The organism is Massilia hydrophila, from assembly GCF_020208145.1.
GTDB classification, from domain to species: domain Bacteria; phylum Pseudomonadota; class Gammaproteobacteria; order Burkholderiales; family Burkholderiaceae_D; genus Telluria; species Telluria hydrophila.
The window spans coordinates 110,727-226,069 of record NZ_JAHYBX010000002.1; the positions used below are offsets into that span (position 1 = coordinate 110,727).

The 115,343-nt window shown below is 65.4% G+C and carries 96 protein-coding genes and 1 tRNA gene (2 of these 97 cut by a window edge); 48 read left to right on the plus strand and 49 right to left on the minus strand.

Going from position 1 to position 115,343, the window contains the following annotated elements:
- From LE190_RS07645 to LE190_RS07675, 7 genes are all read left to right on the plus strand, one after another.
- A protein-coding gene (locus tag LE190_RS07645) for an aminopeptidase P family protein (protein ID WP_225238169.1) crosses the window boundary here: on the plus strand, window positions 1-1,184 show its 3' portion. 658 nt of this gene lie to the left of the window's left edge; 1,184 of the gene's 1,842 nt are visible here — the last part of the coding sequence; the start codon falls outside the window, past its left edge; it ends in the stop codon at window positions 1,182-1,184.
- Window positions 1,184-1,450, plus strand: a complete 267-nt coding sequence (locus tag LE190_RS07650) for a hypothetical protein (protein ID WP_225238170.1) — start codon at window positions 1,184-1,186, stop codon at window positions 1,448-1,450. Before LE190_RS07645 ends, LE190_RS07650 begins: the two co-directional genes overlap by 1 nt.
- A 10-nt stretch (window positions 1,451-1,460) precedes the next feature.
- Complete coding sequence (locus LE190_RS07655) at window positions 1,461-2,204, plus strand: MgtC/SapB family protein (RefSeq protein ID WP_225238171.1); 744 nt, start codon at window positions 1,461-1,463, stop codon at window positions 2,202-2,204.
- Window positions 2,205-2,256: 52 nt separating this feature from the next.
- Complete coding sequence (locus LE190_RS07660; protein ID WP_225238172.1) at window positions 2,257-2,835, plus strand: DUF924 family protein; 579 nt, start codon at window positions 2,257-2,259, stop codon at window positions 2,833-2,835.
- 1 nt (window position 2,836) lies between these two features.
- Complete coding sequence (locus LE190_RS07665) at window positions 2,837-3,667, plus strand: Rossmann-like and DUF2520 domain-containing protein (RefSeq protein ID WP_225238173.1); 831 nt, start codon at window positions 2,837-2,839, stop codon at window positions 3,665-3,667.
- Between the two features lie 25 nt (window positions 3,668-3,692).
- The gene (locus tag LE190_RS07670) at window positions 3,693-4,070 is read left to right on the plus strand and encodes an MAPEG family protein (RefSeq protein WP_225238174.1); all 378 of its coding nucleotides are present in this window, start codon (window positions 3,693-3,695) and stop codon (window positions 4,068-4,070) included.
- A gap of 117 nt (window positions 4,071-4,187) precedes the next feature.
- A complete protein-coding gene (locus tag LE190_RS07675) occupies window positions 4,188-4,550 on the plus strand; it encodes a hypothetical protein (protein ID WP_225238175.1) in 363 nt (120 codons plus the stop codon).
- Between the two features lie 7 nt (window positions 4,551-4,557).
- On the opposite strand, the gene LE190_RS07680 is transcribed toward LE190_RS07675, so the two are convergent.
- Window positions 4,558-5,136 carry a putative pterin-binding protein gene (locus LE190_RS07680; RefSeq protein WP_225238176.1) on the minus strand — a complete coding sequence of 193 codons (579 nt, stop codon included), beginning with the start codon at window positions 5,134-5,136 and terminating at the stop codon, window positions 4,558-4,560.
- Between the two features lie 51 nt (window positions 5,137-5,187).
- Here LE190_RS07680 and LE190_RS07685 point away from each other — a divergent pair, with 51 nt between their 5' ends.
- Together LE190_RS07685 and LE190_RS07690 are read left to right on the plus strand one after the other, a co-directional pair.
- Complete coding sequence (locus tag LE190_RS07685) at window positions 5,188-5,784, plus strand: alpha-ketoglutarate-dependent dioxygenase AlkB family protein (RefSeq protein ID WP_225238177.1); 597 nt, start codon at window positions 5,188-5,190, stop codon at window positions 5,782-5,784.
- Between the two features lie 177 nt (window positions 5,785-5,961).
- Entirely contained in the window at window positions 5,962-6,534 is a 573-nt protein-coding gene (locus LE190_RS07690; RefSeq protein WP_224943527.1) for an outer membrane beta-barrel protein, read from the plus strand.
- Between the two features lie 52 nt (window positions 6,535-6,586).
- On the opposite strand, the gene LE190_RS07695 is transcribed toward LE190_RS07690, so the two are convergent.
- The 3 genes from LE190_RS07695 to rarD form a co-directional block, all read right to left on the minus strand.
- Window positions 6,587-7,120, minus strand: coding sequence for an REP-associated tyrosine transposase (locus tag LE190_RS07695; RefSeq protein WP_225238178.1), 534 nt, complete (start codon window positions 7,118-7,120; stop codon window positions 6,587-6,589).
- A gap of 167 nt (window positions 7,121-7,287) precedes the next feature.
- Window positions 7,288-8,955, minus strand: coding sequence for an energy-dependent translational throttle protein EttA (ettA, locus tag LE190_RS07700; protein ID WP_225238179.1), 1,668 nt, complete (start codon window positions 8,953-8,955; stop codon window positions 7,288-7,290).
- An 84-nt stretch (window positions 8,956-9,039) separates the two neighbouring features.
- Window positions 9,040-9,924 carry an EamA family transporter RarD gene (gene rarD / locus LE190_RS07705; RefSeq protein WP_225238180.1) on the minus strand — a complete coding sequence of 295 codons (885 nt, stop codon included), beginning with the start codon at window positions 9,922-9,924 and terminating at the stop codon, window positions 9,040-9,042.
- 131 nt (window positions 9,925-10,055) lie between these two features.
- Here rarD and LE190_RS07710 point away from each other — a divergent pair, with 131 nt between their 5' ends.
- The 3 genes from LE190_RS07710 to LE190_RS07720 all read left to right on the plus strand — a co-directional run bounded on the left by LE190_RS07710 (window position 10,056) and on the right by LE190_RS07720 (window position 12,823).
- On the plus strand, window positions 10,056-11,969 hold the full coding sequence (locus LE190_RS07710; RefSeq protein WP_439847475.1) for a potassium transporter Kup: 1,914 nt from the start codon (window positions 10,056-10,058) through the stop codon (window positions 11,967-11,969).
- Between the two features lie 113 nt (window positions 11,970-12,082).
- A complete protein-coding gene (locus LE190_RS07715; RefSeq protein ID WP_225238182.1) occupies window positions 12,083-12,544 on the plus strand; it encodes an FKBP-type peptidyl-prolyl cis-trans isomerase in 462 nt (153 codons plus the stop codon).
- A 114-nt stretch (window positions 12,545-12,658) separates the two neighbouring features.
- Window positions 12,659-12,823 (plus strand): hypothetical protein, encoded by a 165-nt coding sequence (locus LE190_RS07720; RefSeq protein ID WP_224943556.1) that lies wholly within the window; start codon window positions 12,659-12,661, stop codon window positions 12,821-12,823.
- 7 nt (window positions 12,824-12,830) lie between these two features.
- On the opposite strand, the gene LE190_RS07725 is transcribed toward LE190_RS07720, so the two are convergent.
- The 9 genes from LE190_RS07725 to LE190_RS07765 form a co-directional block, all read right to left on the minus strand.
- Entirely contained in the window at window positions 12,831-13,283 is a 453-nt protein-coding gene (locus LE190_RS07725) for a GNAT family N-acetyltransferase (RefSeq protein WP_225238468.1), read from the minus strand.
- A gap of 33 nt (window positions 13,284-13,316) precedes the next feature.
- A complete protein-coding gene (locus tag LE190_RS07730; protein ID WP_225238183.1) occupies window positions 13,317-14,336 on the minus strand; it encodes an arginase family protein in 1,020 nt (339 codons plus the stop codon).
- A gap of 37 nt (window positions 14,337-14,373) precedes the next feature.
- The gene (gshA, locus tag LE190_RS07735) at window positions 14,374-15,972 is read right to left on the minus strand and encodes a glutamate--cysteine ligase (RefSeq protein WP_225238469.1); all 1,599 of its coding nucleotides are present in this window, start codon (window positions 15,970-15,972) and stop codon (window positions 14,374-14,376) included.
- Window positions 15,973-16,066: 94 nt separating this feature from the next.
- Entirely contained in the window at window positions 16,067-17,821 is a 1,755-nt protein-coding gene (locus LE190_RS07740) for a DUF885 domain-containing protein (RefSeq protein WP_225238184.1), read from the minus strand.
- A gap of 62 nt (window positions 17,822-17,883) precedes the next feature.
- Window positions 17,884-18,711: a peptide chain release factor N(5)-glutamine methyltransferase gene (gene prmC / locus LE190_RS07745; RefSeq protein ID WP_225238185.1), complete on the minus strand. Its 828-nt coding sequence runs from the start codon at window positions 18,709-18,711 to the stop codon at window positions 17,884-17,886.
- Window positions 18,708-19,181 carry a disulfide bond formation protein B gene (locus LE190_RS07750; RefSeq protein ID WP_224943733.1) on the minus strand — a complete coding sequence of 158 codons (474 nt, stop codon included), beginning with the start codon at window positions 19,179-19,181 and terminating at the stop codon, window positions 18,708-18,710. Before LE190_RS07750 ends, prmC begins: the two co-directional genes overlap by 4 nt.
- Window positions 19,182-19,274: 93 nt before the next feature.
- The gene (gene prfA, locus LE190_RS07755; RefSeq protein WP_225238186.1) at window positions 19,275-20,351 is read right to left on the minus strand and encodes a peptide chain release factor 1; all 1,077 of its coding nucleotides are present in this window, start codon (window positions 20,349-20,351) and stop codon (window positions 19,275-19,277) included.
- A 79-nt stretch (window positions 20,352-20,430) separates the two neighbouring features.
- Window positions 20,431-21,720, minus strand: coding sequence for a glutamyl-tRNA reductase (hemA, locus tag LE190_RS07760; RefSeq protein WP_225238187.1), 1,290 nt, complete (start codon window positions 21,718-21,720; stop codon window positions 20,431-20,433).
- Window positions 21,721-21,824: 104 nt separating this feature from the next.
- A complete protein-coding gene (locus LE190_RS07765) occupies window positions 21,825-22,514 on the minus strand; it encodes a response regulator transcription factor (RefSeq protein ID WP_225238188.1) in 690 nt (229 codons plus the stop codon).
- A 188-nt stretch (window positions 22,515-22,702) separates the two neighbouring features.
- Between LE190_RS07765 and LE190_RS07770 the strand changes: the two genes are divergently transcribed.
- The gene (locus LE190_RS07770) at window positions 22,703-23,251 is read left to right on the plus strand and encodes a hypothetical protein (RefSeq protein WP_225238189.1); all 549 of its coding nucleotides are present in this window, start codon (window positions 22,703-22,705) and stop codon (window positions 23,249-23,251) included.
- A gap of 70 nt (window positions 23,252-23,321) precedes the next feature.
- On the opposite strand, the gene minE is transcribed toward LE190_RS07770, so the two are convergent.
- From minE to minC, 3 genes are read right to left on the minus strand one after another with little or no spacing between them, the layout of a single operon-like run.
- Window positions 23,322-23,573 (minus strand): cell division topological specificity factor MinE, encoded by a 252-nt coding sequence (gene minE, locus LE190_RS07775; protein ID WP_224943581.1) that lies wholly within the window; start codon window positions 23,571-23,573, stop codon window positions 23,322-23,324.
- Window position 23,574: 1 nt separating this feature from the next.
- A complete protein-coding gene (minD, locus tag LE190_RS07780) occupies window positions 23,575-24,390 on the minus strand; it encodes a septum site-determining protein MinD (RefSeq protein ID WP_225238190.1) in 816 nt (271 codons plus the stop codon).
- A gap of 45 nt (window positions 24,391-24,435) precedes the next feature.
- Window positions 24,436-25,236: a septum site-determining protein MinC gene (gene minC / locus LE190_RS07785; protein WP_225238191.1), complete on the minus strand. Its 801-nt coding sequence runs from the start codon at window positions 25,234-25,236 to the stop codon at window positions 24,436-24,438.
- A gap of 287 nt (window positions 25,237-25,523) precedes the next feature.
- Here minC and LE190_RS07790 point away from each other — a divergent pair, with 287 nt between their 5' ends.
- From LE190_RS07790 to LE190_RS07820, 7 genes are all read left to right on the plus strand, one after another.
- A complete protein-coding gene (locus tag LE190_RS07790) occupies window positions 25,524-26,702 on the plus strand; it encodes an acetyl-CoA C-acetyltransferase (protein ID WP_225238192.1) in 1,179 nt (392 codons plus the stop codon).
- Between the two features lie 45 nt (window positions 26,703-26,747).
- Window positions 26,748-27,488, plus strand: a complete 741-nt coding sequence (phbB, locus tag LE190_RS07795; RefSeq protein ID WP_225238193.1) for an acetoacetyl-CoA reductase — start codon at window positions 26,748-26,750, stop codon at window positions 27,486-27,488.
- A gap of 102 nt (window positions 27,489-27,590) precedes the next feature.
- A complete protein-coding gene (locus tag LE190_RS07800) occupies window positions 27,591-28,910 on the plus strand; it encodes an amino acid deaminase (RefSeq protein ID WP_225238194.1) in 1,320 nt (439 codons plus the stop codon).
- A gap of 55 nt (window positions 28,911-28,965) precedes the next feature.
- Window positions 28,966-29,922: a prolyl aminopeptidase gene (pip, locus tag LE190_RS07805; protein ID WP_225238195.1), complete on the plus strand. Its 957-nt coding sequence runs from the start codon at window positions 28,966-28,968 to the stop codon at window positions 29,920-29,922.
- Window positions 29,923-29,971: 49 nt separating this feature from the next.
- Window positions 29,972-30,436: a DUF2721 domain-containing protein gene (locus LE190_RS07810; protein WP_225238196.1), complete on the plus strand. Its 465-nt coding sequence runs from the start codon at window positions 29,972-29,974 to the stop codon at window positions 30,434-30,436.
- A gap of 11 nt (window positions 30,437-30,447) precedes the next feature.
- On the plus strand, window positions 30,448-30,900 hold the full coding sequence (locus LE190_RS07815; RefSeq protein ID WP_225238197.1) for a hypothetical protein: 453 nt from the start codon (window positions 30,448-30,450) through the stop codon (window positions 30,898-30,900).
- An 85-nt stretch (window positions 30,901-30,985) separates the two neighbouring features.
- A complete protein-coding gene (locus tag LE190_RS07820; protein ID WP_225238198.1) occupies window positions 30,986-33,028 on the plus strand; it encodes an NADPH-dependent 2,4-dienoyl-CoA reductase in 2,043 nt (680 codons plus the stop codon).
- 54 nt (window positions 33,029-33,082) lie between these two features.
- Here LE190_RS07820 and LE190_RS07825 read toward each other — a convergent pair whose 3' ends face one another.
- Complete coding sequence (locus LE190_RS07825) at window positions 33,083-34,204, minus strand: beta-ketoacyl-ACP synthase III (protein ID WP_225238199.1); 1,122 nt, start codon at window positions 34,202-34,204, stop codon at window positions 33,083-33,085.
- A gap of 115 nt (window positions 34,205-34,319) precedes the next feature.
- Window positions 34,320-35,753 carry a S41 family peptidase gene (locus tag LE190_RS07830; protein WP_225238200.1) on the minus strand — a complete coding sequence of 478 codons (1,434 nt, stop codon included), beginning with the start codon at window positions 35,751-35,753 and terminating at the stop codon, window positions 34,320-34,322.
- 532 nt (window positions 35,754-36,285) lie between these two features.
- Here LE190_RS07830 and LE190_RS07835 point away from each other — a divergent pair.
- Window positions 36,286-38,334, plus strand: a complete 2,049-nt coding sequence (locus tag LE190_RS07835) for a M13 family metallopeptidase (protein WP_225238201.1) — start codon at window positions 36,286-36,288, stop codon at window positions 38,332-38,334.
- A gap of 102 nt (window positions 38,335-38,436) precedes the next feature.
- Window positions 38,437-40,497, plus strand: a complete 2,061-nt coding sequence (locus LE190_RS07840) for a M13 family metallopeptidase (protein ID WP_307734691.1) — start codon at window positions 38,437-38,439, stop codon at window positions 40,495-40,497.
- An 85-nt stretch (window positions 40,498-40,582) separates the two neighbouring features.
- Here the strand turns inward: LE190_RS07840 and LE190_RS07845 are convergent, their stop codons facing one another.
- On the minus strand, window positions 40,583-41,755 hold the full coding sequence (locus LE190_RS07845; protein ID WP_225238202.1) for a hypothetical protein: 1,173 nt from the start codon (window positions 41,753-41,755) through the stop codon (window positions 40,583-40,585).
- Window positions 41,756-42,007: 252 nt separating this feature from the next.
- Between LE190_RS07845 and LE190_RS07850 the strand changes: the two genes are divergently transcribed.
- Window positions 42,008-43,021, plus strand: a complete 1,014-nt coding sequence (locus tag LE190_RS07850) for a glycosyltransferase family 2 protein (RefSeq protein WP_225238203.1) — start codon at window positions 42,008-42,010, stop codon at window positions 43,019-43,021.
- Between the two features lie 26 nt (window positions 43,022-43,047).
- Window positions 43,048-45,099, plus strand: coding sequence for an acyltransferase family protein (locus LE190_RS07855; protein WP_225238204.1), 2,052 nt, complete (start codon window positions 43,048-43,050; stop codon window positions 45,097-45,099).
- Between the two features lie 129 nt (window positions 45,100-45,228).
- Here the strand turns inward: LE190_RS07855 and LE190_RS07860 are convergent, their stop codons facing one another.
- Window positions 45,229-47,415 carry an RIFT barrel domain-containing protein gene (locus LE190_RS07860; protein ID WP_225238205.1) on the minus strand — a complete coding sequence of 729 codons (2,187 nt, stop codon included), beginning with the start codon at window positions 47,413-47,415 and terminating at the stop codon, window positions 45,229-45,231.
- A 365-nt stretch (window positions 47,416-47,780) separates the two neighbouring features.
- A complete protein-coding gene (locus LE190_RS07865) occupies window positions 47,781-48,656 on the minus strand; it encodes a c-type cytochrome (protein WP_225238206.1) in 876 nt (291 codons plus the stop codon).
- A 200-nt stretch (window positions 48,657-48,856) separates the two neighbouring features.
- Between LE190_RS07865 and LE190_RS07870 the strand changes: the two genes are divergently transcribed.
- From LE190_RS07870 to LE190_RS07905, 8 genes are all read left to right on the plus strand, one after another.
- A tRNA-Arg gene (locus LE190_RS07870) sits at window positions 48,857-48,932 on the plus strand.
- Window positions 48,933-49,330: 398 nt separating this feature from the next.
- Entirely contained in the window at window positions 49,331-50,392 is a 1,062-nt protein-coding gene (locus LE190_RS07875) for an acyltransferase family protein (RefSeq protein ID WP_225238207.1), read from the plus strand.
- Window positions 50,393-50,804: 412 nt separating this feature from the next.
- Complete coding sequence (locus LE190_RS07880; RefSeq protein WP_225238208.1) at window positions 50,805-52,094, plus strand: nucleotide sugar dehydrogenase; 1,290 nt, start codon at window positions 50,805-50,807, stop codon at window positions 52,092-52,094.
- Between the two features lie 79 nt (window positions 52,095-52,173).
- Window positions 52,174-53,202, plus strand: a complete 1,029-nt coding sequence (locus LE190_RS07885; protein WP_225238209.1) for an SDR family oxidoreductase — start codon at window positions 52,174-52,176, stop codon at window positions 53,200-53,202.
- A gap of 52 nt (window positions 53,203-53,254) precedes the next feature.
- Entirely contained in the window at window positions 53,255-54,658 is a 1,404-nt protein-coding gene (locus LE190_RS07890) for a TIGR03013 family XrtA/PEP-CTERM system glycosyltransferase (protein ID WP_225238210.1), read from the plus strand.
- A 69-nt stretch (window positions 54,659-54,727) separates the two neighbouring features.
- The gene (gene prsK / locus LE190_RS07895) at window positions 54,728-56,839 is read left to right on the plus strand and encodes an XrtA/PEP-CTERM system histidine kinase PrsK (RefSeq protein WP_225238211.1); all 2,112 of its coding nucleotides are present in this window, start codon (window positions 54,728-54,730) and stop codon (window positions 56,837-56,839) included.
- Between the two features lie 13 nt (window positions 56,840-56,852).
- The gene (gene prsR / locus LE190_RS07900; RefSeq protein ID WP_225238212.1) at window positions 56,853-58,214 is read left to right on the plus strand and encodes a PEP-CTERM-box response regulator transcription factor; all 1,362 of its coding nucleotides are present in this window, start codon (window positions 56,853-56,855) and stop codon (window positions 58,212-58,214) included.
- Window positions 58,211-59,653 (plus strand): right-handed parallel beta-helix repeat-containing protein, encoded by a 1,443-nt coding sequence (locus tag LE190_RS07905; protein ID WP_225238213.1) that lies wholly within the window; start codon window positions 58,211-58,213, stop codon window positions 59,651-59,653. The genes prsR and LE190_RS07905 overlap by 4 nt, the downstream gene beginning before the upstream one ends.
- Here the strand turns inward: LE190_RS07905 and LE190_RS07910 are convergent.
- Genes LE190_RS07910 through LE190_RS07925 form a run of 4 tightly spaced genes read right to left on the minus strand, consistent with a single transcriptional unit; the run spans window position 59,608 to window position 63,909 of the window.
- Complete coding sequence (locus tag LE190_RS07910; RefSeq protein WP_225238214.1) at window positions 59,608-61,395, minus strand: hydrolase 1, exosortase A system-associated; 1,788 nt, start codon at window positions 61,393-61,395, stop codon at window positions 59,608-59,610. The genes LE190_RS07905 and LE190_RS07910 overlap by 46 nt on opposite strands.
- 5 nt (window positions 61,396-61,400) lie before the next feature.
- On the minus strand, window positions 61,401-61,646 hold the full coding sequence (locus LE190_RS07915; protein ID WP_225238215.1) for an acyl carrier protein: 246 nt from the start codon (window positions 61,644-61,646) through the stop codon (window positions 61,401-61,403).
- 14 nt (window positions 61,647-61,660) lie between these two features.
- Window positions 61,661-62,707, minus strand: coding sequence for a GNAT family N-acetyltransferase (locus LE190_RS07920; RefSeq protein WP_225238216.1), 1,047 nt, complete (start codon window positions 62,705-62,707; stop codon window positions 61,661-61,663).
- Window positions 62,704-63,909 (minus strand): aminotransferase class I/II-fold pyridoxal phosphate-dependent enzyme, encoded by a 1,206-nt coding sequence (locus tag LE190_RS07925; RefSeq protein WP_225238217.1) that lies wholly within the window; start codon window positions 63,907-63,909, stop codon window positions 62,704-62,706. The genes LE190_RS07920 and LE190_RS07925 overlap by 4 nt, the downstream gene beginning before the upstream one ends.
- 153 nt (window positions 63,910-64,062) lie before the next feature.
- Here LE190_RS07925 and LE190_RS07930 point away from each other — a divergent pair, with 153 nt between their 5' ends.
- From LE190_RS07930 to LE190_RS07955, 6 genes are all read left to right on the plus strand, one after another.
- Window positions 64,063-65,664: an acyl-CoA ligase (AMP-forming), exosortase A system-associated gene (locus LE190_RS07930; RefSeq protein WP_225238218.1), complete on the plus strand. Its 1,602-nt coding sequence runs from the start codon at window positions 64,063-64,065 to the stop codon at window positions 65,662-65,664.
- On the plus strand, window positions 65,661-66,896 hold the full coding sequence (locus LE190_RS07935) for a pyridoxal-dependent decarboxylase, exosortase A system-associated (protein ID WP_225238219.1): 1,236 nt from the start codon (window positions 65,661-65,663) through the stop codon (window positions 66,894-66,896). The genes LE190_RS07930 and LE190_RS07935 overlap by 4 nt, the downstream gene beginning before the upstream one ends.
- A gap of 108 nt (window positions 66,897-67,004) precedes the next feature.
- On the plus strand, window positions 67,005-67,949 hold the full coding sequence (locus tag LE190_RS07940; RefSeq protein ID WP_225238220.1) for a hypothetical protein: 945 nt from the start codon (window positions 67,005-67,007) through the stop codon (window positions 67,947-67,949).
- Window positions 67,946-68,989 carry a polysaccharide deacetylase family protein gene (locus LE190_RS07945; protein WP_225238221.1) on the plus strand — a complete coding sequence of 348 codons (1,044 nt, stop codon included), beginning with the start codon at window positions 67,946-67,948 and terminating at the stop codon, window positions 68,987-68,989. Before LE190_RS07940 ends, LE190_RS07945 begins: the two co-directional genes overlap by 4 nt.
- 165 nt (window positions 68,990-69,154) lie before the next feature.
- On the plus strand, window positions 69,155-70,393 hold the full coding sequence (locus LE190_RS07950) for a glycosyltransferase (protein WP_225238222.1): 1,239 nt from the start codon (window positions 69,155-69,157) through the stop codon (window positions 70,391-70,393).
- Window positions 70,394-70,425: 32 nt separating this feature from the next.
- The gene (locus tag LE190_RS07955) at window positions 70,426-71,496 is read left to right on the plus strand and encodes a sugar-transfer associated ATP-grasp domain-containing protein (RefSeq protein ID WP_225238223.1); all 1,071 of its coding nucleotides are present in this window, start codon (window positions 70,426-70,428) and stop codon (window positions 71,494-71,496) included.
- 13 nt (window positions 71,497-71,509) lie between these two features.
- Here LE190_RS07955 and LE190_RS07960 read toward each other — a convergent pair whose 3' ends face one another.
- From LE190_RS07960 to LE190_RS08030, 15 genes are all read right to left on the minus strand, one after another.
- The gene (locus tag LE190_RS07960; protein WP_225238224.1) at window positions 71,510-73,090 is read right to left on the minus strand and encodes a lipopolysaccharide biosynthesis protein; all 1,581 of its coding nucleotides are present in this window, start codon (window positions 73,088-73,090) and stop codon (window positions 71,510-71,512) included.
- Window positions 73,087-74,028 carry a polysaccharide deacetylase family protein gene (locus LE190_RS07965; protein WP_224943672.1) on the minus strand — a complete coding sequence of 314 codons (942 nt, stop codon included), beginning with the start codon at window positions 74,026-74,028 and terminating at the stop codon, window positions 73,087-73,089. The genes LE190_RS07960 and LE190_RS07965 overlap by 4 nt, the downstream gene beginning before the upstream one ends.
- A 32-nt stretch (window positions 74,029-74,060) precedes the next feature.
- Complete coding sequence (locus LE190_RS07970) at window positions 74,061-75,401, minus strand: putative O-glycosylation ligase, exosortase A system-associated (protein WP_225238225.1); 1,341 nt, start codon at window positions 75,399-75,401, stop codon at window positions 74,061-74,063.
- Window positions 75,402-75,547: 146 nt separating this feature from the next.
- On the minus strand, window positions 75,548-76,732 hold the full coding sequence (locus tag LE190_RS07975; protein ID WP_225238226.1) for a glycosyltransferase family 4 protein: 1,185 nt from the start codon (window positions 76,730-76,732) through the stop codon (window positions 75,548-75,550).
- Window positions 76,729-77,967, minus strand: a complete 1,239-nt coding sequence (locus LE190_RS07980; protein ID WP_225238227.1) for a TIGR04063 family PEP-CTERM/XrtA system glycosyltransferase — start codon at window positions 77,965-77,967, stop codon at window positions 76,729-76,731. Before LE190_RS07980 ends, LE190_RS07975 begins: the two co-directional genes overlap by 4 nt.
- 40 nt (window positions 77,968-78,007) lie before the next feature.
- Window positions 78,008-79,939 (minus strand): XrtA/PEP-CTERM system amidotransferase, encoded by a 1,932-nt coding sequence (locus LE190_RS07985; protein WP_225238228.1) that lies wholly within the window; start codon window positions 79,937-79,939, stop codon window positions 78,008-78,010.
- The gene (locus LE190_RS07990) at window positions 79,927-81,129 is read right to left on the minus strand and encodes a TIGR03088 family PEP-CTERM/XrtA system glycosyltransferase (RefSeq protein ID WP_225238229.1); all 1,203 of its coding nucleotides are present in this window, start codon (window positions 81,127-81,129) and stop codon (window positions 79,927-79,929) included. The genes LE190_RS07985 and LE190_RS07990 overlap by 13 nt, the downstream gene beginning before the upstream one ends.
- A 1-nt stretch (window position 81,130) precedes the next feature.
- Window positions 81,131-82,699: an exosortase A gene (gene xrtA, locus LE190_RS07995; protein WP_225238230.1), complete on the minus strand. Its 1,569-nt coding sequence runs from the start codon at window positions 82,697-82,699 to the stop codon at window positions 81,131-81,133.
- Window positions 82,690-83,883: a TIGR03087 family PEP-CTERM/XrtA system glycosyltransferase gene (locus LE190_RS08000; RefSeq protein WP_225238231.1), complete on the minus strand. Its 1,194-nt coding sequence runs from the start codon at window positions 83,881-83,883 to the stop codon at window positions 82,690-82,692. Before LE190_RS08000 ends, xrtA begins: the two co-directional genes overlap by 10 nt.
- Before the next feature lie 3 nt (window positions 83,884-83,886).
- A complete protein-coding gene (locus LE190_RS08005) occupies window positions 83,887-84,984 on the minus strand; it encodes a FemAB family XrtA/PEP-CTERM system-associated protein (protein ID WP_225238232.1) in 1,098 nt (365 codons plus the stop codon).
- Window positions 84,985-85,003: 19 nt separating this feature from the next.
- Window positions 85,004-85,888, minus strand: coding sequence for an XrtA system polysaccharide deacetylase (locus LE190_RS08010; protein WP_225238233.1), 885 nt, complete (start codon window positions 85,886-85,888; stop codon window positions 85,004-85,006).
- Window positions 85,885-86,916, minus strand: coding sequence for an XrtA/PEP-CTERM system-associated ATPase (locus LE190_RS08015; protein WP_224943711.1), 1,032 nt, complete (start codon window positions 86,914-86,916; stop codon window positions 85,885-85,887). The genes LE190_RS08010 and LE190_RS08015 overlap by 4 nt, the downstream gene beginning before the upstream one ends.
- A gap of 14 nt (window positions 86,917-86,930) precedes the next feature.
- Complete coding sequence (locus tag LE190_RS08020; protein ID WP_225238234.1) at window positions 86,931-88,517, minus strand: TIGR03016 family PEP-CTERM system-associated outer membrane protein; 1,587 nt, start codon at window positions 88,515-88,517, stop codon at window positions 86,931-86,933.
- The gene (locus LE190_RS08025; protein WP_225238235.1) at window positions 88,498-89,469 is read right to left on the minus strand and encodes an XrtA-associated tyrosine autokinase; all 972 of its coding nucleotides are present in this window, start codon (window positions 89,467-89,469) and stop codon (window positions 88,498-88,500) included. Before LE190_RS08025 ends, LE190_RS08020 begins: the two co-directional genes overlap by 20 nt.
- 18 nt (window positions 89,470-89,487) lie before the next feature.
- On the minus strand, window positions 89,488-91,020 hold the full coding sequence (locus tag LE190_RS08030; protein WP_225238236.1) for an XrtA system polysaccharide chain length determinant: 1,533 nt from the start codon (window positions 91,018-91,020) through the stop codon (window positions 89,488-89,490).
- Between the two features lie 551 nt (window positions 91,021-91,571).
- On the opposite strand from LE190_RS08030, the gene LE190_RS08035 reads away from it, so the two are divergent.
- A complete protein-coding gene (locus LE190_RS08035; RefSeq protein WP_225238237.1) occupies window positions 91,572-92,189 on the plus strand; it encodes a S1 family peptidase in 618 nt (205 codons plus the stop codon).
- A 133-nt stretch (window positions 92,190-92,322) separates the two neighbouring features.
- Entirely contained in the window at window positions 92,323-92,934 is a 612-nt protein-coding gene (locus tag LE190_RS08040; protein WP_224943760.1) for an XrtA/PEP-CTERM system exopolysaccharide export protein, read from the plus strand.
- Between the two features lie 226 nt (window positions 92,935-93,160).
- On the opposite strand, the gene LE190_RS08045 is transcribed toward LE190_RS08040, so the two are convergent.
- The gene (locus LE190_RS08045; protein WP_225238238.1) at window positions 93,161-94,030 is read right to left on the minus strand and encodes a PEP-CTERM sorting domain-containing protein; all 870 of its coding nucleotides are present in this window, start codon (window positions 94,028-94,030) and stop codon (window positions 93,161-93,163) included.
- A 247-nt stretch (window positions 94,031-94,277) separates the two neighbouring features.
- Between LE190_RS08045 and LE190_RS08050 the strand changes: the two genes are divergently transcribed.
- Window positions 94,278-95,105: a ThiF family adenylyltransferase gene (locus tag LE190_RS08050; protein WP_225238239.1), complete on the plus strand. Its 828-nt coding sequence runs from the start codon at window positions 94,278-94,280 to the stop codon at window positions 95,103-95,105.
- On the opposite strand, the gene LE190_RS08055 is transcribed toward LE190_RS08050, so the two are convergent.
- From LE190_RS08055 to LE190_RS08085, 7 genes are all read right to left on the minus strand, one after another.
- Window positions 95,098-95,961: a PEP-CTERM/exosortase system-associated acyltransferase gene (locus tag LE190_RS08055; RefSeq protein ID WP_225238240.1), complete on the minus strand. Its 864-nt coding sequence runs from the start codon at window positions 95,959-95,961 to the stop codon at window positions 95,098-95,100. The genes LE190_RS08050 and LE190_RS08055 overlap by 8 nt on opposite strands.
- Before the next feature lie 28 nt (window positions 95,962-95,989).
- Window positions 95,990-96,859, minus strand: coding sequence for a PEP-CTERM/exosortase system-associated acyltransferase (locus LE190_RS08060; protein ID WP_225238241.1), 870 nt, complete (start codon window positions 96,857-96,859; stop codon window positions 95,990-95,992).
- 60 nt (window positions 96,860-96,919) lie between these two features.
- The gene (gene prsT / locus LE190_RS08065; RefSeq protein WP_225238242.1) at window positions 96,920-99,697 is read right to left on the minus strand and encodes an XrtA/PEP-CTERM system TPR-repeat protein PrsT; all 2,778 of its coding nucleotides are present in this window, start codon (window positions 99,695-99,697) and stop codon (window positions 96,920-96,922) included.
- 229 nt (window positions 99,698-99,926) lie between these two features.
- The gene (locus LE190_RS08070; protein WP_225238243.1) at window positions 99,927-100,229 is read right to left on the minus strand and encodes a hypothetical protein; all 303 of its coding nucleotides are present in this window, start codon (window positions 100,227-100,229) and stop codon (window positions 99,927-99,929) included.
- A 149-nt stretch (window positions 100,230-100,378) separates the two neighbouring features.
- Window positions 100,379-103,666 (minus strand): fused isobutyryl-CoA mutase/GTPase IcmF, encoded by a 3,288-nt coding sequence (gene icmF, locus LE190_RS08075; RefSeq protein WP_225238244.1) that lies wholly within the window; start codon window positions 103,664-103,666, stop codon window positions 100,379-100,381.
- 177 nt (window positions 103,667-103,843) lie between these two features.
- A complete protein-coding gene (locus tag LE190_RS08080; RefSeq protein ID WP_225238245.1) occupies window positions 103,844-107,416 on the minus strand; it encodes an indolepyruvate ferredoxin oxidoreductase family protein in 3,573 nt (1,190 codons plus the stop codon).
- Window positions 107,417-107,566: 150 nt separating this feature from the next.
- A complete protein-coding gene (locus LE190_RS08085) occupies window positions 107,567-108,499 on the minus strand; it encodes a LysR substrate-binding domain-containing protein (RefSeq protein ID WP_225238246.1) in 933 nt (310 codons plus the stop codon).
- Between the two features lie 107 nt (window positions 108,500-108,606).
- Between LE190_RS08085 and LE190_RS08090 the strand changes: the two genes are divergently transcribed.
- Window positions 108,607-109,827: an HD-GYP domain-containing protein gene (locus tag LE190_RS08090; protein ID WP_225238247.1), complete on the plus strand. Its 1,221-nt coding sequence runs from the start codon at window positions 108,607-108,609 to the stop codon at window positions 109,825-109,827.
- A gap of 8 nt (window positions 109,828-109,835) precedes the next feature.
- Window positions 109,836-110,435 (plus strand): 2-hydroxychromene-2-carboxylate isomerase, encoded by a 600-nt coding sequence (locus LE190_RS08095; RefSeq protein ID WP_225238248.1) that lies wholly within the window; start codon window positions 109,836-109,838, stop codon window positions 110,433-110,435.
- Window positions 110,436-110,444: 9 nt separating this feature from the next.
- On the opposite strand, the gene LE190_RS08100 is transcribed toward LE190_RS08095, so the two are convergent.
- Window positions 110,445-111,482, minus strand: a complete 1,038-nt coding sequence (locus LE190_RS08100; RefSeq protein ID WP_225238249.1) for a GGDEF domain-containing protein — start codon at window positions 111,480-111,482, stop codon at window positions 110,445-110,447.
- A 339-nt stretch (window positions 111,483-111,821) separates the two neighbouring features.
- Here LE190_RS08100 and LE190_RS08105 point away from each other — a divergent pair, with 339 nt between their 5' ends.
- The 5 genes from LE190_RS08105 to LE190_RS08125 form a co-directional block, all read left to right on the plus strand.
- The gene (locus tag LE190_RS08105; protein WP_224943790.1) at window positions 111,822-112,010 is read left to right on the plus strand and encodes a Flp family type IVb pilin; all 189 of its coding nucleotides are present in this window, start codon (window positions 111,822-111,824) and stop codon (window positions 112,008-112,010) included.
- Window positions 112,011-112,071: 61 nt separating this feature from the next.
- Window positions 112,072-112,593, plus strand: a complete 522-nt coding sequence (locus LE190_RS08110; protein WP_225238250.1) for an A24 family peptidase — start codon at window positions 112,072-112,074, stop codon at window positions 112,591-112,593.
- A gap of 153 nt (window positions 112,594-112,746) precedes the next feature.
- The gene (cpaB, locus tag LE190_RS08115) at window positions 112,747-113,586 is read left to right on the plus strand and encodes a Flp pilus assembly protein CpaB (RefSeq protein ID WP_225238251.1); all 840 of its coding nucleotides are present in this window, start codon (window positions 112,747-112,749) and stop codon (window positions 113,584-113,586) included.
- Window positions 113,587-113,611: 25 nt separating this feature from the next.
- A complete protein-coding gene (locus LE190_RS08120) occupies window positions 113,612-115,153 on the plus strand; it encodes a type II and III secretion system protein family protein (RefSeq protein ID WP_225238252.1) in 1,542 nt (513 codons plus the stop codon).
- Window positions 115,154-115,165: 12 nt separating this feature from the next.
- On the plus strand, window positions 115,166-115,343 hold the 5' portion of the coding sequence (locus tag LE190_RS08125; protein ID WP_225238253.1) for a hypothetical protein. It continues 110 nt past the right edge of the window; 178 of the gene's 288 nt are visible here — the first part of the coding sequence; the start codon lies at window positions 115,166-115,168; the stop codon falls past the right edge of the window.

A 115,343-nucleotide genomic window follows, 5' to 3' on the forward strand; every position in this document is an offset into this window, starting at 1 on the left:
GCTACAACCCGGTGTTCCTGGCGCATGCGCTGCTCGGACGCGCCGACGCCACCCTGTTCGTCGGCGAAGGCAAGGTGCCGCCCGCGCTGCGCGCACGCCTAGAAGCGGACGGCGTGCACCTGGCGCCCTATGCCAACGCCGCCACCGCCCTGGGCGCGCTGCCAGACGGCGCCACCCTGCTGCTCGACCCGCGCCGCGTCACCGCCGGCATGCGCGCCGCCGTCGCCGAGGGCGTGCACGTGGTGGAAGCGATCAACCCGACCACCTTCGCCAAGTCGCGCAAGAGCGAGAGCGAAGCGGCCAACGTGCGCGCCGCCATGGAACAGGACGGCGCGGCCCTGTGCGAATTCTTCGCCTGGCTGGAAGCGGAACTGGCCGACGGCCGCGCTCCGGATACCCGTACTTCGCTGGACGAAGTGGCGATCGATACCCATATCACGGCCGCCCGCGCGCGCCGTCCGCACTTCGTGAGCCCGAGCTTTTCCACCATCGCCGGCTTCAACAGCAATGGCGCGATCATGCACTACCGCGCCGCGCAGGAGACTTGCGCGACCATCGCGGGCGACGGCCTGCTGCTGATCGACTCGGGCGGCCAGTACCTGGGCGGCACCACCGACATCACGCGCGTGATCCCGGTCGGCACCCCATCGGATGCGCAAAAGCGCGACTACACGCTGGTGCTGAAGGGCCTGATCAACCTGTCCTCGACGCGCTTCCCGCGCGGCACCCGCGCGCCGCTGCTGGACGCGATCGCGCGCGCCCCGATCTGGGCCGCCGGCATCGACTATGGCCACGGCACCGGCCACGGCGTCGGCTACTTCCTGAACGTGCACGAAGGCCCGCAGTCGATTTCGCCAAGCGTGCCGCCCGACCCGCACACGGCGATGGAGCCGGGCATGATCACCTCGATCGAGCCGGGCATCTACCGCCCGGGGCGCTGGGGCATCCGGATCGAGAACCTGGTACTGAACCAGCTGGTCGACACGACCGAGTTCGGCGACTACCTGGGCTTCGAGACCCTGACCCTGTGCCCGATCGACACCCGCCCGCTCGACCGCGCCCTGCTGCGCGAGGACGAGGCGGCCTGGCTCAACGCCTACCACGCGATGGTGCGTACGCGCCTGGCGCCGCTGGTCGAGGGCGCGGCGCGCGACTGGCTGATGCTGCGCACGGAGGCGATCTGATGGCCGGCGCCCGTTCCACCCGCGCCAGCGCGGCCGTCGAGCGCCTCAAGAAGCGTACCGGGAACGGCGCGTATTCGATGGCGCGCACGGGCGATGGCCTGTTCTACCTGTCGGAGGCGCCCGGCGCGCCGGCGCTGAACGCGCCGCTCGAGCTGGACGACTTCGTCGCCTTCGTCAACGGCCTCGGTCCGCAGGAGGTCAAGCGCATCAGCAAGCACGACGAGGCTTTCGAGAAGCAGCTGGTGCGCAAGAAGCCGGAAGCGTGAAGCCAGGTCTATGCCAACCAATTCCCTGCTTGCGCCTTACTGGTCCGAATCCAGCATCTATGTCAATGCGCTGATCCTGCTGCACCTGGCGGGCGCGCTGGCGCTCGGCCTGCTGGTCGGCTACGAGCGCGCCTACCACGGCCGCGCGGCCGGCATGCGCACCTATGGCCTGGTGTGCATGGCATCGGCCGCGCTGACCATCCTGGCCGGCTATCCGGACGTGTGGTATGGCGGCCATGCCGGCGTGCTGGCGCCGGTCGATCCGACCCGCATCATCCAGGGCGTGGTGACCGGCATCGGCTTCCTCGGCGCCGGCGTCATCATGCGCGAAGGTTTCAACATCAGCGGCCTTACCACCGCGGCCTCGATCTGGGCCTCGTCCGCGATCGGGATCCTGGTCGGCGTGGGGTTTTACCTGGCGGCGATGGGCCTGGCCTTCTTTTCGGGGATGATCATGATCTACCTGAACCGGCTGGAAACCATCCTGCCTTCGCGCCACGCGGTGGCGGTACGCATGCGCTTCAAGCCGGAAGTGATGCCGCGCGAGGACGTGCTGCGCCAGGCCGCGCTCGAGCGCGGCTACGAGATCGCCGGCAGCTCGCTCACGATCAGCAGCGATGCCGGACGCCAGGAATGGCGCTTCGTGGCGCTGGCGCTGTCGCGCAAGAGCGGCGCCTCGCTGGCCGAGCTGGCCGAGGAGCTGGCCGCGTTCGAGGGACTGGAAGCCTTCCAGCTGTCCCACGCCCGCAATTAAGCATAACAATCACAACGATAGCTTCGCCTAATCCATAATTGGGGTGACTCCAATGCAAGCACAAGACGTTCTCGATTTCTGGTTCCTGCCCAAGGGCAGCGAGGGCCATGGCAAACAGCGCATCGAATGGTTCCGCAAGGACGCCGCCTTCGATGCCGCGCTGCGCCAGCGCTTCGACGGCCTGATCAAGCAGGCGGTGGCCGGCGGACTGCGCGAATGGGATGAGCAGGGCCCGCGCGGCATCCTGGCGCGCATCCTGGTGCTCGACCAGTTCACCCGCAACGCCTACCGCGGCCAGCCGGAATCCTTCGGTGGCGACACGCTGGCGCTGGCGGCGGCGCACCAGCTGGTGGAATCCGGCGCGCACCTGGCCCTGTCGCCGGTCGAGCGCCAGTTCGCCTACATGCCCTTCGAGCACGCGGAAGACGCGCGCATGCAGGAACAGGCGGTGACCCTGTTTACCGAACTGGCCGCCGCCCACGAGGGTTTCGGCGAAGCGCTCGACTATGCGCACCGCCACCGCGGCGTGATCGCGCGCTTCGGCCGCTTCCCGCACCGTAACCCGATCCTCGGCCGCGCATCCACGCCGGAAGAACTGGCCTACCTGGCCCTGCCCGGCGCCGGCTTCTGAGGTGGCGCCGACGCTGAACCTGGTCGGCGCCGGCCACGTGGGCCGGGTGCTGGGGCGCCTGTTCGCGTCCAGCGGTGCCTTTACGGTGCAGGACGTGCTGACCCGCGGCGCGGACAGCGCGCGCGCGGCGGTCGCCTTCATCGGCGCCGGCCGCGTGTGCGCTTCGGTGGAGGCGATGCGCCCGGCCAGTGTGTGGATGCTGGCGGTGGGCGACGACGCGATCGTCCCGGCCTGCGAACGCCTGGCCGCCGCTGGCCAGCTGGACGGCGCCATCGTGTTCCACTGCAGCGGCGCCAAGGCTTCCAGCGAACTGGCGGCGGCGCGTGCGGCCGGTGCCCTGGTCGCCAGCGTGCACCCGGTGCGCAGCTTCGCCGACCCGCAAGCGGTGGCTGCCGATTTTGCCGGCACCTATTGCGGCGTGGAAGGCGATGCCGCCGCACTGGCGGTGCTGGAAGCGGGCTTCGGCACGATCGGCGCGCGCACCGTGCGCATCGATCCTGCCCAAAAGACGGTGTATCACGCGGCCGCCGTGTTCGCATCGAACTACCTGGTGACGGTGCTCGACGCGGCCCTGCGCGCCTATGTCGCGGCCGGGGTCCCGGAACAGGTAGCGCGCGAACTGGCGCGCCCGCTGGCAAGCGAGGCGCTGGCCAATGTGTTCCGCCTCGGACCGGAAGCCGCGCTCAGCGGCCCGGTGGCGCGCGGCGACCATGCCACGGTGGCGCGCCAGCAGGAGGCCGTCAGCCGCTGGCACCCGGCCACCGGACAGCTGTACGAGGCGCTGGTGGCCCCGACCGCCGACCTGGCCCGCCGCAAGCGCGGCGTTTCCTGAACTTTCCTCACTGACTGGAGTAGCGATGTACCTGACTGCCTGGGCCACCCTGGCCGCCCTCGGCGTGTATTTCTGGACTGGCGTGAACGCCGGCCGCGCGCGTATCCGCCACGGCATCCCCGCGCCTTCGATGGAAGGCCCGGAAGCCTTCCAGCGCTGCCAGCGGGTACAGGCCAACACGCTGGAACAGCTGCCGCTGCTGCTGGTGCCGCTGTGGCTGTGCGCCTTCTTCCTGGGCGATGCCTGGGCCGCCGCCGGCGGGCTGCTGTGGTGCCTGGGCCGGGTGGCCTACGCGCTCGGCTACTACCGCGATCCGGCACGCCGCGAGATCGGCTTCGTGACCGGCATGCTGGCCAGTGCGTTGTTAATTGGCGGCACTGTATGGGGCCTGGTGCTGCGCTAAAGCGAAAAAAGACCACATGGAGATCGACAAAGTTCCTAGAGAGCAATAAGCTAGGACGCTGATAACCCATGCGGTGCCGCCAGCCAGGCGTCGCGGATACCAGGAGAAGGAGAGAACATGCTGTTCCTGAAGAGCACCAGTGTCACCAGGTCCCCCGGCATCTACGAAGTCGACGTCGCTGCCAAGCCGCCGGGCAAGACCTTCGGTGTGTTCCTGGCGACCGATCCGGACCATCCGCCGCAAGCCGTCCTGGCCGGCCTGGCGCAGCTTGGCTTCAAGAATACTCACCAGCAGAGCTATGTCCACAAGGACAAGGGCAAGGTGCTGGACCTGCATTTCCAGAAGGATGGCAGCGACCTGTTCAACGGCTGGAAGGCCGAGGAGTGCAGCGCCAACCTGGCCGCGATCGAGGCCCTGTTCAGCGGGGTCGGCATCGCTGTCACCCCGCGGGTGATGAGCCTGGCCGAAGCCTACGCCTGAGCGAAGCTCAAGCCTGTACCTCGATGTGGTACAGCGCCCACGGGCAGTTCCCGAACCGTTCCCGCACTGGCCGCGCCGCCATCTCCGGCACGCGGTCCGCGTCGTAGACGGCCCACAGCGGACCGAGGCCGCCGAGCGCCATCGGCTGGCCGTCGAGCTCGGTGGCCACCAGGTAGTTCCAGGCCCGCAGCCGGGCCATCGGCACCGCGGCGGCATAGCCATCCACTGCCCGCAGCACTACCTGCGCGGCGCCATCGGTCCGGACGCCGGCCAGGGCCAGCACGTCCACCAGCAGCGGGCCGCGCAGCGCATGGGGCTTGCCATCGTACTCCAGGGTCGGCCGGATGGTCCGGGCCGGCAAGGCCGCGACGGTGTCGAAATCCAGCGCGAACGCGCGCGTAAAATCCAGCTTCTGCTTGAACATCATCTGGTCGCGCACCGGGTCGCGCGGGCCGCGGTTGCTGCGTCCGATGGCGCCGGTGATGGTCAGCAGGGCCGGCCCCCGGGGCGGGCGCGGACTGGCGGCCGAGGCCAGGGGCAAGGCGCCGGAGGCCAGTGCCGCACCCAGGAAATGACGTTTATCCATGCGAAAATGCGCTCATGTGGAAAATCGACATCATAGGCGTGAAACCGCAGCATGGATCTGTTTTCTGAAGAGGCGGCGCTCACGCCCATCCCCATCCGCGACGGCGAGCTGGCGTTCCTGGCGCAGCTGGCGCTGCCATGGCCGAACGAGGCCGTGCTGGCCCGCCTCGTCGAGGAGACCGCGTGGCGCGCGGAAACCGTCGTCGTCTACGGCAAGCGCCACCTGCAGCCGCGCCTGAGCGCCTGGCATGGCGAGAAGGGCTACCGCTATGCGGGGCTGGCGCTGGCGCCCTTGCCCTTCACTCCCTTGCTCGACACGCTGCGCCGCGCCGCGCAGGCCGCAACCGGCCACCCCTACAACAGCGTGCTGCTGAACTATTACCGCGATGGCCGGGACAGCATGGGCATGCACAGCGATAACGAACCGGAACTGGGCCCGGAGCCGGCCATCGCTTCGCTCAGCTTTGGCGCTACCCGCAGCTTCATCCTGCGCCACAGGCGTAGCGGAGAAACGCTGAAACTGGCGCTGACGGATGGCAGCCTGTTGTTCATGGGCGGAGCCTTGCAAGCCAACTGGTTGCATGGAATCAACAAAACAAGCAGGCCGCTTGGCGCGCGTATCAACCTAACTTTCCGTAACATCGTCTAACACTGCGCCTTTGTTCGGCATTTTCTGTTGTGTATATCTGACTAATCGGTCATTAATTTACACTTTCTTACAGTTCTTACGGGATTGGGACGGTTTCGATCTTGCGTGGATGCTATCTTGGGATATCGCGATTCATACGGAATCGTGAACCAGCCAAGTCAAGTAAAGGATTCACGCATGAAAAAGCTTATCGTTGCATTGATCGCTTCCGCCGCTGCCATGTCGGCGGCCCAGGCCCAGACCACCGCGCCGCGTGCCTATGTCGGTGCCGGCGTTGCCAGCGCCGATCATGCGTTCAAGCGCTCTGGCGCCACCAATGTCGATACCGAAGGCTACAAGGCTTCGGGCAAGCTCTTCGGTGGCTACGATTTCAACCAGAACTGGGGCGTGGAAGCGGGCTACACCGATTTCCGCAAGTCGGACGTGAATTACTCGATCGGCGGCGTCAACACCCGTGGCGAGACCAGCGGCCACGCCGTCTACCTGGCGGCCAAGGCCAGCGTGCCGGTCAACGAGCAGTTCTCGGTGTATGGCAAGCTGGGCGCGGCGCGCACCAAGAGTGAACTGGAAACGGTCAACGCGCTGCAAAACATGAGCCGCAGCAAGACCGAAGCCTACGGCGCGCTGGGCGCGGAGTATCGCCTGAACCAGAACGTGTCGCTGATCGGCGAATACGAGCGCTACGGCAAGAGCAAGGATGTCGGTGCCAAGGCCGACGTCTGGACCATCGGCGCGAAATACGCCTTCTAAGCCGACGGCAACCAAGGAAAAGGCCCTGCGGGGCCTTTTTTCTTGCCCGGTCCTAGAGCCGGGCAAAGCCCTGCGATTGTGGCCGCAGTACCCAGGGCGGCACGATCAGTTCCTGCGCCGGCGCCGCATGGCCGGCGTTGACGAAGCGGTGCAGCGAAGACCAGGGCCAGTCGCGCGGGTGGCTGCAATGGCCGTGGCGCACGGCGTCCAGGTGGGTGTAGTCGACCAGTGCCGCGTACTCCTCGTCGTCGCCGACGCGGTAGTGCTGGTAATGCCGCTCCCAGATGCTGCCCTCGCTGGCATGCGGCACCGCGGCCTTGCGCAGCGCTTTCGAGAACGCGATCTTGACCGCGCGCCAGCGGCTGGAACAGTCATGGTCGCCCGGCGGCAGGGTCCACATGGCATGTGCATGGTCCGGCAGCACGACCCAGGCATCGACATGGAAAGGCTTGCGGGTGCGCGCCAGCCGCATGGCTTCACCGAAGGCGGAGATATGGTCTGTGAGCAAGGTGCTGCCACGTTCGAGCAGGCGCACCGTAAAAAAGAATGTCCCACCCGGGACGCGGTTGTGGCGGTAATCAGTCATGGGTTCCGTCAGTCCGCGCCTTGCAAAGGCAACAGACATCCAGGCCAACCGGCCCTCATCGCCAAGGATTCTACACACCGCCTCGGGGTTGCCGCGTTCGTTTCCGCGCGAAAAAAAATCCCCGCGATGCGGGGATTTCCTTTACGAAACAAACGCTTGGGTGATGCTCAGGTGGTCAGCGGCTTGTAGCGGATGCGTTTCGGCTTGGCGCCTTCTTCGCCCAGGCGCTTCTTCTTGTCGGCTTCGTATTCCTGATAGTTACCGTCGAAGAAGGTCACCTGCGAATTGCCTTCGAAGGCCAGGATGTGGGTCGCGATGCGGTCCAGGAACCAGCGGTCGTGCGAGATCACCATCACGCTGCCGGCGAACTCGAGCAAGGCGTCTTCCAGCGCGCGCAGGGTTTCCACGTCGAGGTCGTTCGACGGTTCGTCCAGCAGCAGCACGTTGCCGCCTTGCAGCAGGGTCTTGGCCAGGTGCAGGCGGCCGCGTTCGCCGCCCGACAGGTTACCGACGATCTTCTGCTGGTCCGAGCCCTTGAAGTTGAAGCGGCCGAGATAGGCGCGCGACGGCATCTCGAAGCGGCCCACGCTGAGCATGTCGGCACCGCCGGTGACGTCCTCGAACACGGTCTTGTTGTTGGCCAGCTCGTCGCGGCTCTGGTCCACCAGCGAGACCTTGGCCGTCTTGCCGATCACGACTTCGCCGCTGTCCGGCTGCTCTTTACCCGCGATCATCTTGAACAGGGTCGACTTACCGGCGCCGTTCGGGCCGATGATGCCGACGATCGCGCCCGGCGGCACGGTGAAGGACAGGTTGTCGATCAAGAGGCGGTCACCAAAAGCCTTCGAGACGTTCTTGAACTCGATGACTTCGTTGCCCAGGCGCTCGGCCACGGGAATGAAGATCTCCTGGGTCTCGTTGCGCTTCTGGTATTCGTACTCGCTCAGTTCGTTGAAGCGGGCTAACCTAGCCTTGGACTTGGCCTGGCGTGCCTTCGGGTTCTGGCGTGCCCATTCGAGTTCCTTGGCCAGCGCCTTCTGGCGCGCCGACTCGGTCGCTTCTTCCTGCTTCAGGCGCGCCTGCTTCTGGTCCAGCCAGGACGAGTAATTGCCCTTCCAGGGGATGCCCGAACCGCGGTCCAGTTCCAGAATCCATTCGGCGGCGTTGTCCAGGAAGTAGCGGTCGTGGGTGATGCCCACCACGGTGCCCGGGAAGCGCAGCAGGAACTGCTCCAGCCACTCGACCGATTCGGCGTCCAGGTGGTTGGTCGGCTCGTCCAGCAGCAGCATGTCCGGCTTGGAGAGCAGCAGCTTGCACAGCGCCACGCGGCGCTTCTCGCCGCCCGACAGCACGCCGATCTTCTGGTCCCAGGGCGGCAGGCGCAGCGCGTCGGCGGCCATTTCCATCTGCAGGTTCAGGTTGCCGCCGTCGGCCGCGGCGATGATCGATTCCAGGCGCTCCTGTTCCTTCGCCAGGGCGTCGAAGTCCGCGTCTTCTTCCGCATAGGCGGCGTACACGGCTTCCAGCTTGGCCTGGGCTTCAAACGCTTCGCCCAGGCCGGATTCCACTTCCTGGCGCACGGTCTTGTCCGGGTCGAGCTGCGGTTCCTGCGGCAGGTAGCCGATGTTCAGGCCCGGCATCGGGCGCGCTTCGCCCTGGATGTCGGTGTCGATGCCGGCCATGATCTTGAGCAGGGTCGACTTGCCCGAGCCGTTCAGGCCCAGCACGCCGATCTTGGCGCCCGGGAAGAAGGACAGCGAGATATCTTTCAGGATTTGACGCTTTGGCGGGACGATTTTGCCCACGCGGTTCATGGTATAGACGTAGTTGGCCATGTTTTAACTCTGGTGTTGAATCAAGGTGCAGAGGATACGACAGAACCCGCGCGGGACACAGGTTTTTGTGTCCCGCAGGGTGCGTCATGCTTTCCTGTCAGGCCGCTTGCGGCTGCGCCACAGGCCTTCGCCCGCGAACAGGGCCAGCGCGGCCCAGATCATCAGGAAGCCGACCAGGCGCTTGCTGTCGAAATGCTCGTGGAACAGCCACACGCCCAGCAGGAACTGGAGGGTCGGCGACAGGTATTGCAGCAGGCCGAGGATCGACAGCGGGATCCTGCGTGCGCCGCTGGCGAACAGCAGCAGCGGAATCGCCGTGATCGGCCCGGCCGCGGCCAGCAGCAGGCGGGTGCCGTCCGAGGCCGTATTCAGGAAAGCGTTCTCGCCGCTCATGCTCAGCCAGGCCACGTAGGCGGCTGCGAACGGGAACAGCACCATGGTCTCGAAAGACAGGCCTTCGAGCGCGCCCAGGGCCGCGGTCTTGCGCAGCAGGCCATAGCCGCCGAACGAAGCGGCCAGGAACAGCGCGATCCAGGGCACGGTGCCCGATTGCCAGGTTAGCCAGCCCACGCCCAGCGCGGCGATCGCGATCGCACCCCACTGCACCTGGCGCAGGCGCTCCTTCAGTATGAGATACCCGAACATGATGTTGACCAGCGGGTTGATGAAGTAGCCGAGGCTGGCCTCGATGACGTGGCCATTGTTCACTGCCCAGATATACGCCAGCCAATTGGTCGAAAGCAGCAAGGCGGAGGCGACGAAACTCCAGAACACGCGCGGCTGGCGTACCTGCGCCAGCCAGCCCCACTGGCGCCGGAACGCCAGTACGACCAGGAGAAAGGCCAGCGACCACAGCACCCGGTGCGCCAGGATTTGCACCGGCGGCACTTCGCCGATCGCATGGAAATAAATAGGGAACAGGCCCCAGCACAGGAAGGCCAGGGCCGCGGACAAGATACCGGAACGCATGGAGAGGGAAGGAGGGCGATTGCTAGGTCGCCATTATCCCCGATGCGCACAATCTCTGCAGGCACGGTCGGCTTTTTCCTCCGCGCGCACGTTAATACAGAATGTACTTGCAATTTCCTTTCCTCTAATTTATGGTGCGCTGCACCAAATCCTCGTACGGGGCAAAATTGAGTACCGAAAATAAAAAAAGCAGTGTCGCAGCGCTCACGCTGGCAGCCGTCGGCATCGTCTACGGCGACATCGGCACCAGCCCGCTCTATACCCTGCGCGCGATCTTCGACCAGGAACATGGCCTGCCCCTCAACACGCCGAACATCCTCGGCATCGTGTCCCTGATCTTCTGGAGCCTCACGATCGTCGTCTCGCTCAAGTACGTGACCCTGGTACTGCGTGCCGACAACCGCGGCGAAGGCGGCATCATGGCGCTGATGGCGCTGGCCACCACGTCGGTCAGCAGGTCCTCGCGCTGGCATTTCCCGCTACTGGTCATCGGCGTGCTGGGGGCCACCATGTTCTACGGCGACAGCGTGATCACGCCAGCCATTTCGGTGCTGGGCGCGATCGAGGGCCTGGAAGTCGCGGCGCCCGGCATGTCGCACTATGTGGTGCCGCTGGCAGTGGTGGTGCTGGTGCTTCTCTACAGCGTGCAGCGTCATGGCACCGCCGGCATTGGCCGTTTCTTCGGGCCGGTCATGCTGGTCTGGTTCATCGCGCTGGCCGTGATGGGCGTCATCAACATCGCCGAAGCGCCGGTGGTCCTGAACGCGCTCAATCCCTGGCACGCGCTACGCTTCATGCTGGATAACAAGCTGCTCGCCTTTGTCGCGCTGGGCGCAGTGGTGCTGGCGATTACCGGGGCCGAGGCGCTGTACGCGGACATGGGCCATTTCGGTCGCAAGCCGATCCGCCTGGCCTGGTTCGCGATCTGCTTCCCGGCGCTGGCGCTGAACTACCTTGGCCAGGGTGGCCTCCTGATCAATGACCCTGGCGCGGTCGAGAATCCTTTCTTCCACCAGCTCGGCATCTGGAGCGTGATCCCGCTGGTGCTGCTGTCAACCATGGCGGCCGTGATCGCCTCGCAGGCGACCATTTCCGGCACCTATTCGATGACGAAGCAGGCGATCGCGCTGGGCCTGCTGCCGCGCATGCGGATCCTGCACACTTCGGAAAGCGAGATCGGCCAGATCTACATCCCGGCGGTGAACTGGGCGCAGCTTGCCATCGTGCTGATCGCCGTGATCGGCTTCGGTTCCTCGGACGAGCTGGCCGGCGCCTACGGCATCGCGGTCACCGCCACCATGATGGCGACCACCATCCTGACTTTCTTCGTCACCCGCTACCGCTGGCACCTCCCGCTGGCGCTGTGCCTGGGCGCGACCGGCTTTTTCCTGGTGATCGACATCTTGCTGTTCTCGTCGACCACGCTCAAGCTGTTCCATGGCGGCTGGTTCCCGCTGCTGCTCGGCAGCGTGCTGCTGACCCTGATGCTGACCTGGAAGCGGGGGCGTGAGCTGGTGTTCGAGAACCTGGAAAAGCACGCGATCCCGCTGGACGCCTTCATGGATTCGCTGTTCGTGGCGCCGCCGGCGCGCGTGCCGGGTACCGCACTGTTCCTGCGCGGCGAAAGCGATGGCGTTCCGCATGCGCTGCTGCACAATCTCTCACACAACAAGGTGTTGCACGAGCGTGTGGTCTTCCTCACGGTGCACATGCGCGAAGAGCCCTGGGTGCCGGCGGAAGAACAGGTGGACATCGTGGAACTGGGCCACAACTGCTTCCAGCTCAACGTCCAGTACGGCTTCAAGGACGAACCGGACATTCCCGGCATCCTGCGCCAGTGCGGCGGCCTCGGCTTGAACTTCGAGATGATGGAGACGTCCTTCTTCATCGCGCGCCAGACCGTGATCTCGGCCCCGGGACGCGGCATGGCGCCGTGGCGCGAGCACCTGTTCGCGATGTTGTCGCGCAATGCGCGCGCGGCCGCCGACTACTACCAGATTCCACCGAACCGGGTGATCGAACTGGGCACCCAGGTCGAGATCTGAACCCGGCCCGGCTTACAAAAAAATACAAAGGCCGGACACACAGTGATACTGCCGTAGGGTAAGGTGCGTGGTTTCAAGGTTTACATTTTCCCGCATCTACCCGAAGGATTAACATGAAGCTGAAGTTCCCCCTGATCGCCGCCTTTGTCGCCATCCTCAGCCTGACCGCCTGCGGCGGTGGCGGCGGTGATTCCGGCGCCGACGTCGTCAACCCGAACAACCCGGCCACCCTGGTCAAGACCGACAACGCGCTCGGCACCGGCGCCGAAGCGACCGCCGGCAAGCACGTCGCCGTCAGCTACATCCTGTGGCTGTACAGCGCCTCGGCCGCCGACCACAAGGGCACGCGCCTGGAAAACGGCAGCTTCTCCTTCGACCTGGGCGCGCCTGGCGTCATCGACGGCTTCCAGCAGGGCGTGACCGGCATGAAAGTGGGCGGCAAGCGCACCGTCGAAGTCCCGTCCAACCTGGCCTACGGCGCCCGCGGCGGCAACGGCATCCCGCCCAACAACGGCCTGGTGTTCGAAATCAGCCTGACCTGCGCCGGTACCTCGGCCCAGTGCAAACTGCCTTGATGTAAGAAGCGCCGGGACACGCGTCCCGGCGCTGCGCACTCCTGCGCTGGCGCACACGCCGGCCTCCCCGCATGGCCGATGCTGCAGGTTCCAATGACCTGCACATCCGCCGCCATGCCCCGCCTTTCTTTCCGCCTTTCCTTCCTGTCCCAGCTGGCCACGCCGGTACTGGCCTGCCCGCGCCCGACAACCCTCCAGGAAGAGCCCGATTATTGGCTGCTGCTGGCCGCCCTGGTGCTCTACGCCGCGGGAAAATTCGCCATGCACCGGCCACATTGATTCCGCATCAGCGCAGCATGTCGAGGTGCAGGATGCCGTCCTCGTCGTAGGGCGCCGACACGGTCCGGAAACCGAAGCCCTGGTAGAAACGCTCCAGGTACTGCTGGGCGCCGATGCGGATGCGGTGGCCCGGATACAGGGCTTCGGCCCGTGCAATTCCTTCCTGTAGCAGCGCGCGTCCGGCACCCAGGCCGCGCGCCGACCTGGCCGTGATCACGCGGCCGAGCGACATCTCCTCGTACTTTACGCCCGGACCGAGCACGCGCAGGTAGGCGGCCAGGCGCCGCACGCCGTCCACGCTGTGCCAGCCGAGCAGGTGGTGGGCGCGCGGGTCGAGGCCGTCGATGTCGGGGTAGAGGCAGGTCTGTTCGAGGATGAAGACATCCTGGCGCTGGGCCAGCACTTCGTACAGGTCGGCGGGACTGAGGTCGTTGAAATGAGAGAACTGCCAGTCGATCATGGTAAGCAAGGGTAATGCCGCTTCGCGCGAGGCTCAGGCGGCGGTTTCGAAACCTTCGAGGATGTGCACGGCGCCGATGCCCTTGTCGCCTTCGTTCCCGCCTTCGAACACGAAGGCGGCGGGCAGGCCCAGGTGCGCGAGCCGTTCGCCGATGCGCAGGCAGCCGCCGCCCTGCAGGCCGAAGGCCGGTCCCAGGCCGCCGCCGAGCGAGACCACCAGCGCCTCGGGGCGGAACATGGCGAGCTTGAGGCAGGCGCTCTCCAGCGCGGCGTGCCAGGCCGCGGCGCCGCAGCCGCGCGCCAGCGGCAGGTTCATGGTGGTGCCCAGGCCCGCGCCGGCGCCCTGTTCGCCGGCATGGCCGGCATAGTAGGGGTAGTCCTGGCGCGGGTCGAGGTGCAGCGATACGAACAGCAGATCGGCGCGTTCATAGAAAATGTCCTGGGTGCCGTGGCCGTGATGGGGCGCGAGGTCGAGGATCGCCACCCTTCGCAGGCCCTCGTCCAGCAGGTGCTGGGCCGCCAGCGCCGCATTGTTCAGGAAGCAGCCGCCGCCGAAACCGGCGGCGCGCGCATGTTGGCCGGCCGGGCGGGTCAGCGCGAAGCTGGCGCGCTCGCCCACGCGCAGCGCATGGGCGGCATTGATGGCGCAGTCGGCGCCCTGCCTGGCCGCGCGCCAGGTGCCGGCGCCCAGCGGCGTGCAGCTGTCTGCGGCGAACAGCCCGAGGCGCGCGATGAAGTCCTCCGGCTCCGCCGCGCCGGGCGCGCCGCATGGCGGCCAGATCCGGGCCAGCAGCGGGGCCGGCAGTGCCTCGCCGTGGTCCGGCCCATATGCGCTCCAGTCGCTCCAGGCGCTGCGCAGGAAGTGCAGGTAGCGCGGCGCATGCACGCGCTCGAGCGAGGCCAGCGACACGGCGTGCGGGGTGACGATGCGCCCCAGTCCGCGGCGCTCGAGTTCGGCCAGCGTCAGGCCGACCGCATCGGCTTGCCCGTCCCATGGCGCGCCGCCGGTGCAGGCCGGCTGCAGGCCGTGGTGTTCGTTGTAGAACGTGAGCATGCGGCGCTGGTGGCGGTAGCAGCGGTGGCGGGCGCGCTCAGTGGTGGTTGCCGCACAAGGTGCTGCTGTTGTAGGCCGCGACGAAGTCGTCGAAGCTGCCGCTGTCGCTGCGCTCGATCTGCGCCTGTTCCTCCAGCGACTTGCGCGCCATCTCGTCGAACAGCGCTTCCTCGGCCGGCATCAGGGGACTGTCGCGGAAGCTGGCCGCATGCAGCTGGCTCTGGCGCAGCCCGAACGCTGCCGCCGAGCCCAGGCTGCGGATCTCTTCCAGCACCCGCGCCGACGGGGTCAGCGCCGGATTGGCGATCTTGGCCTGTTGCAGGTCGAGCGAGGAAGTGTGTACATCGCCGTCGTTGTGTTCCTGGTCCAGCAGCCGGGCCAGCGGGCGGATGCGTTCGACCAGCTCCAGCGCCCAGTCCGTGAGCGGCAGCTCGGCGCCGTCGCGGGTGAGGGTCAGGGCCGGGTCGCGTCCCTGCTTCACGGTGCGCGCGAAGTTGCGCGCATGGACCTGGCCGTCCTCGGGGCTGATCGGGGGGCTTTCCTCGAGCGCGCAGAACAGCAGGAAGGCATCCAGGAAGCGGCCGGTCTCGAGGCTGATGCCGACCGGTTCGAACGGATCGACGTCCAGGCAGCGCACCTCGATGTACTGCACCCCGCGGTTGCACAGCGCCTGCACCGGACGCTCGCCGGTGCGGATCACGCGCTTCGGCCGGATCGTCGAGTAGTACTCGTTCTCGATCTGCAGCACGTTGGTGGACAGCTGGATCCATTCGCCGTCCTTGCGGGTGCCGACCGCCGCATACGGCTCATAGGGCGTGTTCACGGCCGACATCAGGCTGGTGACATAGCTTTCCAGGCTGTTCTCGTGCGGACGCAGGCCGGACTGGGCGTCGTTCTGGTAGCCCAGGTCGCTCATGCGCAGGCTGGTCGCATAGGGCAGGTAGAGGGTGTCATCGGACAGCGTCTCGAGCTGGTGCGGACGGCCGCGCAGGAAGCTGGTGGTCAGGGCCGGTGTCGCGCCGAACAGGTACATCAGCAGCCAGCTGTAGCGGCGGAAATTGCGGATCATCGCAATGTAGCTCTCGGACTGGAAGTCGCGCAGCGCATGGCGGCGTTCCTCGACGATGCCTTCGCTGGCGGCCACCAGCCGCCACAGCCTTTCCGGCAGCGAGTAGTTGTAGTGGATGCCGGCGATGCACTGCATCGCCTTCCCGTAGCGCAGCGCCAGGCCGCGCCGGTAGACGTGCTTGAGCATACCCAGGTTGGACTTGCCGTACCAGGCGATCTCGATGGCTTCTTCCGAGGGCAGCTCGCCGGGCATCGACACGCTCCACAGCATCTCGTCGCCGAGGCGCGCGTGCGCATAGCGGTGGATCGCGTCCAGGTGGTTCAGCACGGTCGAGATGTCGTGTTCGGCCGGGGTGATGAACTCCAGCAGGGCTTCGGCGTAGTCGGTGGTGATCTGGGCATGCGTGAGTGCCGAACCGAGTGCGCGCGGATGCGGGGTGCGCGCCAGGTGGCCGTGCCGGTCCACGCGCAGGGTTTCGCGCTCGATGCCGCGCAGGCCCTGGCCAAGCAGGGCGCGGTGGTCCTCGTCGTCGAGCAGGGCGAGGCGGCGCTGCAGTTGGTTCGACACTGGTTGATTCGACACGGGTGTTTCCTTTCTTATACTGCCAATGCGGATTGGAGCAGAGAGTAACCGAAAAACGCGCGGCGCGCCGAGCGCCCCCTCATTCCCGCCTGGCGGCCTGTCGTTCGCTCTGCACCCAGCGCTCGAGCTCGCGCTGCAGCAGGTCGAGCGGCAGCGCGCCGTTGCGCAACACCGCATCGTGGAAGCGGCGCTGGTCGAAGCGTGGACCGAGGGCCGCGCGCGCCGCGTCGCGCAGCGCGGCGATGCGCAGCTGGCCGATCTTGTAGGCGAGCGCCTGGGCCGGCTGCGCGATGTAGCGCTCGACTTCGGCCGCGTTTTCCTGCGGCGGATTGGCGGTATGCGTGTTCAGGTAGTCGAGCGCCTGCTGGCGCGACCAGCCCAGCGCATGGATGCCGGTATCGACCACCAGGCGCGCGGCGCGCAGCATCTCTTCGTTGAGCTGGCCGAAGCGCGAGAACGGGTCGCCGAAGAAGCCCAGTTCCTGGCCCAGGCCCTCGGCATAGGTGGCCCAGCCCTCGCCGTAGGCCTGGTACCAGCCATGGCGGCGGAAGGCCGGCAGCGCCAGCTCCTGGGCGCGCGCCACCTGCAGGTGGTGGCCCGGCACGCCTTCATGCAGGGCCACGGCGTCCACCTGCCATACCGGACGCGTGGCCAGCTGCGAGAGGTTGACCACCAGCGCCGCGGCGCGGGTCTCGCTGCCGGCTTCGTAATAGGCCACCGGCTGGCCTTGCAGCCCGGGCAGTTCCTGCATCGGCTTGACCGCGAGCGGCGCCTCCGGCACCGTCGCCACCACCTTCGGCAGCCTGGCCTGGGCCCGCGCCAGCGCCTTGCGGTAGCGCGCCAGCAGGGCCTCGGGCTGGCCGAAGAACAGGCGGCGGTCGCTGCGCGCGAACACCAGGAAGCGTTCCAGTTCGCCGCGAAAGCCGGTGCGCGGCACCAGGGCGGCCATCGCGGCGCGGATGCGCGCCACTTCCTTCAGGCCGATCGCATGCACCTCGGCCGGACTGAGCGGGGTTGTGGTGACCTTGCGCACCTGGAAGGCATACCATGCGGCGCCGCCCGGCAGGCCGGCGGCACCAATGCTCTCGCGTGCGGCCGGCAGGTATTCATTGCGCAGGAAGTCTTCCAGGCGCTGCAGGGCCAGCGCCGCCGTCGCCAGCGCCTCGATGCCCTCGTCCAGCAGGTCTTCGCGCACGTCCGCGTCGATCGTGGCCGGGATGCGCTGCAGGGGTGCATGCAGCGGGCCGCCGGCGATCCCTTCGTGCAGGCGGCGCAGCGCCTCCGGCACCGGCGCCAGCGCCAGCTTCGGCACCGTCCAGCCGGCGCGCAGCCCGGCGCGCATCTGTTCGACCAGCCCGTCGACGTGGGCCGGCAGCGCCGCCAGCCGCGCCAGGTAGTTGCGGTAGTCCGCTTCGGTGGCAAAGGGCATCTGGGCGGCCAGGCGCGGCAGGCGCAGGTGCAGGCCGTCCCAGCTGCTGATCGGCTGCGGGTCGAACGGGGTCAGGGCCAGCGCTTCCAGCTCGCGTTCGCGGGCGGCCACGAACAGGTCGTAGGACAGCAGGTCCTGGCCGGCAAGCTGGCCGCGGTCGATGCGGCGCGCTTCCTCCAGCACCTCGCGCGCGTGCTCGGCGCTGGCGGCGCGCGCGGCGAGCGACGTGTCGGCCAGCAGCGCGTCGTGGCGGTGCTCGCCGATGGCGGTGGCGTATTCAGGCTGCTGGCGCAGCTGCCATTCCCACTCGCGTTCGAACAGGCGGCGCGCCGTGTCGGCCGGGGTGTCGGCCGCGCCGCAAACGATGGGCGCGAGCAGGATGAGCGAGGCAAGCAGTGTGCGCATGCGCATGGATGACGGGTCAGGGACTGGCCATTGTAACAATGGCGCCCCGGGGACCGCGCAGGCTAGGGCAGGCGCGCGCCGCTGACCCGTTCGATGCCGGCCAGGTCGCGCCAGCTCTGTACCTCCTGCAGGCCGCGCGCCGCCAGCAGCTCGCGCACCGCCGCGGCCTGGTCGTAGCCATGCTCGAGCAGCAGCCAGCCGCCGCTTTCCAGGTGGTGCGGCGCATCGGCGACGATGCGGCGCAGGGCCGACAGGCCGTCGGCGCCGTCCGTGAGCGCCCCAACCGGCTCGAAGCGCAGGTCGCCCTGGGCCAGGTGCGGGTCGCCGGCGGCGATGTAGGGCGGGTTGGAGGCGACCAGGGCGAAGCGCTCGCCGGCCACGGCCGCATACCAGTCGCTGCGCAGGAAGCGCACGGCGGCGCCATTCGCGGCGGCGTTCGCGCGCGCGATCGCGAGCGCATCCTCGCTCAGGTCGAGCGCGGTGACCCGCGCATCCTTGCGGCTGTGGGCGCAGGCGACCGCGATGGCGCCGCTGCCGGTGCCCATGTCGAGCATGTGCGCACCTGGCGGCAGGCGCGCCAGTGCCAGTTCCACCAGCAGCTCGGTGTCCGGGCGCGGGATCAGGACACCCGGCCCGACCTGGAACGGCAGCCCGAAGAATTCGCGCCGGCCCACGATGTAGGCGATCGGCTCGCCCGCCAGGCGGCGCCGCAGCAGCGCTTCCAGGCGTGCCGCTTCACCGCCGGTGAGCGCGCGTTCGGACTGGGTGATCAGGGCCACCCGCGCCAGGCCGAGCGCGTGGCACAGCAGGATGCGGTTTTCGAGCGGATCGAGCGGCAGCGCGGCCTGCAGCTGGCCCAGGGTGGCGCCAGCCTCGACGAGGTGCTTCATGCGCGCTGCTTGCGTACCAGGACGAAGGCCAGCAGCACGGTCAGCACCCCGAACCAGAGCGCCGACCATTGCGGGATCGCGAGGCCCATCAGCGAGTCGGTGGCGCCTTCGCACAGGCCGTCGGCGCGGAACACCCAGGGCAGGTACTCGGCGGTCGGGATCTTGTTGAGGAAAGTCTCCATCGGATCGATGCCGCAGCTGAAACCCGGATGGGCGATCACGTACAGGTGCTTGCCGACCGCGTACAGGCCGCCCAGGGCCGCCAGCAGGGCCAGGATCGTTCCCTGGCGCAGCCTGCCGCTGATCGCCGCCACCAGGCTGGCCACGCCGATGGCCAGGAACAGGTAGCGCTGGATCACGCACAGCGGGCAGGGCAGCATATGCTGGATGTGCTGCAGGTAGAGGGCGACGGCGATCAGCGCGAAGCAGATCGACGAGATGGCGAACAGGATCTGGCGGTTGGAGGGCAGCATCGGTGGATTCTTATCTGGTGTGGTTCGGACCGGGCATTCTCGCACGAAGCCGCCGCCGCCACTACCCATGCCGCCTCGCGCATGGGGACATCAGTCCCCGAGCGCCGCCAGCAGCTCGGCCTGGTGCTCGGCCGCCAGCGCATTGACCAGCTCCTGCAGGTCGCCATCCATGATGAAGTCCAGCTTGTACAGGGTCAGGTTGATGCGGTGGTCGGTCAGGCGGCCCTGCGGGAAGTTGTAGGTGCGGATCCGCTCGCTGCGGTCGCCCGAGCCGATCAGGCTCTTGCGGGTGGCCGCCTCTTTCGATTGCTGTTCGCGCAGCTGCACGTCCTTGATGCGCGCCGCCAGCACCTTCAGGGCTTGCGCCTTGTTCTTGTGCTGGCTGCGGTCGTCCTGGCACTCGACCACGATGCCGGTCGGCAGGTGGGTGATGCGCACCGCCGAATCGGTCTTGTTGATGTGCTGCCCGCCCGCTCCGGACGCGCGGTAGGTGTCGATGCGCAGGTCGGCCGGGTTGATGTTCACGTCTTCCACTTCGTCCGCTTCCGGCATCACGGCCACGGTGCAGGCCGAGGTGTGGATCCGGCCCTGGGTCTCGGTGGCGGGAACGCGCTGCACGCGGTGGCCGCCCGACTCGAACTTCAGCTTCGAATACACGCCGTTGCCGATGATGCGCACGATGACTTCGCGGTAGCCGCCCAGGTCCGAGCTTGACTCCGACACCACCTCGACCTGCCAGCGGTTGCGCTCGGCGAAGCGGGTGTACATGCGCAGCAGGTCGCCCGCGAACAGGGCCGATTCGTCGCCGCCGGTGCCGGCGCGGATCTCGAGGAAGATGTTGCGCTCGTCGTTCTCGTCCTTCGGCAGCAGCATTTTTTGAAGATCGAGCTCCAGCGCGGCCAGGCGCGCGCGGGCGGCCTCGATCTCTTCCTGCGCGAAATCTTTCATCTCGGGGTCCTGCGCCATCTCCTGGGCCGCATGGATGTCTTCCTGGGCCGCGCCATACTGGCGGTAGAGGGCGACCAGCGGCGACAGCTCGGCGTGTTCGCGCGTCATCTTGCGGTAGCTGTCCATGTTGGCGGTGGCGCCTTCGGACATCAGGAGTTCGTCCAGTTCGACGAGTCGGTTGGCCAGTTGGTCCAGCTTGGCCAGCATGGATGGTTTCATGGGTGTGAAAGAGTCTGGGTAGCCGCTACGGGCCGGGACGCGCTCCAGGAAGGAGCGCACGACAAAACGAAGAGGACCGCTAACGGCGGCCGCGGAACAGCTGCGGCAGCAGGGCGGCAAGGCGGGCGCGCTCGTCGCCCTGGGCCTGGTGCAGCGCCTGCTGCGGACCATGCAGGAACTTGGCGGCAAGGCCCCTGGACAGCGCTTCCAGCACCGCTTCCGGATCGTCGCCGCGCGCCAGCAGCCTGCGCGCGCGTTCGAGTTCGGCCAGGCGCAGCGCCTCGCTGGCGTCCTGCAGGTCGCGGATCACCGGTACCATGGCGCGGTCGCCAACCCAGTGCATGAAGGATTGCACGCGGTTCTCGATGATGGCTTCGGCCTGGGCCACCGCGGCCTGGCGGCTTTCCAGGCCGGTCTGCACCACCTGGGCCAGGTCGTCCACGGTGTACAGGAACACGTCGTCCAGGCGCGCGACTTCCGGCTCGATATCGCGCGGCACGGCCAGGTCGACCATGAACACCGGACGGTGGCGGCGCGCCTTGACGGCGCGCTCGACCATGCCGAGGCCGATCAGCGGCAGGGTCGAGGCGGTGCAGGAGATCACGATGTCGAAGCCGTGCAGGCGCTCGGGCAAGTCGGCCAGGCGCATGGCCTGGCCCTCGTAGCGGGTGGCGAGCGCCGCGCCGCGCTCCATCGTGCGGTTGGCGATGGTGACCGATTTCGGCTTGTGCGCCGCGAAGTGGGCGGCGCACAGCTCGATCATCTCGCCGGCACCGATGAACAGCACATGCTGGTCGGCGATGCGATCGAAGATGCGCTGCGACAGGCGCACCGCGGCGGCGGCCATCGACACGCTGTGGGCACCGATTTCCGTGGTCGTACGTACTTCCTTCGCCACCGCGAAGCTGCGCTGGAACAGCTGGTGCAGGTAGGTGCCCAGGCCGCCGGCTTCCTCGGCGGTGCGCACCGCATCCTTCATCTGGCCCAGGATCTGGGGCTCGCCCAGCACCATCGAATCGAGCCCCGACGCGACGCGGAAGGCATGGCGCACCGCGCTGTCCTGCGGCAGCATGTACAGGTGCGGGCGCAGTTCGGCGAAATTCAGCGCGTGATAATGGGCCAGGAACTGGGCCGAGGCGTCGAGCGGGTGGGCGATGTCGCTGGCCGCGTACATCTCGGTGCGGTTGCAGGTGGACAGGATGGCCGCTTCGTTGCCGCCGTGCGCACCGGCGCTGCCGGCCCCATGGCGCGCGAACCAGCCGCGCGCCGCCTGCACCGCCTTGCCGAGCTGGTCAGGCGCGAGCGCCAGCTGCTCGCGCAGCGAGACCGGTGCGGTGGTATGGTTCAGGCCAACGGCAAGCAGTTGCATTGTGGGAGGCGGGTCGACGGGTATGCGGCATTATACCCTGATGGGAGCAGGGTTTCAGGGGCGCCGGCAGGGCTTGCCGGCGCCGTTGGCGCCCTGGCAAGGGCTCAGGCGCCCAGCTTTTCCAGGCGGTAGCCGTAGCTATAAACCGGCACCAGGCGAAAACCGTTTTCCGGACGCAGGCTGAGTTTGTTGCGTACGCGGGAAACGTGGGTGTCCATCGTGCGCGAAGGCACGTCGGTATCGCGCACCCAGACCGATTCGTGGATGTAGGCGCGCGACAGCGGGCGGCCGATGTTACGGAAGAACAGCAGTGCCAGCGAGAATTCCTTTTGGGTGACGTCGATGATCGAGCCATCCTTGAGCAGGCGGCCCGGACGGGTCTCGAACGTGAATGGCCCGAACTGCAGCTGCTCGGCGCTGTTCTGCGACGGGTAGGCGCGGCGCAGCAGGGCCGAGACACGCGCGACCAGTTCGCCACGGCGCAGCGGCTTGACCAGGTAGTCGTCGGCGCCGGCAGTGACGCCGGCGATGATGTCGTCCTCGGCATTGTTGCCGACCAAAAAGATCACGGGTGCGTTCGCGGCCAGCTTTTCCTTCGCGCGGCGCAGCACTTCGGCCCCATCCATGTCGGGCACGTTCCAGTCCAGCACCAGCATGTCCGTGTTCTCTTTGCGCAACTGCGCAAGGCATTCCCTGGCGCTGTCGAAAGGCTGGCAATGATGACCGGCTGAGGTAAGCACCTGGCAAATCAGTTCAGCTTGGCTACGGTCTTGTTCGAGAACGGCGATCTTCATAGGACATCTACAGGTAAGGTTGCCTTTGTAGGAACGCTCCTACAAGAGTTAAACCGAATATAGCAGACATTCACAAAATAGCGCTACAGCAAAATAACGAATTTGCGTTTTAGAAATTATATCTGTTGTGTTAAGGAGAAATGACCCTGGGCGTTACACTTGTCTTTATCAGCTGACCCGGAGGGAATATGTTGTTTAGACGCAAGAAAAAGGAAGCGGCCGCGGCGGAACCGCCGGTGCAGCCCGTGCGTGGCTCCGAGATCGAGATCGTGCGCGAGCGCTGCCGCGAGATGGTGCGCAAGCGCGCGCTGGTATCGGCCGGGGTAGCGGCAGTGCCACTGCCCGGCGTGGACATCCTGTCCGACCTGACCACGTTTACCGTGCTGGTGGAAGAGGTGAACCGCGAGTTCGGCCTGAGCCAGCAGCAGATCGAGCGGCTCCATCCGCGCATGCGGGTGCTGGCTTACCAGGCGGCGGCCTCGGTCGGCGGCATGTTGGTCGGCAAGCTGGTGACGAAGACACTGGTGCTGCAGCTGTTCAAGCGGGCCGGCATCCGGATCGCGGCCAAGACCGTTACCAAGGTGGTGCCGATCGCAGGCCAGGTGGCCTCGGCGGCGATCGGTTTCGCGCTGTTTCGCAAGATGGGCTACCAGCACGTGGACGCCTGCGCCAAGGTGGCGCGCGAACTGCAGAAGATCCAGGTGACCGATGCCGGGACCGCCCAGGTACCGGTCTGAGCTACATCGCTGCTGGATAAACAAATGCCCGCTGACGCGGGCATTTGTTTAGATGGTAAACATCTCGGGCTCAGGCATCCGGCAACACGACGTTCACGTCGAGCACTTCCAGGTTGCCCTGGCGGTCGAGCGAAATCTTGATGTCGTCCGCATTCACCTTGGTGTACTTCGAGATCACTTCGATCAGCTCGCGGTGCAGGGCGGGCAGGAAGTCCGGACCGGCCCGGTTGGTGCGCTCGCGCGCAATGATGATCTGCAAGCGTTCCTTGGCGGCTGTCGCGCTCTTCTCTTTTTTCGGAAAAAGGAAATTGAGCAGTGGCATATCACTTGGCTCCAAAGATGCGCTGGAACAAACCCGGCTTTTCGTAGGTCGTGAAACGCAGCGGACGGTCTTCGCCCAGGAAGCGGGCGATCACGTCCTCGTAGGCTTCGGCCACGTCGGTGCCCTTGAAGTGGATCGCCGGGTTGCCCTGGTTCGAGGCATGCAGCACCGATTCCGATTCCGGGATGATGCCGATCAGCGGGATGCGTAGGATTTCCTGCACGTCCTGGTAGGACAGCATTTCGTCCGCTTCCACCCGCTTCGGCGAGTAGCGGGTGATCAGGAGGTGTTCCTTGACCGGCTCGGAACCGCTCTGGGCGCGGCGCGACTTGGCCTGGATGATGCCGAGGATGCGGTCCGAGTCGCGTACCGAGGACACTTCCGGGTTGGTGACGATGATGGCCTCGTCGGCGAAAGTCAGCGCCATCAGCGCGCCGTGCTCGATGCCGGCCGGCGAATCGCAGATGATGAACTCGAAGCCCATCTTGACCAGCTCGTTGAGCACGCGCTCGACGCCGTCTTCGCTCAGCGCATCCTTGTCGCGCGTCTGCGAAGCCGGCAGGATGAACAGGTTGTCGGTATGCTTGTCCTTGATCAGGGCCTGGTTCAGGGTGGCTTCGCCATTGACCACGTTGATCAGGTCATAGACCACACGGCGTTCGCAGCCCATGATCAGGTCGAGGTTGCGCAGGCCGACGTCAAAGTCGATCACCACGGTCTTGTGGCCGCGCAGGGCCAGGCCGCTGGAAAAGCTCGCGCTCGAAGTGGTTTTGCCCACACCGCCCTTGCCGGACGTCACAACAATAATTCTTGCCACAAAAAGGTCCTTTACGTTTCTAGCAGTATCTGCGGGTCAAATGGTTTAAGCGCGCGAAGGCGGCGCCAGCGATGATATATCGAGCCGGTCGCCGACCAGCCGGATCTGTGCGGGCTGGCGCGCCAGGTCGTTCGGGAAGCCGTCGTCGAAAGTGCGGTACACCCCGGCGATCGACACCAGTTCCGGCTGCATCGACAGGGCGAAGATGCGCGCCTCGGGATTGCCGGAGGCGCCCGCCAGCGCCCGGCCGTTCAGCGGCGCATACACGTGGATGCTGCCGTCGGCAATGATTTCCGCGCCATTGTTGACAACGGCAGTAATGATCAGGTCGCCGCCACGCGCATAGACGCGCTGGCCCGCGCGTACCGGGGTATCGATGATCATGGTCGATACCGCAGCCGGGGCAGGAGCTGCCGCCGGGGCAGCGGCCGGGGTAGCCGCTTGCGGGGCGGGCACGGCTTCCTGTGGCGCCCGCGGTTCCTGTAGCGCCGGCGCCGCGTGGGTTTCCGGCGCGCGCACGCCGCTGGCGCCGTCGTCCAGCGACAGGCCGTGCGCGCGGATCGCGTCGGCCATGTCGGGGCCGGCGCCACGCACGGCGACCGCGTTCAGGCGGTATTTCTTCAGCAGCGCCACCAGGGCCGGCCAGTCGATCGCGGGCTGCTCGTGTGCGATGGCGGCGATGTCGATCACCGCGAACTCGTCCTCGAAAAAGTCGGAGACGCCGCCAGTCATCTGGTGCAGCGCGGCGTCGATCACGGCCGGGTCGGCCGAATGCAGGATCGTCGAAATGGCGACGACCGTGGAGATCTTGATTTCGATGGGCAGCGAGGTCGGGGTTTTCGGCATAAAACGGTCTGGTTGGCGTTGCGCTCGTGCATTCTACTGTGAAAATTGACCGAAAGGACAGTTGGACGAACATCATTCCTAGTAGAAAGAACTGTTCCTGCGCTGTTCAAAAAAGCAGGCGGCGCGGGCCCACCAAAAGCATGGACGATCGCACGGTTGTATTCGGTGAATAAGCTGATAAGATTGATTTTGCTTAAACATCAGCACCATACCAACCGTAAGATGCATGGCTTTGCGAGTCCGGCATCTCAACATCTCCGGCCGAGGCCGGAACTAGGGAGATCAACATGGAAGACGTCGTCATCGTGGCCGCTGGCCGCACGCCGGTCGGCAAGTTCGGCGGCACACTGGCCAAGATTCCTGCCGCCGAGCTCGGCGCGCACGTGATCCGCCAGCTGCTGGCGCAGACCGGCATCGATCCCGCCTCGGTGAGCGAGGTCATCATGGGACAAGTCCTGACCGCCGGCGCCGGCCAGAACCCGGCGCGCCAGGCCGTGATCAAGGCCGGCTTGCCCGACATGGTGCCGGCCCAGACCATCAACATGGTGTGCGGCAGCGGCCTGAAGGCCACCCACCTGGCGGCCCAGGCCATCAAGTGCGGCGACGCGCAGGTCGTCATCGCCGGCGGCCAGGAAAACATGAGCGCCTCGCCGCACGTGCTGAACGGCTCGCGCGACGGCTTCCGCATGGGCGACGCCAAGCTGGTCGACACCATGATCGTCGATGGCCTGTGGGATGTGTACAACCAGTACCACATGGGCGTCACCGCGGAGAACGTCGCGCGCAAGTACGACGTGTCGCGCGCCGAGCAGGACGAGTTCGCGCTGCAATCCCAGCTCAAGGCCGAGGCCGCCCAGAAGGCGGGCAAGTTCAAGGACGAGATCATTCCGGTCGAGATCCCGTCGAAAAAAGGCCCGACCATCTTCGACACCGACGAATATCCGAAGCATGGCTCGACCCTGGAAGCGCTGAGCAGCCTGCGCCCGGCCTTCAACAAGGAAGGCACCGTCACCGCCGGCAACGCTTCCGGCATCAACGACGGCGCCGCCGCCGTGATCATGATGAGCGCCTCGAAAGCGCGCGAGCTGGGCCTGACCCCGCTGGCACGCATCAAGGCCTATGCCTCGGCCGGCCTGGATCCGTCGATCATGGGCATGGGGCCGGTCTCGGCCACCCGCCTGTGCCTGCAGAAGGCGGGCTGGACCCACGAAGACATCGACCTGATGGAGATCAACGAGGCCTTCGCGGCCCAGGCCATCGCGGTCAACAAGGAAATGGGCTGGGATACGTCGAAGATCAACGTGAACGGCGGCGCGATCGCCCTGGGTCACCCGATCGGCGCGTCCGGCTGCCGCGTGCTGGTCTCGCTGCTGCACGAGATGGTGCGGCGCGACGCCAAGCGCGGACTGGCCAGCCTGTGCATCGGTGGCGGCATGGGCGTGGCGCTGGCGGTCGAGCGCGACTGAGGATTTTTGTAGGGAAACAGTGACTGACAATAACTGGAGAAGACAATGGCACGAGTAGCATTGGTGACGGGCGGCATGGGCGGCCTGGGCGAAGCGGTGTGCATCAAGCTGGCCGCCCTGGGGTACAAGGTTGTCACGACGTATTCGCCGGGGAACACGAAGGTGGACAGCTGGCTCGGCCAGATGAAGGAGCAGGGCTATGACTTCAAGGCCTATCCCTGCGACGTCTCCGACTATGACTCGGCCCAGGCCTGCGTGCGCCAGGTCGAGCAGGACGTCGGCCCGGTCGACGTGCTGGTCAACAACGCCGGCATCACGCGCGACATGACCTTCAAGAAAATGGACAAGCCAAACTGGGATGCGGTCATGAAGACCAACCTGGATTCCGTGTTCAACATGACCAAGCCGGTCTGCGATGGCATGGTCGAGCGCGGCTGGGGCCGGATCATCAACATCTCGTCGGTGAACGGCCAGAAGGGCGCCTTTGGCCAGACCAACTACTCGGCGGCCAAGGCGGGCATGCACGGCTTCACCAAGGCCCTGGCCTACGAGGTGGCGCGCAAGGGCGTGACCGTGAACACCATCTCGCCCGGCTATATCGGCACCAAGATGGTGATGGACATTCCGAGCGAAGTGCTGGAAACCAAGATCATCCCGCAGATCCCGATGGGCCGCCTCGGCAAGCCGGAAGAAGTGGCCGGCCTGGTTGCCTACCTGTCCTCGGAAGAGGCGGCGTTCGTGACCGGCGCCAACATCGCGATCAACGGCGGCCAGCACATGCAGTAATGGCCGTGGCTTGAAGCCGCCGGAGCACCGCTGGGGCGGTGCTTTTTTTTTTGGATTCCAGGCCCGCTAGAATAGCCAAATCGCCACCCATCACGAAGCGCCATGCACACCTTGCCCCGCGACGGCCTCGCCCTGTCCAGCCTCGACGAACAACTCCTGCTGCCCGGTACCAAGGGCCTGCCGATCACCGAACCCCTGCGCCAGGGCGCGGTCGGGGTGCAGGGCTGGAACGTGCTGCGCGGCGATACCTCCTTCCCGGTGGCCGTGCTGAAGACATCGGCGCTCCAGCACAACCTGGCCTGGATGCAGGCCTTTTGCGCGCGCCACGGCGTCACGCTCGCCCCGCACGGCAAGACCACCATGAGCCCGCAGCTGTTCGCGGCCCAGCTGGCCAATGGCGCCTGGGGCATCACGCTGGCCAGCGCCACCCAGGTGCAGGTAGCGCACCGTTTCAACGTGCGCCGCGTGCTGCTGGCCAACCAGCTGGTGGCGCGCGCCGACATCGCGGCCGTGCTGGCGCTGTTGCATGCGGATCCGGATTTCGAATGCTTCGTGCTGGCCGATTCGCTCGAGGGCGTGGCGCTGCTGGCGGCGGCCAGGGCGTCGCACGCCCTGGCGCGCCCGCTGCCGGTGCTGGTCGAACTCGGCCTGCACGGCAAGCGTGCCGGCTGCCGCAGCCCGGAACAGGCGCTGGCGGTGGCGCGCGCAGTCGCCGCGGCCGAAGGATTGGCGCTGGCCGGCTTCGAAGGCTACGAAGGCCTGCTCGTCAGCCAGGACCGCGACGCCGACCTGCGCGCCGTGCGCGCCTTCCTGGCCGAGCTGGTGGACCTGGTCGAAACCGCCGACGCCGAGGGCCTGTTCGGCGCCGCCGAGATCCTGCTGTCGGCCGGCGGCTCGTCCTACTTCGACCTGGTTGCGCGCGGCTTCGCCGGTATCGACGGCCTGTCGCGTCCGGTGCGCGCGGTGCTGCGCAGCGGCTGCTACCTCACCAGCGACCACGGTTCCTACCAGCGCCTGCTGGCCCAGCTGGATGCACGCGAGGCCCACGCCGACGGATTGCGTCCGGCGCTGGAAGTCTGGAGCAGCGTGCAGTCGCGTCCCGAGCCCGGCCTGGCCATCCTCACGATGGGCAAGCGCGACGCCTCCTACGACGAAACGCTGCCGGCGCCGCTGTTCATGCACCGCCCAGGCAGCGCGGCCAATGCGCCGTCCGTGCTGCCGCCCGGCTGCGAGATCGTCAAGATGAACGACCAGCACGCCTACCTGCGCCTGCCCGAGGGCGCGATCCGCGCGGCGCTGCAGGTGGGCGACCTGGTCGGCTGCGGCATTTCGCACCCCTGCACCACCTTCGACAAGTGGCCAGTGCTGCTGGCGGTGGACGACGCCTACCATGTGACCCAGGCACTCAACACCTTCTTCTGAAACGGCGGGCGGGTAGGCTACAATCGGCTGTCACCCGCAGAGAGAGTCACGCCACATGCCAGCCACGCCGCCGTCGCTGTTCCCGCCGATCCAGCCCCTCCGCCACGGCATGCTCGCCGTCGACGAGCTGCACACGATCTACTGGGAAGAAGTCGGCAATCCCGACGGCATCCCGGTGCTGTTCCTGCACGGCGGCCCGGGCGCCGGCCTGTCGCCCCAGCACCGCCGTTTCTTCGACCCCGCCGCCTACCGCGTGATCCTGTTCGACCAGCGCGGCGCCGGCAAGTCCACGCCGCTGGGCGAGTGGCGCAACAACACCACCCAGCTCCTGATCGACGACATCGAGCGCCTGCGCCAGATGTTCGGCGTCCAGCAGTGGCTGGTGTTCGGCGGCTCCTGGGGCTCGACGCTGGCGCTGGCCTATGGCCAGGCCCACCCCGAACGCTGCCTCGGCTTCGTGCTGCGCGGGATCTTCCTGTGCACGAAAGCCGAAGTCGACTGGTTCATCAACGGCGTCAAGTGGTTCTATCCCGAGCTGTACGAGGAATTCGTTGCGCCGATTCCGGCGGCCGAGCGCGGCGACCTGCTCAAGGCCTACTGCGAGCGCCTGCTGTGCGAGGACCCGGCCGTCTACTGGCCGGCGGCGCGCGCCTGGAGCCGCTTCGAAGGGCGCCGCGTGTTCCTGCTGCCGCAGCCCGAGGAAGCCTCGTCCGACGCGCTCGACCTAGGCGTGGGCCGGCTCGAATCGCACTACATGCTGCACGGCGCCTTCCTCGAGGAAGACCAGCTGGTGCGCGACATCGGGCGCATCGCCCACCTGCCGGCCACCATCGTGCAGGGCCGCTACGACGTGATCTGCCCGCCGCTGTCGGCCTGGCGCCTGCACCAGGCCTGGCCCGGCGCCAGGCTGCACATGGTGCCCGACGGCGGCCACGGCGCGCTGGAAACCGGCATCGCGCGTGCGCTGGTGAATGCGACCGAGCAGTTCAAGCGTCACCGCCGCTTCGACTGAACCCGGCTGCTACACTACGGACCAACGACGACAACCTGCAACGCAACCCATGAATATCCAGATCAGCGACATCGGCCACGTCATCCAGCTGGCGATCGCGCCGGTCTTCCTGCTGACCGGCGTGGCCACCAAGCTCACGGTGCTGACCAACCGCCTGGCGCGCATCATCGACCGCACCCGCGTGCTCGAAGACCGCCTCAGGCTGCGCAGCAGCGCCGAGGATACGTCCGAGCTCGAAACGCTGTACGTGCGCGCGCACCTGATCAACACCGCGATCACCTCCAGCACCGCCTGCGGCCTCATGGTCTGCCTGGTGATCGCGCTGCTGTTCCTGGGCGACACCACCAACATCCCGCTGGACCAGTACATCGCCGGACTGTTCGTGTGCGCGATGATCGGCCTGATCAGCAGCTTCGTCTACTTCCTGCGCGAGATCTTCATCGCCTCGCGCTTCATGCGCATGCAGCACATGCTGTCGCTCCAGCAGCCACGCCAGCCCGCGCCCACCGAATGACCGAGTCAACCATGCACGATTACCAACGCCCCCCCACCCTTTACCGCTATGCCCCGCAGGACGAGCTCGAAGCCGCGCTGCGCGGCCAGTTCCGCCTGCTGCCCGACGGCGGCTTCCTGGCGCTATCGTTCTCGACCGCCTGGGACAAGGCGCTGTTCGATGTGTTCAGCCCCGCCGACCGCTGCCTGGTGATCCACAACACCGAGGAATTCGGCGAGCGCCTGCACCGCGCGGTCCAGCGCACCCTGCCCAACTGGGCCGGCATCGACGGCAAGGTCGAATATGGAAGCCGTTCGCCGCTGGGCGCCGCGTTCTCGAAGAGCCTGGGCATGTCGCGCGAAAAGGAATGGCAGTTCGCCTGGCGCTCGATGTCGCCGAACGCGAGCCTGAACCCGGTCGTCATCAACATCGGCAGCATCGAGGCCTTCGCCGAACTGCGCGCGCGCGATTTTCAGCTTTCCTGAGACAGCTGTCCTGAGTCAGCTACCCCGGGCCGGTGGCAGCGGTTTAGTAACATCCTTCCACGAAATCACGGTGTAATGCCGTGCTATGGACACTACCCCGCACCCACGCTATCCACGGCTGCTCGCGCCGCTCGACCTCGGCTTTACCACGCTGAAGAACCGCGTGATCATGGGCTCGATGCACACCGGGCTCGAAGACCGCTTCTACCACTACGGCAAGCTGGCCGCGTTCTACCGCGAACGCGCGCGCGGCGGCGCCGGTTTGATCGTCACCGGCGGCATCTCGCCCAACCGGCAGGGCTGGCTGCTGCCCTTCGGCGGCACCCTGAACTTCATCGGCGACGTGCCCAACCACCGGCGCGTCACGCGCGCCGTGCACGAGGAGGGCGGCAAGATCGTGCTGCAGATCCTGCACGCGGGCCGCTATGGCTACCAGCCCTTCGTGGTGTCGGCGTCCAGCCTGAAGTCGCCGATCTCGAAGTTCAGGCCGAAGGCGCTCGATGCGGGCGGCATCGAAGCGACCATCGCCGCCTACGCGCGCTGCGCGAAGCTGGCGCGCATGGCCGGCTACGACGGGGTCGAGGTGATGGGCAGCGAAGGCTATTTGCTGAACCAGTTCCTGTGCGCGCGCACCAACCAGCGCAGCGACGAGTGGGGCGGTTCGATCGACAACCGCATGCGGCTGGCGGTCGAGGTGGTGCGGCGCATCCGCGCCGAGGTCGGCCCCGACTTCATCCTGATGTACCGTCACTCGGTGCTCGACCTGGTCGAGGGCGGCAATACCTGGGACGAGGTGGTGGCGGTGGCCAGGGCCCTCGAAGCGGCCGGGGTGACGATCCTGAACACCGGCTACGGCTGGCACGAGGCGCGCGTTCCAACGATCGTGACCTCGGTGCCGCGCGCGGCCTTTGCCGAGGTGGCCGGGCGCCTGCGCAGCGAAGTGGGCATCCCCGTGGTGGCCTCGAACCGCATCAACATGCCGAGTGATGCCGAAGCCCTGCTGGCGCAGGGCAGCGCCGACCTGGTGTCGATGGCGCGGCCCTTCCTGGCCGATCCGGACTGGGTGGCGAAAGCGGCCGCGGGACGGACCGACGAGATCAACACCTGCATCGCCTGCAACCAGGCTTGCCTCGACCATACCTTTTCAAACAAGCGCGCCAGCTGCCTGGTCAACCCGCGCGCTTGCCACGAGACCGAACTGGTGTACCGCAGGACGGCGCGTCCGCGCCGGGTGGCGGTGGTCGGCGCCGGCCCGGCCGGCCTGTCGGCGGCCACCGTGGCGGCCGAGCGCGGCCACCAGGTGACGCTGTTCGACGCGCTCGACCGCATCGGCGGCCAGTTCAACGTCGCCATGCGCGTGCCCGGCAAGGAGGAATTCGCCGAGACCATCCGCTACTTCGGCCGCAAGCTGGCGCTCACGGGAGTCGAGGTGCGCCTGAACCGGCGCGTCACGCGCGAGGAACTGCTGCTTGACGGCTACGACGAGGTGATCGTCGCCACCGGCATCAAGGTGCGCAAGCCTGCCATCGACGGCATCGACCATCCGAAGGTGCTGAGCTACCTCGACGTGCTGCGCGAGGGCAGGCCGGTGGGCCGGCGCGTGGCCATCATCGGCGCCGGCGGCATCGGCTTCGACATGGGCGAGTTCCTGGTGCACGACCCCGCCGTGCCGCTGCCGGTGCCGAAGGCGCACTGGATGGGCGAGTGGGGCGTCGATCCGGCCTCGAACGCGGCGGGCGGCCTGGCGCCGCCCGTGCCGCCGCATCCGGCGCGCGAGGTCTGGCTCCTGCAGCGCAAGAGCACGCGGCCGGGCGCGGGGCTGGGCAAGACGTCCGGGTGGGTGCACCGCGCAACCCTGGTGCGCAACGGCGTGCAGATGCTGGCCGGCGTGCAGTACGAGCGCATCGACGACGCCGGCCTGCATATCACCGTGGGGGGCGAGGCGCGCCTGCTGGAAGTGGACAATGTGGTGATCTGCGCCGGGCAGGAAAGCCTGGCGGAGCTGATGCCGGCGCAGCCGGGGCAGGGCGGACCGCGCTTCCACAAGATCGGCGGCGCGGCGCTGGCGGCGGAGCTGGATGCGAAGCGGGCGATCCGCGAAGGGGCGGAGCTGGCGGCGTCATTGTAGGCGTCATTGCAGGGTAGGCGGTCTTCCGCCCACCCTGCAAGACGACGGGGGCGATTACTTTTTACGCACCACCACGGCGCCGATCGAATAGCCGGCGCCGAACGAGCAGATCACGCCGTTCGCCCCGCTTGGCAGGTCGTCCTGGTACTTGTGGAAGGCGATGATCGAGCCGGCCGACGAGGTGTTGGCGTAGGAGTCGAGGATCACCGGCGCCTCGCCCGGCTCGGCGTCGCGGCCCAGCAGGGTGCGGATGATCAAGAGGTTCATGTTCAGGTTGGCCTGGTGCAGCCAGTAGCGCGCCACGTCCTTGGTCTCCAGGCCGGCGTTCCTGACGCTCTCGGCGATCATCTCGGCCGCCATCGGGCACACTTCCTTGAACACCTTGCGGCCCTGCTGGCGGAACAGCTTGTCCGGCGCGCCGATGCCCGCTTCGTCGAAGCGGTTCATGAAGCCGAAGTTGTTGCGGATGTTGTTCGAGAATTTCGTCTTGAGCTTGCTGTCCAGGATTTCCCACTGGTGCGCGCTGGTGGCCGTCTCGGCCGCTTCCACGACCACCGCGGTGCAGGCGTCGCCGAAGATGAAATGGCTGTCGCGGTCGCGGAAGTTCAGGTGGCCGCTGGTGATTTCCGGGTTCAGCATCAGCACGGCGCGCGCGCGGCCGCTCTGCACCGCGTCCATCGCGGTCTGGATGCCGAAGGTGGCCGAGGAGCAGGCCACGTTCATGTCGAAGCCGAAGCCCTCGATGCCCAGCGCTTCCTGCACCTCGACCGCCATGGCCGGGTAGGGGCGCTGCATGTTGGAGCAGGCCACCAGCACCATGTCGATATCGGCGGCCTGCTTGTTGGCGCGCGCCAGCGCTTCGCGCGCGGCGGCCACGCACATCTCGGCCTGCAGCGAGACCTGGTCGTCGCCGCGCTCGGGAATGCGGGCCGTCATGCGCGTCGGGTCGAGGATGCCTTCCTTCTCCATCACGTAGCGCGACTTGATGCCGGAGGCTTTTTCGATGAAGGCACTGCTGGAATGCTCCAGCGCGGTGGTTTCGCCGGCGGCGATCGCGGCCGCGTGTTCCTGGTTATGCAGGTCGACGTAGGCGTTGTAGGCCGTCACCAGCTCATCGTTGGAGATGGAGTGGGTCGGCGTAAACAGGCCGGTGCCGCTGATCACGACAGGTTTCATGTTGGGACTTTCAATGGAAATGAGGGGCGTTTCCCCGGAGATACGGCGATTCTACACCCTCCCGCCGGACCTGGGAATTGTCGGAATTGGCAATACCCGCTTCATCCAGGCTGCATCAGCGCGCATGCTGCGCCAGGGTCGCTTCCGCCACGCCCTTGCCGGAGCGGCGCGACAGCTGTACCGGCTGGCCCTTGAGGTGGCGCAGCGCCTGGGCCAGCTGGAAGTCGTCGGCGCTGCCGTAGTCGACCGGCTTGCCCGCGCGCGCCTCGGCCCACAGGCGCATCTGTTCCTCGATGTCTTCCTGGCGCGTGGCCGCTTCCTTGTCGCGGTCGTTCGACAGGTGGCGTTCGAGGTCGGCCTCGCGCATGCGCAGCGCATTCAGGCCGTCGCCATGCGCCGTCTCGTCGACCGGGAAGTCCGGCACGATGCCGCGCGCCTGGATCGAACGGCCGGCCGGGGTGTAGTAGCGCGCCGTGGTCAGCTTGACGGCGGCGTCGCGGCCGATCGGACGGATGGTCTGCACCGAGCCCTTGCCGAAGGTCTGGCTGCCGAGGATGGTGGCACGCTTGTAGTCCTGCAGCGCGCCGGCCACGATTTCCGAAGCCGAGGCCGAGCCGGTGTTCACCAGCACCACCATCGGCATGTTCTTGAAAGCCGCCGGCAGCGTGGCCAGCGGATCGGCGCCGCTGCGCAGCATGTAGAACTCGGGACGGCCGTAGAAGCGCTGGCGTGAATCCGGCAGCTGGCCGTTGGTCGAGACGATCTCGGCGTCCTTCGGCAGGAAGGCGGCGGCGACGCCGATCGCGCCCGGCAGCAGGCCGCCCGGGTCGTTGCGCAGGTCGAGCACCAGGCCCTTCATGTCCGGATTGTCGCGGTACAGGGCACGCAGCCTGGCCGCCATATCGTCCACGGTCGGTTCCTGGAACTGGGCGATGCGCAGCCAGGCGTAGCCCGGCTCCACCATTTTCGCCTTGACGCTCTTCTGGACGATCTCGCCGCGCGCGATGGTAAAGCGCAGGGGCATCGGACTGCCCTTGCGCGCGATGGTGAGGGTGACCTTGCTGCCCGGTTCGCCGCGCATGCGCTTGATCGCCTCGTCGATCGGCAGGCCCTGCACCGGCTGGCCATCGATTTGCGTGATCAGGTCGCCTTCCTTGATGCCGGCTTCCCAGGCCGGCGAATCCTCGATCGGAGCGACGATTTCCACGTAGCCGTCCTCGCTCTCGGAAATCTCGATGCCCAGGCCGACGAAGCGGCCTTCGGTGCCCTCGCGCAGCTCGCGGTAGGCGCGCGGGTCGAGGTAGGCCGAGTGCGGGTCGAGCGAGGCGACCATGCCGGAAATCGCTTCCGACAGCAAGGCCCTGTCCTCGACCGGTTCGACGTAGGTGGACTTGATGACGCCGTACACATCGGCCAGCTGGCGCAGTTCCGCCAGCGGCATGCCAGCGTCGACCGGCTTGTGGGCCAGTGCGGAGAACTGCATGGTGAGCGCTACTCCGGCGATGGCGCCGAGGCCGACGAGACAGGAATTCTTGAAAGTGGAGCCCATTGGGTGACCAGAGATAAACACTGCAGATGTCAACGCTGCCGATGTAAGCGCTCGCTATCCGCTTGCTGCCCATGAGATAGCGCAAGTCCAGTATAAACCTGAATGCGGGGCGCTGCTCCGCAGTGGGACAAAGGTACCGACAAAGCGCGCAGCCCAGCTTGCGCAGTCTGGCGTGGTAAGCAATTGTAAGAGTCCAAGCGGACGCAAGGGGGCAGTTCTATAGTCGATTCCAGTTTTTCTCTCTCCACTCTTGAAGTGGTCTTTGCCCGCGGCCCCCTCCGCGGGCTTTTTTATGGTCCGGCCCCGGACCGGCGCTGTGTGGTGGCGTACCAACACATGCATATGAGATACGGCCCCTTTGCATGTATCGAAAAGTAAAAAAGCTTCCGGCGACGTTGCCGCCCCGGGCGCAGCCGCTAGAATGCCCTGAGCCTTTGCCGTCGGGGACGGCTGGCGGATGCCTATTCGAGACCGGTCATGAGCCGGCCGCTTTTTCCCAACTCAGCAATCCAAGTAGACGAGGACCATTTCCGTGAAGCGTATCCTTTTGAGCACCCTGACGCTGTCCCTGGCAGCAGCCTTTGCCAATGCGGCGGACAAGGCGCCGGCCAAGCCGGGCACCCCGATCTCGGGCGTCGACACGCAGTACATCGATACCAGCGTGCGTCCACAGGACGACTTCTTCACTTACCTGAACGGCAAGTGGCTGAAAGAGACGGAAATCCCGGGCGACAAGGCAAGCTGGGGAACCTTCATGAAGCTGCGCGACGACGTCACGCCGCAGATCAAGGCCATCATCGAGGCGGCCCAGGCCGACAAGTCGGCGAAAGCCGGCAGCGAGACCCGGAAGATCGGCGACCTGTACGCCAGCTACATGGATGAAGCGCGCCGCGAAGCGCTGGGCACCAAGCCGCTGAACGGCGAGCTGCAGAAGATCCGCACCCTGAAGGACAAGAAGGCCCTGCCGGCGCTGGTCGGGCATCTGTCGAAGATCGGCGTGTCGACCCCGTACGGCATCTATGTCAGCCAGGACATGCGCAAGTCGAGCGAGCACGTCGTGTACATCTCGCAAAGCGGCCTCGGTATGCCGGACCGCGACTACTACCTGAAGCAGGACGACGCCAAGCTGGCCGAAGTGCGCGCCAAGTACCTGACCCACGTCGAGAAGACGCTGGCGCTGGCCGGCGAGAAGAATGCCGCGGCCCAGGCCAAGGCGATCGTCGATTTCGAAACCGAGTTGGCCAAGGTGCAGTGGACCCGCGTCGAAAACCGCGACCCGGTCAAGCGCTACAACAAGATGAGCGTGGCCGAGCTGGGCAAGCTGGCGCCTGGCTATGACTGGAAGGCGGCGCTGGGCGCAGCCGGCATCGGCAGCAAGGTCGATACCATCATCGTCAACCAGCCGAGCTACTTCCAGGGCCTGAACGAGGTGCTGGCCAGGACCGACCTGTCGACCCTGAAGTCCTACTTCGAATGGCAGCTGCTGCGCGAATACTCGCCGCTGCTCTCCAAGGCCTTCGTGGACCAGAGCTTCTCGTTCTACGGCACCGCTCTTTCCGGCGTGTCGGAACAGGCCCCGCTGTGGAAGCGCGGCGTGGGCGCGGTCGAGAGCGCGATGGGCGAAGCGGTCGGCAAGCTGTACGTGAAGGAACACTTCCCGGCCGAGCGCAAGGCGCGCATGGAAGAGCTGGTAAAGAACCTGATTGTTGCCTACGGCCAGTCGATCGACAACCTGGAATGGATGAGCCCGGATACCAAGAAGGAAGCCCGCGCCAAGCTGGCCAAGTTCACCCCGAAGATCGGCTATCCGGACAAGTGGCGCGACTACGCGAAGCTCTCCATCAAGCGTGACGACCTGGTCGGCAACGCGATGCGCACCGCGACCTTCCGCTACAACTACCAGCTGGACAAGCTGGGCAAGCCGGTCGACCGCACCGAATGGGGCATGACGCCGCAGACCGTCAACGCCTACTACCGCAGCACGACCAACGAGATCGTGTTCCCGGCCGCGATCCTGCAGCCGCCGTTCTTCGACATGCGCGCCGACGATGCCGTGAACTATGGCGCGATCGGCGCCGTGATCGGCCACGAGATCGGCCACGGCTTCGACGACAAGGGCAGCCAGTCGGACGGCGACGGCAACCTGCGCGACTGGTGGACCGACGCCGACCGCGCCGCGTTCAAGAGCCGTACCGACAAGCTGGTCAAGCAGTTCAATGGCTTCTCGCCGCTGCCCGGCTATAACGTCAACGGTGAACTGACCCTGGGCGAGAACATCGGCGACAACGCCGGCCTGTCGATCGCGTACAAGGCCTATAAACTGTCGCTGCACGGCCAGCCGGCCCCGGTGATCGACGGATTGACCGGCGACCAGCGCTTCTTCATGGGCTTCGGCCAGGTGTGGCGTTCGAAGATGCGCGAAGCGCAGCAGATCAACCAGGTCAAGACCGACCCGCACTCGCCGGGCCAGTTCCGCGCCAACGGCACCGTGATGAACATGCCGGAGTTCTACGAGGCCTTCGGCGTGAAACCGGGCGACAAGATGTACCTGGCACCGCAGGACCGCGTCCTGATCTGGTAACCGGGCCTTGACAGACGGGCCGGCGGCGCAAGCTTCCGGCCCGTGGTCATTACGACAAGCACATCACGACAAGCACACAAGATAACAACAAGGAGAGACACAATGAAACGACATCTGCTGAGCGCCGCTGCGCTGGTGCTGGTGGCTTCGATGGCCCAGGCCGAATCGGCGAAGAGCACTGCCAAGGGCGCGGCCAGGGCGCCGCTGGCCGCCGGCATCGCCCTCGAATACGTCGAGCCGGGCGTACGCCCGCAGGACGACTTCTTCCAACACCTGAATGGCAAGTGGCTCAAGAGCGTCGAGATCCCGGCCGACAAGTCGAGCTGGGGCGCCTTCCACAAGCTGCACGACGACACCCAGCCGCAGCTGCGCGCCATCATCGAGAAATCCGCCGCCACCAAGGGCGCGCGCGCCGGCTCGGAAGAGCAGCTGATCGGCGACTTCTTCGCCAGCTACATGGACGAGGCGCGCCTGGAAAAGCTGGGCATCGCTCCGCTCAAGGGTGAGCTGGCGCGCATCGCCGCCATCCAGGACAAGGCCGAGCTGCCGGCCACCTTCGCGCGCCTGAACCGCCTGGGCGTGACCACGCCCTTCGGCTTCTACATCCACCAGGATGCCAAGGATTCGACCCGGTACGTGGCCGACCTGTACCAGGGCGGCCTGGGCATGCCGGACCGCGACTACTACCTGAAACTGGACGACGCCAAGATGGCCGACATCCGCGCCAAGTACCAGCAGCATGTCGAGAAGATGCTGGCCCTGTCGGGCGACGCCAACGCGGCGGCCAACGCGAAGGCGGTGGTCGACCTGGAGACCGAACTGGCCAAGGTGCAGTGGACCAAGGTCGAGAACCGCGACCCGATCAAGACCTACAACAAGCTTGAACTGGCCAAGCTGGCCGAGCTGGCGCCGGGCTATGCCTGGGACGCCTGGCTGAAGGAAGCTGGCATCGCCGGCAAGACCGGCTATGTCATCGTCAGCCAGCCGAGCTACCTGAAGGGCATGGCCGAGATCGTGAACCGCGTGCCGCTCGCGACCTGGAAGGTCTACCTGCAGCTGCATACCGTGAACGACTACGCCAATTACCTGTCGAAGCCATTCGTCGACCAGCGCTTCGCCTTCCACGGCACCACGCTGTCGGGCGCGCCGAAGCTGGAACCGCGCTGGAAGCGCGGCGTGTCGACCGTCGAAGGTTCGCTGGGCGACGCGGTGGGCAAGCTGTACGTGAAGGAGCACTTCCCGGCCGAGCGCAAGGCGCGCATGGAAGTGCTGGTGAAGAACCTGCTCGAAGCGTATCGCTCGTCCATCGACACCCTGGACTGGATGAGTCCGGCCACCAAGACGGAAGCCAAGGCCAAGCTGGCCAAGTTCACCCCGAAGATCGGCTACCCGAACAAGTGGAAGGATTATTCCAGCCTCGTCGTCAAGCGCGACGACCTGCTCGGCAACGTGATGCGTTCGCATGAAGTGGAATACAACCGCGAGCTGAACAAGCTGGGCAAGCCGATCGACCGCGATGAATGGGGCATGACGCCGCAGACCGTCAACGCCTACTACAACCCGGAACTGAACGAGATCGTGTTCCCGGCCGCGATCCTGCAGCCGCCGTTCTTCGATGCGAAGGCCGACGATGCGGTGAACTACGGCGGCATCGGCGCCGTGATCGGCCACGAGATCAGCCACGGCTTCGACGACCAGGGTTCGCAGTACGATGGCGACGGCAACATGCGCAACTGGTGGACCGAGGAAGACGGCAAGAAGTTTGCCGAGAAGACCAAGGTCCTGGTCCAGCAGTACGCCAGCTACAGCCCGCTGCCCGGCTACAACGTGAACGGCGAGCTGACCCTGGGCGAGAACATCGGCGACAACTCGGGCCTGGCGATCGCGTACAAGGCCTATAAGCTGTCGCTGAACGGCAAGCCGGCGCCGGTCATCAAGGGCCTCACCGGCGACCAGCGCTTCTACATGGGCTGGGGCCAGGTGTGGCGCGCGAAGATGCGCGAACCGGCGCAGATCAACCAGGTCAAGACCGACCCGCACTCGCCGGCCCAGTTCCGCGCCAACGGCACCCTGAAAAACCAGCCGGGCTTCTACGAAGCTTTCGGCGTGAAGGAAGGCGACAAGATGTACCTGGCGCCGCAGGACCGCGTGATCATCTGGTAAGCGCGTCGCGCCGGATGTAAAAAAAGGGCCACCCCGCATGGGGTGGCCCTTTTGCTTCCTGGGCGCCGGGTGAGGGCGCTGCGGATTACAGTGCCGATTCGTAGGCGCCGATGTCCAGGGCGCCGACGACCGGACGTACCGCACTCGACGCGCTGTGCTTGTACACGGCGGTCGGCTTGAGCGACACGCCCGTGGCCGATATGCCCGGCGTCGAGCCGGCGTTGATCACCAGCGGGTTCGCGGTCGGGCGCAGGTCGAACGCGGCGCGGTTCACGAAGCCCGGCGCCAGGGCGCGGTAGTTGGTCTTCTGGATCGCGCCGCTCTGGTTGGTCAAGGTGCCGGTGCCCGCAAACAAGTTGTTTTGCAGGAAGATTTTCTTGGTCACCCCGGAACCGACCAGTACGCCATTGCCGCGCGTGCTGTCGTCGTTCAGGAAGGTATTGTTGACCACGTACAGCTCATGCCCCGGATTGCTCGCACCTTCTGCGCCATAGGCCACCATGTTCGGATTGTTGTGCGAAGACGGCTGGTGGATGACATTGCCGATGATGTAGGAGGTGCCTGCGTTCGGCAGGTCGATCTCGTAGCTCGGCTTGCCTGCGGCGGTGGTGCCGGTCTGGCCGGCCGGGGTGCTCGAGAAGCGGTTGTACGCGATCATGTTGACGCGCGCGCGCGACTTCAGGTTGTGGCCGACGTTGGCGTCGTGCGAGAAGTTGTAGCGGAAGGTCAGGCGGCCCACATTGCCGATGTACACATTATGGGTCTGGCCAGTGCCGCCGCCGTTGTAGCCGAATTCGCTTTTCTCGATGAGGATATTGCTGGCGGTTTTCACCCCACTCAGGATGCCGTTCTGGTTGTTGTGAATAAAGGCGGAGCGCAGGGTGAAGTTGGTGCCCTCCAGGCGCAGGGCGGCGCCGTTCGCATCCGGCACTTTCGCGCCCAGCATTTCGACGTTCTCGATGACGATGTCGTTGCCGACCACGACCCAGGTTCCTTTGCCCTGGGCATTCTTGCCTGCGGCGTCGATACGGGGGCGGCCATTGACGCCACGGATGGTCAGCCTGCTCGCATAGATGGCGCACACGTCGCCGCTGTAGGTGGTATTGCCGGTGATTTCGATCAGGTCGCCAGTCTTGGCGGCGGCAAAGGCGCGGCAGGGCGTCGTGTAGGTCTTGCCCGGGCCAACGCTGAGGGTGGCGGCAGAAGCGGCGCCGGAGGCGAGCAGCAGGGCCAGGAGGCTGGAATAACGCAGGTACATGAACTTGTCTCTCTATAAATGTGTCGCAAAATTTTTGCGGCGAAACATTTACCAGCATAAAGACTGCCGCTGGGAAAAGACGTAAGCGTTTGTAACAGACAGTCTGCTTCCTATGAAGCACTGGGAAAAGAAGAGTTGTCGTAGTACGACACGATTGAGAAACGGCCCGAATCGCAATTTTTCTATGCGATAATAAAAATGTAACAATTGCCAATTCTGCTAGAACAGAACAGCAGACCAACGTGGGGAATCATGAATACACATCGTCCAAGGCTTGATGTCACTGTTGTCATGCCGTCGTTCAATCGGTCCGCGCTGATCACGCGCGCGCTGGAAAGCGTGCGTCAACAAACCGTCATGCCGCATGAAATCCTGGTCGTGGACGACGCGTCCACCGACGATACGGTGGCGCAGGTTGAGGCGTGGCGCGAACGGACCGGTTTTCCGGTCCGGATCGAGAAGCTGGCCAGGAATGGCGGTGTGGCAGCAGCGCGCAACCGCGCGATGGAACTGGCCACGACGCGCTATATCTCCTTTCTTGATTCGGACGATGAGCATCTGCCACATACCCTGGCCATGCTGGTCACTGCGCTCGAGGCGTCACCCGGGGCAGTCGTCGCATTCGGCGATGCGACCAAGGTGACGCCTGAAAAGACGATTCCTAACGCCATGTTCGGTGCGAAGATCGATATCCTGACGATCGCGGACCCGGTTCCGGGCGAGGAAAGCGGTCGCTTCCGCCTGCGTAATCCCAAGGAAACCTTCTTGAAAGCGAGTCTGATCGCCACCTGCTCGGCATGCTTTGTCCGCGCCGAGGCACTCGCGGTTGGCGGCATGCCGGTCGGCTACCGGATGGGGTCCGATTGGCTGTTCTGGCTGCGGCTGGCGCAGCGTGGCGATTTCATCTTCGTGCAGGAAGACGTGTCGGTGGTGCACCGGCATCCGGAGAACCTGACCAAACCGGGTTCTGCCGCCGATACCTCGATGGCCAAGCTGGCCGGCTACCACGCGATCCTGGACGGCAGGCTGGGGATTACCGTCGATCCGCCGCAAAAAAGGAAAGTCGAGCAATTCATCGAAAAGCGGATCGCCCTGTTGCGTTACCAGTCTTCGGTACTCGGTTTTACATCCTACCTCGATTACATGGGTAGGATTCCGGGACAGGCGAAGCAGAATGTCGTCCGGCGCATCCTTGCCGATCCAAAAAGCACCCTGCGTTCGATTGTCTCGGTATTCAGGGGCAGGCAGGGGCCTGTTGCCGACTGAGCCGGCACTCATTCAGGAATATTCGTATGGCGCGCGTACCACCCGTACAGCGGAAAACAGCATTGCGTGACGATATCCAGGGCGTGCGCGCGCTCGGCGCGCTGCTGGTGTTTGTATTCCACGTCTACCTGAACGGTGTGTCAGGCGGCGTGGATGTCTTCTTCGTCGTATCAGCGTACTTCATGGCGCGCAATGCCCTCAAGAGCAAAAGCATCGGCGGCCAGGTCGATGTCCTTGCGTTCTACAAGGGCTTCCTGTTGCGGGTAGCACCGCAGGCTGCAATCGCGCTGATCGGTATTTCCGCATTGATTTACTGGTTCAGCTCTCCCATGAGCTGGGCGATGAATTTCCGCAGCATCGGCGCGAGTGCCTTGTACGTCGAGAACTGGTGGCTGATTTCGCGCGGCCAGGATTATCTGGCGCGCAGCGAATCGCTTAGCCTGACCCAGCATTTCTGGGCGATGTCGCTGATCGGGCAGTCTTACCTGGCATGGCCACTGCTCGTGTACGCATCGAATGCCGTGTCACGCCGGCTGGCCTCGAATCCGGTGTCGATGCTGGCCAGGCTGCTGGTCGCATTGTCGCTACTGTCATTTTGCTGGTCGATCTATTCGACGAACGCTAATCCGGCCCGGGCCTATTTCGACTTCTTCGCCCGGTTCTGGGAATTCGGGGCGGGCGCCCTACTTGGATTGCTGGGCTCCCAGGACACGAAGACCGAGCCAGGAAGGGCAGCGCTATTTTCCTGGATCGGCGCCGGGCTGCTGCTCAGTTGTGGATTCCTGCTCGGGTCGCGACTGAGCTTTCCCGGTTTCGCCGCGCTGTGGCCGGTCAGCGCAGCCATGCTGGTCATTCAGTACGGACAGCCATCCGGGCGCTTCAATGCGGGGCGGGTCCTTTCCTACCCCCTGCTGGTCAAGCTGGGTGGCCTCTCCTATGGGATCTATTTGTGGCATTGGCCGCTGTATGCCCTATATGAAGAATCCGCCTATCGTTTGCAGGGAAATCACTTTGTTGCGGGACTCGTCATTCTCCTTGTTTCCATCTGCCTGGCAGTCATGAGCAAGAAACTGGCCGATGTACTGCTGCGTTCGCTCCGTTTTCCGGAACGGAAGACGGTTCCTGCCCTGGGTGTGCTCAGTCTCCTGATGCTGGTTGGCATATCCACCGAAATAGCACGCAAGAACATTTCTGAAAACGGCAGTGTGTGGGACCAGCACCGGCTCGGCGAAGCGGGTTTCGTCGCGCCTGGCCCGTTCCGGATACGAAACGACAATGCTGTCGTCTACAAATCCAAATGCCATCAGAACATCGTTTCTGCCGACGTCAGGAAATGCGAGTTCGGTACAGGCGACGGCAGGAAAATCGTGCTGATCGGGGGCTCGCATTCCGCGCAATGGCTGCCCGCCCTGACCCAGCATGCGGGTGCCGAGAACTGGAAGATCATTTCGATCACGAAATCGAATTGCCTGTTCGGCGATCCGGACGACAAGACACTGTTTGGCAACCTGGACCAATCCTGCGCCCAATGGAATGCCGATGCGATGCGCCAGCTTATCGCGCTCAAACCCGACCTGGTACTGTCGATCGCCACGCGCTGGCGTGATGAGGGAGGCCGCCGCGTCGAGTACATTCCTGCCGGGTACCAGGCCAGGTTCCGCCAGTTGAGCGCAGCGGGAATCCCCGTCGTGGCCATCAGGGACAATCCCTGGATGCAGAAGGATCCTCCGCGCTGCGTGTACTCGCCGATCGTGTTCGACAAGACGCTTTGCGGTGACGACCGGGACAGGGTGCTGGATGACGCGGGCTTCCAGCGCGCGCTGGTCGGTATTCCGCCGAAGGTCAGGATCGTTGACATGACGGATTATTTTTGTGACACCAAATACTGCTGGGCCGTCAAGGACGGCATCGCGGTGTATCGCGATCCGCACCATATCACCGCGACCTATGCGCAGAAAATATCCGCGGGACTGCGCGACCACATCAGCGCCGTCTGGCCGGACCGGCAAATCGGCCTCCAGGGCCGGGACAAGCTGACACTGCGCCATGCATCGGCTTCTGCCGGACAGGCCAGGTAAGCCGGCAGCATCGCAGGCTCAAAAAAAAAGCCCGATGGAATCCATCGGGCGTTTGCAGGCGAGGCGGGCTTGTCCTTCGCACGTTGAACACGATCCCGGTCCGGCAATGCCGGCCGGGGAGACGCCTGTTCAGCGTGGAATGATCGCGAACTGCGGCGCCTTGCTGTAGTCCGGCTTCACCGTACGTGCCGCAAAGATTTGCCAGGCTTTTTGGCCGATAGCGCCGCCGCTTTGGGCGCCATATGCCAGGGCTGGCTGCATGTTTGCCGGATAGCCAGTCGCACTATTAGCATAGCCAAGCATCTCACCAGGCTTCAGGCCCAGTGCAGTCAGCATCCCGGCACTGCCACAAGCCATCGAACCATATACCGGATCGCTTTGGCGATAGGCTTCCGCGATCGTCGAGTAAATCGGGCTACTGGTGCTCGAGCGAACATTGAACGAGTACATCGTCGCGCCGATCCAGCATGCGCCATTACCTGCCATGCGTTCCACCACGAACTTCGTCTTCCACTTCAGCAGGGCGTCCGCTTTCGTGAAGCCGAGATCCAGGGTATAGCCGAGTGCTGCCGTAAAGAAATCATCCTGCCACGGGCTGGTGGCGAGTTGGCTGCTGTACACGAGCGCCGAACCACTGGTCAGCACGCCTAGCTGGTTGCTGGTTGCCGGGTTCAGGAAGGTGTTCGAATACCAGTCCAGGTTGTTCGCCATGATCTGGTTGAAGTGGCCCTTCAGCCTGTCGTTGTCCGGCGTGATATACGCAGCTTGCGCCAGCGTACGCAGGTTCCAGGCTTGCGCACGAACCTGGGTGCGGTAGACCAGGCCTTTTGCATAGCCCCGGTAGCCAGGATTGGGAGACAGCAGGTTGTACGTCGCCCAGAACTGCAGCTCTTCCAGATAATAATAGTCACCGGTCACCAGGTAGGGCAGGTAGGCAAGCGAAGGCTGGTGTGAGGAATCGTGCTTGTTGGGATTCGTGCACAGGGTCGAGGCCGCGCAGGCAGGGAAGGCTTCACGCTGGCCGGTTGCAGGATTGCGCGTATCCGTTGCATTGCCCAGCAAGGTCATGTACGGGTAATCGATGATGCTGATCGGACGGTCGGTCTTCTTGTCGCGGAAGTGCGAAGACCAGCTGCCGGCCAGGGTGCCGGTGCCCAGCGTCACCTCTTTGGCACGCTTGTCCATGCTCAGCAGGTAGCGCGTCGCCCAGCCCGGAAGGATCCCGATATCGTCGCGTCCGCCGGTTTGCGGCATATAGCTTGCCGCTTCACCAATACCCATCGGTTCGGTTTTTGCACCGACCCAGCCGGTTTTCGCTTTTGCGAGGCTGGTTTCGGCAACGGCGATGGTCTGGTCGTAGTTTGGAACCGCTTTGGTCTGGATCAGGTAAGCGGTGTTGTGTTTGACGTTGACTTCCGGTTCCGCTCCGCCCCACCAGAACAGCTTACGCCAGCGCGCGTGGTGGTAATGGGTCATGCCCGGTTTCGTGAAGACAGGCACGCCGCCGACAGTCACTTTTGCGTCGTAGATAAAGTTTTGTGGCGCCGCTTCGTAGGCCCAGTTGTTCTCGACGGTCACGTCGACACGGGCTTTCTTGATGCTGTCGTACCAGCGGATGGCGAAGCGCGCGGTCAGGTGCGGGTGGGCCACGCCGCTGGAAGTGACGAGCGGGGCGCTTACATGCCATTCATTGGCCACGGCGCCGGACAGCCAGGTGGCGCGCGCGCCCTGGCGCAGCAGGCTGTCAGCCGATGCCGTGTACTGGATACCGTTGATGCTTGCCTGGACCGAGGCGGTGAAACCATTGTTCAGGGCGTTGGCCGGGGTGACGCTCGACACGGTCGCCGCGGCATTCGACTTGAGCAGCGACATGGTGCGCACGTAGCCATTGCCCAGGCTCGGCACCACGGCCGAGATGACGGCATGGCGTACCGAACCATCGGCATGGATTGCCTTGACGTCGACCTGCAGCGGCAGCTGGCTACCATCGTCCAGGCGGCCGGTCAGGCTATTGCTCGGCAGCAGGGCGCCAACGGCGAATACCTGTCCGAAAGTGATCGGAACATTGGTTTGCGACGTCAGGCTGTTGGTGCTTTCCAGGCGGACGTCGGTAATTGCATCGGAAGCGATGATATTGGTCGTTTCACGGCTGATCAGGCCGCGGCTTACGAGCGAGGACGAGGAGCCCATGGCCCCCTGCTGGGTCGTTACGGTGGAGGCAGGCTCAGTCTGTACCGGAGCAGGCTGCTGCGAGGTCGACACCGGTGGTGCGGGCAGAACGGGCGCCACTGCGCTGCTCGACGCCGCCAGGGTCATGTCATCGGATTCATTCCCGCCGCCGCACGCAGCCAAGGTTGCGCAAACGAGAGTAGATAGCACGCGGAGTGCGAAGGTGTTGCGAGTAAGGGAAGTCATGAGGAATCTCTTTGGAGTTGCCGTGAACCAATTATTTCGTCCACTTCAGTCTTTAAATCATACTCCACGGAAAATAATTCCACACGGAAAAACCTACTTCCTGTGACATTTTTCAGCGAGATACCACACAATATTGTTCGGTATTTCACGTGTATTGTTCTTCGTAAAACAGTTTGTTTGTTGCTTTGACTAAATAAACGTTGCTACTTTTAAAAGTCGAAAAAAAGCCCGGCGCATTGGCCGGGCTGCTATTGAGCTTGTAACAGTTACTTGGCGGCAGCCACCATGAAATCGACGGCGGCCTTGACGTCCGCATCCGGCACGCTGGCACCGCCTTTCGGTGGCATGATGCCGGCCTTGCCCTGGAAGCCCTTGATCGCATGTTCGTAGAGAGTGGAATTGCCCTGGGCGATGCGCGGGGTCCATGCTGCCTTGTCGCCCAGCTTCGGTGCGCCAGCAATGCCGGCGCCGTGGCAGGCAACGCAAGCTGCGTTGTAGACGTTCTGGCCCGAAGCCTGCGCAACCGCAGGGGCAGGGGCTGCGGCGGTAGGCTGGACGGTCACTGCGCCAGCGGCAGAGGGTACGACCGTTCCGGCAGCGTCGGTTGCCGCTACCGCTGGCGCAGCGGCCGGAGCCGGCGCGACCGGTTCCTTGAAGCTGGCACCACTCTTGTTGGTCATGAACACAACGGCGCGCGCGACTTCCAGGTTATCCAGGTCCGGGTTGCCTCCCTTGGCCGGCATTGCCCGGATGCCTTCGATGGCATGCTTGTACAGGGTGTCATAACCCTGGCCAAGGCGGGCGGTCCAGGCGCCCGTATCGCCCGTCTTCGGTGCACCTGCCGCCCCGGTGTCGTGGCACGCGGCGCACACGGCAGCGTACACAGCGCTACCCGCCTGCAACACTTTCGGCGCGTTGGCGTCGACCAGGGTAAAACCTTGCTCGGCGAGCGGCTGGATGCGTTCCGCAACGGCTTCCGCCTCCTGGGACTTGGTGCCCGCGCCAGTGAGCCTGTCGCTGGTGGCGAACACGACCAGCAGGATGATACCGATGACGATGACGAGGAAAAAGCCCGCGACGGCGACAATCAGTTGCTTAGGCGTGCGGATGATCGAATCGTGTTCGTGGTGTGCGTCGCTCATGATTTCCTTAATACTATTAAAAAAACCTGCTTACCTTCCGGCGCCTGCACACTTGCGTGCATTTCTGGAAACGCCGCCAAACGGCCGATTATAGACGGAAAGTAATACGCTGTGGAACGCAAATTGTCGGGCTACTATCCTTTCCATGGACGTCAGCGAAGAAATTCTGTATCCTTCGGGTCACTTCAGTTCTCCCCTATGCGGCTGTAGCTCAGTGGATAGAGTATTGGCCTCCGAAGCCAAGGGTCGTGGGTTCGATCCCCGCCAGCCGCGCCACTTTCCCCGATTGTCTAGGCCCTTGTTCTGATACAAGCGTTTGTCCTGGCAATCATGCTTGCAAAGCACTTCTCCATGCGTCGTAAATACGTGTTATGTTTACATGTACTTTGCGCGATCAGTAGCATGTCATGAACGATTCATGTGCGTCCGATAGAGTCAGCTCGTGAACGATTGGCTTCGATTCTGTCGCTCCGCTTCGCTGGCCCGACATCGGCTGTCTGACATGCAGCATGCAGGCGGGTAGCGCTACCGCTTCTCCGGCCTCAGCAGCGTTCGGCATGAAGTCCGCATGCGCACCACAGCCCCTATCGTAAGCGGACGTCCCTGTCTGCCCGGCTCCGATATACTTATTGTTCAGCCGACATCGTGCGGCCAACAAAGGGAGAGAAAGCAGCATGCCAGCCCAGGACCCAGTCCGTGACCGCATCGCGCTCCTGCGCTCATTGATGATCTTCGGAATTGTCGTCCTTCATACACCAGAATATGTACCGCTATCCGACCTGGGCACTGGTGTGTTCGACAACCTCAAGGCCTTGTTCCAGCATGCTGTTTTCCGCGCCACCGTGCCGGTCCTGACCTTCATCTCCGGATTCCTGCTCTTCCGTTCCGCCCTCGACACGCGTCCACGCGAGTTGGCGCGCAAGAAAGCAAAAACCATCCTGGTGCCTTTCCTCGTATTCAACCTAGGCTTGATGGGCGCCGCGTGGTGCATGCAATGGCGCTTTGGCCTGGATACATCGCCAAAGCTGATCCCTTTTGATGGCGCCGTATGGCTCAACGCGGCGTTTGGATTGACGGGCTCGCCTGCGAATTATCCACTCAACTTTTTGCGCGACCTGTTGGCCCTGATGCTGATCGCGCCCTTGTTGGGCTGGCTGCTGCGTCGTTGTCAGCTGCTGGGTCTGGTACTCGTCGTGTCCATTTTCATGAACAACCTCGACGGTTATTTCGTCCTGCGCAATGTGATGCCGATCCTGTTCTACCTTGGCGGAATGGCGGCAGTGCGCGAGTGGAATATGACTGCGCTCGATCGCTATGCCTTGCCCCTGCTCGCCGTCTTCGTTGTGCTGTGCGCATGCGTGGTGTTCTTCAAGTGGCGCAATACCAATTATCTGCGCCTTGCTTCGCCTCTGCTTATCTGGCCTGCGGCAAGCCTGCTGCTCGATACGAAGGCCGGCCGCTACCTGGCCCGTATGAGCAAGTACAGTTTCTTCGTCTTTGTTGCGCACGCGCCTGTCTTGCTTGCGACCTGGCTCGCGTACCAGCGTATCGGCACGCGCATATCGTATCCGCTCTACTGGTTCCTGGCGCCGGTCGTCACGACAGGCATTGTGATTTTTGTTTACCGACTGGCCGCACGCTGGATGCCTGCCGTACTTGGCAGCGCTCTCGGACAAAAAATTGGAAGTAGCGTCCAGCCTGTGCCGATGCGTGCTACCCGGGCAGTCGAAGGCTAAGCAAACTCGCTTATAGGAAGTCCGAAAAACAATCCTTCGGCAGAGATTGCATAATTGAAAATATACTTGTCTAATATGTAACTTACAGAGGTGCGCACGTTACGAATCGCAAGTAACTTGATTTTTAGAAAATGTTAAAATTATATTTGCAAAGCTGCACTTTGTGAGCGTTTTATGCTGAACAACAAATGAAAATATGTTTTGAGGAATGATACTTAGGGCAAGTAATCATTCCAAGGAGAAATTTTTTCTGTATATCAACGCTTCACTGGGTTGCAATATCTTCATGAAATACACGGCACTGTCGTTGTGATTCTACAAACTGCATGACAATGTTGAAGGTATCCGTGTTTCCATGTTATATTAAAAGTTATCATAATAGCAAAACTTTATTCGAGAACGGAATTCGATAATGAAAGCAGATGAAGTCGTCGCGGTAGTGGGACTGGGATATGTTGGCTTGCCACTGGCAGTGGAGTTCGGCAAGAAGTCAAAAACCATCGGCTTCGACCTGTCGGAAGCCAAGATCGAGAACTACCGGAAATTCATCGACCCTACCGGTGAGGTGTCGACCGAACAATTGCAAGCTGCACGCCACCTGAGCGTCAGCACCGACCCCTCGGTCCTGGCCGAGGCGGACTACATCGTGGTGGCGGTCCCGACTCCGGTCGACAACGCCCACAACCCCGACTTCACCCCCCTGGCCGGCGCCAGCAAGACCGTGGGCACCCACATGAAGCGCGGCGCCATCGTCGTCTTCGAATCGACGGTCTATCCGGGCGCTACCGAGGAAGTCTGCATCCCACTGCTGGAAAAGCATTCGGGCATGAAATGGAAGGAAGACTTCCACGTCGGCTTCTCGCCGGAGCGCATCAACCCGGGCGACAAGGAACATACCCTGACCACCATCCTGAAAGTGGTCTCGGGCGACGACGACGCCACGCTCGAGCGCGTCGCCGCGCTGTACGAGTCGGTGGTCACCGCCGGCGTGCACCGCGCTTCCAGCATCAAGGTCGCCGAGGCAGCCAAGGTCATCGAGAATACCCAGCGCGACCTGAACATCGCCCTGATGAACGAACTGGCTATCATCTTCGACAAGATCGGCATCGATACCCTCGAAGTGCTGAAGGCGGCCGGTACCAAGTGGAACTTCCTGCCCTTCCGTCCCGGCCTGGTCGGCGGCCACTGCATCGGTGTCGATCCCTACTACCTGACCCACAAGGCCGAGATGATCGGCTACCACCCGCAGGTGATCCTGGCCGGCCGCCGCATCAACGACGGCATGGCCAAGTTCGTGGCGGAGAAGACCGTCAAGTCGATGATCTCGTCGGGCTTCCACGTCAAGGGCTCGAAGGTCAACGTGATCGGCCTGACCTTCAAGGAAAACTGCCCCGACCTGCGCAACTCGAAGGTCGCCGACATCGTGCATGAGCTGGAAAGCTACGGCGTCGAAGTGCATGTGTTCGACCCGCAGGCCGATGCCGAGGAAGCACAGCACGAATACGGCATCAAGCTGGAAAGCTGGGACAGCCTGCCACAGGCCGACGCGCTGGTGGTGGCGGTGCCGCACAAGGAAGTGCTGGCCCTGTCGCTGACCGATTTCCAGTCCAAGCTCAACCCGAACGGCTGCTTCATCGACGTCAAGTCGCAGTTCGATCCGAACGCCCTGCAGGAAGCCGGCTACTGCGTCTGGCGCCTCTGATCGCCTGGCAAATGACCGCCGCGCATGCGTGCGGCGGACGCTGCCGGCTCCGCCGGCGTGACCGTGAAAGTGTCTGAGAGTGAACAAGTACCAAGAAATCCAGCAACACCTGCTGCAGCATCGCTATCACTGGCTGGTGACGGGTGCGGCCGGCTTCATCGGTTCGAACCTGGTCGAAACCCTGCTCGGGCTTGGCCAGCAGGTCACGGGCCTGGACAACTTCGCCACCGGCCACCGCCATAACCTCGAGCAGGTGAAAGAATCTGTCAAAAAAGAGGCTTGGGAGAAATTTAATTTCATCGAAGCGGATATCCGCGACGCCGCCGCCTGCCAGGCTGCCTGCCAGGGTGTCGATTTCGTCCTGCACGAGGCGGCGCTCGGTTCGGTCTCGCGTTCGATCAACGATCCGCTGACGACCAACGCCACCAATATCGGCGGTTTCCTGAACATGCTGGTGGCGGCGCGCGACGCGGGCGTACGCCGCTTCGTCTACGCGGCATCGAGCTCGACCTATGGCGACCATCCGGACCTGCCAAAGATCGAGGAACGCATCGGCAATCCGCTGTCGCCCTACGCGGTGACGAAGTACGTCAACGAGCTGTATGCCAACGTGTTCGGCCGCACCTACGGCCTCGAGTCGATCGGCCTGCGCTATTTCAACGTGTTCGGACGGCGCCAGGATCCGAACGGTGCCTATGCCGCCGTGATCCCGCAATGGATCGCCGCGCTGATCCGCAACCAGCCGCTGCGCATCAATGGCGACGGCGAGACCAGCCGCGACTTCTGCTACATCGACAACGTGGTCCAGGCCAACCTGCTGGCGGCGCTGGCCGGCAAGGACGCGGCCAATGCGGTCTACAACGTGGCGCTGGGCGAACGCACCTCGCTCAACCAGCTGTACCGGATGATGACGACGGCGCTGCAGGAGCGCTTCCCGCATGTCGCGCAGCACCAGCCGGAATACGCCGATTTCCGGCGCGGCGACGTGCGCCACTCGCAGGCGGATATTTCAAAGGCCAGCGCGGCCCTGGGCTACCAGCCCACGCACCGCATCGGCGACGGCTTGAAGGAGGCGATGGACTGGTACGTCCGCAGCCTGTCGCACTAGGAACAGGGCACCATGCATATCCAGAAAAGAAACAAGAATTTCGGAGGCTACCGTGTTTAGGATCTCAAACCACTATGTGTCGAAGATCGTCTTCCTGCTGCTGTTCGTCGAAGTCCTGGTGCTGCTGGGCGCAGCCTATGTGGGCGCGGCGGTGCGCCTGCTCGAATTCGAGGACGCCGCGCGCACGGCCCACCTCGAGCACTTCTTCACCTCGGCGGTTGCGTTCACGGTAGCCATCATCTTCAGCATGAGCGCGATGGGCATGTACCAGCTCGACTTCGACGAAGGACTGCGCCATCCCTTCTTCATGAAGCTGATGCCGTCCTTCCTGATGGGCTTCGTGATCCTGGCGCTGGTGTTCTACATGGCGCCGGAACTGTCGTTCGGGCGCGGCACCATGGCGCTGGTGTTCATGCTGGCCGGGATCGGCATCTTTTTGGCGCGCATGGCCATTTTCAAGTCGTCGGAAGCGCGCTTCCTGAAGTCGCGCATCATGTTCCTGGGCGGTGGCCCGCTGGCCAAGGAATGCAGCGAACTGGCGATGAAGACCTCGAACTGCAACCGCTACGACATCGCCGGCTTCATCCCCAGCCCGAGCGAAGAGATGTGCGTACCGGAGGGCAAACTGCTGAAGGTGCGCGACGGCGATTCGCTGATCTCGCTGGTGCGCCAATATAACGTGTCGGAAATCGTGGTGTCGGTGCAGAACCGCCGCAGCGGCTTCCCGATCAAGGAACTCCTGGACTGCAAGCTGCGTGGCATCAAGGTCACCGATGCCGCCACCTTCTTCGAGCGCGAGACCTGCCAGATCCGCGTCGACTCGCTGCAGCCTTCCTGGCTGGTGTTCGGCGGCGGCTTCGACCAGAGCTTCGTGCGCACCTTCATGAAGCGCACCTTCGACCTGGTGTGCAGCTTCCTGATCCTGGTGGCCGCCTTCCCGCTGATGCTGCTGGCCGCGCTGGCCGTGTGGCTGGAAGACCGCGGGCCGGTCTTCTATTCGCAGGAACGGGTCGGCAAGGACGGCAAGACCTTCTTCGTCCACAAGTTCCGCAGCATGCGCGCCGACGCCGAAAAGGCCGGCCAGCCGCAGTGGGCCGCGCAGAACGACCCGCGCGTCACCCGCGTCGGCAATTTCATGCGCAAGACCCGCATCGACGAGCTGCCCCAGATCGTCAACGTGTTCAAGGGCGAGATGTCGTTCGTCGGCCCACGTCCGGAGCGCCCGTATTTCGTCGAGCAGCTGATCGAAGTCGTCCCGTACTACAACGTGCGCCACAGCGTCAAGCCGGGCATTACCGGCTGGGCCCAGGTGCGCTACGGCTATGGCTCCTCGGCCGAGGACGCGCTGCAGAAGCTGCAGTACGACCTGTACTACGTGAAGAACAACAGCCTGTTCCTGGACGTGCTCATCCTGATCAACACGCTCAAGGTCGTGCTGTTTCGCAGCGGGCGCTGAGCCGGTTGTCCGGCCCGTGCGTACCCGTCCCGACCCCGAGCCCGCACCCGCGCCGCTGACCTCGACCCCATGGATGTTTCCCTGACCAGTATCGCGGCCTACAGCTATGCGCTGGTGGCCGCCTGTTTCCTCGTGCTTGGCGCGCCGCTGGCGGTGCGCCAGCGGCGCCGCCACGACGTCGCGCTCGGCCTGGCCTGCCTGGCCAGTGTCCTGTGGGGCGTGGCGCTGGCCTGGGAAGCCGCCTATGGCAATGTATGGTCGCCCTTGGCCGATGGCGCCGAGCTGCTGCGCAACGCCGCCTGGTCGGTGTTCCTGCTGGTCCTGCACGGCCATTTCACCGATCCCGCCAGCCGCATGCCGCTGCGCCTGCAGCCGGCGCTGGTGCTGGGTGGACTGGTCTACCTGGTCTGCCTGGTTGCGGTGTTCGGCGGCCACTGGAGCCTGGTCCAGGAAGGCCGGCCCGGCGCGCTGCCGATCGCGCTGCGGGTGGCGATGGCGGTGTCCGGCATGCTGCTGGTGGAACTGGTGTACCGCAACCGCACCCTGCACGAGCGCTGGGCCGTGAAGTTCGCCTGCATCGGCATCGGCGCCATGTTCGCCTATGACTTCTACCTGTACAGCCACACCCTGCTGTTCCGCAGCGTGGATGCCGAGATATGGGCCGCGCGCGGCCTGGTCAACGCGCTGACGGTGCCGCTGATCGCGATCTCGCTCGGCCGCAGCAAGCTGTGGTCCTCGCCGCTGGCGGTGTCGCGCCGCGCGATGTTCCACTCGGCCACCCTGTTCGGCTCGGCCCTGTACCTGCTGGCGATGGGCTCGGCCGGCTACTACCTGCGCTACTTCGGCGGCAGCTGGGGCACGGTGATGCAGGTGACCTTCCTGTTCGCCGCCGTCATCCTGCTGGCCGGGGTGCTGTTCTCGGGCAGCTTCCGGGCGCGCCTGAAGGTCTTCATCAGCAAGCACTTCTACCGCTATAACTACGACTACCGCGAAGAGTGGATGCGTTTTACGCGTACCCTGTCCAAGCCGGGGCCGGACCTGGGCGAGCGCGCCATCGAGGCGGTTGCCGCCCTGGTCGAGAGCCCGGGCGGGGCCCTGTGGCAGCGCGCCGAAGGCGGCGCCCGTTTCGAGCCGGTGGCGAGCTGGCAGGGGCCGGCGCTGGCGGCATCCGAGCCGGCCGATTCCGCCTTCTGCCAGTTCCTCGAGACCAGCCAGTGGGTGGTCGACCTGCACGAATACGCCGACCATCCGGAAAAATACGAGACCCTGGTGCTGCCGGCCTGGCTGGCCGGCTACCCGCGCGCCTGGCTGATCGTGCCCCTGATCCTGCACGGGCGCCTGTTCGGCTTCGTGCTGCTGCAGAATCCGCGCAGCCCCGTCAAGCTGAACTGGGAAGTGATCGACGTGCTCGAGATCGCGGGCAGCCAGGCCGCCAGCCAGCTGGCGCAGCAGGACGCCGCCAATGCGCTGATGGTGGCGCGCCAGTTCGAATCCTTCAACCGCATGTCGACCTTCGTGGTGCACGACCTGAAGAACCTGGTGCTGCAGCTTTCCTTGATGAACGCCAACGCGGCCAAGCACAAGGACAATCCCGAGTTCCAGGCCGACATGCTGGAGACGGTCGACTACTCGGTGCAGAAGATGAAGATCATGCTGCAAAAGCTCAGCCGCACCGACAATGCGGAACAGCCGCTGGCGCTCGCCCTGGACCAGGTAGTGACGCAGGCGGTGGCCCTGAAGGCGGCCTTCGAACCGCGCCCGCAGCTGCTGGTCGAGGATCCCGCGCTGCGCGTGCTGGCCGACCGCGAGCGCCTGGAGCGCGTGGTCGGGCACCTGATCCAGAACGCGATCGAGGCCACGCCGCGCACCGGCAAGGTGGCGATCCGCCTGCTGCGCAAGGGCCACAGCGCCGTCATCGAGATCGCCGACACTGGCGAGGGCATGAGCGAGGAATTCATCCGCGAGCGCCTGTTCAAGCCCTTCGACTCGACCAAGTCGGCGGGCATGGGCATCGGCGTGTTCGAAAGCCGTGAATACATCCATGAACTGGGCGGCAGCCTGGAGGTGAGCAGCACGCCTGGCGCGGGCACCACCTTCCGGGTCCTGCTGCCGCTACACCAACAGGAAACGCCGGCGGACGGGGGCATGCAGCGTGCCCCGCGTGCGCAGGGCGCCGCCTGATGCGAGGAACGACGTGACCCAGAACAAACCAAAACTTTTGATCATCGAAGACGACCCCGGGGTGCAGAAGCAGCTGCGCTGGAGCCTCGACGCCTACGACGTGGTGGTGGCCGGTGACCGCGAAGCGGCGCTGGCCCAGATCCGGCGCCATGAACCGGCCGTGTGCACCATGGACCTCGGCCTGCCGCCTGATCCGGACGGCTCCACCGAAGGTCTGGCGACGCTGCAGCAGATCCTGGCGCTGGCGCCGGACACCCGCGTCATCGTCCTGACCGGGAACCAGGACCATGCGAATGCCGTCAAGGCGATCGGCATGGGCGCCTACGATTTCCACCACAAGCCCTGCGACCCGGAGGTGCTCAACCTGGTGATCCAGCGCGCCTTCTTCCTGCACAACCTGCAGCAGGAAAACCGCCGCATGCAGCAGGCGCAAGCCGATTCGCCGCTGGCCGGCGTGATTTCGCGCGATCCCGGCATGCTCAAGGTGTGCCGCAACATCGAGAAGGTGGCGCCGACCTCCGCGTCCGTGATGCTGCTGGGCGAATCCGGCACCGGCAAGGAAGTGCTGGCGCGCGCGCTGCACCAGCTGTCGCCGCGCAGCAAGGAGCGCTTCATGGCGATCAACTGCGCCGCCATTCCGGAAAACCTGCTCGAGAGCGAACTGTTCGGCTATGAAAAGGGCGCCTTCACCGGCGCGGCCAAGCAGACCAAGGGCAAGGTCGAACTGGCGCACGGCGGTACCTTCTTCCTCGACGAAGTGGGCGACCTGCCGATGCCGCTGCAGGCCAAGCTGCTGCGTTTCCTGCAGGAGCGCGTGATCGAGCGCATCGGCGGGCATGAAGAGATTCCCGTGGACGTGCGCATCGTCTGCGCCACCCACCAGAAACTGAAGGAACTGTGCGCCCAGGGGCGCTTCCGCGAAGACCTGTATTACCGCCTGTCCGAGATCGTGGTCACCATTCCGCCGCTGTGCCAGCGCGAAGGTGACGCGGCCCTGCTGGCCCACCATTTCAAGAACAAGTTCTGCGCGCAGGAAGGGCGCGCCTCGCTGCACTTCGCGCCGGACGCGATCGCCGCCATCGAATCCTACGCCTGGCCCGGCAACGTGCGCGAGATGGAGAACTACATCAAGCGCGCGGTCATCATGGCCGACGGGAACACCATCGTCGCCGATGACCTCGGGCTGCCGGGCGAGGGCGCCGAGGAAGAGCCGATCAACCTGCGCCAGGTGCGCGACGAGGCCGAATACAAGGCCATCGTGAAGGCGCTGGCGCGGGTGGACGGCAATATCGTCAAGGCGTCCGAGATCCTCGGCGTGAGCCGGCCGACGCTGTACGACCTGATGGGACGGCACGGCATCAAGACCGGCGCATGAAAGGCCGGCGGCGCCTGTCGGCGCTGCCGGCGGCGCTGGTGCTGCTGGTGTTGCTGGCCCTGGCTGGCGGCGCGCTGGCGCTATGGCTGCTGCAGGAGCGGGCCATCGCGCCGCGCACGCTGGCGCCCTATATCGCCAAGCGTAGCGCCGGCCACAATCCCCTGATCACGGGCAGCGGCAGCTGGGCCGCGTCCATGCTGACCCGGCTCGACCGCGGTGCGCCGCAGTCCTATGCCTTGCCGCCGCTTGCGCTGGGGGCGCAGCTGCAGGGTGTGGCGGCGCCACCGGGCCGCCTGCGTCCGGTGTCCGACGTGGTGGAGCTGCGCGCCGCCATGCAGGATGCCGCGCCGGGCGACGTGATCACGCTGGCGCCGGGCAGCTACCGTGTGCGCAAGGCGGCGCTGCCGGCGCGCCGCCCCGGCGAGCCTGGACAGCCGATCGTGGTGCGCGCCGAGCAGCCCGGCAGCGCCGTGCTGGACATCGTCACCCGCGTCGGCATCGAGGTGGCGGCGCCCTACTGGCGCTTCGAGAACCTGGTACTGCAGGGCGCCTGCCGGCCTGCCGGTGGCTGCGAACACGCCTTCCACGTCTTCGGCAAGGGCGCGCATTTCGTCGCGCGCAACAATACCCTGCTCGACTTCAATGCCCACTTCAAGATCAACGGCCTGCGCGGCAGTTTTCCCGACGCTGGTCTTATCGAAGGCAATACGATCCGCAACGAGACGCCCAGGAAGACCGGCAGCCCGGTCACGCCGGTCGACCTGGTGGCGGCCAGCGACTGGGTCGTGCGCGGCAACCTGATCGCCGATTTCGTCAAGCTCGGCGGCGACGGCGTCAGCTACGGCGCATTCGCCAAGGGGGCCGCCGAACGCACGCTGTTCGAGCGCAACGTGGTCGTGTGCGAGCAGCGCCTGCATGGCCTGCCCGGGCAGCGGGTGGGACTGTCCTTCGGCGGCGGCGGCAGCGGGCGCCGCTATTGCCGCGACGGCCGCTGCATCACGGAGCATGAGGACGGCATCATGCGCGGCAACCTGGTCGCATCCTGTTCCGACGTCGGCATTTACCTGAACGGCGCGGCCCGCAGCACCATCGCGCACAACACCCTGCTCGACACGGCAGGCATCCATGTGCGCTTCCCGACGAGCAGCGCGGAGATCGAAGGCAACCTGGTCGATGGCGCGGTGCTTGCCCGCGACGGCGGCCAGCTGCGCGCCACCGACAACCTGCAGACGCCGCTGATGCTGCAATATGCCGGCCTGCACGCGCAGCGCGGCCTGTTCGCCGACCCGGCACGCCTCGACCTGCGCTGGAAGAGGGCGGCGCCACGCCGCGCGGGGCCGCATGCAGCCCCGGGACCGGACCTGTGCGGCGCAGCGCGGCCGAAACAGGCGGCCTACGGCGCGTTCGAGAACTTCGGCGCCTGCTTGGCGCCGCCCTGAGCCGTGCTTCGCTGGCCGCGCGCCAGCATCCAGTCGCGCGTCCAGTTCTCCACTTGCTGCTGCCATTCCGGGCGCGAGCAGGTATGGTCGGCCTTTGGCAGCTCCTTGCGCACGACGCGCGCTGACGCAAGCAGCTGCTGCCACGCGGGCGAGGCGGCGGGCAGGCCGGCAAATTCCTGGGCCGTCAGGTCGGCGCCCGACAGCATGACCAGTATCTCGCCATCGAAACGGCGCAGCGCCGCCAGCATCCGCTCCGGCAGCGGCAGGACCGGCGCCTCTGCTGTCGCCACGGCTGGTGCCGTGCGCCGCAACGCCTTGCCGGCCAGGCCAAGGAAGGATGCCAGGGCGCCCATCAGGTCGAAGCGTCCGTGCGCGATCTTCTTCCACAGCCGGGGATCGAACAGGCGCTGGCGGTAATAATGCTTCAGCGTGGCCCTGGCGGCGCCATCCTCGGTGCGCACCCAAGGGTTGAGCAGGGCCAGGCCGTCCACGCGCGCGTCGCCCGGCGCATACAGGGCGGCGGCGGTGGCGCCGTCGCACAGGCCCCACAGGCAGACCCGCTCCAGGCCTGGTACTGCGGCGAAGAAGGCGTCGAGCGCGGCGCGCAGGTCGGCTTCGACCGCCTCGAAGCCGCGGATCCCTCCCTCGCTGTCGCCCATTCCCCGGTAGTCGAAGCGCAGCACCGGGATGCCGGCCCGGGCGAGGGTGCGCGCCAGCAGCGTGAACTGGCGGTGGCTGCCGGCGCGGTACTGCGGGCCGCCGACCACCACCATCACGCCATGCTGCTGCGCCGCGGGCGGGTGGTGCAGGACCCCGTACAGCCGCGCGGCCGCGCAGGAGAACGCGATGCCGCGTTCAACGGCGCCGGCGGACACGGGTTCGGGGAGCGGAGCCGGCCGCGCCGCTGCCGGCTCCGGCGGCCATTCGCCGGCACAGGCCTGCAGGCTGGCCTCCAGCAGCGCGGGTGCTTCCGTGATCTCGGGCGTGCTCCAGAAGGCCGGACCGTCCACCAGCTGCACTTGCAAGTCCACCCCGGCGGCGCGCCAGCCCTGCGCCACCGACGCCGCCGCCGGCGGCAGCGGACGATCGGGCGCCGCCACGACTTCGCACCAGTGCACGGGGCAGGCGCGCGGCGCCAGCGCCGCCGCCGACACGCCATCGATGGCCGCCGCCAGTGCCGGTGCCAGTTCGTAGCCGGCGATCTGCAGCGGCGTGCCGGCCTGCAGCGTGGCGCGCAGGGCGCTGGTACCGCCTTCGGCCTCTCCTTCCTGCAGCATGGCGCCAGCCAGGCGCAGGCGCAGGAACTGGGTCAGCCAGGTGGCTCCCTTGGTCACGGGCTGCCACAGCAGCAGGCGCGCAGGGGGATGGACCGCATCCCTGGCGTAATCGAGCGCCAGCAGGGCGCCCAGGCGCAGTCCCCACAGCCCCACCGGGCGGCCGAGCCGGGCGGACAGCCAGGCGCAGGCGGCAGCGAGGTCCGCTTTCCAGCCTTCCCAGCGCGCCTCGCCCGATTCGCCGGCGCTGTCGCCGCAGCCATACAGGTCGAGCTGCAACACGCCGATGCCCTGCGCCGCCAGCGCGCGCGCGGCAAGCGCCACCATCCGGCGCGAGCGGTTCATTTCCTCGCCAAACGGCGGAACATGGACCAGCGCGCCGCGGCAGGTACCGTGCGGCGGGTGGAACAGGCAGAACAGGGGACCGGCCGGGCCGTCCAGGAAGAAGGGCTCGGCGGCCGGATGCATCGCGCTCAGGCGGCCTTGGCGGCGACGAAGTCGGCCAGGCTGCCGAGCGTGGCGAAGGTGCTGGCGCTGATGTCGTCGTCGTCGATCGCAATGCCGAACTGCTCTTCGAGGGCGCCGATCAGGCTCACCACCGCCATCGAGTCGAGCTCGGGCAGGCTGCCCAGCAGGGGCGAGTCGGCTTCCAGGGCCTGGCCGGCCGGGCCCAGGTTCAGCACGTCGATCACGACGTTTTTCACTTCGTTCAGGTACATGGTTTCTTTCTTCGCTAGTCTGCCGGCACGGCCCGCGGCCGCGCCGCACGGCGCGCCGCCAGCAGCGCATGCAGGCGCCCCAGGGCAGGCCACCGGTAGTAATTGAGATGGTACATAGTACGCACTTCGTCCGTCCAGCGCAGGTGCCACTCCATCACGCGGCCGTAGAACTCGATGCGGGAGAAAGCCTCCTGGCCGAACAGCTGGCGGCAGGCTTCCTCGCGCATCAGGAGGGTCGGCGACAGGTTGCCGGGCACGCTCTCGTCATAGCTGGTCTTGAGCACGACGATGCTGTCGCCGTCCTCGACGCACAGGTCCATGGCCACCAGGCGCTGGCCGAACCAATAGCGGTAGATGCTGCCGGCGCCGCGCCGGCAGAAGGCTTCCAGCATCGCCGTATAGTAGCGCCCCTGGGCGTTGGCGGCGCTGACGGCGGTGCCTTGGCCGGCCTTCCAGCCGCTCGACTCCAGCCGGCCATAGTCGGCCACCGCCGCCGCCACCTGTTCCGGCGCGCGGCAGACTTCCAGCCGGGGCACGATGCCGTCCTTGTCGAGGCGCGCGCGCTGCTTCTTGAGGTTGGCGCGCAGGTTCTTGCCGCGCGCGATCCAGTAGGCTTCGAAGCCGCCCGCCAGGGTCACCCGCGCCGTGTCGATGTAGTCGCGAGTGGCGATGCAGCCATGGTCGGCGGGGCGCGGCATCAGCATCGGGTCCATCTGCGTCAGTCCGACCACCAGCGCGAAGCCGGGCAGTTCGCCCACCAGGGCGCGCAGCAGGGCGGCGGTGTCGGCCGCGGGCAGCTGGAGCCACAGGCCCAGTGGCGCCTGGGCCGGCTGGAAGGTGGTCCAGGCCCCGCGCCCCGCCGGCTTGAGCAGGGCCATCGCCACCGTCTCGCCGCCCTGCGTGCAGCAGGCCAGCAGTTCGCGGCCGCTGGCGAATTCCGTCAGCAGCGGTGTCACGAAATCGTCGGCCAGCAGCGCCTGGGCGCCGGCCCGGGCGTGCAGCCGCGCCCACTGCGCGCCGAATTCGGCGAAGCGGGCGGCCGGGACCAGGCTCCACTTCATGACGCGGCCGCGGCGCGGATGGCGCCGGTCATCCAGTCCAGTTCCGCCGGGCGCAGCTCCTGGTGGCAGGGGAAGGCCAGCACGCGCCGCGACAGCTCCGCACTGGCCGGGCAGACGCTCTCGTCGACACCGGGCCACAGCGGCCAGCCGAAGCGCACCACCGGCACCCCGGCCGCTTTCAGGCGCGCGAACAGCGGTTCCGGGTCGTCCGCCAACAGCGGGAACACCCAGGGGCAGACCGTGTCTGGCAGGGACGGATACAGCGGGCGCAGCCCGGGCAGGCCGCGCAGCGCTGCCTCCAGCTGGTGGTAGTGGCGCTGGCGCAGCGCCATGATGCGCGTGGCCGGCACCAGGGCCAGCAAGGCGCGCGCGAACAGCGAGGAACGCTTGTCGAGCCAGGCGGGATCGAAGCTGAAGCTGCTGTCGGACGAGGAGGGCGCGAGCGCGGCGGAGGCCGCCGGCCGGGCCGAGCGCTTCTTCAGCGCGGCCCACAGCGCGTCCTTCAGTTTCAGCGGCAGCCACAGCGCGGCGCGCACGCCGCCCAGGCGGCGCCAGGCGAAGCTGTTTTCGAGCGAGGTAAGGGCGACCTTGGCTTCGAAGCCCGGCCCGGCCGAGCGCAGCCCGACCCCCTGCAGCGAGTGCCGTGCCGACACCAGCGCGCCACCCTCGTAGATCGGGAAGAACTTCATGCTGCTGGCGATCGCGTAGTCGCCCATCGCACCCACAGGAAGGCCATCGTTCTCGCCGATGAAGCAGTGCGCGCAGTCTTCCAGCAGCGCCACGCCGCGCGCATCGCACAGCGCGCGCAGGGCCTTGAGCTCCTGCGGGAAGCCGAAGTAATGGGTGACCATCACGGCGCGGGTGCTGGCGTCGATGCGGCTGGCCAGGTCGTCCAGGTCGATCGCAGTGTCCGGCCGCAGCCGGTAGAACACGGGACGCGCGCCGGTCCAGATCACCGGCGGCACCATCGACTGGCTGTGGTAGGCCGGTACCAGCACCGTGTCGCCGGGGCCGGCGCCGATCTCGCGCAGGGCCAGGCCGATCGCGATGCGCCCGCTCGTGACCAGCTTCGCGGCGCCGGCGTCGAGCACGGTGCGGACACGGACGCTGCCGCTACCGGCGCGCCGGAACGACGCGGCCGACAGGATCGGCGCGATCGGCACCTGGGTGCGGGAAACGGGTTTCACAGCGGCGTTGGTCATGGACATGGCCGAGTATAAACGGTGATGGGGAAACTTGGTCACGCATGTTGGTTACTCAACATCTTTTCGCATCCGGTGCGGGGTGGCGCCGGCGCCAAGCTGTTAAACTTGCGCCTCTGTGCTGCGGCCCGGCCGCGCCCCTGAAAGAGCTTCATGCCCGACCTGATCCACGATTACCTCTTCGATTCCGCGCGCCGCACGCCAGGCGCCGAAGCGCTGGTGCACGGCGCGCGCCGGCTCGACTACGCGGCCCTGGCCGGCGCCGTCACCGGCGCCGCCGGCGCGCTGCTGGCCACCGGCCTGGCGCGCCGCGAGCGGGTCGCGGTCTATCTCGAGAAACGCGTCGAGAACGTGGCTGCGATGTACGGCGCCGCGCTGGCCGGCGCCGTGTTCGTTCCGGTCAATCCGCTGCTCAAGGCCGAGCAGGTGGCCTACATCCTGGCCGACTGCAACGTGCGCGTGCTGGTGACCTCGCACGAACGCCTGGCCCAGTTGGTGCCGGCGCTGGCGCAGTGCCCGGACCTGCGCACCGTCTACCTGTGCGGGGCCGTCCCGGACACGGCCACGCTGCCCACGCTCGCGGGCCGGGACCTGCTGTCCTGGGACGCCGCCCAGGCCGCGCCCGCGCCCGGCGTGCTGGAAGCGCGCCGCGCGATCGACGCCGACATGGCGGCCATCCTGTATACCTCGGGCAGTACCGGTAAACCAAAGGGCGTGGTGCTCTCGCACCGCAACATGGTGGCCGGCGCCGCCAGCGTCGCCGCCTACCTGGAACTGACGGCGCAAGACCGCATCCTGGCGGTGCTGCCGCTCAGTTTCGACTACGGCCTGTCGCAGCTGAGCACCGCCTTCCTGGCCGGCGCCACCGCGGTCCTGATCAATCACCTGTTCCCGCGCGATATCGTCAAGGCGGTGCAGGACGAGCGCATCACCGGCCTGGCGGCCGTGCCGCCGCTCTGGATCCAGCTCGCCGCGCTCGACTGGCCGGCGGCCTGCACGCTGCGCTACCTCACCAATTCGGGCGGCGCGATGCCGCTGCCGACGGTGGCGGCCCTGCGCGCGGCGCTGCCGGATGCGCGCCTGTTCCTGATGTATGGCCTGACCGAAGCCTTCCGCTCCACTTACCTGCCGCCGGAACAGCTGGACCGCCGCCCAGACTCGATGGGCTGCGCGATCCCGAACGCGCAGGTGATGGTGGTGCGCCAGGACGGCAGCCTGTGCGCGCCGAACGAGCCGGGCGAGCTGGTGCACCGAGGTGCGCTGGTGGCGCTGGGCTACTGGAACGACCCGGTCAAGACGGCCGAGCGCTTCCGCCCCGCGCCCGGACAGGACCCGGCGCTGCCGCTGGCCGAGATGGCCGTCTGGTCGGGCGACACGGTGCGCATGGACGAGGAGGGCTACCTGTACTTCATTGGCCGCAGCGACGACATGATCAAGGTGTCCGGCTACCGCATTAGCCCGACCGAGGTCGAGGAAGCGGCCCATGCCAGCGGCCTGGTGGCCGAGGCGGCCGCCTTCGGCGTGCCGCATCCGGCGCTGGGACAGGCCATCGTGCTGCTGGCCGTGGCGCGTACGGCCGGGCTGGAACCGGAGGCGCTGCGCAAGGCCCTGCAGCGCAGCCTGCCGGCCTACATGGTCCCGGCGCACCTGGCGCTGCACGACGGTCCGTTCCCGCGCAACCCGAACGGCAAGATCGACCGCAAGCTGCTGCAGCAATCCTATCTCACCATGTTCGACGCAGGACCACATCCATGAGCGGCGCAAAACCAGTCCACGCAGCGCAGACCCTGTTCCCGGTGGTCGACGGCTGCCTGCAGGTCGGCGGCATCGCATTGACCCGCCTCGCCCGGCGCGTCGGCGCCACCCCTTTCTATGCCTACGACCGCGCGCTCCTGAGCGAGCGCGTGCGCCACGTGCGCCGCCACATGCCGTCCGGCCTGGCGCTGCATTATTCGATGAAGGCGAACCCGATGCCGGCCCTGGTCCAGCACATGGCCGGCCTGGTGGACGGCATCGACGTCGCCTCGGGCGGCGAGCTGCGGGTGGCGCTCGACACCGGCATGGCGCCCGAACACATCAGCTTTGCCGGTCCCGGCAAGTCGGAGCCGGAACTGTCGCAGGCGATCGCCGCCGGCGCCTGCATCCACGCCGAATCGGAGCGCGAGGTGCGCGTCGTGGCGCGCCTGGGCGAGCAGCTCGGCATCGCGCCGCGGCTGGTCCTGCGCATCAATCCGGACTTCGAACTGAAGTCGTCCGGCATGAAGATGGGCGGCGGGGCCAAGCAGTTCGGCATCGACGCCGAAGACGCGCCGCGCGTGATGGCGCTGGCCGCGGACATGGGGCTCGACGTGCGCGGCTTTCACATCTTCAGCGGCTCGCAGAGCCTGAAGGCCGATGCCATCATCGAGGCACAAGTGCAGGCCCTGGCGCTGGCCCGGCGCCTTGGCGAGCAGGGCCGCATCGCCGTGCGCGAGCTGAACATCGGCGGCGGTTTCGGCATCCCGTATTTCCCGGGCGAGGCCGCGCTCGACCTGGCGCCGATCGGCGCCCATCTGGAAACCGCACTGCCGGCGGTCCGGGCCGCGCTGCCGGAGGCGCAGGTCTCGATCGAACTGGGCCGCTACCTGGTGGGTGAGGCTGGCATCTACGTGGCACGGGTGGTGGACCGCAAGCTGTCGCGCGGCCAGGTATTCCTGGTGACCGATGGCGGCTTGCACCACCATTTGGCAGCGTCCGGCAACTTCGGCCAGGTAATCCGCAAGAATTATCCGGTGGCAATCGGCAACCGGATGGATGGCCCGGCCACGGAACCGGTGTCGGTCGTGGGGCCCCTGTGTACGCCGCTCGACATCCTGGCCGAGCGCATGGCCCTGCCAGAGGCGCAGGAAGGCGACCTGGTCGTGGTGTTCCAGTCCGGCGCCTATGGGCGCTCGGCCAGCCCGGCGGGTTTCCTCAGCCATCCGGAGGTGCTCGAAGTCCTCGTCTAAGGCCCTCGCTAAATATTGCTTCGCGGAATTGTTGATAACTAACACGTGCCAAATTGTTAATCGTCTATAATTTCATGAATCGATTGCGATCGATATTCAAGGAAAACGATGCGTGTAATGATCCACCCCGACCCCATCGCGCGCCTGCTCGCTTCGGTGGCAGACCTGCTGGCGGCTGCTCGGGCTCGCCACGAGGCCGCCGGGACCGAGGCCGCACTTCAGGCGGCAACACGCTTCGTTGACAGTTTCGATGCGCCGCCGCCGGTAGGCGCCGGCTTCAAGTACTTGCCGCCCGAGGCGCGCGCGCTGCATGCGGACGTGCTTGGCCGGCATGGCCAGGACGGTGCCACCGCGTTCCTGTTCGTCGCCCTGCTGGTGGCGCTCGAGCGCAGCCTGGCCTCACCGCGCCTGCAGCAGCTGCCAGCCCGGGTCCTGGCGCACCAGCTCAGGCATTACGAACGGATCGTGACCGATCCAGAGCCGACCATGCAGGCCTGCGTGCTGGACAGCGACCTGTTCCTGAAGGAATTCGGCCTGGCTTCGCTGCGCATGGTTGCCGCCGGCTCGAACCTGGTCGATGTCAACTCCGGCGTGGGGCGCTCCCTGTTGTGGAAAAACGGCCTGCGCGACCTGCCGCGCCGCCTGACGATCTTCGCCCGCCTTGGCGGCTTCCGCCCCTTTTTCGAGATCCACGCGCACAAGTTCCACATGGCCGAATTCAACGAGGCCGGCCGCAACGAATGCTATCGCTGCTGCGCTGAACTGTATGCGCTGCATCCGGAAGTGCGCGGCATGATGGCCGGCAGCTGGTTCTACGACCCCGTGGTGGCCCGCATCAGCCCGCGCCTGGCCTATTTGCGCGAGGTCCCGGAACGCGGCGGCGCCCATGTGCTGTTCGATTCCTTCAACGAGGAAGCGGCCGGGAATGCGGTTGCGGCCTCGGCGACGCGCCGCAAGCTGGTCGAGTCGGGCCAGTACCGGCCGGCCGGCTATGTGCTGCTGTGGCCGCGTGCGCGCCAGATCGCCTGGGCGCGGGCGGAGGGCGCGGCATGAACATGAAGTTCACGGTCCTGCGCATTGCGCGGGCCGCCGGCCTGTTCGCGCTGTTCCGCAGGCTGACCCGCCGTCACGCCCGCATCCTGTGCTACCACGGCGGCGCCCTGGGCGACGAATACCTGTTCAATGGCAAGCTGTTCTGCCGCCCCGCGATGCTGCGCCAGCGCCTCGACTGGCTCAAGGCCAAGGGCTTCGTACCGGCCAGCCTCGACCAGGTCGCTTCCGGCACCGCTGCCGCCTCCGGCATCCCGGTCGCCATCACGCTCGACGACGGCTGGTATTCGAGCGAGGCCTGCCTGCTGCCGGTGCTGGCCGAGTACGGCCATGCGCCGGTGCTTTACCTGCATACCGAGATCTGCGAGACCGGCGCGCCGGTCGCCGGCGTGGCCTTGCGCTACATCTTGTGGAAGAGCCCGCTGAAGACGGTCACGCTGCAGGGCTTCGGCGAAGGGCTCGACGGCCACCACGCGTTCGGTGAAGACGGCGCGCGCCAGCGGCTCGCGGCCCGGGCCGATGCCTGGTTCGCCTCGCTGGGGCGCGATCCGGCCACGGTGCGCGCGGCGCTCGAGCGCTTTGGCAGCGCCTTTGGCGTGACGCCGGCCGAGCTGGACCTCGATTCGCGCCGCTTCAGCTACATGCTGCCCGACGAGCTGCGCGCGGCGGCTGCGCGCGGCTGCGCGATCGAACTGCATGGGCGCGTGCACCAGTACTACCGCGGCGAACCGGAGCGCAACCTCGCCAACATCGCCGCCTGCCGCCAGCACATCCTCGACACCGGCCTGCCGGAACCGCAGCATTATTGCTATCCGAGCGGCGCGTTCGACGAGGCGGCCGGCCCCATGCTGGCGCAGGCCGGCGTGCGCACGGCAACCACCTGCATCCCTGGCCTGGTCGCGCCTGGCGACAGCACCAGGCGCTACTACCTGCCGCGCTTCCTGGACGGCGGCAATGTCGACATGATCGAATTCGAAGCGGAGATGAGCGGTGTACTCGAATTCATGCGCATGGTGACCGGCCGGCGCCGCATTCCGCGCTAGCGCCGCTCCGGCCCTTGTCCGTGCTAATTTCTTGCAAGCACGCCACGAATATCATTTGCAATTTAGTTGTAAAAATATTATTTTATTTCAATTGAATAATTAGCTGGACAGCTTGCTGCCGCCTCGTCGGTGCGCAGCGGGCCGCTACGCGTCAGCCGGAACAAGATGAATACGCCGCACAACAAGAACGTCTTATTGATCGCCTTCGAAACCCCGCCCGCGCGCAGCGCCGGCGTCCAGCGGCCGTTCCGGTTTGCCGAATACCTGCTGGAGATGGGATGGAACCCCATCATCCTCACCGCCAGTGACGACGTCTACGACCGTTTCGACCGCGAGCTGCCGGTGGCGCCGGAACTGGCGGCGCGCATTCACCGCGCGAAGGCGTGGAACATCAACAAGCTGGTCTCGGTCAGGGGGCGCTCGCCGGATGTCCTGGCGCTGCCCGACCGCTACTGGCCCTGGTATTTCAGCGCCACCCGGCTCGGCGCCACCCTGGTACGGGAACACGATATCGGCTGCATCTGGTCGACCTATCCGATCATGACCGCCCACCTGGTCGCGCGCCGCCTGGCCGGACGCTTCCAGCTGCCCTGGATCGCCGATTTCCGCGACCCGATGCAGTGCCACTACAATCCCCACTACCGCAACTTCAACGCGGTCATGTGCCACCTGGAGCGCAAGGTGATCGCATCGGCCACCAAGGTGTGCACCACCAGCGTCGAGGCGGCCCAGCTGTACCGCGCGCTGTATCCGGCGCAGCCGGCCGACAAGTTCTGCACCATCGAGAACGGTTTCGTGCCTGCCGCGCTGCCGCCTTCGTCCAGTCCGGAGCGCTTCACGCTGCTGTACAGCGGCGCCCTGTACGGCAACGGGCGCGACATCAACCGCATCTTCCGCGCCCTGCGCCTGCTGAAGGACCGCCGGCTGATCAATGCCGGCAACTTCCTGCTGCGTTTCCGCGGCAGCGCCAAGGCCGGCCGCTTCGATCCGGAACTGGCGGCGCACGGGGTGGCCGACCTGGTCGAGTTCGCGCCGCCCGTGCCCTTCCAGCAGGCCCTGGCCGAGATGCAGGGGTGTTCGGCCAACATGCTGATCCAGGACGAGATCTTCCGCTACCAGATTCCCGGCAAGCTGTACGACTATATCCAGAGCGGCAAGCCGATCCTGGCGGTGACGCCGGCCGGCAGCGCCACCGCGCGCGTCTGTTCCCGCCTGCCGCACTGCCAGCGCGCCTGGGACGACGAGGAGCTGGCGCGGGCGATCGCCGACATCATGGAGGCGCGCGTCCCGGCTTCCCTGCCGCCACAGGCGGTGGAGGAGTTCAGCCGGCGCGCGCGCGCCACAGCGCTGGCCGGGCTGATCGCGGACCTGGTGGCGCCGGCCGGCAAGCCGGCCTACTGCTGATCCCTGTTCCCATCACCTTCATATCGACCGACATGCACGCCATCAAGGATATCCGCCAGGCCTGGACCCAACTTCGCAGCGCCAAGGATGCGCCGGCCCATCTGCCGATCGCAAGGCAGCTGCTGGAAATGGGCCTGCTGCTGGCGTTGCGCGGGATCGGCCCCGGCTACTACCTGAAGGCGCGCTGGTGGCGTCCGTCGGTGCCGTTCGCGGACAAATGGGCGCACATGAACCGCAAGGAATACAACGCCTTCATCGACCGCTGGAACGCCCGGCCATATCAGAAAGCGTCGCAGCACAAGGTGATCGAAAAGGCCGCCCTGCAGCTGGTGAAGGTGCCGACGCCGGAATTCATCGGCTTCCTGCACCCGCAGCGCGGGGCCGGCGCCGATGGCCGTCCCCTGCGCGCGCTGGACGACCTGGCGCGCCTGTGCCGCGAACTGGTGGGCCGCAAGATCTGCCTGAAGCCGGTGGAAGGCTATGGCGGCGCCGGTTTCGCGGCCTACCGCATCGAAGCGCGCGCGGGCGAACCGGTGTTCGTCCATCCCTTCAGCGGCGCCGAGCGTTCCCTCGGCGACTGGTGGCAGGCGGCGCAGGCCAACCCGGAAGGCTATATCGTCGAACACTACCTGGAGCAGCATCCGACGCTGGCCACGATCCACCCGAACTCGGTGAACACCCTGCGCATCTGGCTGTACCAGGCACGTGGGGAGGTCAGGATCGCCGGGGCCTTCCTGCGCGTCGGACGCCAGGGCAGCATGGTGGACAATACCAGCAGCGGCGGCATCTATTGCCCGGTGCGGCTCGAGACGGGGGTATTGCGCTGCGCGGCCAACGCGAAGAACCCCTTGCAGACCATGGAGCGCCATCCGGACACGGGCGCCCAGATCAGCGGCGTGCAGCTGCCGTTCTGGCGCGAGTGCCAGGAAGTGGCGGCGCGCGCCCTGCAGGCCTTCCCGCATGTGAACGTGGCCGGGGTCGATGTCGCCATCGGCGTGGATGGGCCACGCATGATCGAGCTGAACGTGCGGCCCGACCAGATCGGCTGCGCCCGCATCAACCTGCCGCTCAAGCACGTCGAGCGCTGGATGCGCGGCGCCTAGCCTGGCGCGGCGCTCAGCGCACCAGGTTGACCCTTACCCCGATCTTCCCAAGCAGGTTCTCGAGCTGGCCGAAGGCATGGCGTTCGGCCCCGCCCGGACGCGACCACAGGCGCCACAGCACATAGGCCGTCACCACATATACCAGTGCCCCGACGGCGGCGCACAGCAGCAGGGCCAGCACATAATCCAGCGTCACATGGCGCAGCACCAGCTGGCTCTTGACCGCCAGGACCGCGGCCGCCATCACGGCCGACGCCAGCAGCGGCCGCACCAGCGGGCGGCAGAACTGTGTCGCGCTCAATCCCAGGCAATGCGCCACCATGCCCTGGTTCACCGGGATCATCGCGATCGCGGTGCCGAGCGAGGCCCAGGCCGCGCCCATCGCGCCCCAGTGCACGATCGCCGGATAGGACACGCCGAGGAAGATCACCACCTGGATGCTCATGATGATGGTGCTGCGGCGCGGCTGGCCCATGGCCAGGTAGACGTAGGGGATATTGGTCTGCAGCGCGCGGATGACACCGTACACGGCAAGCACCTGGATCAGCGGAATGGCATCCAGCCATTGCCAGCCGAGCGCGGACGGCACCAGCAGGTCGGCCACGATGCACACGCCGACGCCGGCCGGGATCGCCACCATGGAGATCGAGGCGATCACCTTGAGGAAGGTGTCGCGCAGGGTCGGCAGGTCGTGGGCCGCCTTGGCATAGCCGGGGAAGGCGGCGCGGTTGATTGGCGCCACCAGCTCGTTCGAGGGCATGGTCGCGATCTCGGCGGCGATCGAATAGGTGCCGACCCACTGCGCGCTGGTCAGGCGCGCCAGCAGGAAGGGCGTCGCGCGTCCGCTCAGGAAGCCGAGCAGGTTGTTCGCGATGAGCCACTTGGAGGTATGGAACAGTTCCAGCTTCGCCTTCATCGAGAAGCGCGGCCGGTAGGTGCTCATGTAGTAGGACAGGGCCACCGACAGCGCGGTACTGGCCAGCTGGCCGATCACCAGCGCCCAGTAGTTCTGCAGGTAGAGCGCGAGCGGGATCGTCACCACCAGGCTGGACAGCCGCTTGCCCAGCAAGAACTTGAACTCGCGGTCGAAACGCATCTCGCGCCGGAAGGCCACCGTGCCGACGTTCGAGAAACCGTCGAGCGCGAAGCCGAAGGCCAGCGCGTAGACCACCATTTCCAGGCGCGGCTCGCGGTAGAAGTCGGCGGCGAACGGCGCCAGCGCCGCGAGCACCAGGCCGCACACCGTGGCGAACAGCACGGTAAACGTCCAGGCCGTATCGAACTGGTCACGCCCGGCATCCGGGTTCTGGATCAGGTGCACTTCGAAGCCGAAGGACACCAGCAGCTGCATGGCGGCCACCAGCACCATCGACATCGATACCAGGCCGAAGTCTTCCGGGGCCAGCATGCGCGCCAGCACCAGGGTGCTGATCAGGCCGATGCTGCGGTCCGCCATCTTGAAGGCGATCATCCAGGCCGCGCCGTTGGCGATCTGGGAATTGAGGCTGCGTTTCTTGACTGCGGGTTTCATCTGGTTCTCTGCATCTGCTTGTGCGGCTTCGCCGTGGGCGCCGTCCTGCTCCTTGCCGCTCATGCCGACAGCCAGCGCAGCAGGCGCAGGCCGAACATCAGCGGGGTCTTGTCCCAAGGCCGGCTGCGCGCCAGCTGGTAGCGGTCGTCGCTGCGCGTGATCGAGCCGGGCACGGTGGTGAAGGCGGCGCTGAAACCGGCTTCGCGCGCCATGGACGCATGGCGCGCATCGAAATCCTTGCCGGTCTTGCCGTTCGGGTAGGCGAACAGGGTCACCGGCTTGCCGAGGACCACCTCGAGCTGGCGCTTGCTGTCGATGATTTCGCGGCGCGCGGTATCGTCGTCCAGGCTGGTCAGGATCGGATGGGTGACGGTATGGGAACCGATCTCGATGCCGTTGCGGTCGAGCTCGAGCAGCATGTCGGTGGTTAGCATCAGGCCGTGCGCCAGGTTGTCGCCGACCAGTGACTCGAGCCGTTCGATCAGGGCATGGCGCGCGGCCGGCGGCAGGTATTTGGAGGCCTCGGTCAGCGCATCGAGCGAGGTCCTGCGCTCGGCGAGGCTGTGCAGCGGATAGCTGCCCAGTCCCAGGTCGCGCAGGTCGAGCTGTCCGGCGGGCAGGCCCTGCACCGCTTCGATGATGCGGTCGTTCCACATATTCCGTTCGCCGACATAGCCGCTGGCCACGAACACGGTTGCCGGCAGCTTGAATTCCTTCAGCACCGGCAGGGCCAGGTCGTGCACGGAACGGTAGCCATCGTCGAAGGTGATGCAGATCGAGCGCGGAGGCAGGCGGCCGGCGTCGAGCGCGGCCAGGGCGTCGGGCAGCGCCATCACGTTGAAGCAGCGTGCCAGCAGGGCCATCTGCCAGCGGAAGGTGGCGACGTCGGGTTCTGAATCGAGCATGGGATCGGGCGCTGCCAGGATGCGGTGGTAGTTCACCACACACAGCCGGTTTCCGCGTCCGGCCAGGGCGAGCGTGTCGCCGGCGGAACGGAGCACGCGTTCGGTCATGCTTGAAGGGTAAGGAGCTGTCATTGGCGGACGTCGCTATTTGTTACTGGCGTTGATGACTGTTGCTTGAGAGCGGCAGGCAGGACACGTGCCTCGAGCAGAATAAGCAGGGCAATGATCGCGTAGAATAGCTCGAAATAGGCAAAACTAAGCGCTGCTCCACCCAAAGCGAATGCAAACAAGCATAATTGAAGCATGGTCGACAGGGAGCTGATCCATGCTGGGCCGTTTAATCGTCGAACCTTACGCGTGATACGTCCCGCCTTCATAAAAGCGCCACCAAGACAAGCTAGGAAAATCGCCAAGCCCGCGAATCCCTGCTCGCCCAGCACTTGGAAATAGATACTATGGGCAGCGCGGCCGAATTTAGTATTAGGAAGAGCGTCTCCTGTATAAAACCAATCATATTGGAAAAAATGCTGGGATAAGGAAGACCATACAGGGAAATATTCCAAAGATTTAAATCCACCACCAAAGAAAGGATTTTGCATCGCAAGAATAAAACTCAGTTTCCAGGCAACAACTCTTCCCATGAATGACGCATCATCATCAGCTGCGTTAATTGTATCCATACGCGAAATCCACTCGGCCGAAACTAGCTGCGCAAGACCTAAGATTAAGATTCCGCTCAGTATTAAGAATATGAATTTGTGTTTGGATTTAAAGAAAAAATATGCTCCGAACCCAGCAAGTGCAATAAATCCACCTCGGGACTGTGTGCCAATAATGCCAGCCACTAACAAGCCCATTGTGCCTAAAAGTCCGATCGCAATCACGCGAGACCGATTTCGATACTCGCCAAGTAAGTAATAGCATATAGGCAACGTCATCACAAAGGCAACGGCTAGCTCGTTGCGATCACCTAGTACATGACCTGACAGTCCTGAAATCTTGTGGCCTCCGCCGCTAGCTACAAACTTAAGTGCTTCAAGGTTCGCGTAAAAACCAACCGATAACACAACACACCATAAGAAGAAGTCAATGTGAAGTTTTTTGTTCAGTACTAGTATTACGAACAAAAATAAAGTAATAACTTTCGAAAACCGCACCCAAATATCCCATGATCTCTCCGGAAGTCCTACGGACATCGCTGTGGACACTGTCGTCCAAGCAAAAAATAAGAGTACGAGGGCACCAAGGCCGCCTAATACGAATTTTGGTTTGTCTTTGCTTAGAAGATAGCTAAGGATAGCGAAAGAAGTGAACAGCAAGTTGTAGCGTAGATTGCCAGCCATGCCATAAACCCAAGCGTTCGGGAAGAACAGTGCAGTCCAGATCCATAGGCCAATGCCTATGAATGGTCGCTTGATCGTGGCATAAATGACGAACGGTAGTATGCTAAGCAGGACGAGGTCACGCATCGTTCAGTTCCGCCCCCGTGTCTGAGCATGGGTATCTACTTTTGTTTCATCCCTGTCCTTGCGTAGTGCCCAGTAGCAGGCGAAGACAAGTGCAAACAGGTCGAGAGCCCAGAGAATTGATTCCATCGTCTTTGCGGGTAAACCCGTCAGCAGGCAAACGCCCGCGACGGCTGGCGCAGGCGCCGGTTGAGGATATCGTCGAACAGCGCCAGCTGGCCGGCCGTGGTGTCGTCCCAGCTGAAGCGCTCGGCGTAGCGGCGGGTGGCGGCGCGGTCGGGATACTGTGCGCGCAGCGCAGCGACGGCGTCGGCCACGCCCTGCGGCGTACGCTCGGCCATCAGCACGCCGGCTTCCGGCGCGGCCACCACTTCCGGGGTGCCGTACACGCGGCTGGCCACCACCGGGGTGCCGCAGGCCATCGATTCGAGCAGCACGTTGGCCCAGCCTTCACGCGAGGAGGCCAGCACCAGTGCGTCGGCGGCGCCGTAGTGCGCGCGCAGTTGCGCCTGCGGCACCGCGCCCAGGAAATCGACCCGTCCTGACACATCCAGGCGCGCGGCCAGGTCATGCAGCATCTGGCGGTTCGGGCCGTCGCCCGCCACCACCAGGCGCACGTCCGGCAGCAGCGGCAGGGCGCCGATGATCAGCTCCTGCGCCTTGACCGGCACCAGGTGTCCCACGGTCAGCAGGGTGAAGGGCTGGCCGGCGACGCGTTCGGTCGGCCGGAACAGCTGCAGGTCGACGCCGTTGCGCAGCGAAGTCACGCGCTGCGCGTCCACGCCCAGCGCCACGACTTCGTCGCGCAGCGCGTTGCAGACCGTGATCACGTGGTCGGCGCGGCGCGCGGCCCACAGGATCATGCGGCGCGGCAGGGGGAAGGTCGGCAGCAGCGTGATGTCCGAGCCGCGCGCCGTGATCACCAGCGGCTTGTTGAAGTGGCGTGCCAGCATCGCCGCGGCTACGCCGTCCGGATAAAAATAATGGGCATCGATCAGGTCGAAGTCGAACCCCTCGTCGATCAGGCGTCCGATGGCCGGCTTGACCGCCTGCGCCAGCAGCAAGGGCGCGACGTTCATGCCAATCTTCGGCAGCACCGGGTAGCGCGGGTGGAGTACAGGGATCCCGTGGCGGTTCTCCGCGCGCGGCACCCGCGCCAGCCTGGCGTGCTCGCCGAAACGCGGGTTGGACGAGGGGAACCAGCCGACCGGCGCCATCACGCGCGCGTCGACCCGGCCGCTGGCGACCAGGTGGCGCAGGCGGGTTTCGACGAAGATGCCGTGGCCGGGCTTTTCCGTATTCGGGAACAGGGTGCTGAAAGTCAGGATCTTCATGCAGCCTGCGATTCCACGGAACGGCCCGGCGCCTGCCTGGCAAGGCGGCCGTAGATGGCCTGGTAGCGCGCCACGCTGACCCGCCAGTTGCGCTCGCTCTCCACGTAGTGGCGCCCGGCCGCGCGCAGCGCCGGCCACAGGGTCTCGGCGCGCAGCAGGGCGCCGACCTTCTCGGCCAGCGAGGCCGGGTCGTCGGCCTTGAACAGCACCCCGGTCTTGCCGTCGGCGATCAGCTCGAGGTGGCCGCCGACGTCGGACGCGGCCAGGATGCGCCCCTGCGCCATCGCCTCGAGGGGCTTGAGCGGGGTGACCAGGTCGGTCAGGCGCATCGACAGGCGCGGGTAGACCAGCACGTCGAGCAGGTCGTAGTACTTCTGCACCTGGTCGTGCGGCACGCGGCCGGTGAACACCACCTTGTCCAGGATGCCGAGGTCCTGCGCCAGCTGGCGCAGCTGGGCGTCCTGCGGACCACCGCCAACCAGCAGCACGCGCAGGTCCGGCGCGTCCTGCACCAGCTGCGGCACCGCGCGCAGCAGGATGTCCAGGCCCTCGTAGGCGTAGAAGGAGCCGATGAAGCCGACCAGGCGCGCACCCTGCAGGCCGAGCTGCGTCCTGAGTTCCTGGTCGGCGCTGCCGCCGACCGAGAACTTGTCGATGTCGACCGCGTTCGGGATCACCGTGACCTTCTCGGCCGGGATGCCGCGCGCGACGATGTCGCGGCGCAGGCCTTCGCAGATGGTGGTGACGGCGTCGGCGCGCCGCAAGGCCCAGGTTTCCAGCGCGCGCGTGGCGCGGTAGCGCAGGCCATTTTCGCTGCTGGTGCCGTGGTCGACCGCGGCGTCTTCCCAGAAGGCGCGCACTTCGTAGACCACCGGGATGCCGAAGCGCTTGCCGGCGCGCAGCGCGGCGACCGCGTTCAGGCTCGGCGAGTGCGCGTGCAGGATGTCGGGTTTGACTTGCGGGATGATCTCGGCCAGGCGCCTGGTCAGGCCGTCGATGACGGCCTTCTGGTTCAGCACCGGCAGCCTGGCCAGCGGGCCGGTCGAGACCGGGGTGCGGTAGAAGTGCAGGCCGTCCACCGTTTCCTCGCGTTGTTCGCCCGAGTTCTGCTTGGCGCCGGTGACGTGGAAGGTGTCCCAGCCGAGCGCGCGCTGCTCGCGCAGGATCGAGCGGGTACGGAAGGTGTAGCCGCTGTGCAGGGGGATCGAATGATCCAGGACGTGAAGGACTCGCATGTCTTGTGTTCCGGTTGCGCTGTTCGTGTGTGGGTCTGGCTCAGGCGGCGGCCGCGATGGCGGGCGCCATGTCGCCTGCCGTGGCGCCGTTCTTGCGCAGGAAGGCGTCGAACATCAGCACCGACCACAGCGTCGTGCTGTGGTCCTTGGCCGAGGACTGGTGTTCGTCCACCATCTGCTTGAGGAAAGCGGGGTTGAAGATACCGGTGTCGAGCAGGGCCGGATTGAGCACCGCGCGCCGCATGGCCTCGCGCAGCGGACCGCGCAGCCAGGCCGCCAGTGGAATCGAGAAACCCTGCTTCTTGCGGTACAGGATGTCGTTCGACAGGTAGGGCTGCAGCGCTTTCTTGAAGATGTGCTTGCCCTCGCCGTTGCGCAGCTTGCTGTTCGAGGGCAGTCCCGAGACCCATTCCACGAAGCGGTGGTCGAGCAAGGGCACGCGCACTTCCAGCGCGTGCGCCATGCTGGCGCGGTCGACCTTGGTCAGGATGTCGCCCGGCAGGTAGGTCTTCATGTCGAGGTACTGGATCAGCGACAGCGGGTCGTCGGTCGGCGCGTTTTTTGCATAGCCGCGCATTACCTCGACCGCGCGGTAGCCCTGCAGTTTCTGCTTGAAGCCGTTCGAGAACAGCTGGCTGCGGATACGGTCGTTGTTGATCGACACGCCGTGGAAGTAGCCCTCGGTAAGGTCGCGCGCCAGCGCCTCGAAGGTGGTCTTGGCGCGGAACATGCGCGGCGCCCAGTCGGCCTTCGGATAGACCGCGCCCAGCACGCCGAACACCGGCTTGCGCACTGCCAGTGGCAGCAGCGAGCGCACCCGGTGTTCGCCCATCGCCATGCGGTGGCGGCGGTAGCCGGCGAAGTTCTCGTCGCCGCCGTCGCCCGACAGCGCCACCGTGACGCGCTTCCTGGCCAGCTGGCAGACGCGGTAGGTCGGGATCGCCGAGCTGTCGGCGTAGGGTTCGTCGTACAGCGCGGCGAGGGTGTCGAGCAGGCCGTAGTCGTCCTTGTCCACCGTCTCGCACTGGTGCTTCGTCTTGTACTGCTCGGCCACCTGGCGCGCGTACTCCGACTCGTCGAAAGCCGGGTCGTTGAAGGCGATCGAGCAGGTATTGACCGGGCCCTCGGTGACGCCGGCCATCATGGCCACCACCGCGCTCGAATCGACGCCGCCGGACAGGAAGGCGCCCAGCGGTACGTCGGCGATCAGGTGGCTCTGCACCGCTTCACGCAGGCGCTCGATCAGCTGCGCTTCCATGTCCTGCTCGCTCATGGCGCCGTGCGGCTTGAACGGCACGTCCCAGAACTGCTTCGGCGCCGGCAGCGGCTGGCCCACGCGCAGGGTCAGGGTGTGGCCCGGCTGCAGCTTCTTCGCGCCGGTGAAGATGGTGCGCGGTTCGGGCACGTAGCCGTAGGCGAAGTATTCCTCGACCGCCAGCGGATCGATCTCGCGCTTCAGGCCTGGAAGGGTCAGGAGCGACTTCAGCTCGGAGCCGAAGGCGAACATGCCGTCGTCCAGCAGCGCGTAGTGCATCGGCTTGATGCCGATGCGGTCGCGTGCCAGGAACAGGGTCTGGCGCGGGCGGTCCCAGATGGCAAACGCGAACATGCCGCGCAGGTGGCCGACGCAGTCCTCGCCCCATTGCTCGTAGGCATGGACGATGGTTTCGCTGTCCGACGGGGTGCGGAACACGTGGCCCAGGCCCTGCAGCTCGGCGCGCAGCTCGCGGTAGTTGTAGATCTCGCCGTTGAATACCAGGGCAATGCTCTCGTCCTCGTTGAACTGGGGCTGCAGGCCGGCTTCGAGCGCGATGATCGACAGGCGGCGGTGGCCGAAGGCCAGGCCCGGCTCGAGGTGCAGGTCGCCTTCCACCGGCCCGCGGTGGAACTGGCTCTCGTTCATCCGGTGCAGTACGTCGCGATCGATGGCGCGGCCGCCCTGCATGTCAAAAATTCCTACTATTCCGCACATGGGGTGATCGCCTTATTTGGGGTACTTGGTGTTGTCTTGGTCTGGCACAGCTCGTCGTACAGGGCAACGTAGGCGGCCAGCATCGCATGCATGCTGTATTGGTGTTCGACGCGCGCGCGGCCGGCGGCGCCGTGGCGGCGCGCCAGCGCGGGCTCGCGCACATAAGTGGCGATCGCGGCGGCGAGTGCGTGCGGATCGCGCGGCGGCACCAGGCTGCCGCTGACGTCCTGTTCGACCAGGTCGGGGATGCCGCCGACCGCGGTGGCGGCCACCGGCAGGCCGCTGGCCATCGCTTCGAGCAGGGTGACCGGTGTGCCTTCGGCGATCGAGGACAGCGCGAACAGCGAGAAACTGCGCATCACCGGCGCCACGTCGCTGCGCGCGCCGGCGAACCAGACGCTATCCTGCAGGCCGCTGGCGGCCACCTGGGCCGCCAGGGCCGAGCGCAGCGGGCCGTCGCCGACCAGCACCAGGCGCAGCGGTGCCTGCGGCAGCTGGCGGCGCAGGATGGCGAAGGCCTCGACCAGGGTGGCCTGGTCCTTGACGTCCTGCAAGCGGCCGACGGTGCCGATCACGAAGGCGGCCGGGTCGTCCTGCCAGGGTTCGGCCGCATCGTTCACACCCGGCACACTGGGGCGGAAGCGTTCGGTGTCCACGCCATTGTCGATCAGCTGCAGCCTGGCGCGCGGAATGCGCACTACGCGCTCCAGCCAGCCGTGCAGGTCGCGCGAGACCGGCACGTAGCGGTCGATGCAGGGCGCCAGCAGGCGCCGCAGCAGGTTGTGCTTCGGGTTCACGCCTTGCGGGTCGCGTGCGTCGCGGCCATGCTCGGCGTGCACGCGCACCGGCACGCCAGCCAGCCAGGCGGTGGCCGCGTACTCGATGGTGCCGAGGTTGTAGGTGTGCAGGATGCGCGGGCGCAGTCGGCGCAGCAGCCGGAACAGGTCGGCGTGGGTGCCCAGGCCGAGGCCGGCCGGCTTGTGCAACGCGAACAGGGCGACCCCGGGACGCGTGATGCGCTGGGCGAAATCGGTGTAGTCGGTCAGGCAGATCACGGCGTGGCGGTAGCGGCCGGGCGGCATGCGGTTGATGGTATCGACCAGCAGCGTCTCCAGGCCGCCGATGTCCAGGCGGTAGATCAGGTGCGCGACCAGCGGCGGCTGCGGCGCGGTGTCCGGCATGGACTTCATGTCAACGTCCCCGCGCCGCCACCAGGGCCGCGTCCACGGCGCCGAAGTTCTGCATCACGAAGGCGCGCAACGCGGCGCGCGCCGCGTCGCGGCCGTCGCCGGCCGGCGCCGCCAGCGCCACCAGGGCGCCGTCGTCGCCGCGGAACAGCAGCTTGCCCTGGGCCTGGCGCAGCTTGCCGGCCACGTTGCTGGCGGTGTACTGGCCGTCGACCCACATCAGCTGCCACACCAGCAGCGGGCTGCCAGGGCCGTTCAGCACCGTCTCGCGCAGGGCCAGCGTGCGTCCGTTCGCCTGTTCGGTGCGCAGCGAAGAGCTGACCGCGTGCCACGGCGACTTCTCGCCGGCCAGGCGGTTGACGGAGCTGATCAGGCCTTTCTGCTTGCTCTGGTTGCGGTAGTACAGCAGCTGCAGCTGCACCGGGCGGCCGTCCGGCGCCTGGTACACGCGCATCAGGCGCGCGTCCGGCTCCATGTAGTGCACTTCCCAGTCGGCGAAGCCGCTGCCCGGGGCCCAGGCAACGCCCGGCTCGGTCAGCGCCACCGGCTGCGGATTGTGGTTGGCGCGGTCGTTGAAGGCGGCGAAGGCGGGCCAGACGGCGGCCAGGGCCACCACTGCGACTGCCATCGGGACCAGCGAAGCGGCGCGGCTGGCGCTACCCGCTTCGTGCGCCACGGGTGCGGCGGCGGCGGCGGCTTCGGCCGGCGTCTGCTCGTCCTCGCGCCAGTAGCTGCCGATCCAGAACATGATGAACATGATCAGGCCGAAGAACACCCAGCCGTAGACCAGGTGGTCGACGCCGGTGGCCAGCTCCATGCCGCTCAGGTGGCCGGTCATGACGATGCCGTAGGCGCGCAGCCAGTTGGCGACGATCGGCACCACGATCGACAGGCCAATGAACACCAGGCGGCGGCGGTTGGACCGGTAGGTGAGATAGGCGTACAGGCAGCCCAGCGTGATCGAGGAGATCAGGTAGCGGATGCCGCTGCAGGCTTCCACCACCGACCAGCTGCCGGTGGGCAGTTCGAAGCGGTTGCCGTTACGCAGCACCGGGATGCCGGAAGCCTGTACCGCCCACACGGTGAAGTCGGCCGTGTAGTTGATGAGGGGCGCAACGAAGATCTCGCCGAAGGGCACGGCGAACAGCAGGAACAGCAGCGGGAAGGTGAACTTCGAGGCCAGGCGCGGTCCGAGCAGGGTCAGGGCCGCCAGCGGGAACATCGACACGAAGGCATATTGCATCACTACCTGCACGTCGCCCATGCGGCCGGCCAGCCAGACGGCGCCGGCGCCGGCCAGCAGCACCAGGCCCGGCGCCCAGGGGCGCGCGGGCAGCTGCGCGAACCAGGCGCGCTGGCGCCAGATCAGGGCCAGGCTGATCGGCAGGATCACATAGCCGTGGGCGAAGGTCTCGGAGCTGTTCCAGATCGCCACCATCGAGGCGGCGGTGGAGAAGTACAGCAGGAAGGGCGCCAGCAGGGCTAGTGCCAGCGGCAGGTAGTTCGCACGCAGCGGCGCCGCGGGAACGTTCACATTGACCCGGGCCAGGCCGGGTGGCGGTGTCAGATGCATTCCAGTCGCTCCCCGATGCAGGCCAGGTTGCTCGGCCAGCTATATTTGCGTTCGACCCTGGCGCGCGCGGCCAGGCCCATCTCGTTGTCGCTGCGCGCCAGCAGGGCGGCCACGGCGTCGGTGAAGCCGGCCGCGTCCTGGGCCAGCACCAGCTCGCGGCCTGGTTCGGCCTCGATGCCTTCCAGCGCCTGCGGCGACACCACCACCGGGGTGGCCATCGCCATCGCTTCCAGCACCTTGTTCTGGATGCCACGCGCGATGCGCAGCGGCGCCACCGCGCAGCGCGCATGCGCGATGTAGGGGCGCACGTCCGGCACGGTGCCGGTGACCACGATGTTCGGCTGCTTGGCCAGTTCCAGCACCGACGGGGCCGGGCGGGCGCCGACGATGTAGAAGCGCAGTTCTGGGAAACGCTTGCGCAGCAGCGGCATCACGTCAAGCGCGAACCACTGCACCGCATCCACGTTCGGCCAGTAGTCCATGGCGCCGGTGAACACGATGGCCTGTTCGCCTTCCTTGAACGGAGAGGGACCGGCAGCGGCGGGCGAGAAGTAATCGGTATCGACCCCGTTGCTGAAGAAGCCGATGCGGGCGTCGCTTTCCGGCGCCAGCTGGCGGAACAGGTCGGCCTCCGGCGCCGACACGAACAGCGAGGCGTCATATTCGCGCGCCACCTGGCGCTCGTAGGACAGCAGCTGGCGCGCCTCATGGCGGTACAGCCAGCTCATGGGCCAGGATTTCTTGTCGGCGTACTGGCGCCACTTGTCCGAGTCGACGTCGCAGAAATCGACCACGCGGCGCGCGTTCGGGTATTTGTCGGCGTACTGCGCCATCGCCGAGGAGAACACCAGCACGCGCTGGATGCCGTGCGCGGCGACGGTCTGGTCGACCCAGCGCGCCAGGCCGGCGTCGCGGTAGTAGTCGAGCGAGAGAGAACGGTTCCTGACCAGGGCCTTCATGCTGCGCACGCGGGCCAGCAGCGGGTTCAGGGCCGCGAAATGGCTGCTCGCGCACATCTTCTCGACGGTCGGCACATGCTGCCAGTCGTCCGGGTCGTCCACGAAGGTGGCCAGGTGCACCCGGTAGTCGCGCGCCAGGTGCTTGAGCAGGTGATAGGAGCGGATCTTGTCGCCCTTGTTGGGCGGGTAGGGGATCCGGTGGATCAGGAGCAGCAGGTCTTCCACGTCTTATCCCAGGTTGCGCACGATGTAGGGGCCGAGGAAGTTCGCCACCGGCAGCGGCAGCTTCTTCCACATCTTGATGAACAGCTGGTACTTCGGATTCAGCGGATTGTTGTCCGGCAGCTGGTCGGCACCATACAGCTTGTATTCATAGGGCAGCGGCGTGGCGGTGAAGCCCCAGTTCTTCTTGAAGTCGTAGGCGCCTGTGCCCAGCTTGCTGCGGCCATAGTCGAAGATACGGCACCCACGCGCGGCGGCTGCCTGCATCAGGTTCCAGTACATGAAGTCGTTGCCCGCCACTTCGCGCGCCAGGTCCATGCCGCCGCCGTAGTAGGGCACGACCTCGTCGCGCCAGTAGAAGGACAGCACCGAGGCCACCAGCCGGTCGTCGCTCGTGTAGATGCTGCGGACCTCGCACTCGTCGCCGAAGACCTGCTGCAGCAGGGCGAAGTATTTTTTCGGGAACACCGGGGTACCCAGGCGCAGCACGCTGTTGGCATAGGCCTCGAACATGCGGTCGACGTTGTCTTCCACGACACCCTTCAGGCCCAGCTTGATCCCCTTGCGCACCATGGCGCGCTGCTTGCGCGGGATGGCGTTCAGGTTGGCCTCGTCGTCGCTCGAAATCTCCTTGCGGAAGGTGACGTACAGTTCCTTGGTATGCCAGCTCGGATCGTCCGGGTGGGCGCGCTGCATGCCGCGGTATTCGAGGTGGCCCACCCCCAGTTCGCGTGCCAGCTTGTCGGCGGCTTCGTCGAGCAGGCGGCGCGCGCCGTCGTCGATGGCGGCTACGCCGCCGTACACGCAGAAGGGCATGGCGCCGAGCGAATGGCCGAACAGGCGGCTCTTGATTTGCGCCAGCGGCAGCACGCCCTGGATCTGGCCGTCCTGCTGCACGTAATAGAACCAGGTCTTGATGCCGAAGGATGCCTCGATGACCCGCTGCCAGCCCGACAGGTGGAAGAAGGTGGCGTCCGGGCAGGCCCGGACAAAGGCATCCCAGCGGGCGCGTTCCTGCGGCTGCAGCAGGTGCAGCGTCTGGGGGCCGGCGGCCGGCGCCGGTGCGGCGCGCCTGGCTTGCGAGGCTTCGATGATCGAGTTCATGGGTGCGTTCGGGTGACGGTTATTTCGGGTCCAGGAAGATGCGGTCCATGCGGTCCCACGCGAAGTCGCGCGCCAGCTGTTCCAGGCGGCCTTCCATGCGTTCGATGTTGACGTAGTGGCGGAAACGCGACTTGGCGTCCAGGCCCTCGGGGCGCGGCTGGCCGGGGTCGACTTCCCACGGGTGGAAATAGAACAGGGCGGGCTGGCGGTCCTCGCGGTTCACCTTCTGCATCATCCAGCGCGACAGGGCGTAAGGCAGCAGGCGGAAGTAGCCGCCGCCACCGGCCGGCAGGTTCCGGCCCAGCATGTTCACGGTGGTGATCGGCACTTCCAGCAGGCCGTCCGGGCCGTGCGGGTAGAAGGCGAAGCGCGGTGCATCCGGCATGCCGTAGTGGTCGTGGGCGATCGGGTAGATGCTCGAGCTGTAGCGGTAGCCCGCTTCGTGCAAGGCTTCCAGCGCCCACAGGTTGGCATGGCCGATCGAGAAGCTCGGCGCGCGGTAGCCCAGCACGGCCTGGCCGCCGATGTCTTCCAGCAGCGCCTTGCTGGAGCGGATGTCGTTGTCGAATTCGGCGCGGTCCTGGTCGGAGGCGCGCAGGTGTCCGTAGCCGTGGCTGGCCAGTTCATGGCCGGCGGCCACGATCCGGCGCACCATCGCCGGATAGCGCTCGGCGATCCAGCCGAGGGTGAAGAAGGTGGCCTTCACGCCGTGGCGCTCGAAGATCGCAAGGATGCGCTCGATGTTGGCTTCGACGCGGCACTCCCGGCTGGGCCAGGAGGCGCGGTCGATGTAGGGGGCGAAAGCCGAGACCTGGAAGTAGTCTTCGACGTCGCAGGTCATGGCATTGTGAATACGCTGTCCCGGCGCGGGCGCGGGACGCGGTGCGGGAGCGTAGAGTTTCATTCCTGGCCATCCACGTGCTGGGCCGCCGCGCCCTGGGGCGTGGCGACGATTTTTTTCAGGATCGACAGCACCGAAACGATCGACTTCTCGAGGCGCATCATGCGCTCGTCCAGCAGCTCGACACTGGCGCGCCGTTCGCCGCGGTGTTCGGCACCGCCCGCTTCGCCGTGCGCGAGGGCGGCGGCCGGATCGGGTTCCCCCATCGCCTCGGGCAGTTCGAATTCTTCGGAGATGTCGCGCACCACTTCGCCGATGTCGGCTTCGGAAAACGCGTGCAGCTCTTCCAGGTAGCCCATCAGGAGCACCCGGTCCATCAGCGTGTTGGTCTTGCGCGGAATGCCGCCGCTGTAGGCATACACGGCCGCGTAGGCGCCGTCGTCGAGCGAAGGGTCGCCCTTCCAGCCCACCGTGGCCATGCGGTGCTCGATGTAGGCGCGGGTCTCCTGCGCATCCATCGGCCCCAGATGGTAGCTGGCGATCACGCGCTGGCGCAGCTGCTGCATGCCGGGGCTGTGCAGGGTCGAGCGGAATTCCGGCTGGCCGAGCAGGAAGGTCTGCAGCAGCGAGCGGTCGTCGGTCTGGAAGTTCGACAGCATGCGCAGTTCCTCGACCGTGCGCGCGTTCAGGTTCTGGGCTTCGTCGATCACCAGCAGTGCGCGCTTGCCTTGGCGGTCGACGCCGCGCAGGAACTGCTCCAGGCGGTTCAGCAGCTCGGCCTTGCTGGCACCCTCGAAGGGCAGGCCGAAGGCCGAGACCACCATGCGCAGCGTGTCTTCCGGATCGAGGCTGGTGTTGACGATGTGGGCGGCGACGATCTGGTCGAGCGGGATCTTGTTGAGCAGGTTGCGCACCAGCGTGGTCTTGCCGGCGCCGACTTCGCCCGTGATGACGATGAAGCCCTCGCCCTGCGACAGGCCGTACTCGAGGTAGGCCATGGCGCGCTTGTGGCCCTTGGACCCGAAGAAGAAATGCGGGTCCGGGCGCAGCTGGAAGGGCTTGGCGGACAGCCCGTAATAAGATTCATACATCGCTTGCTGGCTCCTTAAAACTGGGCGGACAGGCTGGCGGAAATGGAGTTCTCCTCGTACGGCGCGGTGTTCGCACTGAAGAAGCCGCGGGTGCCGGTCTTGCGGCGCAGGTCGAGCGTTGCGCGCACATCGCGGCCCAGCTGGCGTGCCAGTCCTACCCGGAAGTTGCGTCGGTTATTGTCGAGTTCAGTGCTGATCGAGCGGCTCTTGCTCCAGCCGGCCGAGGCCACGGCACTGGTACGCGAGTTGAGCCGGTAGTCCAGGCTGGCATTGACGCCATGCTGGCGGACGTTGTCGTTCAGGCGGCTGAACTGGCTGCCCAGCAGGTCGCTGTCGGTCTGCTGGCTCGACAGGGCAATGCGTTCGTTCTTGTACACGGACAGCACGGCATTACTGCGCGGCATACGGTATGCCACCGATCCCAGCAAGGTCTTCTGGCGGAAGTAGCGGTTGCTCAGGAAGTTGATGTTGTCGGTCAGGCTGGCCGGCAGGCCGTTGTCGCGGATATAGGCCTCGACCACCTGCTGGCGCAGCAGCGGATCCTTGATCGTGCCCGAGAACAGGCGGTCCAGCATGGCGGCGGTATCGATCGCGGCCGGCAGCAGGAACTGCTGGCGCGAGGTCGTGATGCCATCGTCGTAACTGACGTTCCAGACCGTGCGCCGGCTGCGGTGCAGCAGCGACAGGGCGCCGGTCTGGCCATAGAAGTGGCGTCCGATCGAGGCATTGAGCTGGGTGCGCTGTGAAGGCCTCCAGTCGAAGCCGGCCGACCAGTTGCGTCCCCCGCTGTCGGCACCCAGGCCATCGAAATCGTAGCTGTCGTAGCCCACGCTGGCGGTCAGGGCAAAGCGGTTGGTCAGCGCGTAGCGCAGGTTCCCGGTCGTCATCTCGGAACGGCGCTCGCCACCGAACCTGTCCTCGAGGTCCTGGCGCACGTAGCTCAGGCCCCAGCCCACCTTGCCGAATGCGCTGCCACTGGCCAGGTTGGCGGTAATGCTGTCGCCGTTGCTGTTGGCGAAACCGGCGCGGGCGCCGCCCGACACGCGGTCGCGCGCATAGCGCACCATCAGCGATGCCGTCTGCCCGAAACGGTGCTGCAGATACGGACTGACACGCCAGGTCTGGATGTTGGTGCGGTTTTCCGCCAGGTAGGGCGCATCCTCGACCAGCGGGCCGAAGGCGGAGATGTTCTGTGGCGAGCGGCTTAGGCTCGCATCGACGAAGAACATATCCTTGATCACGGTACCGCGTCCGGACACCGCATAGTCGAAGCTGTGGTCGAGCGTGCGGCGCAGGCCGTCGTCGCGGTAGTTGAAGTGGCGCCAGCGCGCCCGGCCGTCGAGGACCAGGCGCGGCCCCTGGCCGTGGAAGGCCAGCGAGGGCGCCAGTTCGGTAACGAACTGCGACTGTTTCGACGCGTCGCTCTCGAGCCAGAAATTGTCGGTATAACGCCCGGTCAAGGTAACGGACGGCACGACGCGCCAGTCGGCCTGGCATTCCGAGGCCAGCAGCATCGCCGCCAGCGCGAGCGGTGCCATGCGCGGCAGGCGAGACAGGCGTACATTGCGCATGCCCACCGGTTCACCCATAGTTGTAGTCATACGTTTCTTCGATGCCCGGGATGTCCCTGGTCTTGTTATAGATGAGATTCACGTTGGTGTAGCCTTCCAGCTGGCGCAGCGCTTCGCTGACGGCGTGCTGGGTCGTCTTCTGGGCTTCCACCACCACGACGATCTGGCCCATGTGGCTGGCCAGGGCGCGCGCCTCGCTGGTCAGCAGCAGCGGCGGCGAGTCGAAGATGACGATCCGGTCCGGGTAGCGGTAGGCGATCTCGTGCACCAGGTTTGCCATGGACGAGCTGGCCAGAAGTTCGGTGGCGCGCGGTGTGCTGGTGCCGGCGGCCAGGATGCTGAGGGTGTCGACGTTGGTGCGCAGCAGGACGTCGGACATGTCGAGCTTGTCGTCCACCAGCAGGTCCATCAGGCCGCGCTGGGCCGGCAGGCCGAGCGTGCGCAGCACCGAGGGGCGCGCCACGTCGGCGTCGACCAGCAGGACGGTGTGGTCGAGTTCCATGGCGATGCTCATCGCCAGGTTGATCGCGCAATAGGTCTTGCCTTCGCCCGGTAGCGAACTGGTCAGCATGATCAGGTTTCCCGGGTTGGCGCCTTCGGCCCTGTCCGCGAACGCGCGCTTGAGCAGCGGGCGCTTGATGATGCGGAAGTCTTCCACCAGCGCGGTGCGGCCGCCGGCGGCGGTGACCATGCCCATGTCGCGCATCTTGCCCAAGTCGAGTTCGACCTTGCGCGTGACGACACGCGCGGAAGGAGCGTCGGCTGGCGCCGGCTGCGCCAGGTCCGGCGTGGGCGCAGGTGCAGCCGCTGCAGTCGTTGCAGCCGCCGCGGGTTGGACTGGCTCCGGGGCGGCGTGGGTTGGCGCCACGCTTGCCGCAGGTGGGAGGACTTCGATGCCGGTATCGGCATCGGCCTTGGCCGGAACGACGGCTTGGGCGCGTTCCAGGTCGATGCGGCGTGCCGCTTTTTCGATAATGCTCACGTCTGCTCCTTGTATTCGTTACATGCCGGCGGGACGCGCCAGGATGGCCGCGACGCCCGCACCGTAAAGGCCGAGCAGCAGCAGCATGGCGGTGCCGAGCGCGTACAGGCGGCGCTTGCGGCGGATGGTCTGTTCGCTGGTCCAGTTCATGCTGATCGAACCGAGGATCGGCAGCCCGCTCGCTTCCTGCAGCGCCGCGCGGCTGAGGAAGGTCGGACGTACCTGGCTCATCAGGAATGCGGCGGCCAGGCCGGCGACCAGCGCGAACACGAACACCAGCGAGAACAGGCGCAGCCGGTTCGGGCCGGACGGCACGGTGGGCGCGGTTGGCGGGTCGATGACGCGGAAGGTCAGCATGTCGGTCACCGACGACAGGTCGCCCGACAGCTTGGCCGATTCGCGGCGCGCCAGCAGTTTCTGGTGGTTCTCGCGGTTGACTTCGTAGTCGCGGTTGAGCTGGGCCAGCTGGGCCTCGACTTCCGGCGCCTGCTCGCTGCGGGAGCGCAGTTGCTCCACCCGCATCGAATGCTCGGACACCCTGGCCTGCAGCGAAGCCACGCGCGCTTCGGCGTCGGCCAGCGCCACGTTCAGCTGCTGCAGCATGGGGCTGTAGCCGGCGCCCGGATCGGCGCTGGCCCTGGGGTTCTTGGCCTCGGTCTTGCGGCGCTCGATCAGCTGGTCGAGCAGGCGCGCATTGGCGACGATGTCCGGGTGGGCCTCGGTGTACTGGGTGCGCAGGCTGTCCAGGGTCTTGGTGACGGCGGCGATACGGGCATCGAGTTCCGGGTTGGCGACGATCGGAGCGCCATCGCCAGGCGACGAGCGGCCCGAGATGCGGCGGCGGATCGCGTTGCGCGCCTGCTCGGCTTCGGCCAGTTCCAGGCGCGCGCTGTTGAGCGACTCGGTGGCGCTCATCAGGCGCGTGGTGAAGTCGCCGCCGCCGCTCGAGGGCAGCAGGCCCGCGTTGCGGATCTTGAATTCCTTCAGGCTATTCTCGGCCGCCGCTAGCTTCTCTTCATAGTTGCGGATCTGGTCGTCGATGAACTGGACAGCCTTGTCCGAATCCTGTTTCTTGCCGCCGAAGCTGCCTTCGACGAAGATCTGCAGGAAGGCCTGGACCACGTCCTTGCCCAGCTTCGGATCGTTGGCGGTGTAGCTGATGGTGTAGATGTCGTCCCGTTCGGTACCGCTGAGCTTGATGCGGGACGTGACCTCGCTCACCAGTTCTTCCTGTTCCTTGGCGGTGGTGGCCTTGACGTCGAGGTCGACCATGCGCATTACCCGCTCGACGTTCGGACGGCTGAGCAGGGTCCTGCGCATGAACATCACCTGCTGGTTGACGTTGGGCACGGTGGTCATGCCCGACAGCAGCGGTTTGAGGATGGTCTGGGTGTCGACGTAAACACGGGCCGATGCTTCGTACTGGTTCGGCAGCTTGAGCACGACTGCCCAGCCGACGATGGCCACGACCCAGGTAATGACGACCGCATGCCAGCGGTATTTTCCAATTGCCTTTAAAAAGGTAAGGAGTGCGGCTGTGATTTCTGCCATGTCTTGAATCTCGCCTTAACAACTTGCGCTAGCGCAAGCCCATCGATCAATTAAACAAACTGCATGATCGCTTGTTGACTAAGCAATTGCAATTGCGGGTGGAAAAATGTACAGGCGACGCCACGAAAAAAGCGGAGCCTGCAACACTAAATCCTTAACAACAACAATTTTGCTACAAAAATTGCTTCGAAACGAAGAATTTAGTTACAATATTGCAACAAATAGAAGTTTGTTGCATAACATTAGTTCAACATGCGCTTGAGGTTTGACACTGCAGTGCATTGTTCTATAACAACTATTGCCTCTAATCAAATTCCTATTTTAATGTTGAAGATGCAAAAGAGGCCACACAATTGGATGTTCATCAAATCAGCTTGAAGCGGTGCTCATGGGCCTGGCTGGTCCGCCTGACAGGCATCAGTTTCATCACACTAGCATGTGCGGGCAGCGCTACCGTGGCGACAGCCGACCCGCTGCCAGGAAGTGTGAGCCGTATCAAGCCTTCGGTCGTCGGAGTTGGGACGCACCTCAAGACACGGCAACCTGCGACGGTGTTCGTTGGCACTGGTTTTGTCGTTGGGGACGGCTTGAGCGTGATTACGAATGCCCATGTCATCCCGGAACGGCTCGATGCTGCACGCATGGAGGAGATCGGGATCGTCGTCAGCACCGGGCCCGATAGCTTCAGCTTTCGTCCTGCACGCCTGGCTGGGCTGGACCGCGAGCACGACCTGGCGCATTTGCGCCTGGCGGGACCGCCATTGCCGGCCCTCGCGCTCGACGAGGACGATACGGTGGCCGAGGGCCAGCTGCTTGCCTTCACCGGCTACCCGCTTGGCATGCGCCTTGGCCTGCACGCCGCGACGCACCGCGCCACGCTCGCGGCGATCGTCCCGGCCGTGCGCCCATCGGCCAGTTCGCGCCAGCTCGATCCGCGCGCCATCAACCAACTCCAGCGCGACGCTTTCGACATCTTCCAGCTGGACGGCACCGCCTACCCGGGCAACAGCGGCAGCCCCCTGTACCGGCCGGAGGGTGGGGCGGTGGTCGGCGTCATCAATATGGTGTTCCTCAAGGGCTTGAAAGAGGGCGCCGTCAGCAATCCGAGCGGGATCACCTATGCGATTCCGGTGCGTTATGTGCGTAGTCTGTTGCAAAGAAGCCCATAGTATTTCAACGGTGCACGAGGTTGCCGAAGTGCTATGATATAAAGATAGGCTCGATAATGTAGTAGCCAGCAGTGGCCGGAAAACGGGCTGCCGCCAGCTAAAACCAGGGGACTTTGAAGTGAGCTCGAAAACCATGCACAAGATTAAGCGGACAGCCCAGGCTGTCGCCGTCGGTTGCCTGTTCGCACTAGGCGGCTGCGCTACCCCACCTTCGCCGGTCGTCGACACGGCGGCCGTCAATCCGGAATACCTGATCGGACCGGGCGACAGCATCAACATCATCGTATGGCGTAATCCGGAAGTGTCGATGGCGGTACCGGTGCGCCCCGATGGCAAGATCACCACGCCGCTGGTCGAAGACCTGCCGGCTGCGGGCAAGACCTCGACCCAGCTGGCGCGCGATATCGAAGCGGCGCTCGCCAAGTTCATCCAGCAGCCAGTGGTGACCGTCGTGGTGTCGAATTTTGTCGGCAACTACAGCGAGCAGATCCGGGTCATCGGACAGGCGGCACGTCCGCAGGCGCTGCCCTACCGTAAAGACATGTCCTTGATGGATGTGCTCATCGCGGTAGGCGGCGTGACCGAATTCGCGGCCGGTAATCGCGCCAGCATCATCCGGACGGTGGACGGCAAGCAGCAGAAGATGCAGGTGCGCCTCGACGACTTGATCAAGGATGGCGACATCTCCGCCAACCTGTCCATGCGTCCTGGCGACGTCCTGGTAATTCCAGAGAGTTTCTTCTAAGCGCTAAGCTTTCTTACTGAGCAAAGCAAGCGGCTGGAGCAGGCATCTTCGCGGATGCCTGGCCAGCCGTTTTCTGTTTGGTCCGAACTGGTCCGAACTGGTCCGAAGCAGCAGGCTGTGGCAAGCGTATAAAAAGACAGTAGAAAGACAAATGGCCGGTACCCTTGCGGATACCGGCCATTTGCCGGTGACCTGCCTTCCACACCGGGCGGAGGGCAGCGGTCGATTACTTGGCAGCGCGGCGGCGGCGCAGGCCAGCCAGGCCGGCGAAGCCCAGGCCCAGCAGGGCCAGCGAACCAGGTTCCGGCACCTTGGCCATCACGTCGCCGCTGGCGTCGACGGTCCAGCCGGCTTCTGCCGACTGGCCGGTCTGGCCGTAGGTGACCTTCAGGAACATGTCGTGTGCCATGCCGTTCGGGTCAAACTGCATGTTGGTGTCGAACATGCGGGCCCACGAGCCACCGGTCACATCCAGGTAAGCCTGGCTGCCGCCCGAAATGGTGTTGTTGGCGTAGGAGGTGGTGTAGGTGTACTCAGGGAATCCACCCAGCACGCCCTCGCCAAACACGGCCGACAGGGCCAGGGTACCAGGAATATCGGTAATGCCCGTGTAGCCCTGATCGCCGATGCGGCCGTCCGGACCGTAGGAGCTGTTGTAGTTCTGGCCGGTCAGGTACATGTTCAGCCAGCCGCCGGTGCCGAGCGCCAGGGTCTGCGGCGTGAGGGAGCCGGTGACTTCGACGTAGGTATCGCGGATGCCGCCAAACATGCCGGTCATGTACTCGCCATTCTGGCCAGCGGTAAAGATCAGGCTGCCATCGGACACGCGGCTGATACTTTGGACCGAGAAAATACCCCAGGTATCTTCGCCAGACTGGCTGTTCGGCGCTTGCTGGATGCCAGGCACGGCATTGCAGGCTGCGACGCTGGTGCACTTCACGCCAGTAGTGTCACCGTAGCGAATGGTACCGGCGTCAAAGGCGTTGATGGTGATTTTCAGGTCACCTGCAACCAGGGTCACTGCGCTGGCTGGAGCGGACAGGCCTGCGGCCAGGGCAACACCAGCGACGATTCCCGAGATTTTCTTCATGTTCATTTGATCATTCCTCACAAGTTGTTGACAGGACTCCGACACCTAGGTCTATAGCAGGAGTCGTGCCAGCTCTAAAGGAAGAGCGCTAAGTCGTTGATCTTATTTCACATTCTTGTTAGCAATATTAAAATTGTGTCTTTCATATTTTCAACATGTAAGGCTTACCGACAGTGAGATAGCGCACACAAGCATCGCGTTTTAGGGGAAATTGCACTACGATACCTGCACGTTCACCGACTGAGACTTGCCAATGACCACTTTCAATTACGACACTTTTGTTACGCGAAACAAGGGCTACATTGCCGCCGACACCCAAAACAAGGTAAGCAACGCCCGTCTCCTGTTCGCGGGTTGCGGGCTGGGCAGTAGCACGGCGATCTGCGCTGCCCGCACCGGCTTCCAGCATTTCGTGCTCATCGATGGCGACACCGTCGATGCCCACAACCTGAACCGGCAGTTCTTCGATTTCGACGACATCGGCACGCCAAAGGTGGAGGCGCTCAAGAAGCAGATCCTGCGCATCAATCCGGAGGCGAACGTGGAGATCCATGTCGCCATGCTCGACAAGGACAATGCCGCCGGCCTGGTCGGCAGCGTCGACCTGATCTTCGACACCATCGATTTCGTGGACCTGGAGGCGGTGCTGGCCCTGCATGGCAATGCGGCTGCCCAGGGCAAGCCCATCTTCACTGCCATGAACATCGGTTTTGGCGCAGGCGTGATGTATTTTCCGCCGGGTGGCGGCAATTCCTTGCCGGCCATCCTGCAACGCGACGTGGAGGCGGCCGCCGCTGAAGGCAATCTCAGCTATACGGCGGTGTTCCAGCGTGTGATGGGGCGTATCGGTGCCCATCTTGACCGCCAGGTCATGGAAGAGGTGGCCAAGGCCCTGACGATCATGGAAGACGGCACCGCCTGCCCGGCCTCACAGATCGCCGTCGGCAGCTTCTCGGTGGCGGCACTGGCGATGGCGATGATGCACGACGTGCTGGCGGGAATGGAGGTGCCGGCGGCGCCGCAGATGGTGATCCACAGCTTCCGCAATCACGTGACGAAGATGGTCAATATCGCTAGTTGAGATCGACCGGTACCTCGCCCAGTTCCCGCTTGCGCACCACATGCAGGCGGGACGGGTGGCTGTGCTCGACCACGGGCGGCTTCTCGTTGAACCAGGCCGCCAGGGTCGGGTTGCTCTGGTTGAGCTTGCGGCTCAGGTCATGCAGGTCCAGCACGTAGGGCGTGACCGCACCATAGTAATTCGCTTCCGGACCGATCGCCATGAAGCGGAAACCCATTTTCTTCAGGGCGTGCGCGAGCGAGCGTTCCATTGCGGCGTACCAGAAGCGGATGCCATGCGACTGGCTGTGCCGAAACATTTCACGGTACATCCCCAGCAGCAGCATCGGTGAGCTGCGGTCGCGCCGGTCGACCGCCGGGTCGAAGGGGGGCGGCGTTTCGCTGTGGCCCATGAGACCGGGAATCCCCAGCACGCTGTCGGCACGCCGGCGCCGGTGGGTCTTCTTGACCACGAGGCGCGAAATCTCGGCCGACTGCCCACGGTCGGGCATGTCGAAATCGCTGAAGACTTCGCAATGCAGTTCGAAAGGGTAGGGCTTGGGTGCCTGCGGCTGGACCAGGCGCACGGCGCCGACCAGCTTTTCATCCATGGTAAAGGCGGCGAAGTGGGTGGAGACGTCGTCGTAGTCGTCGAACTCCATGCCGTCCACGGACTGTTCGGGCTGAAGAAAGGCGCATTCCAGGCAATATATCTGGTGCCTCAGCCTGAAAATATCACCCGGCACGGCACCGCTATTGCCACCGCGGTAGGCCCGGAAGATCTTGCGGTTGACGTGGTCGACTGTTTCCTGGTGTGCCCCGAACTCTACGCGGGACAGGAAGGCGTCTGGATCGACGCGTGCTTTTCCATTGTCCATCAGTAATTTCGTCCAGTGTTGGACCCCGTTATTTTTTCCTGAAACGGCCCTCCATATAGCTGGCGACCATGGTCTTGGCCATGATCCAGAATGGAATTGGTTCGTCGTTGAACCAGGCTGCCAGGAACTTGTTTTCTAATCGTAAACGCTCGAGCAATTCATCGAGGTCCGCCATGTGGGGAGTGACTGGACCGTAGTAATCGACCTGCGGTCCGATCGGTACAAACCTGAACCCCATCTTGTCGAGCGAGCGTGCCAACGACCTTTCCATCGCGGCATACCAGTAGCGGATACCGTTCTGGCGGCTGTGGCGGTACATCTCACGGTACATGCCGAGCAATAATAGCGGACTATTGCCGCGCTTGTCGCGCCGCACGGTTGAACGCGGCTTAATCGTCTTCGTGCTGCCTTTTTCCACGAAATCCTGCGAAATACCCTCCATCGAGTCGCCACGACGCCGCCGGTAGGTCTTCTTGACCACCAGGCGCGAGATCTCGGCGGCATGGTCCCGAGGAGGATAATCGAATCCCGGAAAAGGCGCGCAGTGCGTCTCGAACGGATAGGGCTGGCCAGGGTGCGGCTGGACCAGGCGTACCGTGCCGATCATGTCCTTGTCGAGGGTGTAGGCGGCAAAGTGGGTGGCGCAGTCGTCATAGGCGTCCGTTTCCTGTCCATCCTCGAATTCAGTGGCATCGAGATAATGTCGCTCTAGGCAATACACGTCATACCGCAATTTGTAGATCTGCCTGAGCACCTCGGATTCCATATTTCCCTTCAATACCTTCTGAAAGTAAAAATAGGGAATCAGCACATCCCGCTTGCCCTGCAATCGCGCGGCAAGCCGTGTGAAGAAACCAGCTGGCATGGGGTCGTAGCCTTGTTGGGTAACAGTGGTCATGGTCAGCTACCAGGGCAGCCGTGGCGGGATGGCGGCGGCCAGTGGCCGCCGCCACAAGACTTACAGCTGGCCCATCAAGGCCTTGGCTTCTTCCATGGAGGCGAAAGGCTTGCCCGAAGCGAGGCTCTTTTCAAGCTCCTTGCGCGCATTCGCCTTGTCGCCGGCCTTGGCCAGCCCGGCCGCCAGGTGGAAGCGGATGTCCTGCGCGTCCGGCGCGCTGGCGGTCGCCTTGCGCAGCAACTCCACGCCGCGTGCGGTTTCTCCTTTCTCCACCAGGATCCAGCCCAGCGTATCCATGACGGCCGGATTGTCGCTCGCCAGCTTGTAAGCCCGCTCGGCGGTCGGCAGGGCGCGTGCATCCTTTTCCTGCTGGTAGGCCCAGGCCAGGTTGTTGAGCGCGGCGGCATTGTCCGGGCTGGCCTTGAGCATGCCTTCCAGGCTGCCGATGGCCTGCTTGAACTGGCGCTTGGCGAGGTAGCTGTCCGCAACCAGCATGCCGACCATCTGGTCGTTCGGGTTGGCCGCATGGTACTTCGCCAGGCGCGCCTGGGCTTCCGCTTCCTTGCCGCTCTGCTTCAGGATTTCGCTGATCTTGATCAGGTGCACCGGTGCCTTGCTCAAGGCATAGGCTTTTTCATAGGCCGCCAGGGCCGGCTCCGTCTTTTTCTGGGCCAGCAGTATTTCCGCTTCCATCTGGAAGCCGAGATGCGATTTCGGCTCATCCTTCTGCAGCTGGCGGGCAAGCGCCATGGCTTCGTCCGGTTTACCGGCACGCATCGCCAGTTCGACCTGGGCCAGGCGCGCCTGCACGAACTTCGGATCGAGCGCCAGCGCGCGTTTCAGGTTTTCGCTCGCGGCCGCATCATTCTTGGTCAGCATGTTGGCCGCAGCCAGGCGCATCTGTACCATGGGCGACTTCGGCAACACGGCAGCCAGCTTACCGTAGGATTCACGGGCCCCGGTATAGTCCTTGGTGGCAATCTGCGCCTGGCCCATCAGGTCCAGCAGTTCCGGGCTGGATGGATTCACGGCGATCATCTTGCGCGCCAGGGCGAGGGCCTTGTCGGCCTGCTTGTTACGCAGGTAGTGCACGCCGAGGTTGGCGGCCGGGCCGACGGCTTCCGGATTCTCCGACTGCGCTTTTTCCAGCCAGGTGGTCGCGCCTTGCGGACGACCAGCCTGCAGTTCCAGCGCCGCCAGCGCGCTCATTGCATCGATGTTCTTCTTGTCCTTTGCCAGCATGGCCTCGAAGCGCTTCTTTGCCGCGCCAGGATTCTTCTCTGCCAGGTCGAGCCGCGCCAGGTTCGCCACGGCGGGGAAGAAGGTCGGGTTCAGCGCGACGGCCTTTTCGAAGCTGGCGCGTGCGTTCTTGATGTCCTTCTTGCCGAGGTAGACGCCACCCTTCACGTTCTGCACGGCCGGGTTGTTCGGCTGGGCTTTCTCGAGTGACTGGACGGCGGCCAGCGCCTTGTCGAACTGGCCACGACGCATTTCCGCCTGGACCAGGGCAAAGCCGGCATCCGCGGATTTCGGATCAAGCGTGGCGGCCTGCTCCAGTTCGCCGATCGCCTTGTCCATGTTGCCTTGGGCCATTTGCGACAGGCCGAGCGAGGTACGGATGCTGGCCGCGCCCGGCGCCAGCGCACTGGCCTGCTCCAGGTAGGCCGAGGCCTTGGCGAAGTCGCGCGACTGCAGGTAGGACTGGCCCGTCAGCGCCAGCAGTTGCGGGTCCTTGGTATCTTTCATCGCAGGCGCCAGCACGGCGGCCGCGTCGTCCGGCTGGCCCGACTTCAGCAGCACCTGGGCCAGCAGCTTGCGGGCATAGATATTGTTCGGCGCCGCTTCCAGGTACTTGCGCAGGTGCTGTTCGGCCTGTTTGTTACCGCCCAGGTTCATTTCGACCGCGCCTGCCAACAGCAGACTCGGCAGGTGTCCAGGAGCGACCTTCAGGATCTTCTGCAACAGGTCCCGCGCATCACCATGCTTGCCTTCCGTGTAGTTGAGCAGGGCCTGGGCATAGGTGACGTTCAGGTCGCCGCCCCAGTTTTTCTTGGCAGCGTCGAGTTCGGCCTTGGCGGCGGCAAGATTCTTGTCGCCGATGTGGATATAGGCTTTTTCAACATGGGCGCTGCGATGGCCGGGATTGATCGCCAGTGTCTTGTCATAGGCGGCCAGGGCTTCCTTCGGCTTGCCGACGCTGCGCAGCATATTGCCCTTCATCATCCACACTTCCGCGTTGTTCGGATCGCGGGTGGACGCTTCGTCCATCAGGCGTTCGGCGCCAGCCAGGTCATTGCTGAGAATCGCATGGCGCGCCATGCCGACCAGGGCATCGCCGGAATTCTGATTGATCGCCAGCGCGGCTTCATAGGCTTCCTTGGCCTTGTCGCGTTCGCCCAGTCCGAGGAAGGCATCGCCGCGGCGGGACAGCAGTTCGGCCGATCCCTTGGCTTTCTCGGGCGTGATTTCGTCGATGATTTCCTGGAACTTTGCTTGCATCATCATCGACTGGGCCAGCGCAGGCAAAGTCTTGTCGGCAGCGGCACCGAGACTGAGCGCCTTGCGGAGTTCCTTGTCCGCGGAAAGCGCGTCGCCGAGCGCCAGATGCAGGGTGCCCAGTCGCAGGCGCGCCTCGGCGTTATCCGGGTTCTGGGCGACGGCGTTCTTGAGCTGGATCAGTGCTGCTTTGCGGTCGCCTTTTTTTTCATATTGCTGTGCTTCCGCAATCAGTTCTTCCGCACTCTGTGAGCGGCTGCAGCCGGCCATGCCTGCACTGAGCAGGATGGTACTGGAAACGATGGCAACAGCAAGTTGTTTCTTGGTTAGAGTAACCGGCATTGTCTTTCCCTTTGATGAAGGCGCTTGCGTATAGAATAATTTTGGGTGCAAGCGAAGTTGCCCCACTGTTAATAATACTCTAAGGGATACGCTGGAAACCCTCTCTGCTGAACCGTACGCGCAAATTGCGTTTCTCTGTTGCTATTGTGCGAGCGGAAGCATGTAAAGTGTTGATTTGGGGAAAGATAACAGCCGTTGGCGGCGATTTGCAGCCACCACGCAGCGTGGATCAGGATTTTCGCAGGCGGCTGAGCAGGGCTTCGACGTTGTCGCCGACCGGCAAGCCATGGCGCCGCAGCAGTTGCACGTGCAGCACCAGATTCTCAAGGACCAGTTTGGCCGAGACGGCCAGCAAGGTCATCAACCGGTCTTCGGTACTGAAGTTTTCCATGGCGCCTGCCATTTCGCACAGGTGGGTAGCGACCAGCTCGCGCAGCGCATCTTCAGGAAAGGGCAGGTCGGCGAAGTCGATCGGGTCTTCCTGTTCGACTTCCCGCATCAGGGCGGCAAGTTGATGGGGCTGGATCGGCATGCATTGACTCCATGGGCATCGGCGCCCTTATTCTAGGGCAGCGAGGCGCAGGATGGCCACGGGATTGGACAGGAAGGGCAAGCGCAGGAACCCGTTCCCGAGAAAAACCACGCCGCCCGCGTAATGACTGGACGCGGGCGGCGCTGGACTTACATATTGCGGCGATACTGCCCGCCGACCTCGAACAGCGCGGTCGTGATCTGGCCCAGCGAGCAGACGCGCACGGCGTCCATCAGCTTGGCGAACACGTTCTCGTTGTCGATCGCTGCCTGCTGCAGGGCAGCCAGCGCGGCAGGGGCCCGATCGGCATTACGCGTGTGGAAGTCTTCCAGGCGGGTCAGCTGCGACTGCTTTTCGTCGTCGGTGGAGCGGGCCAGCTCGATCGTCGCCGGTGCGCCGGCGCCGTTCGGGTTGCGGAAGGTGTTCACGCCGATGATCGGCAGGGTGCCGTCATGCTTCTGGTGCTCGTACAGCATCGACTCTTCCTGGATCTTGCCGCGCTGGTAGCCGGTTTCCATCGCACCCAGCACGCCGCCGCGCTCGGCGATGCGCTCGAACTCCTGCATTACCTGCTCTTCGACCAGGTCGGTCAGCTCGTCGATGATGAAGGAACCCTGGTTCGGGTTCTCGTTCTTCGCCAGGCCCCATTCGCGGTTGATGATCAGCTGGATCGCCAGCGCGCGACGGACGGATTCGTCGGTCGGCGTGGTGATCGCTTCGTCGTAGGCGTTGGTGTGCAGGGAGTTGCAGTTGTCGTAGATCGCGATCAGGGCCTGCAGCGTGGTACGGATGTCGTTGAAGTCGATCTCCTGCGCGTGCAGCGAGCGGCCCGAGGTCTGGATGTGGTACTTCAGCTTCTGGCTACGCTCGTTGGCGCCGTACTTGTCGCGCATGGCGACGGCCCAGATGCGGCGCGCCACGCGGCCCAGCACCGTGTATTCCGGATCCATGCCGTTCGAGAAGAAGAACGACAGGTTCGGCGCGAAGTCGTCGATGTGCATGCCGCGCGCCAGGTAGGCTTCCACGAACGTGAAGCCGTTCGACAGGGTAAACGCCAGCTGCGAGATCGGGTTCGCGCCCGCTTCGGCGATGTGGTAGCCCGAGATCGACACGGAGTAGAAATTGCGCACCTGGTGGTGGACGAAATATTCCTGGATGTCGCCCATCACCTTCAGCGAGAACTCGGTGCTGAAGATGCAGGTGTTCTGGCCCTGGTCTTCTTTCAGGATGTCGGCCTGCACGGTGCCGCGCACGTTCATCAGGACCCAGTCCTTGATCTTTTGCGCTTCATCGTCGGTCGGCTGGCGATGGTTATCAAGCACGAACTTGTCGATCTGCTGGTCGATGGCGGTGTTCATGAACATCGCCAGGATGGTCGGGGCCGGACCGTTGATGGTCATCGAGACCGAGGTCGACGGGCTGCACAGGTCGAAACCGTCGTACAGGACCTTCATGTCGTCCAGGGTCGCGATCGACACGCCCGAGTTGCCGACCTTGCCGTAGATGTCCGGACGCAGGGCCGGATCGGCGCCGTACAGGGTCACCGAGTCGAAGGCTGTCGACAAGCGCTTCGCGTCCATGCCGGTCGAGACCAGCTTGAAGCGCTTGTTGGTGCGGAAGGCGTCGCCTTCACCGGCGAACATGCGGGTCGGGTCTTCGCCTTCGCGTTTGAAAGCGAACACGCCGGCCGTGTACGGGAAGGAGCCCGGCACGTTTTCCAGCATCAGGAAGCGCAGGACTTCGCCGTGGTCCTCGAACTTCGGCAGGGCGACCTTGCGGATCGGGTTGCCCGACAGGGTCTTGGCTACCAGCCGGGTACGGATTTCCTTGTCGCGGATTTTCACGACGTAGTCGTCGCCCGCATAGGCGGCCTGCATGTCGGGCCACATGGCCAGCAGTTTTTTCGCGCCGCCTTCCATGGCGTTGTCACGCTCGGTGATCAGGTCGTCCAATACCACGTCACGGTTGGCGGCGGCCAGCATGCGCTTGGCCTCGCTCAGCTGCTGGCGCTCGCGGGCGAGCTGCACCTGCTTGCGCACGTTGCGGTGGTAGCCGCGCACGGTATCGGCGATCTCGGCTAGGTAACGGGCGCGCGCCGGGGGAACGATCACGTTCTTGCCGCTCGAGTATTTTTGCGACGGCGCAGCCAGGCGGCTTGGCTCCACCTGCAGGCCCAGCTCGGCCAGTTTCGGCAGCAGGCCGTGGTACAGGGCGGTGACGCCGTCGTCGTTGAAGCGCGAAGCCTGGGTGCCGTACACCGGCATCTCGTCGGGCTGGCGGCTCCACAGTTCGCGGTTGCGCTGGTACTGTTTGGAGACGTCGCGCAGCGCATCCTGGGCGCCCTTGCGGTCGAATTTATTAATGGCGATGAAGTCCGCGAAGTCGAGCATGTCGATCTTCTCGAGCTGTGAGGCGGCGCCGAATTCCGGGGTCATCACATACATCGAAGTGTCGACATGCGGCACAATGGCGGCGTCGCCCTGGCCGATGCCCGAAGTCTCGACGATCACCAGGTCGAAGCCGGCCACCTTGCAGGCGGCGATCACGTCCGGCAGGGCTTGCGAGATCTCCGAACCGGCTTCGCGGGTGGCGAGCGAGCGCATGAACACGCGCGCTTGCCCATTCCACGGGTTGATCGCGTTCATGCGGATGCGGTCGCCCAGCAGCGCGCCGCCCGACTTGCGGCGCGACGGGTCGATCGAGACGACGGCGATATTGAGGCGGTCGCCCTGGTCGAGACGAATGCGGCGGATCAGTTCATCGGTCAGCGAGGATTTGCCCGCGCCGCCGGTGCCGGTGATGCCGAGGACTGGCGCCTTGACGGTATCGGCGGCTTCCACGATCCGCTTGCGCAGTTCCGGGTCGGCCTTGCCGTTCTCCAGCGCGGTGATCAGCTGGGCCAGCGGGCGGTGGCGATCGGCGATCTCGCCCTGCTGCAGCGCCTCGATCGAGGTGGGGGCGTATGACGACAGGTCGACGTCGCAGGCTTCCAGCATCGAACGGATCATGCCGACCAGGCCCATGCGCTGGCCGTCTTCCGGGCTGAAGATGCGGGTGACGCCGTAAGCGTGCAGTTCCTCGATCTCGCTCGGGACGATCACACCGCCGCCGCCGCCGAACACCTTGATGTGGGCGCCGCCGCGCTGGCGCAGCAGGTCGATCATGTATTTGAAGTATTCGACGTGGCCGCCCTGGTAGCTCGAGATGGCGATGCCCTGCACGTCTTCGGAAAGGGCCGCGGTGACGACTTCGTCGACCGAGCGGTTGTGGCCGAGGTGGATCACTTCGGCGCCGTTCGACTGCAGGATGCGGCGCATGATGTTGATCGAGGCGTCATGGCCGTCGAACAGCGAGGCGGCGGTGACGAAGCGCACCTTGTTGGCCAGCTTCGGCTGCTCCGGCAGGTCGAGTTTGGTGGCGGGGGTGATGTCGTTCATGGGTGTGGGTCCTTGGGAATCGGGAGGACAGGAGGTATCTCGGTACGGTATATGACGTTAACGTTAACGTCAAGCCAGGCACGATGGCTTCGTAGGGTGGGCGGCTTGACCGCCCACGCGTTCAATCTACGCATGCATTGACTGAACGCGTGGGCGGGAGACCCGCCCACCCTACGATTACGCAGCGCGCTTTTTGACGTTGCCGGACAGCAGCTCCGCCTTGCGTGCACGGAACTCTGACACGGCCTTTTCCTTCACGTGGCCGAAGCCGCGGATCTGTTCCGGCAGCGCGGCCAGTTCGACCGCCTGCGCATGGTTGCCCGCATCGAGTTGCGCGACCAGGGCTTCGACCATCTCGCGGTATTCCACGATCAGGGCGCGCTCCATCTTGCGCTCGGCGGTCTTGCCGAAGACATCGAAGGCGCCGCCACGCAGGCCCTTCATCTTCGCCAGCAGCCTGAAGGCGCCGAACATCCACGAGCCGTACTGCGCCTTGACCATGTGGCCCTTGGCGTCCTTTTTCGCGAACATCGGCGGCGCCAGGTTGAATTTCAGGGAGAAGTCGCCTTCGAACTGGGTCTTGAGCTGTTCGACGAAGCGGCCGTCGGTGTACAGGCGCGCCACTTCGTACTCGTCCTTGTAGGCCATCAGCTTGGCGTAATTCTTCGCCACTGCCATCGACAGCTTGTTGCCCAGGCCTTTCGCGGTCTCAAGCTCGCGCACGCGTTTCACCAGGTTTTCATAGACGGCCGCGTAGGCGGCGTCCTGGTAGCCCGTCAGGTGCTGGACGCGCTTCTTGATGACGCTGTCCAGGCTTTGCGGCATCTGGATCACGACGGTCTGGCTTGGGGTAGCCTGCTTCTCGACGCGCTTGAAGTCGACGGCGGCGCGGCGGCCCCACAGGAAGCTCATCTTGTTGGAAGCGACGGCCACGCCGTTCAGTTCGATCGCGCGCAGCAGGGCGGCTTCCGACAGCGGGATGCGGCCCTTCTGCCAGGCGTAACCCATCAGGAACAAATTGGTCGCGATCGAATCGCCCATCAGCGCGGTGGCCAGCCTGGTGGCGTCGACGAAATCGGCGCCCGACTCGCCGCCCACGGCTTCCAGGATCAGCGCGCGCACGTCCTCAAGCGGGAATTCCCAGTCGCGCTGCTGCGCAAAGGTGCCGGTCGGCTGCTCGTGCAGGTTGACGATGGCCAGGGTGCGGCCCGGACGCATCTTGGAGACCGCATCGGCGGCGCCGGTGGTGAGAATGTCGCAGCCCAGGATCAGGTCCGCTTCGCCGGTGGCGATGCGCTGCGCGCGCAGGCGGTCCGGGGTGGCGGCGATCTTCACGTGCGAGGTGACGGAACCGTTCTTCTGGCTCATGCCGGTCATGTCCAGCACCGAGGCGCCCTTGCCTTCCAGGTGGGCGGCCATGCCCATCAAGGCGCCGACGGTGATCACGCCAGTGCCGCCGATGCCGTTGATCAGGATGTTGTACGGATGCTCGACGCTCGGCAGCGTCGGCTCGGGAAGCAGGCCCCAGCCGTCATCGGCGCCTTGTTTCGACACGCCGGCCTTGCTCTTCTTGAGCGTGCCGCCTTCGACGGTCACGAAACTCGGGCAGAAGCCTTTCGCGCACGAGTAATCCTTGTTGCACGAGGACTGGTCGATCTGGCGCTTGCGGCCGAATTCCGTTTCCTTCGGCAGGATCGAGACGCAGTTCGACTGGATGCCGCAGTCGCCGCAGCCTTCGCACACGGCTTCGTTGATCACCATGCGCTGGTTCGGGTCGGGGAACTCGCCTTTCTTGCGGCGGCGGCGCTTCTCGGCGGCGCAGGTCTGGTCGTAGATGATGACCGTGACGCCCGGCAGTTCGCGCAGTTCGCGCTGGACGTCGTCCATCTGCTTGCGGTCGTGCAGGGTGACCATGGCCGGCAGGTTGGAGCGGTCGGCGTAGCGCGACAGGTCTTCGGTGACGAGCGCGATGCGCTTCACGCCCTCGGCCGCCATCTGCTGGGCGATCATCGGCACCGAGGTCTGGCCGTCCACCGGCTGGCCGCCGGTCATCGCGACCGCGTCGTTGTACAGGATTTTATAGGTGATGTTGACCCTGGCCGCCACCGCCGCGCGGATCGCCAGGTAGCCCGAGTGGAAGTAGGTGCCGTCGCCCAGGTTCTGGAACACGTGCGGCACCTTGGAGAACGCGGCCTGGCCGATCCAGGGCGTGCCTTCGCCGCCCATGTGGGTAGTCAGCTTGTTCATCGAAGGGTAGATCGAGGTCGCCATCACGTGGCAGCCGATGCCGGCCAGCGCGAAGGAGCCGTCCGGCACCTTGGTCGAGGTATTGTGCGGGCAGCCGGAGCAATAAAACGCTGGGCGGAACGGCGTGGTGATCGCCTTGGCAAGCACGGCGTCCTTGGCTTCCAGGAAGCTCAAACGCGCCTTGATCAGGTCACGCGTCGCTTCGTCCTGGACCAGGCGCGCGATGCGGCCTGCGATCACGCGCGCTACCTGCGCCACTGAGAAGTCGGCTTTCGGCGGCAGCAGCCAGTCGCCGCGCGGCGCCACCCATTCGCCCTTGTCGTCGAACTTGCCGACGATGTGCGGACGCACGTCGTCGCGCCAGTTGTACAGCTGTTCCTTTAGCTGGTACTCGACGACCTGGCGCTTTTCTTCGACCACCAGGATCTCTTCCAGCCCTTGCGCGAATTCGCGCACGCCTTCCGGTTCCAGCGGCCAGATCATCGCCACCTTGTACAGGCGCAGGCCGACCTTCCCGGCCATCGCTTCGTCGATGCCCAGTTCTTCCAGCGCTTCCAACACGTCCAGGTAGGACTTGCCCGAGGCGATGATGCCGAGTTTGGCGTTCGGGCTGTCGATGGTGGTGCGATTGAGCTTGTTCTCGCGCGCGTAGGCCAGGGCCGCGTAGATCTTGTAGTCCTGCATCAGCGCTTCCTGGGCGCGCGCCTGCTGGCCCAGCGGAACGGACGACAGTTTCGTGTTCAGCCCGCCTTCCGGCATCACGAAGTCCTTCGGATACTTGACCTCGACACGGAAGGGATTGGCGTCGACCGAGGCGCTCGATTCGACCGTGTCGGCCAGGGCCTTGAACGCCACCGCGCAGCCCGAGTAGCGCGACATGGCCCAGCCGTGCACGCCCAGGTCCAGGTATTCCTGCACGTTGCAGGGGTAGAGCACCGGGATCATGCAGGCCGAGAAGATATGGTCGGACTGGTGCGGCAGGGTCGACGAATAGGCGCCGTGGTCGTCGCCGGCCACCAGCAGCACGCCACCGTGTTTGCTGGTTCCGGCATGGTTCATGTGCTTGAAGACGTCGCCGCAGCGGTCCACGCCCGGGCCCTTGCCGTACCACATGGCGAATACGCCGTCATACTTGCTTGGTCCGATCAGGTCGACGGTCTGGGTGCCCCAGACGGCGGTCGCAGCCAGGTCTTCGTTCACGCCCGGCACGAACTGCACCTTGTTCGCTTCGAGGTGGCCCTTGGCCTTCCACAGGGTCTCGTCGAGGCCGCCGAGCGGCGAACCGCGGTAGCCGGACACGAAGCCGGCGGTATTCAGGCCGGCGGCGGCGTCGCGCTCGCGCTGGATCATCGGCAGGCGCACCAGGGCCTGGATGCCGGACAGGAAGATGTTGCCGGTCCTGGCGGTGTACTTGTCATCGAGGGTGACCGAATTCAAGGCTGAAGAAACGGGGCGGGACGAAACGTCCGGCGTCGCCGCTTGTGGCGTGACGGTATCTGGCATAGGGTCTCCATTATGTGGTTCGTGCTACGGCGCCGCCAGCCGGGTAGGCGAGGGCGCTTTTTGACCGCGTGGAGTGTAGGGATTTAGCCGAGCGGGGGCCAATAGGGAATGCGGATGGGGGTATAAGAAAAACTGATGGCCGTCATGCGCTCAAGCTATCAAGCGTGCTCCCGGCCAGGCACTGCGTGCGCACAGGTCTTCCGTCACTTCGCGTACCAGCCTGCCGATCGCCGCCGCCGCATTCGTCAAGGGAATGTTACGCGACGCGCACAGGGTTACCCTGCGCGTCAGCGCCGGCTCGACCACCGGCCAGGCGGCCATGGCACCGCGTTCGATGTCGGCCAGCAGGGGAGCCACCGGCAGCAGCGTCGCGCCGAGGTCGGCCAACAAGGCCGAACGCAGGATCGCCAGCGAGTTGATCTCGAGGATGGTACCGAGCGCCAGGCCGGCGCCCTGTGCGGCCTGCTCCACCAGCGGCCGCACGCCGTGCTGGCGCGCCGGCAGGATCAGGGTGCTGGCCAGCGCGTCCTTCAAGCCGAGGCGGGCAGCCGCCGGGGCCAGGCTGGAGCCTGTGCGGCAGATGAACATCAGGTCTTCCTCGACCAGTGGCGTGGCCGTGAAGTGCCCGGCCGGGACCGGGTCGAACAGCACCGCCAGGTTCAGGCGGCCCGACTTGAGCTGTTCGGTAAGGCTGCCCGAGATTTCCTCGGTCAGTTGCAGGGTGATTTCCGGATACCTGACGCGGGTGGCCTCCAGCAGCGGCAGCGCCAGCGCGCCCGAGATGCTGTGCGGCAGGCCCAGCGAGACGCTGCCCGAGGGCCGCGTGGTGGACTGCACCACCGCCGAGCGTGCATCGGCCACCTGCTTGAGGATGGCCTGGGCATGCTCGTAGAAGATCTTTCCGGCGTCGGTGCTGACCACGCCATGGGCCGAACGGTGCAGCAGCTGCGCGCCCAGCTCTTCCTCCAGCTGGCGCAGTTGCTGCGTCAATGCCGGCTGTGCCACGTGCAGGACCACCGCGGCGCGTGACAGCGAACCGTGGTCGACAATGGCGACGAAATAGCGGAATTGACGAAGCTCCATCTTTTTGGGTGTATCCTGTGGGCAACAAATTAGCCGTACAGCGTAGTGAAGTTGTTATACTGCAATACGACCCGGCGTCCCGACATTATTACAGAGCAGAGAACGACATGTTAAAAAAGGTGGATGCCTCACAACTGAAGGTTGGGATGTTCATCCATGACCTCGATTGCGGCTGGATGGAACATCCCTTCGTGCGCAACCGCTTCCTGTTGAGCTCTGACGAGGAAATCCTCAAAATCCGCAATGCCCGGATCCACGGCGTCGTCATCGACTGCGGCAAGGGACTGGACGTGGACGACGCGCCGACCCTGGCCCAGGCCGAAGCCGCAACCGAGGCGGAAGTCACGGCGATCGCCGCCCGGCCGCTGGTGCTAACGCGCGTCTCGCTGGGCGAAGAACTGGCGCGTGCCGCCAATATCCGCAAGCAGGCCGCCGGCCTGGTGCGCACCGTGATGGCCGACGCCCGCCTTGGCAAGGCAGTCGAGATCGAACGGGTCGGTCCGGTGGTCGAGAGCATCACCGAATCCATCCTGCGCAATTCCGGCGCGCTGCTGGGGCTCTTGCGCATCAAGAACAAGGACGACTACACCTTCCTGCATTCGGTCAGCGTGTGCGCGCTGCTGGTGGCCTTCTGCCGTTCACGCAACATGGATGCGGAGACGATCTACCAGGCCGGCCTGGGCGGCCTGCTGCACGATACCGGCAAGGCCCTGGTGCCTGACGCGGTACTGAACAAGCAGGGACGCCTGACCGACGAGGAGTTCGAGATCATCAAGCGCCATCCGCGCGATGGCTACGACATCCTGTCGAAGACCCCGGAAATCGGCAGCATCCCGCTCGACATCACGCTGCACCACCACGAGCGGCGCGATGGCAGCGGCTATCCGGACCGCCTGGCCGAGGGCGGCATCAGCGAGCTGGCGCAGATGGCGGCGATCGTCGACGTCTACGATGCCATCACGTCCGACCGCTGCTATCACAAGGGCATGTCGGCGGCGGAAGCGCTGCGCAAGATCTACGAGTGGAGCAAGTTCCACTTCAGCCCCACGCTGGCCCAGGAATTCATGCGCTGTGTCGGCATCTACCCGGTCGGTACCCTGGTGCTGCTCGAATCGGGACGCCTGGGCGTGGTGACCGAGCCGCACGAGACCAGCCTGCTCACGCCAAAGGTCAATGTGTTCTTCAGTACCCGCAACCAGGCATACATCAAGCCGCAGAGCCTCGACCTGTCCAAGCCGCTCGGTTCCGGCGGTGGCGACAAGATCGTGCGCCACGAGTCGCCCGAGAAGTGGAACGTCAACCCGCTGCGCTTCATGCATATCGCCTGAGGTCCGACATGCCGGCGCCCATCGAATTCTGGTTCGAGTTCGGCAGCAACTACAGCTACCTGGCGCTGATGCGCATCGAAGAAGAGGCGCGCCGCGCCCAGGTGCCGCTGCACTGGAAGCCTTTCCTGCTCGGGCCCATCCTGCGCGAACTCGGCTGGCAAAGCTCGCCCTTCGTCGACCAGAAGGAGAAGGGCGATTACGTCTGGCGCGACATGGCGCGGCGCGCGGCCAGGTACGGGCTGCCGTTCAGGCGGCCATCGGACTTTCCGCGCCGGGCCGTGCTGCCGATGCGGGTGGCGCTGCTGGGCAGCGCTCAGCCGTGGATGGGCGAGTTCTGCCGCCGCGTCATGCTGCGCAACTGGGCGCAGGATGCCGCCATCGACAACGACGACTGCGTGCTGGCGGCGCTCGCCGGACTGGTCGCCGATCCCTCGGCCATCCTGTTCCAGGCCCGCCAGGAACCGGCCCGGGACGCGCTGCGCGCCCAGACGGCCGAGGCGCGCCGGCTGGGCATCTTCGGTGCCCCGACCTTCATGGTGGCGGGCGAGATGTTCTGGGGCGACGACCGGCTGGAAGACGCGCTCGACCACGCGCGCACGCTCGGCTGAAGCGCCGGTTCAGAAGAATTCGGCGGTGTCGTTGGTGGCGATGGTCTGCAGCAGGCCCATGGCCACCAGTTCCTCGTAGTGGCAGGCGCGGTTGCGGCCATTGGCCTTGGCGAAGTACAGGGCCTGGTCGGCATGGCCCAGCGTCACCACCGGCGAATCGGCGGCGCTGATGCAGGTGAAGCCGACGCTCACCGTGACCCGTCCCACCTGGGGGAAGGGATGCGCCTCGACGTTGGTGCGGAAGCGGTCGATGATCTTGCGCGCGTTTTCCAGCGTGGTCGAGCGCAGCAGCACGACGAACTCCTCGCCGCCGAAGCGGAACACCCGGTCTTGCGAGCGGAACGAGGACTGCAGCAGGTTGGCGACCAGGATCAGCACTTCGTCGCCGTACAGGTGGCCGAAGCGGTCGTTCACCCCCTTGAAATGGTCGACGTCGATCACGGCCAGCCACTGCTTTTCCTCGCCCACGTGCTGGCGCCGCTCGGGCTGGCCCGGCACCCGCAGCTCGGCATCGCCCGCCTGCAGCATGCGCGCCAGCTGGTCGTCGAAGGTCTTGCGGTTCAGCAGGCCGGTGAGCGAATCGCGCTCGCTGTAGTCGAGCAGGTTCTGGAAGTTGCGATACACGCTGACGATCCCGCTGATGGTGTGGATCGATTCGGTCGTGAAGCCGTGTGCGTGCGTGATCTCGAGGCAGGTATGTGCCTTGTCGCCTACCCAGATCGGCAGCCACAGGCGCCGCAGTCCGTTCGGCGCGACGCCTTCGGCGCGCGCATCGTGCGCATCCAGGCAATGCGCCAGTTCGGGATGGGCGCCGATCGGTTCCCCAGGGCTGCTGCCGTCCTGCGCTTCTTCCGGACAGGCTACGCCGCCGGCGCGGATGCAGGCGCGCGAGCGCACGAAACGCTGTCCGCATACGGTGGCGATGCTCAGAACACGGGTCTGCAGCGCACCCGACAGTTCCTGCACCGCCGAAATCACGGAAACGTCCAGCATCGTGTGATCGCGGTGGCCAGTCATGTCCACCATGTGTCTCAGCAGGGAATCCATGTCTTTCACAGAAACGAGTCAAGCAAAAAGCACGGCGTGCTCACGCCAGGTGGTGCCCGATTTTTAAGCGCATAAGTGGCATAGGATAAATTGTTTTTGCATTAACGGCAACTATTCTTAACAGAATTTATCGTTATGCGAGACGAATGAAACGACCGGCATTGGGCGAACGCATCGAATCGCGATGCAATTTTTGGTGGAAATTGTAGGAGGTCAATTTGCCTCCTGAAGCATTCGCTACAGTGAATTGGCTTGCAGGCATGGTTTGCAGAAGTCGAAGACGGGACACCGTCGGCCTGTGGGTAGCGTAGCAATCCTCAACCATCAAAAGGAGTTTCAATGGGTATGATCGTTTCCAAAGTCAAAGCCTTCATCGCCGATGAAGACGGTGTGACCGCCATCGAGTACGGACTGATCGCAGCACTGATCGGTGTCGTCATCGTTGCCAGCGCCGGCGACATCGGCACGCGCATCAAGAAGACCTTCGAGTTCATCCGCGATTCGCTGCCGGCTAACCCGGGCAAGTAAGTGCAGGCGCCCCCTGGAGCCACATTTCCGGGGGGCTTTTCCTTGTGGCGAGGAGCGCATCATGCCTGTCGCACCCTATCTCGATACCCTGCTGCTGCTGATGGTGACGGCGGCCGCGATCAATGACCTGAATAGCCGCAGGATTCCCAACCGCCTGCTGCTGGGCGCATTGGCCGGCGCGCTGCTCTTGCACGCCTTGTCGCCGACTCCTGGCCAATCCCTGTTGTCCGCGGCGGGCGGGGCGCTCATCGGGCTGGCCATCTTCCTTCCCTTTTACCTGCTGCGCGGCATGGCCGCTGGCGACGTCAAGATGATGGCGACGGTGGGTGCCTTCACCGGGCCTGCGACGGTGCTGGACATTGCCGTGCTGGCCTGGTGTGCCGGCGGTGCAATGGCACTCGCCATCCTCGTCTGCCGCGGCCGTTTGTGGCTGGCCCTGCTGAACCTGTGGCACCTGCTGCGCCGTACCCTGCTGCGACTGCCCGCCACGCTGCCGCCGTCCCGCAACAGCGCCGGCTCGATGCCCTACGGCCTGGCGATTGCCGCCGGGACGATGGTTTTCCTGATCGGCCGCTACAGCTGAATTCCCGGCACCGCTTCCTTGGCGGGGGTCAAACGGATGGGAAAGGGCGGTGGCTAGAATCAATTTAATCACGGTAAGGCAATGGGTATCGAGGCCTGGGGCCGCCTGTTAGCTTCCTGCCGGCAATGCAGTTCGTAACCTGGGAGAGACCCGATGAAAGACAAGCGTGCCGTGATTGTCATGGCGCTCGCGATCCTGTCCGGCCTGGCCGCGGTGGTGCTGGCCGGACTCTGGCTGCTGCGGCAGCCGCCGGCCAAGGCGGGCCGCATCGTGGTGGCGGCAAGCGACATCAGCATCGGACAGCGCCTGACGCCCGAGATGCTGAAGCTGGCCGACTGGCCGGCCAACAGCGTGCCGAAGGGAGCCTTCGACGACCCGCGCAAGCTTGGCGGCCGGGTGCTCCGGACCAGCATCGTCGCCGGCGACCCGGTAAGCGAAGCCAAGCTGGCGCCGGCCGGCACCCTGGGCGGCCTGTCGGCCCTGATCACCGAAGGTAAGCGCGCCATCACCGTGCGGGTGAACGACGTGGTCGGTGTGGCCGGATTCGCCCTGCCGGGCAACTACGTCGACATCATCGTCAGCACCGAGACCGAAGCGCAGCCGCAGGACGCCAGCGCACGCGAGCGCAGCATCTCGAAGATCGTGCTGGAACGGATCCTGGTACTGGCGGTAGCGCAGGAAGTGAACCGCGACGAAACCAGGCCGAAGGTGGTGAACGCCGTCACGCTCGAAGTCACGCCGGAACAGGCCGAGCAGCTCGACCTGGCGCGTAGCGTCGGCACGCTCTCGCTGGCGCTGCGCAACCAGGTCGACCCGGCTGCGGCGCGCACCCTGGGCGCCACCAAGCAGGACCTGCTGCCGCCGCCGGCCGCACCGGTCAAGCCGGTCGCGCTGGCGGTGCGCAGCCCGCGGCCGCAGGCGCCCAGGCCGGCGCCGCGACGCGATTGCGTGAAGGTCATCAACGGCCTGCACGCTTCCAGCGAATGCTTCTGACCCCACCGATGCGGAAATGGATGCCATGAACAGACACCCCACAATCGGCGGGATCGCCGCCGGCCTGATGCTCGCCACCCTCGTGCCGGTGCATGCCACCGCGGCTGCCGCAAAAAAACCTTCCGCTGCGCCGGTCACGCGCAGCCAGCCCGCAGCCGGCTGCAGCAGCGCATCCGCGCGCCCCACCACGCTCTCGCTCGCGATGGGCAAGTCGACCATGCTGCGGCTGCCGGAAAAAGTGGCGCACCGCAGCGTCGGCAATCCCGCCATCGTGCAGGCGATGCTGGTGGCGCCGGACACCCTGTACGTGGCCGGCATCGATGTCGGCACCACCAACATGATCGTGCAAGGCAGGAGCGGCTTGTGCAGCGTGATGGACATCGTGGTGGCGATGGACCCGGCCGCGCTGCAGGCGACCCTGGCCGCCGCGCTGCCGGACGAGAAGGACATCCGGGTGATGACGGCCGCCGATTCCCTGGTCCTGGCCGGCACCGTCAGCGACGCCGGCGCGATGGCGCGCGCGCTGGAGCTGGCCGGCGCCTATGTGCGGCGGCCGCTGCGCCAGCTGCCATCGGTCGGCACGGACGGAGAGGCCGGTGGCGTCGTCGCCCTCGGCAGCGGCGCCGGCGGTGGTGCCGTCCAGGGCGCGGAAACGCGCGTGGTCAACCTGCTGAGCGTCAGCGCGCCGCAGCAGGTACAGCTCGAGGTCAAGGTGGCCGAGGTCTCGAAAAGCCTGCTCGAACGGCTCGAGACGCGCGCCCGCTTCAGTTTCGGCTCCGGCAACTGGATGACGACCCTGGTGTCGAATTTCCTGAGCGGGCGCGCGTTGCCTGGCGAAGAGACGCTGCGCACCAGGGGCGGCCGGCTGGTGGGCGACACCGACAAGAAGGACAGCCTGGTGCGCGTGCTGGCCGAGCCCAACGTACTGGCCATCAGCGGTCAGGAGGGCAGCTTCCTGGCCGGCGGCAAGTTCTATATCCCGGTGGCCCAGGACGACAATCGCATCACGCTCGAGGAAAAGGAATTCGGCGTCGGCCTGCGCTTCACCCCGACGGTGCTGGCGGGCGGGCGCATCAACCTGCGGGTGGCGCCGGAAGTGTCGGAACTGTCGCGCGAAGGGATCGGCGTATCGGCCCTCGGCGTCAACGGCGCCGCCATCCTGCCGGTGCTGACCACGCGCCGTGCCAGCACCACGGTCCAGTTGTACGACGGCCAGAGCTTCGCCATCGGAGGCCTGGTCCGCAACAACCTGGTGGCCAATCTGAAAGGGCTGCCGATGCTGGGCGAAGTGCCGATCCTGGGCGCGCTGTTTCGCAGCACCGATTACCAGCAGGACCGCACCGAGCTGGTGTTCGTGATCACGGCGCGCCTGGTCAAGCCGCTGCCTGGCGCCGCTTATTCGCTGCCGACCGACAAGGTCGGCATTCCGACCCGCGGCGAGGTGCTGCTCGGAGGACGGCTGGAGGGCGCCCCACCGGCCAGCACCACGGCAGCCGCATCATCCGCGTCATCCGCATTGCCGCCGGCGGCTACCCCTGCCAGTCCGGCTGCCGGCGTCGAACCCTAACCAGGAGCTCCCGTGAGTACCATCCGCAAGATACCGCTGGCGCTCGTGCTGGCATCCTTCGGCGCCTGCCTGCATGGCTGCGCGCACACGACGCCCGAATGGGACCGGCAATTCGGCACGGCCACGCGCGCCAACCTGGCGGCCCAGGTACTCGACCCCGGTGCGGCGGCCAACCGGCACCCCGCCACCG

What these genes read in the sequence shown, in the direction of transcription:
- LE190_RS08070 (WP_225238243.1), bottom strand. Translation starts at nt 100,229, where the DNA reads ATGCCGATCCAGCCCCATCAACTTGCCGCCCTGATGCGGGAAGTCGAA.
- LE190_RS07685 (WP_225238177.1), top strand. Translation starts at nt 5,188, where the DNA reads ATGGATCTGTTTTCTGAAGAGGCGGCGCTCACGCCCATCCCCATCCGC.
- LE190_RS07990 (WP_225238229.1), bottom strand. Translation starts at nt 81,129, where the DNA reads ATGAAGTCCATGCCGGACACCGCGCCGCAGCCGCCGCTGGTCGCGCAC.
- LE190_RS08020 (WP_225238234.1), bottom strand. Translation starts at nt 88,517, where the DNA reads ATGACTACAACTATGGGTGAACCGGTGGGCATGCGCAATGTACGCCTG.
- cpaB (WP_225238251.1), top strand. Translation starts at nt 112,747, where the DNA reads ATGAAAGACAAGCGTGCCGTGATTGTCATGGCGCTCGCGATCCTGTCC.
- LE190_RS07935 (WP_225238219.1), top strand. Translation starts at nt 65,661, where the DNA reads ATGAGCGGCGCAAAACCAGTCCACGCAGCGCAGACCCTGTTCCCGGTG.
- LE190_RS07800 (WP_225238194.1), top strand. Translation starts at nt 27,591, where the DNA reads ATGCACACCTTGCCCCGCGACGGCCTCGCCCTGTCCAGCCTCGACGAA.
- LE190_RS07850 (WP_225238203.1), top strand. Translation starts at nt 42,008, where the DNA reads ATGAATACACATCGTCCAAGGCTTGATGTCACTGTTGTCATGCCGTCG.
- LE190_RS08015 (WP_224943711.1), bottom strand. Translation starts at nt 86,916, where the DNA reads ATGTATGAATCTTATTACGGGCTGTCCGCCAAGCCCTTCCAGCTGCGC.
- LE190_RS08090 (WP_225238247.1), top strand. Translation starts at nt 108,607, where the DNA reads ATGTTAAAAAAGGTGGATGCCTCACAACTGAAGGTTGGGATGTTCATC.
- LE190_RS07690 (WP_224943527.1), top strand. Translation starts at nt 5,962, where the DNA reads ATGAAAAAGCTTATCGTTGCATTGATCGCTTCCGCCGCTGCCATGTCG.
- LE190_RS08110 (WP_225238250.1), top strand. Translation starts at nt 112,072, where the DNA reads ATGCCTGTCGCACCCTATCTCGATACCCTGCTGCTGCTGATGGTGACG.
- LE190_RS07920 (WP_225238216.1), bottom strand. Translation starts at nt 62,707, where the DNA reads ATGAAGTGGAGCCTGGTCCCGGCCGCCCGCTTCGCCGAATTCGGCGCG.
- LE190_RS07670 (WP_225238174.1), top strand. Translation starts at nt 3,693, where the DNA reads ATGTACCTGACTGCCTGGGCCACCCTGGCCGCCCTCGGCGTGTATTTC.
- LE190_RS07820 (WP_225238198.1), top strand. Translation starts at nt 30,986, where the DNA reads ATGGACACTACCCCGCACCCACGCTATCCACGGCTGCTCGCGCCGCTC.
- LE190_RS07910 (WP_225238214.1), bottom strand. Translation starts at nt 61,395, where the DNA reads ATGCATCCGGCCGCCGAGCCCTTCTTCCTGGACGGCCCGGCCGGTCCC.
- LE190_RS07855 (WP_225238204.1), top strand. Translation starts at nt 43,048, where the DNA reads ATGGCGCGCGTACCACCCGTACAGCGGAAAACAGCATTGCGTGACGAT.
- LE190_RS08010 (WP_225238233.1), bottom strand. Translation starts at nt 85,888, where the DNA reads ATGAAACTCTACGCTCCCGCACCGCGTCCCGCGCCCGCGCCGGGACAG.
- LE190_RS07720 (WP_224943556.1), top strand. Translation starts at nt 12,659, where the DNA reads ATGCCCCGCCTTTCTTTCCGCCTTTCCTTCCTGTCCCAGCTGGCCACG.
- prmC (WP_225238185.1), bottom strand. Translation starts at nt 18,711, where the DNA reads ATGAAGCACCTCGTCGAGGCTGGCGCCACCCTGGGCCAGCTGCAGGCC.
- LE190_RS08060 (WP_225238241.1), bottom strand. Translation starts at nt 96,859, where the DNA reads ATGACCACTGTTACCCAACAAGGCTACGACCCCATGCCAGCTGGTTTC.
- LE190_RS07660 (WP_225238172.1), top strand. Translation starts at nt 2,257, where the DNA reads ATGCAAGCACAAGACGTTCTCGATTTCTGGTTCCTGCCCAAGGGCAGC.
- LE190_RS07765 (WP_225238188.1), bottom strand. Translation starts at nt 22,514, where the DNA reads ATGAAGATCGCCGTTCTCGAACAAGACCGTAGCCAAGCTGAACTGATT.
- LE190_RS07880 (WP_225238208.1), top strand. Translation starts at nt 50,805, where the DNA reads ATGAAAGCAGATGAAGTCGTCGCGGTAGTGGGACTGGGATATGTTGGC.
- LE190_RS07925 (WP_225238217.1), bottom strand. Translation starts at nt 63,909, where the DNA reads ATGACCAACGCCGCTGTGAAACCCGTTTCCCGCACCCAGGTGCCGATC.
- LE190_RS07950 (WP_225238222.1), top strand. Translation starts at nt 69,155, where the DNA reads ATGAATACGCCGCACAACAAGAACGTCTTATTGATCGCCTTCGAAACC.
- LE190_RS08120 (WP_225238252.1), top strand. Translation starts at nt 113,612, where the DNA reads ATGAACAGACACCCCACAATCGGCGGGATCGCCGCCGGCCTGATGCTC.
- LE190_RS07650 (WP_225238170.1), top strand. Translation starts at nt 1,184, where the DNA reads ATGGCCGGCGCCCGTTCCACCCGCGCCAGCGCGGCCGTCGAGCGCCTC.
- LE190_RS07715 (WP_225238182.1), top strand. Translation starts at nt 12,083, where the DNA reads ATGAAGCTGAAGTTCCCCCTGATCGCCGCCTTTGTCGCCATCCTCAGC.
- LE190_RS07975 (WP_225238226.1), bottom strand. Translation starts at nt 76,732, where the DNA reads ATGAAGATCCTGACTTTCAGCACCCTGTTCCCGAATACGGAAAAGCCC.
- LE190_RS08050 (WP_225238239.1), top strand. Translation starts at nt 94,278, where the DNA reads ATGACCACTTTCAATTACGACACTTTTGTTACGCGAAACAAGGGCTAC.
- LE190_RS08085 (WP_225238246.1), bottom strand. Translation starts at nt 108,499, where the DNA reads ATGGAGCTTCGTCAATTCCGCTATTTCGTCGCCATTGTCGACCACGGT.
- LE190_RS07725 (WP_225238468.1), bottom strand. Translation starts at nt 13,283, where the DNA reads ATGATCGACTGGCAGTTCTCTCATTTCAACGACCTCAGTCCCGCCGAC.
- rarD (WP_225238180.1), bottom strand. Translation starts at nt 9,924, where the DNA reads ATGCGTTCCGGTATCTTGTCCGCGGCCCTGGCCTTCCTGTGCTGGGGC.
- LE190_RS07980 (WP_225238227.1), bottom strand. Translation starts at nt 77,967, where the DNA reads ATGCGAGTCCTTCACGTCCTGGATCATTCGATCCCCCTGCACAGCGGC.
- LE190_RS08080 (WP_225238245.1), bottom strand. Translation starts at nt 107,416, where the DNA reads ATGCCAGATACCGTCACGCCACAAGCGGCGACGCCGGACGTTTCGTCC.
- LE190_RS07865 (WP_225238206.1), bottom strand. Translation starts at nt 48,656, where the DNA reads ATGAGCGACGCACACCACGAACACGATTCGATCATCCGCACGCCTAAG.
- LE190_RS07875 (WP_225238207.1), top strand. Translation starts at nt 49,331, where the DNA reads ATGCCAGCCCAGGACCCAGTCCGTGACCGCATCGCGCTCCTGCGCTCA.
- LE190_RS08055 (WP_225238240.1), bottom strand. Translation starts at nt 95,961, where the DNA reads ATGGACAATGGAAAAGCACGCGTCGATCCAGACGCCTTCCTGTCCCGC.
- LE190_RS07790 (WP_225238192.1), top strand. Translation starts at nt 25,524, where the DNA reads ATGGAAGACGTCGTCATCGTGGCCGCTGGCCGCACGCCGGTCGGCAAG.
- LE190_RS08105 (WP_224943790.1), top strand. Translation starts at nt 111,822, where the DNA reads ATGGGTATGATCGTTTCCAAAGTCAAAGCCTTCATCGCCGATGAAGAC.
- pip (WP_225238195.1), top strand. Translation starts at nt 28,966, where the DNA reads ATGCCAGCCACGCCGCCGTCGCTGTTCCCGCCGATCCAGCCCCTCCGC.
- LE190_RS07675 (WP_225238175.1), top strand. Translation starts at nt 4,188, where the DNA reads ATGCTGTTCCTGAAGAGCACCAGTGTCACCAGGTCCCCCGGCATCTAC.
- LE190_RS07730 (WP_225238183.1), bottom strand. Translation starts at nt 14,336, where the DNA reads ATGCTCACGTTCTACAACGAACACCACGGCCTGCAGCCGGCCTGCACC.
- prsT (WP_225238242.1), bottom strand. Translation starts at nt 99,697, where the DNA reads ATGCCGGTTACTCTAACCAAGAAACAACTTGCTGTTGCCATCGTTTCC.
- LE190_RS07930 (WP_225238218.1), top strand. Translation starts at nt 64,063, where the DNA reads ATGCCCGACCTGATCCACGATTACCTCTTCGATTCCGCGCGCCGCACG.
- LE190_RS07915 (WP_225238215.1), bottom strand. Translation starts at nt 61,646, where the DNA reads ATGTACCTGAACGAAGTGAAAAACGTCGTGATCGACGTGCTGAACCTG.
- LE190_RS08045 (WP_225238238.1), bottom strand. Translation starts at nt 94,030, where the DNA reads ATGAACATGAAGAAAATCTCGGGAATCGTCGCTGGTGTTGCCCTGGCC.
- LE190_RS07960 (WP_225238224.1), bottom strand. Translation starts at nt 73,090, where the DNA reads ATGAGCGGCAAGGAGCAGGACGGCGCCCACGGCGAAGCCGCACAAGCA.
- prfA (WP_225238186.1), bottom strand. Translation starts at nt 20,351, where the DNA reads ATGAAACCATCCATGCTGGCCAAGCTGGACCAACTGGCCAACCGACTC.
- LE190_RS07985 (WP_225238228.1), bottom strand. Translation starts at nt 79,939, where the DNA reads ATGTGCGGAATAGTAGGAATTTTTGACATGCAGGGCGGCCGCGCCATC.
- LE190_RS07845 (WP_225238202.1), bottom strand. Translation starts at nt 41,755, where the DNA reads ATGTACCTGCGTTATTCCAGCCTCCTGGCCCTGCTGCTCGCCTCCGGC.
- LE190_RS07815 (WP_225238197.1), top strand. Translation starts at nt 30,448, where the DNA reads ATGCACGATTACCAACGCCCCCCCACCCTTTACCGCTATGCCCCGCAG.
- LE190_RS07955 (WP_225238223.1), top strand. Translation starts at nt 70,426, where the DNA reads ATGCACGCCATCAAGGATATCCGCCAGGCCTGGACCCAACTTCGCAGC.
- LE190_RS07840 (WP_307734691.1), top strand. Translation starts at nt 38,437, where the DNA reads ATGAAACGACATCTGCTGAGCGCCGCTGCGCTGGTGCTGGTGGCTTCG.
- LE190_RS07810 (WP_225238196.1), top strand. Translation starts at nt 29,972, where the DNA reads ATGAATATCCAGATCAGCGACATCGGCCACGTCATCCAGCTGGCGATC.
- LE190_RS07830 (WP_225238200.1), bottom strand. Translation starts at nt 35,753, where the DNA reads ATGGGCTCCACTTTCAAGAATTCCTGTCTCGTCGGCCTCGGCGCCATC.
- icmF (WP_225238244.1), bottom strand. Translation starts at nt 103,666, where the DNA reads ATGAACGACATCACCCCCGCCACCAAACTCGACCTGCCGGAGCAGCCG.
- xrtA (WP_225238230.1), bottom strand. Translation starts at nt 82,699, where the DNA reads ATGCATCTGACACCGCCACCCGGCCTGGCCCGGGTCAATGTGAACGTT.
- LE190_RS08100 (WP_225238249.1), bottom strand. Translation starts at nt 111,482, where the DNA reads ATGGATTCCCTGCTGAGACACATGGTGGACATGACTGGCCACCGCGAT.
- prsK (WP_225238211.1), top strand. Translation starts at nt 54,728, where the DNA reads ATGGATGTTTCCCTGACCAGTATCGCGGCCTACAGCTATGCGCTGGTG.
- LE190_RS07970 (WP_225238225.1), bottom strand. Translation starts at nt 75,401, where the DNA reads ATGCGTGACCTCGTCCTGCTTAGCATACTACCGTTCGTCATTTATGCC.
- ettA (WP_225238179.1), bottom strand. Translation starts at nt 8,955, where the DNA reads ATGGCCAACTACGTCTATACCATGAACCGCGTGGGCAAAATCGTCCCG.
- LE190_RS07695 (WP_225238178.1), bottom strand. Translation starts at nt 7,120, where the DNA reads ATGACTGATTACCGCCACAACCGCGTCCCGGGTGGGACATTCTTTTTT.
- LE190_RS07905 (WP_225238213.1), top strand. Translation starts at nt 58,211, where the DNA reads ATGAAAGGCCGGCGGCGCCTGTCGGCGCTGCCGGCGGCGCTGGTGCTG.
- minE (WP_224943581.1), bottom strand. Translation starts at nt 23,573, where the DNA reads ATGCCACTGCTCAATTTCCTTTTTCCGAAAAAAGAGAAGAGCGCGACA.
- hemA (WP_225238187.1), bottom strand. Translation starts at nt 21,720, where the DNA reads ATGCAACTGCTTGCCGTTGGCCTGAACCATACCACCGCACCGGTCTCG.
- LE190_RS08040 (WP_224943760.1), top strand. Translation starts at nt 92,323, where the DNA reads ATGCACAAGATTAAGCGGACAGCCCAGGCTGTCGCCGTCGGTTGCCTG.
- minC (WP_225238191.1), bottom strand. Translation starts at nt 25,236, where the DNA reads ATGCCGAAAACCCCGACCTCGCTGCCCATCGAAATCAAGATCTCCACG.
- LE190_RS07710 (WP_439847475.1), top strand. Translation starts at nt 10,056, where the DNA reads ATGGTGCGCTGCACCAAATCCTCGTACGGGGCAAAATTGAGTACCGAA.
- LE190_RS07945 (WP_225238221.1), top strand. Translation starts at nt 67,946, where the DNA reads ATGAACATGAAGTTCACGGTCCTGCGCATTGCGCGGGCCGCCGGCCTG.
- LE190_RS08030 (WP_225238236.1), bottom strand. Translation starts at nt 91,020, where the DNA reads ATGGCAGAAATCACAGCCGCACTCCTTACCTTTTTAAAGGCAATTGGA.
- LE190_RS07740 (WP_225238184.1), bottom strand. Translation starts at nt 17,821, where the DNA reads ATGCGCACACTGCTTGCCTCGCTCATCCTGCTCGCGCCCATCGTTTGC.
- LE190_RS07940 (WP_225238220.1), top strand. Translation starts at nt 67,005, where the DNA reads ATGCGTGTAATGATCCACCCCGACCCCATCGCGCGCCTGCTCGCTTCG.
- phbB (WP_225238193.1), top strand. Translation starts at nt 26,748, where the DNA reads ATGGCACGAGTAGCATTGGTGACGGGCGGCATGGGCGGCCTGGGCGAA.
- LE190_RS07770 (WP_225238189.1), top strand. Translation starts at nt 22,703, where the DNA reads ATGTTGTTTAGACGCAAGAAAAAGGAAGCGGCCGCGGCGGAACCGCCG.
- LE190_RS07680 (WP_225238176.1), bottom strand. Translation starts at nt 5,136, where the DNA reads ATGGATAAACGTCATTTCCTGGGTGCGGCACTGGCCTCCGGCGCCTTG.
- LE190_RS07655 (WP_225238171.1), top strand. Translation starts at nt 1,461, where the DNA reads ATGCCAACCAATTCCCTGCTTGCGCCTTACTGGTCCGAATCCAGCATC.
- LE190_RS07825 (WP_225238199.1), bottom strand. Translation starts at nt 34,204, where the DNA reads ATGAAACCTGTCGTGATCAGCGGCACCGGCCTGTTTACGCCGACCCAC.
- LE190_RS08095 (WP_225238248.1), top strand. Translation starts at nt 109,836, where the DNA reads ATGCCGGCGCCCATCGAATTCTGGTTCGAGTTCGGCAGCAACTACAGC.
- LE190_RS07860 (WP_225238205.1), bottom strand. Translation starts at nt 47,415, where the DNA reads ATGACCCTGGCGGCGTCGAGCAGCGCAGTGGCGCCCGTTCTGCCCGCA.
- LE190_RS08005 (WP_225238232.1), bottom strand. Translation starts at nt 84,984, where the DNA reads ATGAACTCGATCATCGAAGCCTCGCAAGCCAGGCGCGCCGCACCGGCG.